The following is a 113,174-nucleotide window of genomic DNA, read 5'->3' as shown; positions in this document are numbered from 1 at the left end:
ATTAGGAAAACAACATGGCCATCATCATCAAAACCCCCGAAGAAATCGCCAAAATGCGCGAACTCGGCCGCCTTGCCGCCGAAGCGCTCGACTACATCGGCGACTTCGTCAAACCCGGCGTCACCACCAACGAGCTCAACCAGCTGGTGCACGACTACCAAGTGAACGTGCAAGGCGGCTACCCCGCCCCCCTGCACTACGGCAACCCGCCCTACCCCAAATCCTGCTGCACCTCGGTAAACCACGTGATCTGTCACGGCATACCTAACGACAAGCCCCTGAAAAACGGCGATATCCTCAACATCGACATCACCCTGAAAAAAGATGGCTTCCACGGTGATTCCAGCCGCATGTATGCCGTGGGCAACATCAGCCCTCAGGCGCAGCGCCTGATCGACGTCACCCACCAGAGCATGATGGCCGGCATCGCCGCCGTGAAGCCCGGCGCCACCCTCGGCGACATCGGCCACGCCTGCCAGCAAGTGGCCGAAAACGCCGGCTACTCCGTGGTACAGGAATTCTGCGGCCACGGCATCGGCCGAGGCTTCCACGAAGACCCGCAAGTCGTCCACTACGGCAAAAAAGGCACCGGCCCCGTGTTGCAGCCCGGCATGATCTTCACCATCGAACCCATGATCAACCAAGGCAAACGCCACCTGCGCATCCTCGACGACGGTTGGACCGTGGTCACCAAAGACCGCAAACTCTCCGCCCAATGGGAGCACGAAGTCCTCGTTACCGACACCGGTTACGAAATCCTCACCATCAGCCCGCGCACCGGCAAGCCCTAAGCAGCTGCCCCGCCCGCCGCATCAGGCTACCTGAAAACGATGTTTCCGCAGGAAGCAGAGTTTCTGCGAAGCTAAAACGATGTTTCCGCAGGAAGCTGAATTTCTGCGAAGCTAAAACCCGGGCGGCCACGCTTCCAACCTTCCCCACCCGAAACCCGGTTCCCGCAAACCCCGTTTCAGGCAGCCCCTTTCCATTGCCGCACCAAACGGCACAACCGGCCCGCATCATGAACCGCCACTATCAGATCTTCTACTCCTTCTACACCGACGACAGCCACATCGACGGCAACAACCCCGTCACCGTTCCCGCCGCTGAACTGCCATCCTACTTCCACCGGCTCCAGCTGCACCCCGACTTCCTCGGCATCATCGACCGGCAAGACAACACCTTCCAAATCGTCCTCGAAGAATTCAGCGGCTACTACTGGGGCGAAATCCCCGACCCCGTGAAAAGCGGCTACCACGGCCGTTTCTACACCGCCGACGAGCTGCTCGCCCTGCTCTCCCGCCTGCCCGAGCAATTCGTGCCGCAAAACTTCCCCGGCATGGCCTTCCAGCCTTGGCAGGAATACTTTGAAGACACCGCCTACGGCAAAGAAGCCCAACGCCTGTTTGAAAGCAGCGGAAGCACCGGAGAAATGGCGCGCGTGGCCGAAGACATCTGCGAATCCTGCCGCCTCGGCGCCTGGGACGCACTGTGCGACGACGGCCTCGCCCTGCTCCAGCGCGAACTCACCGCCAGCCCCGCCGCCTTCACCGACATCAACTACCAGCGCCTGTGCCGCAGCCTCGACTGGCTCGAAGACCTCGTGGCCGAAAACGCCTCCTTCGACGAAGACAGCATGGACGACCTGTGCGACATGCTGCTCGAGCGCATCGTCGATCTCGACAACTACCGCCAGCCGAGGCATTAAACCAACTTGCCTGCCAAACGGCTTTTTCAAATCAAACAAAGGCTACCTGAAATATTTCAGCTCCACAGAAACTCGTCTTCCTGTGGAACCTCATTTTCAGGTAGCCTGAAACCTTTGCAAAATCATCATTCAATCAGCCATAGGGGTGAATTTTATATCCACCCTTAACCCCTATTCGTTTGAGTGCTTGAGCTTAGCAAGATTCAACGCAGATAAAAATCCGCCTTTAAATTAAGAATTCTGCAAAAGGTTTAATCTGTTTTCCGTTTTATCCGTAGCAAACACCTTCTTTCATATGTAGCAAAAGGCTACCTGAAAAATGAGCAACGCAAGTTTCTGCGGAGCTGAAATATTTCAGGTAGCCTCATCAAGCTAGCAAATAATCGGGCTTACACCTCGATAATCACTTTCATCGCTTTGGTGTCAGCCGCGTGTTTGAACACGTCGTAGGCCTTTTCCATTTCGCTGAATTTGAAGCGGTGGGTGGCCAATTTGTCCATCGGCAGTTTGCTGGATTCGCAGGCTTTCAGCAGCATGCCGGTGGTGTTGGCGTTCACCAGGCCGGTGGTAACGGTGATGTTCTTGATCCACAGTTTGGCCAGATCGAACTCAACCGGTTTGCCATGCACGCCCACGTTGGCCACGTGGCCGCCTTCTTTCACCACCTGCTGGCAAATGTCCCAAGTGGCGGGGTAGCCCACGGCTTCCATGGCGCAGTCCACGCCACGGCCGCCGGTGATTTCCAAAATCTTGGCTACGGCGTCTTCCTTGTTCGGATTGACGGTGTGGGTGGCGCCCATTTCCTTGGCCATGGCCAGGCGGTTTTCGTCCATATCAACCACGATGATGGTGGCGGGGGAGTAGAACTGGGAAGTCAGGAGGCAGCCCATGCCCACGGGGCCGGCGCCCACGATGGCAATGGCGTCACCGGGTTTTACCTGGCCATACTGCACGCCGATTTCGTGGCCGGTGGGCAGCGCGTCGGACAGGAACACGGCCACATCGGTGTTCAGGGTTTCGGGCAGGTGATAGAGCGAGTTGTCGGCAAACGGGGTACGCACGTATTCGGCCTGAGTGCCGTCGATCATATAGCCCATGATCCAGCCGCCGTCTTTGCGGCAGTGGGCGTAGAGTTGTTTCTGGCAGTTGTCGCAAGTGCCGCAGCGGCTCACGCAGGATACGATTACTTTATCGCCTTTTTTGAAGTCTTTCACGGCGGAGCCGACTTCTTCTACCACGCCGATTGCTTCATGCCCAAGGATGCGTCCTTCCCATTTACCGGTTTTTTCGCGGGCAACGGCTTCGATTTCCGGGTTTTTGCCTTTCATGATGCCCAAGTCGGTACCGCAGATAGTGGTTTTGGTAACACGAATGATAGCATCGGTGGGATCAATGATGGTCGGCACCGGACGGTCTTCGAAACGGACATCGTTTTCACCGTAATAAGTCATGGCTTTCATGGTCTTACTCATAATGTTCTCCTGATGGGACTGCCGCTCGGCAATCAGTTATGGGGAAAAGTCCGGCAATGCGCCGAACTGTGGTCATTATAATCCGCTTTATCGGAAATTAGCAAAATAAACGGTTAAATTTTCCAGTTAAAATATGATGTTATGCTATAACAAGATTAAATTACATACTGCCCGCTATCATTTTTGTGAAAGCAAGCTCGGCTACCTGAAAATATGGCTTCCATCAAATTCAAACAATCATGCACAAAAAACCAGCCCCGTTCCATTCGGAAAGAGGCTGGTTTTAAGCAGTTTAACGATTAAACTTTGGCAGCGGCAGCCACTTCGGCGGCATAATCCACTTCTTTTTTCTCGATACCGTCACCCACTTTGTAGCGGACGAAGTTGACGATTTCGGTTTTCTGCTGTTTCAGGAACTGCTCTACGGTTTGATCGGGATTCATCACGAAGGGCTGGCCCAACAAGGTCACTTCAGCCAAGAACTTCTTCACGCGGCCTTCCACCATTTTGGCAGCGATTTCGGCCGGTTTGCCGGAAGCGATGGCCTGCTCGGTGTAGATGTGGCGCTCTTTGGCCACCACTTCGGGATCCACCTGCTCGGCAGAAATGCACTGCGGTTTGGAAGCCACAATGTGCATGCCAACATGACGGGCGGTAGTTTCATCACCTTTGTACTCCACCAGCACGCCTTCGGTAGCGGCAGCACCGTGGATATAGGTGGTCAGGCTGTTGGCTGCTTCGATGATTTCGAAACGGCGCACGGAGATGTTCTCGCCCAGCTTGGCAATGACGGCTTTACGCTCGTCTTCCACCAATGCAGCCAACTCTTCAACCGTGGCCGGTTTTTTCAGCGCGGCGGTTTTGGCGACAGACTGGGCGAAAGCGATGAAACCGGTGTCTTTGGCCACGAAGTCGGTTTCGCAGTTCACTTCCACCAAGGCACCTACATTGCCTTCAATAGCATAGGCCAACACGCCTTCGGCAGCGGTGCGGCCAGCCAATTTGCTGGCCTTGGCGCCGGATTTGATGCGCAGGATTTCTTCGGCTTTTTCCATGTCGCCATTGGCTTCAACCAAGGCTTTTTTGCATTCCATCATGCCCAAACCGGTGGCAGCACGCAGGTCAGCGACCATTTTTGCAGTAATTGCAGACATTATTTTCTCCTAATTTTCAGGGATGAACGCGGCGAATGCCGCACTCTGGACAGATTGAAGGCTACCTGAAGGCTTGGTTTGTTTTTCAGGTAGCCTCATGTAATGCCAAACTTAGGCGGATTCGGCTTCGTCGGCAGCGGCCTGCTGTGCAGCGGCCACGGTTTCGGCCAGCGCCTGGTTTTTGCCTTCCAGTACGGCATCGGCGATGCCGCGGCAGTACAGGCGGATGGCTTTGGCGGAGTCGTCGTTGCCGGGGATCACGTATTTCACGCCTTCCGGATCGTTGTTGCTATCCACCACGCCGATCACCGGAATACCCAGCTTGCCGGCCTCGGTGAGCGTGCCTTTCTGGTAGCCGGTATCGATCACGAAAATCGCGTCGGGCAGGCCTTTCATATCTTTAATACCGCCCAAGGAGCGTTCCAGTTTTTCCACTTCGCGCTGAATGGTGAGCAGCTCTTTCTTGTTGTAACCGCTGGCTTCGGCATTTTCCAAAATGGCGGTTTTCTCTTCCAGGCGTTTGATAGACTGTTTAACGGTTTTGTAGTTGGTCAGCATGCCGCCCAGCCAACGGTGGTCCACATAAGGCATACCGGCGCGGGTGGCCTCTTCGCGCACGATGTCGCGAGCCTGGCGCTTGGTGCCGACAAATAGGATGGTGCCTTTGTTGGCTGCCAAACGGCGTACGGCGTCTTGCGCTTCCTGGAACAGGGGCAGGGTTTTTTCCAAGTTGATGATGTGGATTTTGTTGCGGGCGCCGAAAATGTATTGTTCCATTTTCGGGTTCCAGTAACGGGTTTGGTGGCCGAAGTGAACGCCGGCTTCCAGCATCTGGCGCATAGTAACTTGAGACATTTATTTTCCTTACAAAGGGTTATAGCAAACATCCGTGCACACAGAATCTCTGAAAACAGAGACACCCTTTGGTGCCGGATGCGAGCGTTGAGGTTAAAAAGAAACAGCTTTCAAAACGAAAGCTGCGGGATTATAGGGGGAATTTATTGTTTTGGCAAGATTTGGCCGGCCTGCCGCTCGGCTTGTTTGAGGCGCTTGTTGCGCAAACGGATGTAGGCCACCCAAAACGCAAACAATGTGGGCAGGATCGTCCACACCACCAGGTAAATCAGCATCCGCGCCAGTGAAGGCTGCGCCAGCGAAAACATCAGCGTAACAAAGATATAGCCAATTAGCACAATATGCCACATCACATCATTCCCAATATTGGCTACCTGAAAACGAGCAAAGCGAGTTTCTGCGAAGCTAAAGCGCCAACTTCAACGAAGTTGAAATGGGACAAGCGGGTTTAGGCGAAGCCAAACAAAAAAGCCAAATACAGCCCGCTTGATTTTTCAGGTAGCCTTTTACTTATTCTATTGAGACAATCGATATTCCTGCCCGTCTGCCGTGAGCAGCTTAGGCGGGCGGTTTTCATCGATCACCGCTTCGTCCACCACCACGGTTTTCACCTGCTCTTTGATGTCCGGCAGGCGGAACATGGTATCGAGCAGCGCGCGTTCCACAATCGAGCGCAGCCCGCGCGCGCCGGTTTTGCGCTGCATGGCAAGTTTGGCAATGCTGCGCAGGGCGGACGGCTGCACCTTCAGCTCCACGCCTTCCATATCAAACAGCGTTTGATACTGTTTCACCAGCGCATTTTTCGGTTCGGTGAGGATGTTGATCAGCGCCTCTTCGTCCAGCTCGGCCAACGTGGCAATCACCGGCAAGCGGCCGATCAGCTCGGGAATCAGGCCGAATTTAATCAAGTCTTCCGGCTCTACAATTTCAAACAATTCAGTTACATCGGCATCTTCGTCTTTGCTGTGCACCGTGGCGCCGAAGCCGATGCCACCCTTTTCCGTGCGCTGGCGGATTACCTTCTCCAAGCCAGCAAATGCGCCGCCGCAGATAAACAGGATATTGGTGGTATCTACTTGAATAAAATCCTGATTCGGGTGTTTTCTCCCGCCCTGCGGGGGCACGGAAGCCACCGTGCCTTCAATCAGCTTCAATAGCGCCTGCTGCACGCCCTCGCCGGACACATCGCGGGTAATCGACGGGTTGTCGCTCTTGCGCGAAATTTTATCGATTTCATCAATATAGACAATGCCTTTTTGCGCTTTTTCTACATTGAAGTCGCAGTTGCCCAACAGCTTGGTAATGATCTGTTCCACGTCTTCGCCCACGTAGCCGGCTTCAGTGAGCGTGGTGGCGTCGGCCATCACGAACGGCACGTCCAAACGCCGCGCCAGGCTTTGTGCGAGCAAGGTTTTGCCCGAACCGGTGGGGCCGATGAGCAGGATGTTGGATTTGGCCAGCTCCACGTTGTCGCCCTCTTTCGGGTGGCGCAGACGCTTGTAGTGGTTGTACACGGCCACGGCCAGGGTTTTCTTAGCCTGCTCTTGGCCGATCACGTGCTGGTTAAGGTTGCTGACGATTTCGGCCGGGGTGGGCAGGCGCTCGCTGCCGCCTTCCGGTGTGTCCGATTCATCATCCCCGTTGTGGATCATGTGACTGCAGGTATCAACACATTCATTGCAAATCAATGCATTATCACCTTCAATCAGGTTTTTGACTTCGTCTTCCGATTTGCCGCAAAAAGAACAGTAGCGGGTTTCTTTGCTCATTGGAGTGTTTCCGAAATGTATTGGCGCCGAACGGTTCGGCAAAACTGTGAAGTATATAGAGAAACTGTCGGCATATCAACGCGGGAAGCGGTTTGCCCGCACAGGCAAAGGCACACCGCCAAACGTAAAAGACTCAAGCTGGTGAAATAACACCCTTGCGCAACACAAAGGCTACCTGAAAACCATCAAACCGTTTTCAGGTAGCCTTTTCCCATCCGGCAAACTACTTATTCATCCGCGCTTCCCGCTTGCACTGCGGATTCTGCTGCGGCAGTCGATGCAGCCGGGTTCAGCCCCTGTGTGAGGCCGTTGATGTCGCCGCCGCTCAAGCCCAGCTCTTTGAGCAGGCTGTCCACCAGCGGGGCTTGGGCGCGGTAGCGCAGGGCGCTGTTCACCACTTGGTCGGAGAGGGCGGCATTGCCCGGCGCGGCATGGGCGCCGGCTGACACGCCTTCCGCGCTGCCTGCGCCGTTGCCGAAACCACCCAAGCCGTTCACCTGCAAAATCTTGATGCCGTCGATGTTTTCCATCGGGCGCACGGATTCGCGGATGATGTCGGGCAGGTGTTTCAACAGGGCGAGGCGCACCTGCATTTCAACTTGCTCAACGCTCAACACGTTGGCGGCTTCGTTGACGGCGCGCGTGCCTTCGGCATCGACTTTGTATTGCTGCTCTTGCGCCTGCGCCAGCAGGACTTTGGCGTCGGCTTCACCTTTGGCCTGCAAACGCTGTTTCTCGGCTTCGGCTTCGGCGGCGATGCGCACGGCTTCGGCACGGTCTTGCGCGGCCTGTTTCTCGGCTTCGGCTGCCACGGTGAGCGAAATCGCGTCTTTTTGCGCGGCTTCTTCGGCGGCAATCAGCTCCACGGCTTTGGCACGCTCGGCGCGTTCGGTTTCGCGCACGGTAATCACGCTCTCTTCTTCACGCACGGCGGCGGCGCGGGCTTTGTCGGCCTCGGCTTTGGCTTCGGATTCGGCACGCGATTTCTCGGCCACGGCGATGGCGCGGTCCTGTTCGGCCAGCTCGATGGCTTTGCGGCGTTCAACCTCCGCCTGCTCGACGGCTTGGGCTTTGCGGATGTCTTCGTTTTTGATGTCGCGTTCGGCGGCGATGCGCTTCAAATCCACTTCGCGCTCGGCGGCGATTTTGGCTTCTTCCGCTTCGCGTTTTTTCTGCGCTTCCTGCTCGGCGATGCTGGCTTCCTGTTCGGCGCGGCGCACGGCGATTTCGCGTTCTTGTTCGAGTTTGGCGTATTCTTCTTCGCGCGAGATTTTCAGGCGTTGCTGCTCGGCTTCGAGGTTTTTGGTTTTAATCGCCAAATCGGTGTCTTGTTCGATTTCGTTGCGTTTTTTGCGGCGGCCTTCGATGGTTTCGGTGAGTTTGGTTAAACCTTCCGCGTCAAAGGCGTTTTGCGGGTTGAAAAATTCGAAGCTGGTTTGGTCGAGGCCGGTGAGGGAGACGGTTTCGAGTTCCAGACCGTTTTTGAACAGGTCTTCGCTGACGACCTGCTGCACTTTCTGCACGAAATCCACGCGTTTTTCGTGCAGCTCTTCCATCGCCATTTCGGCGGCCACGGCGCGCAGTGCATCCACAAACTTGCCTTCCACCAGCTCTTTCAGCTCGTCCGGCGACATGGTTTTCATGCCCAGCGTTTGCGCGGCGGTGGCAATGCTCTCGGCGCTGGGTTTGACGCGCACGTAAAACTCCGCCATCACGTCCACGCGCATCCGATCGCGGGTAATCAGAGCCTGCTGCGCTGCGCGGCGCACTTCGAGGCGCAGCGTGTTCATGTTTACCGGGATGATCTCGTGCAGCACAGGCAATACCATCGCGCCGCCGTTCATGATGACTTTTTCGCCGCCGAAGCCGGTGCGCACAAACGACACTTCTTTGCTGGCGCGGCGGTACAGGCGGGTGAGGATGAGACCGAGCACAAACAGCGCGGCCAGAATCACGCCGGCAATGGTGGCAATGGAGATAAGGTTCATGGTTTTCCTTTCTGATACTTGGGTTTATAAAATGCCTGTACAGGCCTCGTGGATTTATTAGCTTCGCTGCAGCAGACGCTTTCAGGTAGCCTCAAACAGCCAAAAGGCTACCTGAAATATCAGTTAAAACGAGTGAAGCAGAATTTCTGCCAAACGCAACACGTCTTGCCGCATACAATTTGCCCTAAAGCAAACACTTTTCCTTAAAAATAAAACCATTATGGCGGTTTAAAAACAGATGCGCTATGATGGAGATACAGCATTCCTTTTCACAACTTTACCTTAAAAGGAGCTCGCCATGCGCCCCGTCAAACGCCTGCTTTCCGCCCTGCTCTTAGCCGGATTATCCTGCCTCCAGCCCGCCACCGCGCAAAACTTGCCCTCTATCGTGGATATGCGCGATGCCTCCCTGCAAACCGGCAGCCCGGAAGAAGTGGCCGCCGCAGAAAGCAGCCTGCTTGGTCGGCATATGTTTTCCCTGCAATGGGTGAGCTGGGAACGCTTCGGCACCGCCACCATCCGTCGTGGCAGCAACGGCTTGGAAATCAATGCCTACCAAGCCCTAGATGGCAATTACGTGAAGCTCGACGGCCTGATTGAAATTATCGACCGGCGCCATTTCTACTTCACCGGCAACGTCGTCACCCGCGTTTCCTACCTCAACAACGGACAAGCCTGCGAACGCAGCGGCACCTTCCTCTTCCAAGCCAAAGACGCCCGCCGCTACTGGCGCATGCAGCCGATAGGCAACCCCTGCGACAACGCCGCCGACTACATCGACATCTACTTCAAACGCTGATTTGGTTTTTCAGGTAGCCTCAAGCGGCCAAGAGGCTACCTGAAAAATAAAAAACCAGGCTAATCCTCTTCCCCCACTGCCCAATAAGCCAACCCGCCCAATATCGAAAACGGCAAAGTCATCAGCAGCAGGCCGTTGCCAAACCTCTGCCACATTGCCGCCTCATCGGCCGCGTATTCCCGATGCGCCGTGGCATAATCCAGCAGCACGCCATCGGGCGCCACGATTTCAAACACACGGTAACGCCCGCCTGGCATACTTGGGTAATACGCCACATCCAACGCCTGCCCCGCATAGCGCAGCGCTTCGCTGCACACCGCCCGATTAACCGGGGAAGTGTCTTGTTCATTTGGGTAGCACGCCAACTCTATCCCATCTAGTTCCAACCAATGACGTCGGCCATTCCTACCGAATCTGATCTCTTCCAACTCCGCCGGCGCAATCCCGCTCGCCCGATACAGCGCAGAATACGGCACGGTATGCAGCTGATGCGTGTGCCACACCATCAGCGGCAGCCCCAATATCACCATTGCCGGCAGCATCACCTGCACCCACCTCCGCATCCACATCCCCATCACCGCCCAAAGCAGCAACCACAACGGCGACACACAAGCCCACAGCCACCACCGCCATCCGCTCACTTCATGCAAAGGATGGAGCAAGCCCCACCACGGCGCCGTTGCCGCCAATAAAAACAGGTTGGGATCCCCACGCCATTTACGTTCGAGAGTAAGTGAGTAAGCATCCTGCCAATTCAGCATCACCACAAAACCCGTCATGATGGCTGCAAACCAAAACAAGTCTTCGCCAACACGGTCGCGATTCCACCACGCCACCGCCCAGCACACAAAAAACAGCACCTTAATCCATTTTCTCAACAGCAACATACGGCTACCTGAAAATCCTTTACCAGCAAATCCCAACCATCTATCCCCTTTTTCAGGTAGCCCAATCCCTGCCCCACAGGCTACCTGAAAACATAAGCCTCAACACAGCCCAAACCCCGCCATTTTCCCCCAAAACCCTTTTCAGGCAGCCCTTTCCCCCACCGAGCCCCGCCCTTTTCATTCAACTCCGCCCCAATCTGTAACCCTTTTGCAACAACACCCCGCTTTTACAAACAATTTTTTATCAACAAAACATCACGTTAATTAAAACTAGCCCGCCCGCGGCTTGCCAAACAGCCAGCGCCCATTAGAATGCCAACCGTTCTCAATACAGCATTTTTTAACCGATACGGCAGTAGCTTAGCTCTCACTGCCTTTCTTTATGGGAAACCCTTCATGAAAAAACCGCAGCACGCACACCTCAAAACCCTCATCCTCGCCCTTGCCGCCATCGGCAGCCCCGGCCTGCTCCACGCCGAAGGCACCCGGGCCGCGCAAGCCCAGCAAAGCGCCGAAACCGCCACCGACAGCGCCGAGCTCGAAACCATCGAAATCACCGCCCGCCGCCGTTATGCCAGCGGCTACCAGCCCATTTCCGCCGACGTGATCGGCGGCGGCAACACCCCGCTCCTGGAAGTGCCCCGCAGCGTAAACATCGTTACCCCCGCCGTGCTCGAAGACCGCCGCCCCGGCTCACTGGATGAAGCCCTGCTCACCGTGAGCGGCATCCGCCAGGCCAACACCCTGGCCGGCACGCTCGAAGCCGTGGTGAAACGCGGCTTCGGCGACAACCGCGACAACTCCGTGCTGCGCAACGGCATGCAGATGACGCAAACCCACGTGTTCAGCCCCACCGCCGAGCGCGTGGAAGTGCTCAAAGGCCCCGCCTCCACCCTCTACGGCGTGCAAGACCCAGGCGGCGTGGTAAACGTGGTCACCAAACAGCCGCAGCTCAAACCTTCCCGCTCTGTGAACGCCAGCCTCGGCAGCCACAGCGCCCGCCAAATCGGCGTGGATTTCACCGGCCCCCTCAATGAAAGCCAGAGCCTGGCCTACCGCTTCATCGCCGACTACCGCCAAAGCGACTACTGGCGCAACTTCGGCGAAATCAAGCAAACCACCATCGCCCCCTCCATCAAATGGATCGGCGAAGACACCACCATCACCGCCGCCTACGAATACCTCGACTACACCATCCCCTTCGACCGCGGCACCTTCATCGACTCCACCCAAGGCGCAAACTACGGCAAACCTCTGGCCATCCCCGCCGAACGCCGCCTGGATGAACCCTTCAGCGAGCAGAGCGGCAAAAACCACCTATTCCAGTTCACCCTCGACCACCGCCTGAACGACAACTGGAAAGCCCGCTTCAACTACGGCTTCACTTACCACACCTACGACGACTGGAAAGCCCGCATCGCCAACACCGCCGCCGGCATCAACACCAGCACTGGCATCGTGCGCCGCCGCATCGACGGCACACAGGACGCCCGTTTGCGCGTACACAACCTCGCCTTCAACCTGAACGGCGACGTGCGCTGGGGCAGCGTGCGCCACAAGCTCGGCTTCGGCCTTGAAGCCATGCACAACGACCGCCTGCTGGGCAAAATCTACCAAAGCCCCGGCAACAACTACACCATCAATATGTACAATCCGGTGTACGGCCAGATTTCCCCGCAGCCCGGCGTGAACACCTTCGACGGCCAAGGCAACAACACGCAGCAAACCGAAATCCTGAAAACCGTGTCGCTGTATGCCAACGACGACATGCACTTTGGCGAAAAATGGATTGTGTCCGCCGGATTGCGCGCCGACTACTACAACCAATACGCCGGCCGCGCCGACCGCAACTTCGTGTTTAAGGCCAACACCGACAACCACGGCTGGAACCTTTCACCCTCGCTCGGCGTTACCTACCGCCTCACCCCGCAATGGTCGCTCTACGGCAGCTACGCCACCTCCTTCCGCCCGCAGGTAGCCATCGCCAATGAAGTTCCGGGTAGTGTCAATCCTGAAAAAGGCCGCTCCTTTGAAATCGGCGCCAAATTTGCCGGCGAGCGCCTTTCCGCCGCTATGGCAGCCTTCCATATTATTCGTGAGAATGTCAGCTATTCCGTTGGTCCTGCCAGCAATAGGCAGTATTTCTACGATGCCCGCGCCCGCTCTATAGGCTTTGAGGCCGAAATGGGCGGCCAGATCACTGAGCGACTGGGCGTGAACGCCAACTATGCCTACACCGAAACCAAGATGCTGGATGGTAGACCCACATTGGTCGGCCTGCCGCTGAACAACACCCCACGCAACCAGTTCGGCCTCTACCTCACCTACGATTTCGGCAACGCCCTGGGCGGCAACTGGCGCGGCGGCATCGGCGCCAAATACAACGGCGCTTGGTATATTGCCAAAGATGCCGACAGCAACGGCCGCCTGTGGAAAGTGCCTTCCGCCACCGTGGCCGACGCCTTCGTGTCTTACGACACCAAAATCGGCGATAACAAACTCAACATCCGCCTCAACGGTAAAAACCTGACCAACCGCCTGTATTACACCTCCACCACAGGTTCTTCGGAAACTTATCCGATGATCGCCATCGGCAACCCGCGCGAAATCAGCGTTTCCGCCAAGTTTGAGTTTTAAGCGCTTGGGCACAGCGTAAGGCCCCGCAGAGGCTACCTGAAAAATGCCGCACTGTTTTCAGGTAGCCTTCCGCGCTGTTTGGCGGATGCGCTTCCTGCCTTGCCGTTTTGATTTTTCAGGTAGCCTTTCGGGCAGGCAAACCGGAAGGCTACCTGAAAAATAAAGTTACCCTCCCACACACCCGCACACCATGAAACAAGAACAATGGAAAACCGAGCTCCTGGGCAGCCCACTGTGGCTGCTGCAGAGCTTTCTCGGCGTATTGCTGTTTTGCGCGCTGGCCGCCCTATTGTTGCGGCGCACCACCTTCGGCCGGCGCTTCGGCCGCATCGTACGCCCCTGCCTCTCGCGCAGCAGCACCGTGCAAACCGCCCTGCTCCTGGGCACGCTGCTCCTGATGGTGCTGCTCGAAGTGCGTATCAGCGTGCTTAATACCTTCTTCTACAACGGCCTCTACAGCTCGCTGCAAGACAAAGCCGCCGCCGCCTTCTGGTTTTTCGCCAGCATCAACATCATGCTGGTGCTGTGCAAAATCATCCACATCATCAGCAACGACTTCCTGGAGCAGGTTTTCCTCATCCGCTGGCTGGAAAAGCTCAACGCCGCGCTCACCGAAAGCTGGCTCGCGCATAAAAACTACTACCGCCTGCACATGCGCCGCCACGCCCCCGACAACATCGACCAACGCATCCAGCAAGACGCGCAAGACTTCATCGCCTCCACCATGAGCATGGTGCGCGGACTGATCAACGCCATCGTCTCCACCGTGGAATTCACCGCCATCCTCTGGGGGCTATCCGGCGTGCTGGCCGTGTTCGGGCTGCAAATTCCGCGCGGCATGGTGATGTTTATCTACCTCTTCATCCTCTTCGCCACCGCCACCTCCGTGTGGATCGGCCGCCCCCTGGTGAAGCTCAACTTCCAAAACGAACGCTACAACGGCGACTACCGCTACGCCCTCGTGCGCATCCGCGACCACGCCGAAAGCATCGCCTTCTACAACGGCGAAGCCGCCGAACAGCGCAACCTGCGCCGCCACTTCAACCACATCATCCGCAACCGCTGGCAGATCGTGTACCGCAGCCTCGGGCTGAACGGCTTCAACACCGGCATCACCCAAATCTCCAACCTCCTGCCCCTCATGCTGCAAGCCCCCCGCTTCTTCGCCGGCCAAGTGAAAATCGGCGACATGCACCAAACCGTGCAGGCCTTCAACCGCCTGCAACGCGCCCTCTCCTTCTTCCGCAACACCTACAAAGACTTCACCGCCTACCAAGCCCGGCTCGAGCGCCTTGACGGCTTCTTCCAAAGCATGCAAAGCCACCTGCCCTACCGCCAGCCCGAACACCACCCCGACCAACACATCCTGCACACCGAAAACCTCACCCTCTACCGCAGCAACGGCGACCCCCTCATCAGCAACATCAGCCTGCACGCCCGAAGCGGCGACGCCATCCTCATCCGCGGCCCCTCCGGCTGCGGCAAAACCTCCCTCTTGCGCGCTCTAGCCGGCCTCTGGCCCTTCGGCAGCAGCGGCCATATGGTCAGCCCCCCGCGCTCCGCGCTCCTGTTCGTCCCCCAGCGCCCCTACACCCCCCAAGGCAGCCTGCGCCGCGCCATCTGCTACCCCAACATCGCTCCCACCGAAGCGCAACTTGCCAACGCACTCGATGCCTGCCGCCTCAGCTACCTGAAACCCCTGCTCGACACCGAAGACGACTGGCAGCACAAACTCTCCCCCGGCGAGCTGCAGCGTATCGCCTTCGTGCGCACCCTCGTGGCCCGCCCCCGCCTCGTGCTGCTCGACGAAGCCACCTCCGCGCTGGACGAAGACACCGAAGCCGCCCTCTATGCCCTGCTGCGGCGCGAACTGCCAGAGAGCATCATCGTGAGCATCGGCCACCGCAGCAGCCTCAACGCCTTCCACAACCAAATCATCTGCGTGGGCGACACCCTGGTCGATTGCGGTTCCGGCAGGATTTGAAATACCGGATTGTTAAAGAACATAAGGCTTGAATACGCCGCCACCAAAGGCTACCTGAAAACCAAAAACCGATGCACACAACCGCACAAGGCAGACAACTTACCGCACATGCAGAGATTTCCTGTTTAACTGCATTCTAGCTCCGCAGCAACTCCGCCTTGGCTGCGGTTTTCAGGTAGCCTCTTCCCCTTGCACATATTCCAGCAGCGGCAGCCCGGTAACGCGGCTGATTTCCCGCGCCGTTTTCGCCGCCGTTTGCCGGTTGTCGCGCATCATCGAATCTGCCTCCAGCAGCCGCACGTTTTTGCCGCCCGCCTTGCCCGCCAGCCAGATTTCGCTCAAGCCCACGCTTATGCCGTTGCACCGCACGCGGCTGTAAATACCGCAAAAATCGGAAAGCGCATAGCGTTTTTCAGGTAGCCATTTGAAACTGTGCAGGCGGTACACAATCAGCTCGTCTTCCCGCGCCGCATAACGCAGCTTGCGCAAATGGTGCCAACGGTTCGCCAGCCGCCCAGCGATAGACAGCAGGGCCATCAGCCAAAACAACCGCTGCCAGCCAAACCCGCTCCCGCCACACGCCATCAGCAGCGCAAACAGCAGAAACGGCAGGCGCGAGAGCAAGGTGCCGAGAGAATACACGGCAAATTCCGCCCCATCCGCTTGCTGCGGCGCTGCCCGCCCGGGCAGCTTCGGCTGCGGTTCGCTTGCCGACTGCCGTGCCGCCGCCAGCGCAGCTTTCGCCTCCGAAGGCTGCCGCCACGCCGTTTTCAGTTTCTCAACCTTGCGCCGCGAACGGATTACCGCCGCCACATCCGACACCGCCACCGCCAGCAGCCCGAGCGCCAGCAGCACCATAAAGCCCTGTAACAGCCCCGGTATTTCCCCTTCCTGCGCGCCCACCGCCTTGCGCACCAGCCACAACGCCAGCCAAGCCCATAGCCCCGCCGCTGCCAGATTCACCGCCTGCCGCCACAGCGGTAACACCTTCGGCCGCAGCGCCTGCAAGCGGGCAGGATCGGCCGCCGTTTCCTCCGCCGCGCGGATTTCCGTGTTGATAATCGGCCTTTTGGCCAAACCCGTGGCGCGGGCAATATGGGCCTGCACTTTGTCCAGATCATTCAATGAGTTTCTAATCGGCAGCAGGTTTTCCTCCAGCACCAAATCGTTTTGTCCATCCGCCGATTCCAGCCACAAACGCCCGTAGTAGCCGCGGTAATCATCATTCACCTTCTCCGCCGCCACCGCTGCAAACATCGAGAGCGGATATTCCCGTTGCGCCTGTCCATCGCGCCAACGTCCGTGCAACAGTACCCCGCGCTCAGTGTCCAGCCGCAGGATGTCGTTCACCATATATTTCCGCCACCACGGCACGGCAATCACGCCCGCTATCACGGCCAATATTAAAACTGCCAGCAAGCCAAGCTGCATCAGCCACCCATCCTTGCCCACAATGCCGAACAAAACAGCCGCCGCAATAAACGCAAACACTGCCAGCGCCACGCCCACCAGCACGCCTTCCAACACCATATCGCCAAACGAGGCCGGATACAGCAGCACAGTTTTGTTTTTATTTTTATCCATCATCCCATCTTTTTTTCAGGTAGCCTCAAAACTGCCCGGCAAACTTATACCACCAAGGCCAGCAGGCAAAACACCGTCCAGGCCGCCCACGCCAGTAGCGCCCACATGCGGATTTGCTCCGTATCCCAATCCCCCGCCTGCCAGCCGATGAGCCAGCCTGCCTTCCAGCCTTCGATTTTTTCCGCTCCGCCCCACGAGATAATCCACTTAAAAAACAGGCTGAGCACAATATAAAGCGGCAAAACCAGTAAGCTCCCCATCCAATTCATCCCGATTACCTCCATTAAACCTTCTTGCCGGATGTCCGTACCCAGCCGTTTTCAGGTAGCCACTAACGCTCCCGCACCGGCAAACCCGTGGCGCGGCTCAATTCCGCCAAACACGCCGCAAAGCGTTTCCGCAATGCGCCCGTGCCCAGGAATATCCTGTCCAGCAGCACATCCTGCCCGCCGTTTTTGCCCGCCAGCCACACCTCGGCGATTGTGCCCTCGCCGCCGCGGTACAGCCCGGCAAAATCAGCCAAGGGATAGTGCCCGGCCAGCCGCCAGCCGCGCAGTGACACGGCATATACCGACAGACAATCTTCTTCCGCGCGATAACGGATTTTGCGCAGCCCCCGCCAGCACCGCCCCAAGAAAAAGCCGGTCAGCAGCAAGCCGCTGATTTGTTGCAGCCGCAGCGCGGTATCCGCCTCGCCCGTCAGCCAAGAGCAGGCAAACAGCAGCCACCCCAGTGTGAGCGCCGACAGCAGCCCCATCTGCCTCAACACCAGTTCCGTATCGTGACGCCCCGCAGGCTCGTCTCTCAGCGGTAATTTTTTGATTTCGTTTGACATGGTTTTCGCTCCATCCGGCCGTAGCCCAACTTCTCACATCCGATATGGCCGACTGCTTTGCCTTATCCAAAATATTTTCAGGTAGCCTCAATCCCCACCCCAACGCCAGGCCGAATAAACCGGCCAGCCTGCCGCATCCGCCAGCTTCTGCCTCGCCGCCGTGGCGCCGATATTGTGCCGATCCCGCCCCAGCACCAAGCCCTGCCAAAAGCTTCTGCCCCTGCGGCCGGTGAGCAGCGAGAGGCCGCCCGTGAGCATTTCATACTGCGTGGGGAGGCCGGCAAAAAAACCTCGATACGCCCCATCGTGCCTGCCTTGATAGCGGATGCGCCCGAATACGCCGTACACCACCAGCCGCCCGTTATCGAGATACAGCGATTTGCGCGTGGTCAGCGGGCACCACCAACGCTCCGTGCGCCACAGCCAAAACAGGGCAAACAGCGCCGTGAGCGGCCAATATGCCGCTTCCGGCAGCGGCGGCACGCCCCATTTCCGCAGTTGCAGCCCGCCTCCCACCCAAAAGAACACGCCGAGCCACCAGGCCATCAACGGTTGCAGCAGCCAGCCGCGCAGCAGCGAATGGCGAAACAGCAGCCCCTCGCCCGCCACACCCACACCACGCGGCGGCTTATGGCACACCGCCGCCAAACGGGCAGCCATATCCTGCTTAACAGATTGATGCTCCATGATTTCCTCTTGATTCTTATTTTTCAGGTAGCCTAATCCACCAAGCTCACGCTCGGGTTGGCAATCGCCTTAAACGTATTGCCCGCCAGCGACACCAGCAGCACCGCCTCGCCCTGTTTGAGCACGCCTTCGCCGTCGGGCTCGGCCATCACATAGTGCTGCTGGCCGTAGCTGTCTTTCACGCGCACCTGCGCCGGGCTGCCCGGCCGCGCCTCGCCCAGCACCACGGTACCCACGCGCCCCACCAGGCTGGCCTGCGGCACGGCGGTGGTTTCGTCTTTCGGCATGATTTTGTATAAGCCGCCCGCCGTGAGCCGCACCAGGGGCAGCGAGAGGAACCAGGCCGCAAGCGCCGCCAGCCATCCGTTCAGGTAGCCGCCAAACAGGCTGGCACACAAAGATTGCAGCACATAGCCCGCCAGCCCGAACACGGCGAGAAACACCACCAGCAGCATCATCAGCGGCACGCGCCCCACATACAGCCAATCCAGAAAGCGCACGAAAGCGCCCGCACCTTCAATGCCGCCGTGCAGATCGGTATCCAAATCGGCTTCGGTGAGGCTGTCGGGCAGCAGGTTGTCGAGCCAGTCGGTGAAGCCGCCGGCCAGGAGCGAGAGCAGCTCCAAGAGGCCGAGCATCAGCATCAGGGCGATGGCGATGCCGAAGATTTCGGTTTCAGGGGCGTTGATTAAATTCCACATGGCGTGCCTTTCGCAGGTGAGGGTTGGTTGGGTTTGAGCTGGCAGAAACTCGCTTCATCTGTTTTTCAGGTAGCCTCAAAGCGGGGGAAGGCTACCTGAAAGCGCAAGCTTCAACGAAGTTAAAAATAATTTCCTGCTTATTCAATCTCTTGCAGGGAAACGCGCTGCCGCCCCTGCGCATCGAAATTTTCCTCGGCCAGCCAGCGCTGCATCCGCCGCTTCACCTGCGGCCATTCCGAATCGAGCATGGCAAACCAGGCGGTATCGCGGTTGCGGCCTTTGTACACCACCGCCTGCCGAAACACGCCCTCGAAGCGGAAGCCCAAACGCTCGGCGGCACGGCACGAGGCTTGGTTCAGCGCGTCGCACTTCCATTCGTAGCGGCGGTAGCGCAGGGTTTCAAACACATATTGCGCCAACAAAAATTGCGCTTCGGTGGCAATGCGGCTGCGCTTGAGCCGCTCGGAGTAAATCACCCAGCCCACCTCAATCACGCGGTTGGCGGTATCCACGCGCATCAGCGACATGGTGCCGACTGCTTGGCCGTTTGCCTGGTCGATGATGGCGAAATAATACGGGTCGGCGGATTGCTCCAGTTTGTGCAGCAGCGCGTCCAGTTCGGCAGTGTCCGCCACGGGATTGAGCGGCAGATAAGTCCAGTTCGGCAACGGCGAATCGGGGCCGTACACGGCATACAGATCCGCGCCGTGCCGTGCGGCGGAAAGCTTTTCCAAACGGCAGTAGCGGCCAGCAAGCACTTTGGCGGAAGGGCGTTCGCCCGGAGTGTGGCCGGGCAGGCTTTCGCCAACGGGTTGTTTGAATTCGTTGATGGGCATGGTTTTTTCCTTTAGTTTGAATATGCTTGATAGGCTACCTGAAAACGAACGAAGTGAGTTTCTGCAAAGCTAAAGCGTAAGTTTCAACGAAGTTAAAACGGCTGCAAAACTTTTTAGGTAGCCTTTTCCCCCGGCTCGGGCTACCTTAAAACTACTGCTTACTCTTTGCTGTTGGCTTTCAGTGCGGCCAGGCGTTCGGCGATGCGGTTGCTACGGCTGAGGTCTTCCAGCTCTTTTAATTTGGCCAGCTGGGCGGCGTCGGTGCTGCTGTGGATGGCGTTTTGCCGGCCCATGATGCGGTCGAAGGCATTACCGCTTTTTTCGGCGCTGCGGGCGATGCGGTTTAGGTCGCTGCCGGCCGTGTTGCCTGCACCCTCGTTTTGCTGGGCAGCGCGCCAGTCTTGGAGCTGCTGCTGCATTTCGCGTTTTTTCGCCTGCAAGGCGGCAATGAAGCCTTCAAGCTCTGTTTCCTGCGCGGCACAGTCGGCGATGGTGTTTTCCAACACGGGCAGGCGGGCTTCGATGTCCATCTGCTCGGCAATGCCGGCCTCGGCCAGGTCGTCTCGCCCGGCGGCCACGGCGGCTTGCAGATTAGCGTCGATGGCTTCGTGGCGGTTGCTCTCGTCGGCCATTTTCTTGGAAGCGAGGTGTTTCTGCGCCAGCACTTTGCCCAGCTCGGCGCGTACTTCGTCCACAGCGCGCTCGATTTCGCGGATGCTTTCGTTCATCACAGCTTCGGGCGCGAGGTTTTCGGCCGCGTCAATCAGGGCGTGGAAGCCGCCGCTCACCAAACGGCCCACTCTGCGGGATAGGGTTTCGCTCATTTTAATTTTCCTTTCTGTTTTTCTTTCCAATAAAACGCATACAAACTGCCGCAAGCGGCCAGATACATACCGTAGCCAAACAAGCGCTCCAGCCACGGCTCCAGCCGCCAATATCTCAACGCCACGGCCAGCTGCTCAGGCGGCACCACCGCCAAAACCAAATCGGGCTTGCTGATTCTGGGTTGATGCACTCGTCTTCCCCCATACCACATTATTTTTAACTACGTTGAAGCTCACGCTTTAGCTTCGCAGAAACTCAGCCTTGGCTGCGCCAAGACATCGTTTTAACTACGTTGAAGCTCACGCTTTCAGGTAGCCTTTTATCATTCCGCCCCGCCAGCCTGCTGCACAATTTTTGCCAGCTTCAACGTATTTTCAAGCTGTTGCAGCACGGTATCGTCGTAGGCCGCGCCTTTGCCGGTCACGGCGAGCTGCAAAATGCTGTCGCTGAGGCGGACGATGCGCCACATCAGCTCGCGCTCGTATTGCTTCAAATCAGCTTCCTGCGCATTGGCGGGCAGGTCGGCGGCGAGGGTGGCGCCGAGGTCGGGCAACTGCTCGAACAGCCGCGCCACAATGTGCGAATGGATGCCGAATTCTTTCTCGGCGTGCAGCACGTCGCGCTTGGCCACCTGAAAAAACTGCTCCTGCGCAGCCAGGGCGGCGCCGTAATCGTGGGTTTGACTGTGTGCCAGCCGCGCCTGTTTGAGCAGCTCGCGGATTTTCTCGGAGGGCGTATTCGCGCCTTCTATTTTAAGTTCAGCAATAAAATCAGCGTCTTCCTGCGATATCCGCACGCTGATGGGGATTCGGTTTACCGTAGCCATATACAAACACCTCTCTTTGTATTCATTTGAATGCAAATATAGCTAAAATGGTTTTATGACGCAATATACAATTCCACCCCACAACATGAAATAAACATATTTCAATGATTTAAAACATAAAAATAATTTGAATATATTTGCATACATACCACACGCAACCATCACCGCCCGCCGTTGGCCGCCAACCCGGCCTTTGGTATAAAATAGCTGCACCAATACGGAGGAAAACACAAGATGGCAGGCAAACACACCTTTGAAGAAAACCACATGCGGCTCGACAAATGGCTGTGGGCGGCCCGTTTCTTCAAAACGCGCGGTCTGGCGCAGAAGCATATCGAGCTCGGGCGCGTGCAGGTGAACGGCGCCAAAGTGAAAAACAGCAAAAACATCGAGCCGGGCGACACCATCGACCTCACGCTCAACTCCCTGCCCTACAAAATCACCGTGCTCGCGCTCAACCACCAGCGCCGACCCGCCCCCGAAGCCCGCGCCCTTTATGCCGAAGACAGTGCCACCGCCGCCAAACGCGAAGCGCAGAAAGCCCTTGACCAAGCCAGCCGCATCAGCGCAGCCTACCCCGACGGCCGCCCCACCAAACGCGATCGCCGCGCGCTCGACAAAATCAAACGCGGCTGGCAGGAGTAACACAAAAGGCTACCTGAAAACGCAGCGCAGCGAAGTTTCTGCGAAGCTAAAATGAGCGAAGCGAATTTCTGCTAAGCTAAAATCCAACTAAAACCGTGCTGCCGATTTTTCAGGTAGCCTCCCCCTTTCTCTCCCAACAAGGAAACCATCATGCCCCAAGAAAAAAGCCTCTCCGGCAGCGTGAAAGCCCTTGGTGCCCTGCTCGCCGTCGGCCTCGTGGCCGCCGCCTTCGTGCTCGGCACCCAGTTTAAAAACTTCCGCCAGCCCGGCACCATTACCGTAAAAGGACTGGCCGAACAAAACTTCCAATCCGACCGCGCCCGCTGGAACACCGCCGTGAGCGTGCACGGCAGCAGCTACCAGGAAGTGCTCGACCGCCTGAAACAGCAGCGCCCCAAACTCGAACAATTCCTGCGCAGCCAAGGCTTCGACCCCACAGAAATCCAAACCGCCGCGCCCGAAATCAACCCCGCCTTCCTGGTAGAGCACGACGCCCACGGCAACGAAATCCGCACCCCCAACGGCTACGACGGCAAACAGCAGCTCACCGTGGCCAGCGGCAAGCTCGACCGCATCCAAAGCGCCCACCAAAATATCCTCGCCCTGCGCGCCGGCAACGACGCCATCGACTTCGAAGCCCCGCAATACCTGCTCGGCGACCTCGAAACCATCAAACACAGCCTCATCAAACAAGCCACCGAAGACGCCCGCCGCCGCGCCGACGAATTCGCCTCCACCGGCGGCGGCAAAGTCGGCGCCATGCGTTCCGCCTCGCAAGGCTCGTTCAACATCTACGCCGACAGCGGCAGCAGCGGCGACGACGAATACGGCGGCAGCTACGACAAAACCACCGTCGGCAAACAAGTGCGCCTGGTCGTGACCATCGAATACGCCATCGAATAAGCACCGCCGCGCAAAAGGCTACCTGAAAAATTTCAGGTAGCCTGTTATATAATCCGCCCTCACCACACCAATCCAAGGAAATCACACATGAAACTCGGCAACCAGCGCAGCAGCAGCAACATCGAAGACCGCCGCGGTTCAAGCGGCGGAGGCGGCTACGGCGGAGGCGGCGGCAAAATGGGCATCGCCGGCCTGATTGTCGTGCTCATCGGCGCCTATTACGGCGTCGATTTGAGCGGCCTCGTGGGCGGCGGTGTGCAGATGCCGCAAGTGCAACAGCAGCAAAGCCAGCCCGCCGCCAGCGCCGAAGAAGAAGCGCTCGCCCGCTTCTCCGCCCAAATCCTCGCCACCACCGAAGACGCCTGGGGCAGCTACTTCCGCAGCCGCGGCCGCGAATACGTGCAGCCCAAAATGGTGCTCTACCGCGGCAGCACTCCCACCGCCTGCGGCACCGGCCAGGCCGCCATGGGCCCCTTCTACTGCCCCGCCGACCAAAAAGTCTATCTCGACCTTTCCTTCTATGACGACATGAAAAACCAGCTTGGCGCAGCGGGCGACGCCGCCTTCGCCTACGTGATTGCCCACGAAGTCGGCCACCATGTGCAAAACCTCAACGGCACCATGACGCAGGTAAACCGCGCCAGATCCCGCGTGGGCGAGCGCGAAGCCAACCGCCTCTCCGTAAAGCTCGAACTGCAGGCCGACTGCCTGGCCGGCGTGTGGGCCAACCGTGCGCAGGAGCGGCAATTATTTGAATCAGGCGATCTGGAAGAAGCCTTCAACGCCGCCGAAGCCGTGGGCGATGACCGCCTGCAGCAGCGCAGCCGCGGCTACGCCGTACCCGACAGCTTCACCCACGGCACCTCCGCCCAGCGCCTGCAATGGTTCCGCCGCGGCCTCAATAGCGGCGACCCCGAACAGTGCGACACCTTCGCCGCCAATTCCTAGCGTATCCCGGCACCCGGCAACATTTAATTCCAAACGCAAGCCGTATTCCAGCAAACAGGCTACCTGAAAACCTTCCGGCAAAGCACAAGCACCCTGCCGGGCCGTTTTCAGGTAGCCTTTTTTTGTTTTCTTGGGCAGAGGGCTTGTCAAATGCTTTACTACAAGAGTATCTTTCGAGCTTTAGCACAAATCCTAAGGAAATATCATGGCAAAAGCAGTTCCTGCCGTTTTCGGCAGCGTTTTCCACCGCGAGATGCCGGTGATGGTTTACACAGACGGCGCATGGCAGCCGGTGCGCTGGCAGCCTGCCAACCAATTGGTGCTGCCGCCGGGTGCGCACAGCCTGCACTACGGCAGCGAATGTTTCGAAGGCCTCAAAGCCTTCCGCCAACAAAACGGCCGCATCGTGCTCTTCCGCCCGGAAGCCAACATTGCCCGGATGCAGCAAAGCGCCAAGCTGCTGGGGCTGCCCGTGCCCGACGCGCAGGCGTTTTTGTCTGCCATGCTCGAGCTGGTGGCACGTGCCGCCGACGAAGTGCCCGACGCCCCCGCCGCGCTCTATCTGCGCCCCACTCTGATCGGCACCGACCCGGTAATCGGCAAGGCTGGATCGGGCTCATCTTCGGCCATGCTGTATATTTTGGCCTCGCCGGTGGGCGACTATTTCAAAGTGGGCTCTCCAATGAAGCTTTTGGTGGAAACCGAGCGTATCCGCTGCGCACCGCACATGGGCCGCGTGAAATGCGGCGGCAATTACGCCTCTGCCCTGCAAACCGTGGTACGCGCCAAAGAGCAGTACGGCGCCAACCAAGTGCTGTTTTGCCCCGGCGGCGACGTGCAGGAAACCGGTGCTTCCAACTTCGCGCTGATTAAGGGCAACGAAGTCATCACCAAGCCGCTCACCGAAGAGTTCCTGCACGGCGTAACCCGTGATTCCGTGCTGCACGTGGCCAAAGATTTGGGCTACCAAGTAAGCGAGCGCAACTTCACTGTGGCCGAGCTGCAGGAAGCGGTGGAAAACGGCGCCGAAGCCATCCTCACCGGCACCGCCGCTGTGGTGTCGCCCGTTACCTCATTGGTTATTGGCGGCAAGGAAATCGCCGTGCGGAACCAAGAACGTGGCATGGCCATCCGCAAAGCCATCACCGACATCCAATATGGCCTGGCCGAAGACCGCCACGGCTGGCTGATTCCAGTGCCTGCCGCCGGGGAGGCAAAATAAAATCCCACCTTCGCATTTTTTGTGTTAAATTAACCCAAACTTACAGCAAACTTTTTCAGGTAGCCCCAACGCAATACAGGCTACCTGAAAAACACAGCGGGGCAATATAAACATACCCACGGCCGAAAGCCGCGCATATTTATCTTGCCCCGCCTTCATTTTCGGCAAAGCAGTTACTTTAAGCAGCACGGGTAACTGCTTTCGCTATCGGGGGCAGGATTTTTTAGCTACGCAAAACTTACGCTTTCAGGTAGCCCGCTCCCTTTCCGCCGCAGCCGGAACACCTCTTTCTCCGGCTGTTTCCCTCCCAACCCCCCTTCTTTTCACCCACGGCCAAGCGGCACACATCGAGAAAAACGCTTCGGCCGTTAGTTTCCAACCCCCTGTTTTGCGAGGTGCTAACTATGGAAAAAATACTCTCTAATCTGGTGGATAAGGTCAATTTCGTTTTATGGGACTACCTGCTGATCTACGCCTTGATCGGCATCGGCCTATTCTTCACCGTTTACTTGGGTGCGCCGCAGCTCACCAAGCTCGGCGTCGCATTCAAATCGGTGTTCGGCGGGCTGTTTGCCAAAAAAGACCCGGCCGACAAAGACCACAAATCCCTATCGCAGTTTCAGGCGCTGGCGGTGGCCGTGTCCGCCCAAATCGGCACAGGCAACGTGGCCGGCGTGGCCACGGCGATTGCCTCCGGCGGGCCGGGTGCGGTGTTTTGGATGTGGCTTTCCGCCATTTTGGGCATGTCCACCATCTTTGCCGAAGCGGTGTTGGCGCAGAAATACCGCGTGGTCAGCCACGGCAAATACATCGGCGGCCCGGCGTTCTACATCACGCACGGCCTCACGCCGAAAATCGGCCGCAGCGCGGCACGCTTCCTCTCCGGCGGTTTCTCCATCGCGCTGATCATCGCGCTGGGCTTCATCGGCAACGCCACCCAATCCAACTCCATCGCTTCGGCGGTAACCGTGGCCTTCAACGTGCCCTCGCTGGCGGTGGGCATCGGTTTGGCGGTGCTGGCCGGGCTGATCATCGTGGGCGGGGTGAACCGCATCGCCAATGTGGCACAGTTTGTGGTGCCGTTTATGGCGGTGATTTACATTATTTGCGCGATTGTGATCCTGTTTCAGTTCTCCAGCCACATCGTGCCGATGTTCAACCATATTTTTGTGGCGGCCTTCAATCCGGAAGCGGTGTTGGGCGGCGCGGCCGGCATCGGCATGCGCGAGGCGGTGCGCTTCGGCGTGGCGCGCGGCCTGTTTTCCAACGAGGCGGGCATGGGCTCCACCCCGCACGCACACGCCACGGCGGATGTGCGGCACCCCGTGCAACAAGGCATGGCGGCATTCGTGGGCGTGTTTATCGATACCATCCTGGTGTGCACCGCCACCGCGCTGATCATCCTGCTCACCGATGCCGACAAGCTCGGCTTGCAGGGCGCGGCGGTAACGCAGCAGGCCTTCGTGATTGCCTTCGGCGGCTTCGGCGCGCAGCTGTTGGCGGTGTGCCTCACTTTCTTCGCCTTCACCACCATCATCGGCTGGTATTACTTCGGCGAATCGAATATCCGCTTCCTGTTCCGCGGCCGCCATCTGGGCATCTACCGCGCACTGGTGCTGCTGGCGATCGTGTTGGGCACGCTGGGCAAGGTGGACTTGGTATGGAGCCTGTCGGACATGTTCAACGGCTTCATGGTGATTCCAAACTTGATCGCCCTCTTCCTCTTGCGTAAGGAAATCCGCGCGGTGTACAGCGACTATCTGGCGCAGAAGAAGGCCGGCGGTGAATTGTCGTACCGCTATGAATTCCACGAGTTTCACGATAAATAAGCAGGCGGCGGAGGCTACCTGAAAAATGTAGCCGGCTTCATCAAGCAATCCTTCTTTGCCAAACCGAAAAGGCTACCTGAAAATTTCAGCAATGCACCTTTCTGCAAAGCCGAGATTTTCAGGTAGCCTCTAATTGAGCCGTAAACGTTAGGAAGGTAACGTTTCCATTGGTACAAGCTCATCTCGATTTTTATACGCCGGATCGGCCGCAGCAGTGAACACCACATCGGTGGAAGAATTGAGCAGCGTCCCGCACGGGTCTTGCACCACGCTGATAATCAGCCCGATGGTAACCATCTGCATCGCCACATCGTTGTCAATATTGAACAGGCTGCAGGCCATCGGCACCAGCGGCAGCGCCCCGCCCGGAATACCGGAGGCCCCGCATGCGCCGATTACAGCAATAATCACCAGCAGAAAAGCCGTAATGAAATCAACATGGATACCCAGCGTATGTACCGCTGCCAGTGTAAGGATGGTGATGGTGATCGACGCTCCCTCCATATTCATGGTTGCGCCTAAAGGAATGGTTATGGCATAGGTTTCCTCGTTCAAACCCAATTTTTTGCACAAATTCAGGTTTACCGGAATATTGGCTACCGAGCTGCGAATGACAAATGCAACCAGCCCGCTCTCTTTCAGGCAAATCCATATCAGCGGATAAGGATTCTTGCGGGTGGCGGCAAACACAATCAGCGGGTTCAGCACCAGCGCCATAAACGCCATTGCGCCCACAATCGCCAGCAACACATGCAGATAAGCCGACAGATTATCCAGCCCTGTGCTGATAAAAGTGTGCAGCGTTAAGCCAAAAATACCGATGGGTGCCAATCGGATAATCCAATACATCACCTTGTTTACTGCATCCGAAATATTTTTCAGGAAATTGCGTGTCGGCTCATCGGATGCACGTAATGCCAAACCCAACACTACCGCCCAAGCCAGGATACCGATGTAGTTCGCTTCTGCCAGCGCCTGCGCCGGATTGGTTACCACCTTGAGCAACAGGTTTTGCAGCACCTCACCGAAGCCGTTGGGAATCGGCTTATCCGCCGCATCCACCCCGCTCAGCGGCACATAAGACGGAAACATAAAGCTCACCGCCACCGCCAGCAGCGCCGCCGCGGCCATCCCCACCACATACAGCACAATCACCGGCCGGATATTGGAATTCATGCCCTTGCGGTGCTGAGCAATTGCCGACACCACCAATGTAAACACCAGCAAAGGCGCAATCGCCTTAAGCGCACCCACAAACAGCGAACCCAAAAAATTGCCTGCCGCCGCCACCAGGCTGCCGCCGCCGGTAAAGCGCACCAATAAACCCAGCACAATCGCACCGACAAAGGCAAAAGTAATCTGCGAAGCCAAGCCCCATTTAGGCAATAGGCGGTTTAATCCGATCGGCATCTTTCTCTCCTTTCATAAATCATTGCCTTGCATGATAAAAGAAGAGAAAAACCGCCAGAAATACTTTTTATTAATGTCGATATAATTAAAAATTCTATTCCGTGCCCAGCCTACCTACAATATTGTGCTCAAACGCCTTCAGCCGCTTATAAATCGACATCAGCTCCACAATCGTCGGCCACGAGCGCACCAAAAACTGAAACGCCTCCAGCACCTGCCCGAAAGCCCGCACAATCTGCTGCATCACCCCCAGCGCCACCGTGCCCGCCACCAGCGCCGGCCCCATTGCCAGATAAGGCAGCACCACCGAAAATTGCAAGTAAGAATAGCGCGCCACGTCAAAATAAAGGTAATGCCAATACAGCCGGAAATAATTACGCCGCACGTTTTGGAACAGCGCCGTGAGTGTAAACGCATCCGCCCGCGCCGCATCGTCTTCGCCCAACACCAGCTCCTTACGGTAGGCTGCCTCCACCTTCTGATTGTCAAACTCCAGCCCCGGCAGCTTGCAGCCCACCGCCACCAGCGCCACCGTGCCCAGCAGCGAAGCCAGAATCGCCACATACACCAGCGAATGATCCACATGTCCCACCAACGGCAATTCCGTAATCGGCTCGCTCAGCTTCCACAAAATCGGCAAAAAAGCCACCAGCGTGAGGATGGCCCGCAGCCCGCTCTCGCCCAGCGACTCCATAATCGTGGCAAAGCGCATCGTATCCTCCTGAATACGCTGCGACGCCCCCTCAATATCGCGCAACAGCGGCCAATGGCGCATATAATATTCCGTCATCGCCGTGCGCCAGCGGAACACATAATGCTTGTTGATGAAGCTGCCCACCACCACCACCAAGATATAAATCCCCGCTATGCGCGCAAAGGTAAACACCTGCCGGTTAAACTCCTCCAGGCTCACCGAACCTGGCTTTTCCAACATTTTCTGCACCGAATCATAAAACGTGCCAAACCAATCGTTGATCTGCACATTCAGCTGCACGCGATACCAAGTAGCCGCCAGAATCAGCAGCGTGCCCGCCGCCGACCAGCGCAGCCAGCGCCGGCTGAGAAAGAAACTGCGGAACATCGCCGCCTCCCCGTAAACAAAACAAGAAAAGCCGCAATTATATCGCCGTTCGGATGATCACAACGCAGTTTCAGCCCCGCAGAAATCCGGCTGCCTGCAAAGCTTGTTTTAGCGTACGTTGAGGCCAGGTTTTCAGGTAGCCTGCGCCCTCCCGTAAGGGCTACCTGAAAAATCAGGCAAACACGTTTCATTGGCAAAAGCCCGCAAACAAATATTTTCAGGTAGCCTTTATCCCCATCAAGGCTACCTGAAAATATTTGCCGCCCAAATTCAAGGTGCTCAAACCGTTTCAGCCGTGCCCTGCCTGCCATCCTGCCAAACAGGCTGTCCGAAATCCCCACCGCCTTCCCAACCAGCCCCACTCCCCGACTGCCACCCGCGTATAATCCGCCCGTTTGCATTTTCCCATTATCAGCCATGCCCTATTTCGCCCTGTTTGACGACGCGCAAAACGGTCGCGCAAAACTCTATCAAAATCATGTGGAAAGCCGTCTTTTCCATCATAACGAACTCGATTTGCTGGACGGTGCGCTCCGTGCGGGCTGGGAAAAGGGGCTGCATTCGGTGTTGTTTGCAGACTACGGATTCGGCCTGCCGCTGATGGGTGTCGATGCCGAACGCGGCGGTCGCCTTGCGCTGCACTGGTTTGCCGACTGCGCCGATACGGATGCCGAAACCTGGCTTGCCCGACATTCAGACGACCTCCCCGCCGGTATTTCCACGCCGCAATTCTCCGTTTCCGAAGCCGACTATCTCGGACACATCCGCCAAATCCACGACGCCATCCGCCGCGGCGACACCTACCAAATCAACTACACAGCCCGCCTGCATCTGCAAGCCTACGGCAACCCCGTCAACCTCTACCGCCGCCTGCGCCAGCCCGTTCCCTACGCCGTCCTCTCCCGCCTGCCCGACGCAGACGGCAGCGACGCATGGACTTTGTGTTTTTCGCCCGAACTCTTTCTCAACATCGCTTCAGACGGCCTCATCACCACCGAACCGATGAAAGGCACGGCGCCGATACTGGACGACGATCAGGACGAGCACCGCGCCGCCCAGTTGAAAAACGACCCGAAAAACCGCGCCGAAAACGTCATGATTGTCGATTTGCTGCGCAACGACCTCGGCAAAATCGCCCAAACCGGCAAAGTGCGCGTCCCCGAGCCGTTTAAAGTCTCCCGTTTCGGCAGCGTCTGGCAGATGACCAGCACCATCGAAGCCCAAGCCCAACCCGACACCACCTTCGCCGACATCCTCCGCGCCGCCTTCCCCTGCGGCAGCATCACCGGCGCACCCAAACGCATGAGCATGCAGATCATCGAATCGCTCGAAACCGAACCGCGCGGGCTGTACACAGGCAGCATCGGCTACCTGAAACCGTGTGCAGGCGGACTCGGCTTCGCAGGCATATTCAACGTCGTCATCCGCACCCTGTCGCTCAAACCCGTTTCAGACGACCTCTATCACGGCGTGTACGGCGTCGGTTCCGGCATCGTCATCGACAGCGACCCCGCCGCCGAATACCAAGAATGCGGCTGGAAAGCCCGATTCCTCAACGAATTGCACCCCGTCTTCGGCATTTTCGAAACCATGCGCGCAGAAAACAGACAATGCCGCCTGCTCGACCTGCATCTGGGTCGTCTGAAAACCGCCGCCCAAGCCCTCAACCTGCCCCTGCCCGATGACAGCGAAACCCGAATCCGAGAATACATCGCCCAACTGCCCGACGGCCTGTTCCGCCTGAAAGCCGAACTCGTTTCAGACGACCTTATCCTCAGCCACGCCCCCGTCGCCGAGCTGCCCACCCCCCAATACATCATCCTTGCCCGAAAAACCCTGCCGACACACGACTACCTGCGCCGCTTCAAAACCACCCGTCGCGCCCTATACGACCAAGCGTGGCAGACGGCAGAAACACAAGGCGCGTTCGACAGCCTGTTTTTCAATGCCGACGGCCTCCTGCTTGAAGGCGGCAGAAGCAACGTCTTCATCAAATACCGCGGACAATGGCTCACCCCGTCCCTAGATTTGGACATCCTCAACGGCGTCATGCGCCAAGCCGTGTTGCAGCAGCCGCAAACCTACCTGGGCGCAGACACCGTCACCGAAGCGCACATCACATGGCAAATGCTGGAACACGCCGAAGCCGTCTGCTTGAGCAACGCCTTGCGCGACGTGTTCGCAGTGAGCTTGGCAAGATAGCGAAACAGCCTGAAACCGTATGGGTGGTTTCAGGCTGTTTGTTTGGGCGGCGTATTTTTAGCTTCGCAGAAACTCACTTCGTTCGTTTTAACTTCGTTTTAACTTCGTTTTAACTTCGTTTTAACTTCGTTTTAACTTCGTTGAAGCTAACGCTTTCAGGTAGCCTCAATGGCATGGCAGGCTACCTGAAAAGTTTACAACAGCTTGTAGATACTGCTAATCCTTCTTAATCGGCGGATTGGCATTAATCGGCAGCAACGAGCGGGAAACTTTAACGTTTGGATAATATTTCCGCATCAAATGCTGAAATACTTCTGCCTTGCGATTATTTCCGCTCTTTTCATAATTTGTCCCCAAAATCACTTCGTCCACAATATCGCGTATATCGGCATAAGGTAGATAGACGGATTTTGTGGCTTCGCAATATTGGATTTCTTCCGAACCTATTTCTGCAATTTTCAACAGGCGGAATTCTTCTTCGTCGCGGAAGGCAAAATCTTTGAAGAGATAGCGGATGTATTCCAAAGCTTTTCGGTCTTCTCTATCGACACTTTGTGTTTTCATTAATTGTTTCAATGCTTGTCGAAGTTTACCAATACGGAATGCGTGCCATCCTTGGCTTTCCCCGACCAGTTTTAGCCGGATACCGAATTTTGGTTTATCTTCATCAGGCAGCCATATTTTGCATTTTTCTTTAGCAATATATTCATCGTAATAGGCGATATAGGCCACCTGATAAAGTGGCAGGTTTTCATCTTCTGAATCCGATATATCTACCTTTATATTCTCTTCCGTGGATTCGTTCGACTTTTCCATAAAAATACGAAATGAAGCAGAAACATCAGAATCTTTCAACCAATCCCCATTTTTATTAAATACCAAGCAGCAGCCCGATGCCTCGACGCCGTTTTCTTTGCCGTACAGACGGAATTGGTTCAAATCGTTTATTCGGCTGGAAAAGCAGGTAAAGAAAGCATTATGGTCTGGGCAGTCGGCTTTGTTTTCCAATTCCAAATCCTGAAGATTCAATAATTCCAGCAATCCTTCCACTTCGGTCGGATCGTTCATATAGGTAGAGCTGCCAATTCTCATCGGACTGGCTTTCTTACCGTCAACAGGATCTTTGGCTTTATCATCAGTTTTCTCACTGGTCATGCCAAACAATCTTTCGCATACGGAAGGCGAAGTGTAATGGGCAAGGGGGATCGAGTCCAATTCGACGGGAGGGATATTTAAAACTGCAAGAATAGTGGAGATGGCATCGGTTAAATCTCCTGGTTGATTTTTAAACAGTTTTTCCTGTATCACTTTCTTTTTGTGTTTAAAATAGCTATCCCATTTTTTAGTTACCTGCTCAGAAAGTGGATCAGCCTTCCTTGCCTGCTCGTAATAGCAACGGCCAAGCCAAGATTGGGCTTTGCTTTGCTGTTGAATGCGGTTTTTCTTGTCTTCCAGTTGTTCGGCAAGTGTCAACTGTTGTTGGAAATGCTCAATTGCCTTTCCAAATAACTGTTCCGAATCTTTTCTTTCAGCTTTCTTTGCCTGCTCGTAATGGCAACGGCCAAGCCAAGCTTGGACACTGCTTTGCTGTTGAATGCGGTTTTTCTTGTCTTCCAGTTGTTCGGCAAGTGTCAACTGTTGTTGGAAATGCTCAATTGCCTTTCCAAATAACTGTTTCGAATCTTTTCTTTCAGCTTTCTTTGCCTGCTCGTAATGGCAACGGCCAAGCCAAGCTTGAGCATAGATTTGTCCTTGACGGCTGTTTTGTTTATCTGTCAGCTGTTTGGCAAGATTCAATTGCTGTTGGAAATGCCCAACTGCCTGTCCAAATAACTGTTCCGATTCCTCGCCTTTAGCTTTCATTGCCTGTTCATAATAGCAACCACCTAACCAATGTTGTGCATAGATTTGTTGTTGAAGACTGTCTTGTTCATCTGTCAGTTGTTCGGCAAAATCCAACGATTGTTGGAAATGCCCAATTGCCTGACCAAACAATGCATCAGCAGTCCCATCTTCAGCTTTCATTGCCTGTTCATAATAACAACGGCCAAGCCAAAAGTGAATATCATTTTGCTGTTGAATTTGGCTATCTTTATCTTCAATTCCATCTAAAGCCTGATTCAGCTTCGCAATCGCTTCGTCAAATTTTTTATCCTTGAATAACGCTACGCCTTTATTAATTAAATCTCGAACATTCATCGTTCTATCCCTTTCTCAAAACAATCGGTTAAACGCCATACGTTCTCAATGCGCCTCGTCCCAATTCTCCCCCACACCCACTTCCGCCACCAGCGGTACTTTCAGCATTCCGCCATCGACTTTTGCCATAATCTGCGGCAGTTTTTCTTTGACCAAATCCAGTTCGGTTTCAATGACTTCCAGTACGAGTTCGTCGTGTACCTGCATGATAAGCCTGCTTTGCAGGAGGTCGTCTGAAAGCCAGCGGGAGACGTCTATCATGGCGCGTTTGATGAGGTCGGAGGCGGTGCCCTGCATGGGGGCGTTGATGGCGGCGCGTTCGGCGCCGGCGCGGGCGTTGGCGTTTTTGGCGCGGATATCGGGCAGGTAGAGGCGGCGGCCGAACAGGGTTTCGACGTAGCCTTGGGCGGCGGCCTGCTCTTTGGTGCGCTGCATGTACTCGGCGACGCCGGGGTAGCGGGCGAAGTAGCGGTCGATGAAGTTTTTGGCGGAGAGGTTGTCTATGCCCAGGGATTTGGCGAGGCCGTATTGTCCCATGCCGTAAATGAGGCCGAAGTTGATGGTTTTGGCGTAGCGGCGTTGTTCGGACGAGACGTTTTCGGGCGGGATGCCGAATACTTCGGCGGCGGTGCGGCGGTGGACGTCTTCGCCGTTTTGGAAGGCGGCGATGAGGGTTTTGTCGCCGCTCAAGTCTGCCATGATGCGCAGTTCGATTTGGGAGTAGTCGGCGGAGACGATGAGGCTGCCTTGCGGTGCGGTGAAGGCGCGGCGGACTTTTCGGCCTTCTTCGGTGCGGATGGGGATGTTTTGCAGGTTGGGGTTGTTGCTGGCGAGGCGGCCGGTAATGGCGACGGCTTGGGCGTAGGTGGTGTGTACGCGGCCGTCTTTGGCGGAAATCATTTCGGGCAGTTTGTCGGTGTAGGTGGATTTGAGTTTGGACAGGCTGCGGTTTTGCAGGATGATTTTGGGCAGGGGGTAGTCGGGCGCGAGCTGTTCGAGGACGGCTTCGTTGGTGGAGATGCCGCCGGAGGCGGTTTTTTTCAGGCCTTTGGTGGGGATGCCCATTTTGTCGAACAGGATTTCTTGAAGCTGTTTGGGCGAGTTGAGATTGAAGGGCTGGCCTGCGGCGGCGTAGGCCTGCTCTTCGAGTTTGACGAGTTCGGCGCCGAGTTCGGCACTTTGGCGGGCGAGTTCGGCGCGGTCGATCTGCACGCCGTTGCGTTCCATTTCAAACAGCACTTGGGCGACGGGCAGCTCCATTTTTTCATACATTTCAAGCTGTTTGGCGTCCATTTGCGCGCGCAGGTGGGCTTCGAGGCGCAGGGCGAAATCGGCGTCTTGGGCGGCGTATTCGGTGGCCTGTTCCACTGAAACGTCGGCGAAGGAAATGGCTTTCGCGCCTTTGCCGCACAGGGATTCGTAGGTAATGGTCGGCAAGCCCAGCCAGCGTTCGGACAATTCGTCCAAGCCGTGTCCGAGATGGCTTTCGATGATGTAGGAGGCGAGCATGGCGTCGCCGGCGATGCCGTTCAATGCGATGTTGTAGTTGGCGAAAATGTGTTGGTCGTATTTGAGGTTTTGCCCGATTTTTTTCAGGGCGGGGTTTTCCAAATGCGGTTTCAGACGACCCAATACGTCTTGAAAATCAAGCTGTTCGGGAGCAGCGGTGAGACTGTGTCCGACGGGGATGTAAACCGCTTCGCCTGCTTGGAAGGCGATGCTGATGCCGACCAGCGCGGCGTTCATGGCGTCCAGCGAAGTCGTTTCCGTATCGATGCCGATTTTGTCGGTTTGCGACAGTTTGTCCAATAGGGCGGCAAACTGAGCTTCGGTGGTAACGGCTTGATAATCCAGCTTTTCGGGAGCAACGGCTTTTTCAGGTAGCCTTTCAGACGACGTTTCCATGTCCAACGCCGCCTGTTCGCCGATGTTGCCGCTGCCGAACAGATCGCCGTCCGCCGCTTCGTGCATACGGCTTTCCGCTTCTTTCAGCCAGGTGCGGAAGCCCCAGCGTTTGAAATCGACGGCAAGTTGCGCCCATTTCGGCGAGGTGCGGCGCAGGCTTTCGAGGCCGTCGACCAGTTCGGCGTGCAAGTCCACATCGGTTTTAATCGTCACCAAATCATACGACAGCGGCAGTTGGGGCAGCGCGGCTTGCAGGTTTTCGCCGACCTTGCCCTTGATTTCCGCCGCGTGTTCCATCACGCCGGCCAGCGAGCCGTAGGCTTCCAGCCATTTGACGGCGGTTTTCGGGCCGCATTTTTCCACACCCGGCACGTTATCGACCTTGTCGCCCATCAGCGCGAGATAGTCGCGGATTTGGTCGGGGCGCACGCCGAATTTCGCTTTTACGCCTTCAATGTCCAGCGTTTCGCCGCTCATCGTGTTCACCAGCGTTACGCGCTCGTTGACCAACTGCGCCATGTCCTTGTCGCCCGTGGAAATCACCACGTCCCAACCCGCTTCGCCGCCCTGCGCCGCCAGCGTGCCGATGACATCGTCCGCCTCTACCTGCGGGATGACCAATACCGGCCAGCCCATCAGCCGCACCAGTTCGGGCAAAGCCTCCGCCTGCGGGCGCAAATCGTCGGGCATCGGCGGGCGCGTCGCTTTGTAGTCGGGAAACATTTCATGGCGGAAATTCTTGCCTTTCGCGTCAAACACCACGGCGCAATAGTCATGCACATAATCCGCACGCAGACGGCGCAGCATGTTCAACACGCCGTAAAGCGCACCCGTCGGCGCACCGTCGGGCGCGGACAGTTGCGCCATCGCGTGATAGGCGCGGTAGAGGTAGGAAGAGCCGTCGACGAGGAGGAGGGTTTTGTGCATTTGGATAACCGTTTGAGTGAAAGGGAAACAGCTGGATTATAAAGAAGAGGCTACCTGAAAACAAAAATATGGTTTTCAGGTAGCCTTTGGAGGTTTATGCAAAGGCTGCCCATATTTTTCAGGTAGCCTTTTCGCATTCATGAGCAGGCCAACTACGCGCCCAAGAACCAGAATTTCAACGCCCACAGCACGGCCACGCCCCACACCATCGGCGGCACGTCGCGGTATCGGCCGCAACACAGCTTCACCACGGCATAGCTGATGAAGCCCATGGCGATGCCGTCGGCGATAGAATAAGAGAAGGGCATAAACACGATGGTGAGGAAGGCCGGCGCGGCTTCGGTCATGTCGTGCCAGTCGATTTCGGTGGCCGAGCGCATCATCTGCACGCCGATATACAGGAGCGCGGGCGCGGTGGCGAAGGCGGGCACGGCCTGCGCCAGCGGCGAAAACCACAGACAGGCCAGCATCAGCACACCCACGGTTACGGCAGTAAGGCCGGTGCGGCCGCCCGCCGCCACGCCGGAAGCGCTTTCCACATAAGGCGTGGTGGAAGAAGTGCCCAGCGCCGCGCCGGCCACAATGGCCACAGAATCGGCAAACAGCGCTTTTTTCAAGCGCGGCAGGCGGCCGTTTTCCAGCAGGCCGGCACGGTGCGCCACGCCCACCAGCGTGCCGGTGCTGTCAAACAAATCCACCAGGAAAAACACGAAGATCACCGCAATCATGCTACCTGAAAACAGGTCTTTGAAATCCATCTGCATAAAGGTGGGCGCAATGCTCGGAATGGAGGACACCACTTTGTCGAAACGGGTGAGCCCCAGCGGGATGGCCAGCAGGGTAATGCCCATGATGCCGAGGATGATGGCGCCGCGCACACGGTAGTAATCCAGCGTAACGATCACGAACAAGCCCAGCATGGCCAGCAGCATCGGCCAGTTCGGTACATATGCGCCCGGCTGCCCCTCTACCGGCAGGCGGAACTCGCCCATGTGCACCAGTGTGGCCTCGTTGCCCACGATCACGCCCGAGCCCTTGAGCGCAATCAGCGCCAAAAACAAGCCGATGCCCGCCGCAATCGCCATCTTCAGGCTCATCGGCAGCGCGTTTACCAACATTTCGCGCACCTTCATAAAGCTGAACAAAATGAAGATGATGCCGGAAACAAACACCGCCGCCAGCGCCACCTGCCACGGCACGCCCATGCCTTTGACCACGCTGAAGGTGAAATAGGCGTTCAGGCCCATGCCCGGCGCCAGCGCGATCGGATAATTGGCCAGCAGGCCCATGATGAAGCAGCCGATGGCCGCCGAAATGCAGGTGGCCACAAACACGGCGCCGAAATCCATACCGGAGAGCGAGAGCGTGTGCGGGTTTACCACGATGATGTAGCACATGGTGAGGAAAGTGGTGAGCCCTGCCATCAGCTCGGTGCGGATGGTGGTTTTGTTTTCGGAAAGTTTGAAATAGCGGTTGAGGAAGGATTGCATGATGTTTTCGGGGGGTTGGGTTGGGATAAAGGTTTCTTTCGGGGTAATGCTTGGCTTGCTTGGGAAACAGGGTTTTCAGGTAGCCTTTAAGGGCTTCTTGCGGAAGGCTACCTGAAAATTATCTGTATCATTGGCCTTTCCTGCCGGGAAGAATTGCCAATCGCGCTATCCATTCGGCGGTCTGTAAGGCTTCAGTAGCTTGCCGGGAGTTGCGCGCCACCCAAGATTGTGTTTGTTGGTGTAGCGGTATCAACGGCTGTTTATCATTTGATTGCTCCAGCACTTTCCTCATGATTTCCTGCCCGGCAATATCACGGTAAGCACATAAATCTGCTTTATTTTCCGCATAGCACTGCACGATATAGTCTGCAAACTGCCGCATCACCTGCCCGCGCAATTCGCTTTCCCAGCGTGCGGCTTGCTGTTTGTCTGCAAGCCGGCGGTCGAACTCACGCTGCTGTTCCGGCGTCATGGCAAGAAACTGATCGGCTATCTGATTTGATGCTTGGTCACCCAAATACCGGGCAGCAATCTGCGCTTGCCGGGTAAACTCTGCCTGATCAAGCCGTTCGCTATTCTCCGCATAGGCCGATACCAGCCAGCATCCCAATAATGCCGCTGCCATTGTCTTTTTCATTATTGCTCCATCATTTTTCAGGTAGCCTTTCCGCTTGGCAATTAAGAATGTGATGAGGTTACCTGAAAATCTAAGGCTTGATCCGGCAACGTTCAGCTTTTCAGGTAGCCTCCGCATGCTAGCGGCGCGGCTGACGCACGGCTTGATCCATCCAGTCGAATAGTTCGTCCAAGTCATAATCGCCGCTGTGCGGCACGTCCCACGGCAAGGCGAAATCGACGCGCTTGCCGCTGTTTTGCAGCTTGGCGGCAAGGATGGCGGCAATGGCCAGCGAGGTGTCGCGGTCGGCGGCGCCGACGCGGATGCGCCAATGCTGCGGCGGTGTGTGGCGGCCGAGGTAGTGCATCGGGTTCATCAGCTTCACGGTGTGCGGATCGGCCAGCGTGGCTTGCGGGTTGGTGCGGTGTTGGTAGGAGAATGCGGTGAAATGCTGTTTGTCGATGGTGGCGGTGCCGAACAGTTGGTTTTCGCCGCTGCTCAAATCAAGCGCATCAAAAGCAGGCGGGGTTTTCTGGCGGCCGGCGGCGCGGGCGTAGGCGGCAAAATCTACGGCACTCACTTTACCGTTGCGGACGGTGAGCCAGTTGCGATCGCTCAGGTCTTTGCCGGCATCGAGCTGGCTTTGGGCGGATTGGCGCAGAAAGGAGGCGACATAATCTTTGAAGCTGCCATTACCCTGCGCGTCCAAACGCAGCGGCCGACCTTGCAGGTCGCGCAGGCGCAGGCTGTTCACGTAAGCAGGGAATTGGGCTTTGAGGCTACCTGAAATTTGGATTTGCCCGGCATCAAGCGTGCCGTTTACCAGCTTGCGCTCAGCATGGTAATCAAGCATGGAGGCATCCATTTTCTGGTAGTCGTTCACGCCGTTAAACTGCCATTCGTAGGCGGCATCGGCATGATCCAGAATGGAAATCGGGCAATAGGCGGATACGGCGAAAATATGGTCTTTGGCCGGGGCGGCGCCGAGCTGTTGCAGATAGGGCTCGTAGTCGGCCTGGTTGCCGGTGGCGCCAAGCAGCACGGACAGCGCGCCGCCGGCGCTGGTGCCGTTGGAGATGATTTTTTCGGCATCGCCGGCCATTACCGCATCGTTGAAGCGCAGGTAGCGCACGGCGGCTTTCAAATCGACAATCGCGGCGGGCGCTTTGCCGGTAGCGGCGGTGCGGCCGCGCGCGCCGGGCGAGGCCACCACATAGCCTCTGGCCAGGGCGGCCTGCATGGCGTCGATCTGCCCTTCCTTGCGCGGGCCGAAACCGCCCTGCCCCGGCACGCCGGCTTTGGCGGGCATATAGCCGCCGATTTGGTTGGGTAGGAAAATAGGGGCGGTTTGCGCGGTGTAGCCGTTGATGCTGCCGCCGTTGAAATAGGCTTCGGGAATGTAGATGTTGAGGGTTTGGTAGGCGCTATCGGCGGGGGTGGCCACGTACACGATGTTTTCGTAGGCGCGGTAGGCCACGGTTTGGCCGTTTACTTCTGTGCTTTGGCGGGTGTAGCTTTGGCTGCGGAAATCCAGGCTGTGTGCCGAATTGGCGGCGGTTTGCGCCAAGCCGCTGCCGGACGCCAGCGCCAAGAGACCGGCCAGAAGGGTGGGTTTGAATTGCATCGTGTTGCCTCCTTATCCATACAAATAATTGGCAAGTGGGATTGTACGCCCAAAATGCCATAGGCTACCTGAAAACGAGCAAAGCGAGTTTCTGCGAAGCTAAAACGAGCAAAGCGAGTTTCTGCGAAGCTAAAACGAACGAAGCGATTTTCTGCGAAGCTAAAACGAGCAACGCAAGTTTCTGCGAAGCTAAAACGAACGAAGCGGGTTTCACTGCGTTGCGGTTGGCGCTTTCAGGTAGCCCTGCCCTATGCCGCCAGTTCGCCGCGCAGGCTGAAGGTGAAGGCTTCGGTGATTTCGATGTCCACCATCTGGTTGATGAGCGACACGTCGCCGGTGAAGTTGACGACGCGGTTGTTGGCGGTGCGGGCTTGGAGCTGGTCGGGGTCTTTTTTGGAGATGCCTTCGACCAGGCAGCGTTGTACCGTGCCGAGCATGGTTTGGTTGATGCGGGCGGTTTCGGCTTCGATGACTTCGTTCAGGGCTTCGAGGCGGCGTACTTTTTCGGTGTGCGGGGTGTCGTCGGGCAGGTTGGACGCAGGCGTGCCAGGACGCGGGCTGTAAATGAAGACGAAGCTCAAGTCGAAGGCGATGTCTTTCACCAGTTTCAGCGTCTGCTCGAACTCGCGCTCGGTTTCGCCGGGGAAGCCGACGATAAAGTCGCTGCTCAGGCACAAATCGGGGCGGATGGCGCGCAGTTTGCGGATGATGGATTTGTATTCCAAGGCGGTGTAGCCGCGTTTCATTGCGCTCAATACGCGGTCGGAACCGCTCTGTATCGGCAGGTGTAGGTGCGATACAAGTTTGGGCAGGTCGCGGTAGCATTCAATGATGGCGTCGGTAAATTCGCGCGGGTGGCTGGTGGTGAAGCGCATCCGTTCGATGCCGGGGATTTCGTGGACAATGCGCAGCAGGGTGGCAAAGTCGCAGATTTCGCCGTTGTCCATCTCGCCGCGATAGGCGTTCACGTTCTGCCCTAAAAGGTTGATTTCTTTCACGCCCTGCTGCGCCAAACCGGCGATTTCGGTGAGCACGTCGTTCAGCGGGCGGGAGAATTCTTCGCCGCGCGTATAAGGCACGACGCAGAAGCTGCAATATTTGGAGCAGCCTTCCATAATGGAGATAAATGCGCTGCCGCCGTCCACGCGGGCGGGGGGCAGGTGGTCAAATTTTTCGATTTCGGGGAAGGAGATGTCCACCTGCGAATGGCCGCTGGTTTCTTTGTCCACAATCATCTGCGGCAGGCGGTGCAGGGTTTGCGGGCCGAAGACGACATCGACGTAGGGCGCGCGTTTGATGATGTTTTCGCCTTCTTGCGAGGCGACGCAGCCGGCGACGCCGATGATGAGGTTGGGATTTTTCTGTTTGAGCGGTTTGATGCGGCCGAGGTCGGAAAACACTTTTTCCTGCGCTTTCTCGCGCACGGAGCAGGTGTTGAACAGGATGATGTCGGCGTTGTCGGGTTCGGAAACCTGCTCGATGCCGCCGTGTTCTTCGGCCAATACGGCCAGCATTTTGTCGCTGTCGTATTCGTTCATCTGGCAGCCGAAAGTGCGGATATAGACTTTTTTCATGGTTTGGTGCTTTCAGGTAGCCCGTAATCGCGGGGCTGATTATTATGCGAAGGCGGCATTATACGCAGTGCGCCGCAGCGTGAAAAGATAAAATCAAATCAATAACAAAATGCTACCACTCAAAATCTGAGGCTACCTGAAAATGATTTTTCAGGTAGCCTCAGTGCAAGCAGGCGGGCTATTCGCGGTTGCGGCCGCGCCAGAAATAGCGCAGCACAAAACCGGGGAAGGCAAACACCAAATACAGGCACACCACCGCCACATAAAACTGCCAATGCTGCCGGTGCACATTGCCGCCCTGTGCCTCCAGCAGATAGGCCAGCAGCGCCACAAAGGCAAAACCCAACAACAGTTCGGGCAAATGGTGGGCAAAGCGTTTTTCAGGTAGCCTTTTGATGCCGAACCAGCGCACGCTCACAAACGGCAGGTTGGCGCACACCAAAGCCACCAACAGCAGCAGATACATCGCGGCAGTCATCGCTCTACCCCGCCTTTCCCGTTAAATCACAATACTTTATCCAGCGCATAAGTGCACCAGTCCATCAGTGTGCGCGGCATCAGGCCGAACAGCAACAGGCCCAGCGCGCACGCCGACAAAGCCACCCTCCCCGCTACCGCCATCGACAGCGGTGCCGTTTCCTCGGCATCGTCCATATACATCACCTTCACCACGCGCAGGTAGTAAAACGCGCCGATCAGCGACATCACCACCGCAAACACCGCCTGCCACACAAGGCCTTGCCCCAGCAGCGCCCGAATCACAGAAAGCTTGGCATAAAAGCCTGCCAGCGGCGGAATGCCCGCCATGCTGAACATCACCAGCAGCATCAGGAAGGCATACCAGGAATGGCGCTGGTTCAGGCCGGCCAAGTCGGCAATTTCCTCGCATTCGCGCCCTTCGCGCGACAGCAGCATCAACACGCCGAAGCCGGTGAGCGCCATCAGCGCGTAGGTCAGCGCGTAATACAGCGCCGCTTCGAAGCCCTTGATCCCGCCCATAAACGCCAGCAGCACAAAGCCCATGTGCGATACGGTGGAATAAGCCAGCATGCGCTTGATATTGGTCTGCATCACCGCCGCCAGATTGCCCACCAGCAGAGAAGCCGCCGCCAGCATATTCAGCATCGGCACCCAATCGGCATACAACCCGCCCAGGCCGGTCACCAAAATGCGGAAGGCAAACACCGTGGCCGCGATTTTCGGCACCGTGCCCACCAGCGCGGTCACCGCCGTGCTCGAGCCGTGATACACATCCGGCACCCACATGTGGAATGGCACCGCGCCCAGCTTGAACGCCACCGCCACCACCACAAACACCAGCCCAAGTTTCAGCAGCCATGGATTAACCGCCTGGCTTTGCGACAGCACCAGCACATCCGGCAGCAGCAGCAAGCCGGTGGCGCCGTAAATCATCGAAATACCGTAGAGCAGCAGGCCAGAAGCCAGCGCGCCGAGCACGAAATACTTCAAGGCTGCCTCGCTGGCGCGCACATCGTCGCGGCGCAGCGCAATCAACGCATACAGCGAAAGCGACAAAATTTCCAAACCGATATACAGCGTGAGGAAATGGTTGGCGCTCATCATCACGCACATGCCCAGCAGCGCAAACAGCGTCAGCGTATAGAACTCACCTTTATAAATTTGGCGCGCTTTCAGGTAGCCCGGCGACAGAATAAACAGCACCAGCACCAGCGCATACACCGCCAGCTTGCCCACATAAGACAAACCGTCGAGCACAAACATGCGGCTGAAGGTTTCCACCGACTCGCCCGGCCATAGGGCTACCTGAAAAACCGCCGCCGCCAACACAGCAAAAGAAGCCAGGCAGGCCGTGATGCCGCGCTTTTCGTCCGGCAGCCACAAATCCACCAGCAGCACCGCGCACAATGCCGAAAGCAGCACGATTTCGGGCATGGCGGGGATTAAGTTCAGATCAGTCCAGTTCATTCACACACCTCAAATCTTGCTTTGCGCCACATGCGCGATCAAATCGTTGGCCGCCTGATGCACCACGGCGATAAACGGCTCCGGCCACAGGCCCATGCCCAGCACGGCAACGGCAAGGATGGCCAACACGGCGAATTCGCGGCGGCCGATGTCTTTCATTTCGGCCACATGCGGGTTGCTGACCGCGCCGAAAATCACGCGCTTATACATCCACAACGTGTAGGCCGCGCCCAAAATCAGCGTCAGCGCCGCCAGCGCGCCCACGATCAGGTTGTAGTTCACCGCACCCATAATCACCATAAATTCACCCACGAAGCCCGAAGTGGCGGGCAGGCCGGCATTGGCCATGGCAAACAGCATCATGAAGGCAGCAAACTTCGGCATCACCGTTACCACGCCGCCGTAGTCGGCAATATTGCGGCTGTGCAGGCGGTCGTACATCACGCCGATGCAGAAGAACATGGCGGCGGAGACGAAGCCGTGCGAAATCATCTGCATAATCGCACCTTTCAAGGCCCACGGCTGCAATTCCGTCTGGTTGGTAAACAGGAACATACCTAGGGTAACGAAACCCATGTGACTGATGGAGGAATAGGCCACCAGTTTTTTCATATCGGTCTGCACCAGCGCCACCATGCCGATGTAAATCACCGCAATCAGGCTGAGCACGATGATGGCGGGCGCGAAATAGCGCGACGCGTCGGGCAGAATCGGCAGGATGAAACGTAGGAAGCCGTATGCGCCGAGCTTCAGCGTAATCGCCGCCAGCACCATCGAGCCGCCGGTGGGCGCTTCCACGTGCGCGTCGGGCAGCCAGGTGTGCACCGGAAACATCGGCACTTTCACCGCAAACGACAGGAAGAAGGCGGCAAACAGAATCTGTTGGGTAAGCAGCGGGATTTGTTTGATGTTTTGGAAATCGTCAATCGCGAAGCTGCCGCCGGTTTGGAACGACAAATACACCAAGGCCACCAGCATCAGCAGCGAGCCCATCAGCGTGTAGAGGAACAGCTTCACCGAAGCATACACGCGGCGCGGCCCGCCCCACACGCCGATAATCAGATACAGCGGAATCAGCATGCCTTCAAAGAAAATATAGAACAGCATCGCATCGCGGGCGGCAAACGCGCCATTGATCAGGCCGGACATAATCAGGAAGGCCGCCATATACTGCGCCACCTTCTTCTGAATCACCTCCCAGCCCGCAATCACCACCATCAGCGTGATAAAGGCGTTCAAAATCACAAACAACACCGAAATGCCGTCCACGCCCAGCGCGTAGTTGATGTTCAGCGCGGGAATCCACGAATAAAACTCGTTGAACTGGTAGCCGCCGCTCAAGCGGTCGAACTGCGTAAACAGCGGCAACGTTACGGCGAACCCCGCCGCCGCGCCGACCAAGGCCAGTATCCGCGCCAAAGGGGCGCGGCGGTCGCAGCCGGTGGCCAGCACCAATAGTCCGGCGGCTATCGGCAGCCAGATTGCCAAGCTGAGGAGGTGGTTGGAAAACATAGTGGTAACCTGCGGTTTGAATAATTAAATCGTTGTCGTACTGCGTTTGCCGTTTTCAGACGGCCTCTAAACGCTGCCCTCTTTTTCTATCACCAAAATACGCGCTTCGCCGCGCGGGTGGGCGACGTGTTCCGCGCCGATGCCGGCATAGAAGATGTCGCCGCTGTGCAGCCGCGCCACGCGTTCTTCGCCGTTTTCGCGGTAGTGCATATCGACTTCGCCGCTCATCACGGCAAACACTTCCTCGCCGTCGTTCACATGCCATTGGTAGGGCCGGTCGGTCCAATGCAGGCGCACGGTGGTGCCGTTCAGATTGGCGATGCTGCGTGCGCCCCATGCCCTGTCGGCGGTGAATTCGACGGCGCGGATGATGTCGGTTGCGCTCATTTTTTCCTCTGTTTTGTGTTTTCAGACGGCCTTTTGAGTTTTCAGGTAGCCTTAATGACTTGTTCCATCTGAACGGTTTACTTCCTGCTCGACACGGATAAAGGAGGCAATCATGGCCTGCCACACGGCTTCCGCCACATTGGGCGACAAGCCCGCTGCCGCAGCCTGTTCGCGCCGCGCCTTCAACACTTGCGCCACCCGATCGGGCGCGGCCACGGCCTGCGCGTCGTGCTTGGGTTTCAGACGGCCTGCCTGTGCGACCAACCGTTGCCGTTGCGCCAGCAAATCAATCAGCCGGTTGTCCAGCGCGTCAATCGCCTGCCGCACTTCGGCCAAGGTATCAGGCAAGCTATCGACATTCATTTTTCAGGTAGCCTTTATCTGAACCAAAGCTGCCAGAAGAACACCACAATCAGCACCAGCACGCCGGACACCATGGCGGCAGCGTAGGTGTAGATAAAGCCGGTTTGCACACGGCGCACCTGACCGGCTACTGCGCCGACCAGTTTGGCCGCACCGTTCACCAAGCCGTTGTCGATGATGGCGGTATCGACGGCTTTCCAGAAAAAGCTGCCCAGGGCGCGCGTGCCTTTGGCGAACACGGCGAAGTAGAGGTTGTCGAGGTAGTATTTGTTTTCAAACAGCACATACACCGGGCGGAAGGCCTGGGCGATTTTGGCGGGCAGCTGCGGTGCTTTCACATACAGGAACCACGCGGCCAATACGCCGCCGATGGCTAGATACAGCACGGGCGTGTGCAGACTGTGCGACACCATGCCCATTGCGCCGTGGAACTCTTCCTTCATGATGTGCATCACCGGATGCAGCTCGTGATTGACATAAATCACGCCTTTGAAGAAATCGCCGTACAGCATGGGTTCGATGGTGATGTAGCCGATAATCACGGACGGAATCGCCAGCAGCACCAACGGCAAGGTAACGACCCACGGGCTTTCGTGCGGGTTGTCGGACGGTTTCAGGCCGTGGTGGTGGCCGTGGTCGTCGTGATGGTCATGCTTGGCCTCGCGCCAGCGTTCTTTGCCGTGGAAGACGATAAAGTATTGGCGGAAGGCGTAAAACGCAGTAACGAATACGCTAGCCAGCACGGCGAAATAGGCGAAGCCGCTGCCGGGCAGGTTGCTGGCGTGCACCGCTTCGATAATCGAATCTTTGGAATAGAAACCGGAGAACAGCGGCGTGCCGATGAGGGCGAGGTTGCCCAGCAGCATGGTGAGCCAGGTAATCGGCATGTATTTGCGCAGGCCGCCCATATTGCGCATGTCTTGATCGTGGTGCATGCCGATGATGACCGAGCCTGCGGCCAAGAACAGCAGGGCTTTGAAGAAGGCGTGGGTCATCACATGGAACATGGCCACGGAATAGGCGGACACGCCCAGAGCCACGGTCATATAGCCGAGCTGTGACAGGGTGGAATAGGCCACCACGCGTTTGATGTCGTTTTGAATCGTGCCGAGGAAGCCCATAAACAGCGCGGTAATCGCGCCGATAATCATGATGACGGAAAGCGCGGTGGTGGAGAGTTCGTACATCGGCGACATACGCGACACCATAAACAGGCCGGCGGTTACCATGGTGGCGGCGTGAATCAGCGCGGAAATCGGGGTCGGGCCTTCCATGGAATCGGGCAGCCACACGTGTAGCGGGAATTGGGCAGACTTACCCATCGCGCCGACAAACAGCAGCAGGCAGGTAATGGTAATCAAATCCCAGCCGAACAGGGTGCTGCCGACCACGTTGGGCAGGTAGGCGAACACGTCGGCATAACGCAAGCTGCCGCCAAAATAGGCCAGCACCAGGCCGATGCCGAGCACGAAGCCGAAGTCGCCCACGCGGTTTACTAGAAAGGCTTTCAGATTGGCGAAAATCGCGCTGTCGCGTTGGAAATAGAAGCCGATTAAAAGATAAGACACCAAGCCGACCGCTTCCCAGCCGAAGAAGAGCTGGATGAAGTTGTTCGACATAATCAGCATCAGCATGCTGAAGGTAAATAAGGAGATATAGCTGAAGAAGCGTTGGTAGCCGACTTTTTCGCCCGCCATATAGCCGATGGTGTAGATGTGCACCATCAGCGACACGGAAGTCACCACCACCATCATCAGCGCGGTGAGGCTGTCCACCAGGAAGCCGACCGAGAAGTCCAACCCGTTCATGGTCAGCCAGGTATAGACGTTTTCGTCGAATTTGGCGCGGCTGCCGTCGATGAAACCCCACAATACATAGGCCGACAACACGGCGGATACGGCCACGCCGAGTATGGTAACCGTGTGCGCGCCCCGGCGACCGATGGTGTTGCCAAACAATCCGGCCAGCAGGCAGCCGGCCAAGGGCGTGAGGGCGATGATGAGGTATAAAGTCATGTCTGTCATAGTGTTGCCATCCTTGCGGATCAATCTTGTTATGTGTGCTGCATATTTTCAGGTAGCCTTTACAGCTGCTGCATGAGGCTACCTGAAAAACGGCAGGCGTTTTCAGGTAGCCTGCACCCTAGCCTTTCAGGCTATCCAATTCGCTGATGTTGATGCTGTTCCGGTTGCGGTACACCAGCACCATAATCGCCAGGCCGATGGCCGATTCCGCCGCCGCCACGGTCAACACGAAAAACACGAAAATCTGTCCGGCGGTATCACCCAGATATTGCGAGAACGCGATGAAATTGAAGTTCACCGCCAGCAGCATCAATTCGATCGACATCAACAGCACCAGCACATTTTTGCGGTTCATAAAAATGCCCATCGCGCTGATACCGAACAGCAGGGCGGCCAGCACCAGATAATGCGTAATCGTAATCATGCCTTCCCCTCCTCTTTCCCTTCTTCGGGGCTACCTGAAATTTCCTCCGCAGCCGCCTGCGGCACCTGCACTACAGCTTCCATCTTCACCATACGCAGGCGGCCTTTATTGGCATCCACCTTCACCTGTTCGGTCGGATCCATTCGCTTCGGATTCACCGTTTTACGGTGCACCAGCGCAATCGCCGCCACCATGCCCAACACCAGCAGCACCGCCGCCAGCTCGAAGGGCAGCAGGTAAGTGGTGTAGATTTGGCTGCCCAAATCGCGCACATTGCTGTAATCGGCCGGCACGTCCTTCATCGGACCGAAGGCCGCCAGATTGGTATCCGGCGCCACCAAAATCATAATCAGCGCCACCGCCATCAGCACACCCACCACACCGGCCACCGGCGCATGCCGCCAGAAACCGGCGCGCATCTCTTCGATGTCCACGTTCAGCATCATCACCACAAACAGGAACAGCACCATCACCGCGCCCACATACACCACCACCAGCGTGATGCCGAGAAACTCCGCCTGCATCAGCAGCCACATCATCGCGCTGGTGCAGAAAGTGAGCACCAGATACAGCGCGGCATGCACCGGATTTTTCACGGTAACAGTTTGCAGCGCGCCAAACAAAATAATAGCCGCCAGCACATAAAATAAAATCAGGGAAAAAGTCATCTTCACACTCCCTTAGCGGTACGGTGCATCGGCCGCTTTACGCTTGGCGATGTCAGCTTCGTATTGGTCGCCGATGGCCAGCAAAATCGGCTTGGTCATGTGCAGATCGCCCTTTTTCTCGCCGCAGTATTCGAAAATATGCGTTTCCACAATCGCATCAGTGGGGCAGGCTTCTTCACAAAAACCGCAAAAAATACATTTTGTTAAATCAATATCATAACGTTTGGTCCGGCGAGTGCCGTCTTCGCGTTCCTCACTCTCGATGTTAATGGCCATCGCCGGACACACCGCCTCGCACAGTTTGCAGGCAATGCAGCGCTCCTCGCCGTTCGGATAGCGGCGTTGCGCATGCAGCCCGCGGAAACGCACGGATTGCGGCGTCTTCTCCTCGGGGAACATAATGGTTTCCTTGCGGGCGAAAAAATTCTTCAGCGTCAGGCCCATGCCCTTCACCAGCTCGCCGAGCAAAAAAGTTTTTACTAAATTAGCCATTGTTATTTGCACCCTGTATGGGGTTATTCGAATGATTCAATTATTTTTCAGGTAGCCTCATGCAGCCTTCGGGCTACCTGAAAATTATTTCCACAGGCTCAGCGGCGATACCATCCACAAGCCCAAGAACACGATATAGACAAAGCCGATTGGAATCAGCACCTTCCACCCCAAACGCATGATTTGGTCGTAGCGATAGCGCGGGAAGGTGGCGCGAATCCACAAGTAGCCGTAGAGCACCATCGCCATCTTGGCAAACATCCAAAACGCGCCCGGCGTGCCGATGATGCCCCAGCTTTGTGGGAAGGGAGACAGCCAGCCGCCGAGGAACATCAGCGCAGTGAGCGCCGCAATCAGAATCATGAAAATGTATTCGGCCAAGAAAAACAGCGCAAAGGCAAAACCGGAATATTCCACATGGAAACCGGCCACGATTTCCGACTCGCCCTCGGCCACATCGAACGGCGCGCGGTTGGTTTCCGCCACGGCCGAAATCAGATACACGATGAAGATGGGAAACAGCGGCAGCCAGTTCCAGGAAAACACCGAGCCGCCGGCGATGCCCGTGGCCTGCGCCGCTACGATGTCAGAAAAATTCATGCTGCCCGACACCATCACCACGCACACCAAAGCCGCGCTCATGGCGATTTCATAGGAAATGCTCTGTGCGGAAGAGCGCATCGCGCCCAAAAACGCATATTTCGAGTTTGACGCCCAGCCGGCAATAATCACGCCGTACACCGACAGAGAAGTAATCATCAAGATATACAGCAGGCCGATATTGACATTGGTCAGCAGCCATTCGCTGGAAAACGGAATCACTGCCCACGCCGCAAACGATGGCGCCAACGACAGCATCGGCCCGATATAAAACAGCGCCTTATTCGACAACTTGGGCCTGGTTACCTCTTTAAACAGCAGCTTGAACACGTCGGCAAAAGGCTGGATCAAGCCCCACGGACCAGTCACATTCGGGCCCACGCGCAGCTGCATAAAGCCGATCACCTTGCGCTCGAAATAAGTCAGATACGCTACCGTTAAAATCAGCGGAATCAAGATGATCACAATCTTCACCAAAATCGACACCACCAACCCGATGTCGCTGCCCACCGCGCCAAACCAGCCGGCAAACAAGGCTTGGAACCATTCTTGCATGTTTAGCCCCTCCCCAATTCAATCGCGTTCATCAGCCCGCCCAGCGCGGCATTGGCCGGATGCAGCGGCAGGTGCACCACATTTTCAGGTAGCCCTTCGTCGGCGCGCACCGTTACCGGCACGCTGCTGCCGTTCTGCTTGGCCACGGCGGCATCGCCGTCGGCCAAACCCAGCGCGGCCAACGTGTTCGGATGCACCCGGGCCGGCGGCACTTGCGCCTGCACGGTTTGCTGCAAAGGCTCGGAGCGGCGCACGATGGCGTCGGTGTGGTAGATGCCCACCCCACCCACGCGGGTCAGGCCGGCCCCGGCCGGCGCAGCTTCGCCCTGCCAGCTCACGGCATTATTCAATTTTTCAGGTAGCCTTTCGGCATCCAAGGCTTCGCGCAGCACGGCTTCGCTGCTGTCGTAATCAAAGCCGTCCAAGCCGCACACATTGCCCAACACGCGCAGCACTTTCCACAGCGGGCGAGAATCGGCATAACCTTTCACCACGCCGCGGAACGATTGCAGGCGGCCTTCCATATTGATCAGGCTGCCCGAGGTTTCGGTGAACGGCGCAATCGGCAGCAGCAGGTCGCACACTTCCAGCAGCGTGTCGCTCACGAAGGGCGTGAACGCCATCACGGTTTGCGCCTGCTTCAGCGCGGCCACGGCAGCCGCGCCGCCGGCCACGTCGATTTCCGGCTCCACGTTCAGCAGCAGCACGGCTTTTTTCGGCTGCGCCAGCATTTCGCCAATGCTAGAGCCCTGGTTTACATCCAATGCTTCCGCGCCCACACTGTTGGCGGCTTGCGGCAGGATGCCCAGGGTCGCGCCGGTGGCGGCGGCCAAGGCTTGGGCGGCGGCATAAATCGCAGCGTAATCGGGATGGTTTTGCGCATCAGCACCCAGCACGATGGCGGCCTGTTCGGCGTTGTGCAGGCTGGCGGCTACGGCGGATTGCGGGTTGGCCAGCAGGTTTTTCAGGTAGCCTGCCCAGCTGTCGGGATGACGCACTTCCTGTGCCAACAAGGGCATATACAATTCTTCGCGCTGCGCGGCGAGCAGGCTCAGAGCCATGCCGTTTTTGGCGGCGCGGCGCAGGCGGGCGGTAAGCAGCGGCTGCTCTTGGCGCAAGGTGGAACCCACCACCAATACTGTACCGCAGGCGGCCAGGCTTTCGATGCTGCGGCCGAGCCACGGCGCGCCTTGCAGGCTGCCTGAAAGCCGACTGTCTTGCTCCCGCAGGCGGCTGCTCAGATGGCGTATGCCGAGGCCGGCAGCCAGTTTCTTGGCCAGATAGAGCTCTTCCACGGTATTCATCGGGTTAAGCCACATGGCGGTTTGGCCGTCGCCGTCTTCTTTTTGGATGCATTCCAAGGTTTTGCGCACATATTCCAGCGCGGTAGGCCAATCCACATCATGCCATTCGCCGCCGTGTTTGATTTTCGGCCGGCGCAGACGGCTGGCGTGGTTCAGCCCTTCGTAGGCAAATCGGTCGCGGTCAGAGAGCCAGCATTCGTTGATGGCTTCGTTTTCCAGCGGCAGCACGCGGCGCACGGTGTGGTCTTTGGTTTGCACAATGAGGTTGCTGCCCAGCGCGTCGTGCGCGGAAACGGATTTGCGCCGGTTCAACTCCCAGGAGCGGGCGTTGAATCGGAAGGGTTTGCTGGTGAGCGCACCCACCGGGCACAGGTCAATCACGTTGCCGGAGAGTTCGGTTTCCACCACGCGGCCAATAAAGGGCATGATTTCGGAATGTTCGCCGCGGTAGGCCATGGCGATTTCCTGCTTGCCGGCGATTTCTTCGGTGAAGCGCACGCAGCGGGTGCAGTGGATGCAGCGGCTCATTTCGGCGGCAGACACCAAAGGACCCATGTCTTTGCCGGCCACGGCGCGTTTGGGCTCGGTGTAGCGGGTGGTGGATTTGCCGTAGCCCATGGCCAAATCTTGCAGCTGGCATTCGCCGCCTTTGTCGCAAATCGGGCAGTCAAGCGGGTGGTTGATGAGCAGGAATTCCATCACGCCGGATTGCGCCTGGCGGGCCTTATCGGAATGGGTGCGCACCACCATGCCGTCGGTTACCGGCGTGGCGCAGGCGGGCAGCGGCTTGGGTGCTTTTTCCACGTCCACCAAGCACATGCGGCAGTTGGCGGCGATGGAGAGTTTTTTGTGGTAGCAGAAGTGCGGGATATAGGTGCCGAGCTTTTGCGCGGCTTCAATCACCGTGGCGCCCTTTTCTACCGACACTGATTTGCCGTCGATTTCAATTTGTAACATGGTTGGTTCCTAGTTACGGATTTTTGGTTTTGCGGTGGCGCCGCCGGCTTGTGAGCGGGCGGCGGCATGTTTTGTTGTTTTCAATAATGCGGTTCTGGTGGAAAACTATTTTTCAGATAGCCTCACCTTCACCAAAGGCTACCTGAAAACCCTCAACACCATTTGTGCGCTTTTATCGGTTTGCCGTGTTCGATGTAGTGGACGAACTCGTGGCGGAAATGCTTGGTGAAGCCGCGCACGGGGAACACGGCGGCATCGGCCAGCGCGCAGATGGTGCGGCCGCTCATGTTGTTGCCGATGGAATCGAGCAGCTCCAAGTCTTCCATGCGCCCTTTGCCTTCGGCAATGCGGCGCACGATGCGGTAGAGCCAGCCGGTGCCTTCGCGGCACGGCGTACATTGCCCGCAGGATTCTTCGTAGTAAAAATAGCTCAGGCGCTCCAAGGCTTTCACCATGCACACGTCTTCGTCCATCACAATCACCGCACCGGAACCGAGCATAGAGCCGGCTTTGGCAATGGCGTCGTAATCCATGGTTAGGCCCATCATGATGTCGGCAGGCAGCACCGGGGCGGACGAACCGCCGGGAATCACGGCTTTCAGCTTTTTGCCGCCGCGCATGCCGCCGGCCATTTCCAGCAAGTCGGCAAACGGGGTGCCGAGCGGGATTTCGTAGTTGCCGGGGCGCTCCACGTGGCCTGATACGGAAAACAGCTTGGTGCCGCCGGCGTTTTCGATGCCTTTTGCGGCAAAGTTTTGACCGCCGTCGCGGATAATGAAGGGCACGGAGGCGAAGGTTTCGGTATTGTTGATGGTGGTCGGGCGGCCATATAAGCCGAAGGAGGCTGGGAAGGGCGGCTTAAAGCGCGGCTGGCCTTTTTTGCCTTCTAGCGATTCGAGCAGCGCGGTTTCCTCGCCGCACACATAGGCACCGTAGCCGTGGGAGGCGAATAGCTCGAAATCGAAGCCCAGGCCCATGATGTTTTTGCCGAGCAGGCCGGCTTGGCGCGCTTCGGCGAGCGCGGCTTCAAACCGCTGATAACCTTCGAAGATTTCGCCGTGGATGTAGTTGTAGCCGGCGGTGGCGCCCATCACGTAGCCGGCAATAATCATGCCTTCAATCACGGCATGCGGGTTGAAGAAGATGATGTCGCGGTCTTTGAAGGTGCCCGGTTCGCCTTCATCGGTGTTGCACACCACGTATTTGGCGCCTTCGATGTTGCGCGGCATGAAGCTCCATTTCAGGCCGGTGGGGAAGCCGGCGCCGCCGCGGCCGCGCAGATTGGAGGTTTTAAGTTCGGCGATCAGGTCGTCTTGCGGAATCTTTTCGCTGAGGATTTTGCGCAATGCCTGATAACCGCCGCGCGCCTGATAGGCGGCCAGCGTCCAGCAGTCTGGGGCAGCGGTGTTCACCTGCTCGAAAATTACGCCTGGTTGGTAAATAGCCATGTGTTTGCCTAGCTTTTAAACTTTTGATTCTTATTTATTTCAAGTCTTCAGGTAGCCTTTTATGCCTTTCTGAGGCTACCTGAAAATTTTCAGGTAGCCTTCAGCCCAGCTCGGCCAGTTTCTGGTCGATGGCTTCGGCGGTCATAAAGCTGCACATTTTGTGGTTGTTCACCAGCATCACCGGTGCATCGCCGCAGGCGCCCATGCATTCGCCTTCCACCAGGGTAAACTTGCCGTCGGGCGTGGTTTCGCCAAAGCCGATGCCGAGTTTCTCCTGCAAATAGCGGGCGGTATCCACGCCGCCGCGCAGGGCGCATGGCAGGTTGGTGCAAACGGTGAGCTTGTATTTGCCCACCGGATGCAGGTTGTACATATTGTAGAAGGTGGCCACTTCGTAAGCCTGCGCGGCAGTGATGCCGATATAGTCGGCCACGAAGGCGATGGTTTCGGGAGCAAGCCAGCCTTTTTCGGTTTGCGCGATGCGCAGGGCGCCCATGATGGCGGAACGGCGCTGATCGGCTGGAAATTTGGCCAGCTCGGTATCGATTTGCTTCAGGGATTCTGCGGATAACATTAGCGGTCTACCTCTCCGAATACGATGTCCTGCGTGCCGATGATGGCAACAACGTCGGCCAGCATGTGGCCGCGTGCCATTTCATCCATACCTTGCAGGTGGGCGAAGCCGGGGGCGCGGATTTTCAGGCGGTAGGGCTTGTTGGCGCCGTCTGAAATGATGTAGATGCCGAATTCGCCTTTGGGGTGTTCGACGGCGGTGTAGGTTTCGCCTTCGGGCACGTGCATGCCTTCGGTGAACAGTTTGAAATGGTGGATCAAATCTTCCATACCGGTTTTCATTTCGGTGCGTTTAGGCGGAGCGACTTTGTGATCGTCCACAATCACCGGGCCAGGATTAACCCGCAGCCATTCGGAGCATTGCTTGATGATGCGCACCGATTGGCGCATTTCGTTGATGCGGCAGAGATAACGGTCGTAGCAATCACCGTTCACGCCAACGGGGATGTCGAAATCCATTTTTTCATAGACTTCGTAGGGCTGTTTTTTGCGCACATCCCATTCGATGCCGGAGCCGCGCAGCATCACGCCGGTGAAACCTTTCTGCATAGCACGTTCGGGTGAAACCACGCCGATACCAACAGTGCGCTGTTTCCAAATGCGGTTGTCGGTGAGCAGGGTTTCCAAATCGTCAATTCGCGAAGGGAAGCGTTCGCAGAAGGCATCGATAAAGTCCAGCATGCTGCCTTCGCGCCAGGCGTTCAGTTCTTTCAGCACTTTGGCGCTACGGTATTTGCTTGCTTCGTATTTAGGCATGAAATCAGGCAGATCGCGGTATACTCCGCCGGGGCGGAAATAGGCCGCGTGCATGCGTGCGCCGGAAACCGCCTCATACAAATCCATCAGGTCTTCGCGGTCGCGGAAGGCATACAGGATGGCAGTCATCGCGCCGATATCAAGCGCATGCGAACCCACACCCATCAAATGATTCAGGATGCGGGTAACCTCCGCAAACATGGTGCGGATATATTTGGCACGGATCGGGATTTCGATACCCAGCAGCTTTTCCACAGCCAGGCAATAAGCCTGCTCGTTAACCATCATGGAAACGTAGTCCAAACGATCCATATACGGCAGTGCTTGCAGATAGGTTTTGGTTTCGGCTAGTTTTTCGGTGCCACGGTGCAGCAGGCCAATATGTGGGTCGGCGCGCACGATGGTTTCACCATCCAGCTCCAAAATCATGCGCAATACACCGTGCGCGGCCGGATGCTGCGGGCCGAAGTTGATGGTGTAGTTTCTGAGTTTAGCGGCCACCGTAGTTCTCCTCACGGACGACGCGCGGCGTAATTTCGCGCGGCTCGATGGTTACCGGCTGATAAACCACCCGTTTTTCTTGTTCGTCGTAGCGCATTTCCACATAGCCGGACACGGGGAAATCTTTGCGGAAGGGATGGCCGACAAAACCATAATCTGTCAGGATGCGGCGCAAATCTGGGTGCCCCTCAAACAGGATGCCGTATAAATCAAAGGCTTCACGCTCATACCAATCGGCGCTGTTGTAGATATCAACCACCGAAGCCAGCACTGGGAAATCGTCATCTTCTGCCCATACGCGCACACGGATGCGCTGGTTGTTTTGTAGCGACAACAGTTGGCTGACCACGGCAAAACGCGGCCCTTCCCACGGCTCGTTTTTATACTCGCTGTAATCCACACCACACAAATCAAGCAGCAATTCAAAGTGCATGGATTCGTGATCGCGCAGCAATTGCATAATTTCGCGGTAGTTCCCGGCTTGAGCTTCCACCGTGACTTCGCCAAACGCCAAAATCACTTTCTCTGCTTTGTCGCCCAGCAGGTTTTGTACGGCAAGATACAAATCGTTTACATGCATGGCGTACTCCTAATGGCGGGCGATGGTGTAGGTGCGCTTGATTTTGCCTTGCAGCTGGATCAAACCGTAAATCAGCGCTTCAGCTGTGGGCGGGCAGCCAGGAACATACACATCCACCGGTACGATGCGGTCGCAACCGCGTACCACGGAATAAGAATAATGATAGTAGCCGCCGCCGTTGGCACACGATCCCATCGACAACACCCAACGCGGCTCAGCCATCTGGTCGTACACACGGCGCAGTGCCGGTGCCATTTTATTGGTTAATGTGCCAGCCACAATCATTAAATCGGATTGACGCGGCGATGGACGAAAGATAATGCCGAAGCGGTCTAAATCGTAGCGTGCCATACCGGCGTGCATCATTTCCACCGCGCAGCAGGCCAAACCAAAGGTAACCGGCCACATCGAGCCGGTACGCATATAATTGAGCACGGTATCGGCACTGGTGGTGATAAACCCTTTACTCAAAACGCCTTCTATTCCCATTCCAGCGCACCTTTTTTCCATTCATAAACAAAGCCGATGCCCAAAATCACGATAAATACAGACATCACGCCGAAACCGAACATACCCAAGTCTTTAAACACCACTGCCCAAGGAAACATAAAGGCAATTTCCAAATCAAACAAAATAAACAGGATAGCCACCAGATAATAGCGCACGTCAAAACGCATACGGGCGTTTTCAAACGCCTCAAAGCCGCACTCGAAAGGCGCATCTTTTTCGGCATAGTGGCGCTTCGGCCCCAGCAGCGTACCCAACGTTAAAAACAGCACGCCTGCCGCCAAACCGACCAAGACGAAAACAAATACAGGGAAATAGTTAGCCAACATGGTTTGCACTCAAAGGATAAAAATGCAGGTAAAACCAATCGGCATTGTAACCAAATTCATTGTTTGATTCAAAGCAAACCAGCATAAGAAAAGACAATATTTTCATTGTATTAAATAGGAATTATTCGCAATATCTTCAGCCGTTGCATTGCAACGGATTTTCACACGACATAGTTTTGATTTAAATCAAGGCTATAAAATCAACGCTCACAAACTTACGGGCATAACAATTATTTACACAGCCAAAGGCTACCTGAAAAGTTGTTTGTCGCCTTACTGCAAAAACGTGTAGAATGCGCCGGTTTGTTACAGATCCCAAGATTGGGCCGATAACCTTATGGATCCTTCCGGTTCCCACCCTGCCATTTCTCCGATTCTTTTTCCCTGATTCCCACCGTGCGCCCCTACCGTGATGCACGGTATTGGAGTGCGCATGCCTACCCTATTGCCCTCTTCCGAACAACAGCCGCTCGACATCGCACGCATCCACGAGCTGGCCGATGCCCTGCTGCCCGTATATGACACCGTGCAGCCCGACAGCGCGCTCGACGATCCCTATCTCAACAGCTGTCTTTCCGAACTCATCCAAATCCTGCACGAGCTCCACCCCGCCGATATCGCCGCCGCATTGGAATCGCTGCCGCTGCAAGCGCGCCTGCTGGTATGGAAACTGGTAGGGCCCGAAAACGACGGCACCATCCTTTTGGAAGTGCCCGACGCCGTTCGCGAAACACTGATTGAAAACATGGAGCGGCAGGAGCTCCTGGCCGCCGTGGAAGATATGGACGTGGACGACCTGGCCGAGCTGGCCGACGACCTGCCGCGCCAAATCGTGGCCGAAGCGCTGCAATCGTTGGATGAAGAAGAACGCGCCCAAGTACAGGCTTCCATGTCGTTTGCCGACGACCAGGTCGGCGCCATCATGGACTTCGAGCTGGTAAGCATCCGCGCCGATGTGAGCTGCGAAGTGGTGCTGCGCTATTTGCGCCGCTTCGAGAGCCTGCCCGACCACACCGACAAAATCTTCGTGATCGACGAAAACGACATCCTGCAAGGCGTGTTGCCCATTCGCAAGCTGCTGGTGGCCGACCCCGACGAAATTGTCGAACACATCATGGCGCGCGACATCGTGCGCTTCCACCCCGAAGACAACACCGAAGAAGCCGCCCAAGCCTTCGAACGCTACGACTTGGTTACCGCACCCGTTACCGACGCCGAAGGCAAGCTCATCGGCCGCCTCACCGTGGACGAGATGGTGGACGTAATCCGCGAAGAAACCGAAGCCGATATGCTGAACATGGCCGGCCTGCAGGAAGAAGAAGACCTGTTTGCCCCCGTGCTCGATTCGGTGAAAAACCGCTGGATGTGGCTGGCCGTCAATTTGTGCACCGCCTTTCTGGCCAGCCGCGTGATCGGCGCGTTTGAAGGCAGCATTGCGCAGATTGTGGCGCTGGCCGCACTGATGCCGATTGTGGCCGGCATCGGCGGCAATTCGGGCAACCAAACCATCACCATGATTGTGCGCGCCATGGCCATGGGGCAGCTTTCGGGCAGCCAGGCGCTGCACCTGCTGAAAAAAGAAGTGGGCGTGGCACTGATTAACGGCGTGATTTGGGGCGGCGTGATGGGCGTGGTGGCTTGGTTGCTGTATAAAAACATCGGCATCGGGCTGGTAATGGTGGCGGCGATGACGCTCAACCTGCTCTTGGCCGCCACCGTGGGCGTGCTGATTCCGGTGATCATGGACAAGCTCGGCCGCGACCCGGCGCTGGGCAGCTCGGTGCTGATCACCGCCGTAACCGACTCGGGCGGCTTCCTGATTTTTCTCGGGCTGGCTACAATTTTTTTGTTGTAGCTTTAGTTAGTTATAATTTTCAGGTAGCCTTCTCCCAATAAGAAGGCTACCTGAAATTTTTGCCGGTTTGCTTGATCTGATCGAATCGGAGCCTCCGGCTTCGGGAAATGCAACCCCAGTTTGCAAACGCTAATGCTCAAGTGCTTTACGCAGGCGGTAGACCACTCCATTACCGCAATCAAACCAGCTTATCCAGCATCACTGGCTTTTCAGGTAGCCTCTCACGGCATTAAAGAGGCTACCTGAAAATTTCCTCCCTGCCATCATCCAAACCGCCTAATCATACCGGCTTCGGCGGTTGGTAAATCCGCACGGCGGGTTTATAATGCCCGCCCGTTTGTATGCCGGCCAACCGACTGAATTAAAGGAAACCTATGCCTACTTACCGCAAGCTTCTTTTGGGCGTGTTCGCCGTATGCGCGGCATGCACGGCCATGTCTCTCTATATGCAATACGGGCGCGGCATGGACCCGTGCGTGATGTGCATCATCCAACGCGTTTCGCTGATTTTTGCCGGACTGCTGGCGCTGCTTACCGCACTGCTGCCGCAAGGTCGCTGCCGGGTGCGGGCGCTTTCCGCCTTTTTGGTGAGCATCCCCACCGTGTGGGGCGGCTGGACGGCGGCCAGCCAGCTGCACCTGCAAAGCCTGCCTTTAGACCAACAGCCTTCCTGCGGCGCGCCGTGGTCGTTCCGGCTGCAAGGCGCACCGCTGTTCGATCTGTATGAGCCGATTATCCGCGGCTACGGCGAATGCGGCAAAGTGGAATACTTCTTAGGCGTGCCGTTTGCCTGGTGGTCGTTGTTGGCCTGTCTGTTTATCCTGGCCGTACTGTGGGGCGGCTGGTGGAAATTGCGCGGGAAATAAGAGCGGCAAAAAATGGGGCAGGCGCTTGGCCTGCCTCTTTGTTTGCCCGTTTGAAACGATGTGCTGATAATCCTATTTTCAGGTAGCCTCACCAAGTAAACAAGTAAAGGCTACCTGAAAACAAAACTGGCTTCTTTCCCAAGCAATCATTTGCGCATGGAAAACGGCCTAGCTCACGCTAGGCCGTTTTCTGTTATTTGGTGGAGGTAAGCGGGATCGAACCGCTGACCTCTTGCATGCCATGCAAGCGCTCTACCAACTGAGCTATACCCCCGAATTGTGGTGGCGAATCAGGGACTCGAACCCCGGACACAAGGATTATGATTCCTCTGCTCTAACCAGCTGAGCTAATTCGCCGCTTTTGAAGAAGCGCGTATTATACGGCTTTATAATTTTCTGTCAAACCAAAATACTGCTTTTTTTGTTATGGATTGATTTTTATGAATAAGTAATCAGCGAATATCTGTCACACAAGCCGCCGGTATAAACCAACACCGCAAAAACGAGCCGATTCCGCCAGCGGCCAGCCCGTTTTACGCCATTAATCGGCAAACTGTTTTTTCATCCGCTCGCGCCGCTCCTGCGCTTCCACCGACAAAGTGGCGGTGGGGCGGGCCAGCAGGCGCTTCAGGCCGATGGGCTCGCCGGTGTCCACACAAAAGCCGTAGTCGCCCTCGTCGATCTGGCGAAGTGACGCCTGGATTTTGGTGAGCAACTTGCGTTCACGGTCTCGGGTGCGCAACTCCAGGGCGTATTCTTCTTCCTGCGTGGCACGGTCGGCCGGGTCGGGGGCGGCTTCGTGGTTTTGCAGGTGGCCGGTGGTGTCGGCGGCTTTCTGGATCAGCTCGTCTTGCAGCTTCACCAGCAACTCACGGAAAAAGGCCAGCTGGTCGGCATTCATATATTCCTCTTCCGGGCCTTTCCAGTTGATGATGTCCTGTTCGTTTAGTTTTGCCATGAGTTATCCTTTTTGTAAAAAATTGCAAACCGCTCCTTCCCGCAAACGGCTGCTTTTTTTGTGAAAAGCGGACTATAAAGCAGCCGCTGTTTTATGGCAAGAGCCACAAATTCAATCCCGCCACAATCGCCGGCAGCCACCAGGCCGCCCACCACCATAAAAGCAGCGCCAAGAGGCTACCTGAAAAATCCCAGCGCCCGACACGCAGAAAAGCAAACGGCCGGCAAAGCGGTTCGAAGATGCGGTTCAACACCGCCGTGAGCGGCGAATACCCCTGCGACAACGAGAGTACCATGCGCCACAACAGCCCGCCCAACAGCACATAGGCAATGGAACGCGTGAGCGCCAAAGCCGCAAACAACATATTCGCCGCCGCAACCTGCCAGCTGATCATCGACGAAGGCAGGTTCAGCAGCGAAAGCAGCAGATAAGCCGCCACATACAACAGTAGCGCAGCCAGCACGCAGGCCGTGTCCCACTGCCCCAGCGGCGGCACTACACGGCGCAGCGGTTTCACCAGCCAATCCGTGCTGCGGCAGCAGAACTGCGCCAGCGGGTGCGAAAAATGCAGGCGGCCGTATTGCAGCAGGCAGCGCGTGAGGCAGAGCATGGCCAGCGCATCGGCCAGCAGGGAAATCAATTGGTTCGCTATCTGGTTCACTTCGCCAGCTCGCCTGCCAATTCCTGAGAACGTGCCACACAGGCCTTCACGCCCGCGCCGATGGCGGCGGCCACACCGTGTGCCTCGAAGGTTTGCAGCGCTTCGTATGTGGTGCCGCCTTTGGAAGTAACCTTTTGCTGCAACAGGGAAAAATCCTCACCGCTCTGCTCAGCCAGCAGCACCGCGCCTTTAAACGTGGCCAAACTCAGCAGCCGGGCCTGACCGGCATCGAAGCCCTGCTCCCACGCAGCGCTTTGCAGCGCGTTGAGCAGGTAGAACACATAGGCCGGGCCGCTGCCGCTGATGCCGGTGATGCGGTGCAGGCCGTCTTCATCGGGCAGCCACAGGGTTTGGCCGCTGGCCTGCATGATGCGCTCGGCTAAGGCGCGATCGGCGGCAGATACGCCGCTGTCGGCAAACAGCCCGGCCACGCCCTGCCCCACTTGCGCCGGCGTGTTCGGCATCACGCGCACGATGCGCCGCGTGCCGCCCAACCAGCCGCTCAAAGCCGCACACGGCAGCCCGGCCGCTACCGACAGCACCAGCGCGCCCCCAGTCCGCACGTTTTGCAGTGCGGCCTGCATGTCCTGCGGCTTCACCGCCAACACCAGCACGTCTTGTTCACCCAATGGCGGCAGCTCGGCAGCGGTGGCAATGCCATATTGCCGCGAGAGTTCTGCCAGCTTGGCGGCGTTGTGGTCGATGGCGCAGATGTCGAACCCGCCGGCGCGGCTCATGCCGGCGATGATGGCGGCGGCCATATTGCCCGCGCCCAAGAAATAAATCGTCATGGTTTTTCCTTTCGGTGAGGTAAATGCGGATGGGACGGCGTTTTCATTTTTCAGGTAGCCTCTTTCGGCTATCGGTGGGCTACCTGAAAATTGTGTATCTTTTTTCAACTAGCCTGTGAGCTGATAAGAGGCTACCTGAAAACTCTCCGCCCTTTTTCAGGTAGCCTCAAAGCCGGATGTCGGGCGTGATTTCCACGCTTTCGCATTGCTGCAAAAAAGACAAATACGCCGCAGGCAAAGGCGGCAGTTTGTCTAAACGCTTAACCGCAACCGCGCTTGGGCAGCCTGGCCATGATTTGTGTTACGGAAAGCATGGCAAACATATCTGCCAACCCGGTTTCGGCACGCCAAAAGGCTGCCTGAAAATGCCCGAACGTTTTTCAGGTAGCCTGCCAATCAGCAAAAGGCTACCTGAAATTTTATTCGCTATAACTGCGTTGGCCGAAAATGGCGCTGCCGATGCGCACCTGGGTGGCGCCGCAGGCCACGGCAGTTTCCAAATCTTCCGACATGCCCATGGAAAGCGTGTCCACGTCCAGCCCCTGTTGCTGCAAATATTGCAGCAATTCGTTCATACGGCCGAACTGTTGGCGCAACTCCGCCTCGCTGCTGCCCAGCCGCGCCACGCACATCAGGCCGCGCAGTTTCAACTTAGGCAACGAGGCTACCTGAAAAGCCAGCTCGCGGATGCTTTCTTCCTGCGGCGGTACACCGTGCTTCACGTCTTCGCCGCCGATGTTCACCTCAATCAGCACTTGTAGCGGCGGCATGCTTTCGGGGCGCTGCTCGCTTAAGCGGCGGGCGATTTTTTCGCGGTCGATGGTGTGCACCCAGTGTGCACGTTCGGCGGCGATACGGCTTTTGTTGGATTGGATGTGGCCGATGATGTGCCAGCAAATATCGGGGATGTCGGCCAGCTCGCTACTTTTTTCTTCAAATTCTTGCAGATAGTTTTCGCCGAAATCGCGCTGGGTGCTTTTTTGGCACAGCAGGCGCACGTCGGCGGCGGGGAAGGTTTTGCTCACGGCAATCAGGTCGGGCTCGGGGCGGCCGGCGGCTTCGGCAGCGGCCCAGATACGGGCGCGCACGGCGTGCAGATTCATGGTTAGCACTCTCATCGTTTTTCCTTTTAATCAAACAGTTCGCTGGGGATTTTACACACGGGGACAGGCTGGATTTTATGCAGGGTGGCGCGGTGCAGGCGCTGGTAAATCTCAAACACTTCGCGCTCGCGGCCGGCAAATTCTTCGGCGCGTCGGCCGGCTTCGCTCTGCGCCATCGCCCATTCGAGCTCAGGGTAGCTGGCGCCCATCTGCTGCTCGTCGGTGCGCTCTTCGTCCCACAGGCCGTCGGTGGGTGCGGCCTGGCGGATGGCGGGCGACACTTCCAGCGCTTCGGCCAGGGCGTACACTTGGGTTTTGAGCAGGTCGCCGATGGGGCTGAGGTCCACGCCGCCGTCGCCATATTTGGTGAAGAAGCCCACGCCGAAATCTTCCACTTTATTGCCGGTGCCGGCCACGAGCAGGCCGTTGATTTGGCCGTAGTAATAAAGGGCAGCCATGCGCAGGCGGGAGCGGGTGTTGGCCAGGGCGAGGTTTTTGCTGGCGGCGGCGGTATCGGCCACGCCGCGCTCGAATTGCTCGAACGTGGGCGTAAGATCCAGCGTTTGGCTGCGCACGTTCACAAAACGGTGCTGCAAGTCGGCGATGTGTTCGCGGGCGCGCGCCAGCTGGTCGGCCTTCTGGCGGATGGGCAGTACCAGGCACAACACGTCCAGCCCGCTGTGCGCGCACAAGGCGGATACCACGGCGGAATCCACCCCGCCGGAAATGCCCACCACAAAACCCTTCGCGCCGGCGCGCACGGCATAATCGGCCAGCCAGCGGCTGATGTGTCGGATAAGGGCTTCGGTTTGCATGATGGTTCCTTATGTTGGCAACAGCGGGAATATATCGCCAATCCGGCAAAAAGCCAAATGCCAAACCCATCCGGGCAATCTGCTAGAATCCGCCACAGGCTACCTGAAAACCAAGCATGCCCTTCTCCTGTCTCCTGCACAAAAGCAGCCGCCACTATTTTAGCTTCGCAAAAACCCGTCCCGACTACGCCAAGACATCCTTTTCAGGTAGCCTCTTCCGCCCGCTGTATAAGGCTACCTAAAAACCCCTGCTTCAACGGAGTTAAAAAGGACCCCCATGCCCCACCCCATCCCCCAGCAAATCCGCCTGCAAGCCGGCAGCCAAGGCCTCGTATTGGTTTACCCCGATACCGAATACACCCTACCCGCCGAATACCTGCGCGTTTACTCCCCCAGCGCCGAAGTGCGCGGCCACGGGCGCGGCCAAGCCAAACTGCAAACCGGCAAAGCCCGCGTCACCATCACCGATCTCGCCCCCGCCGGCAACTACGCCCTCAAAATCACCTTCTCCGACGGCCACGACAGCGGGCTTTACAGCTGGGCCTACCTGTATGAATTGGCAAGCGGATACGCTACAATGTGGCCCGACTACCTGCGCCGCCTAGAAGCAGCCGGCGCCTCCCGCCAACCCGCCGCACCAGATGCCTCCCCGCCGAAAGGAAAAAAATGCCCGCACTAAAGCGCACCCTGCCCATCCTCCTCGCCGCCACCTACAGCGACCGCAACCAATGGAAGCGCGACCTCGTCCGCTACGGCCTAAACCAAAACGACAAAGCCTTCGAAGCCAAACTTAAAACCGCCATGGACACCTGCTTCGAGCGCTTCACCAAAGGCCAACTCTAATCCGCCACCGCCGCCAAAGGCTACCTGAAAGCACCCCATGACCGACAAACAAACCCATTTCGGCTACCAAACCGTAAACGAAAGCGAAAAAGCCGCCAAAGTAGCCGAAGTCTTTCACTCCGTCGCCAAGAAATACGACATCATGAATGACGTTATGTCCGGCGGCCTGCACCGCGTGTGGAAACACTTCACCATCAGTACCGCCCGCGTGCCCAAAGGCGGCAAAGTGCTCGATATCGCCGGCGGCACCGGCGACCTCTCCCGCGGCTGGGCCAAGCGCGTGGGCGAGCGCGGCGAAGTGTGGCTGACCGACATCAACTCCTCCATGCTCGGCGTCGGCCGCGACCGCCTGCTCAACGAAGGCCTCATCCTGCCCGTGGCCGTGTGCGACGCCGAAAAGCTCCCCTTCCCGGATAACTATTTCGACCTCGTATCCGTTTCCTTCGGCCTGCGCAACATGACGCACAAAGACGCCGCCCTGCGCGAAATGCAGCGCGTGCTCAAACCCGGCGGCAGCCTGCTCGTGCTCGAATTTTCCAAGCCCGCCAAAATGCTCGCCCCCGCCTACGACCTATACTCCTTCAAACTCCTACCGCTGATGGGCAAGCTCATCGCCAAAGACGCCGACAGCTACCAATACCTCGCCGAATCCATCCGCATGCACCCCGACCAGGAAACCCTCAAACAGATGATGCTCAACGCCGGCTTCGACAGCGTGGACTACCACAACATGAGCGGCGGCATCGTCGCCCTACACAAAGGCGTGAAATTCTAAGGAAAATACCGAAACGCAAGCTAGGCTAAAAAATACCCTCTTGTTTGGCCTACACACCGGAGAAAGACATCGTTCCTTCCCGAGCTCGCCATGTGCTCAACGGCCGGGAAACCCCGACAGGTGCGACTATCTTTTTGTTGCCATCGACAACTTTTCAAGAGAGTGATACGTCGCCATCCTATCGGACAAAGCAGCAGGCAATACCGCCCGGTTTCTGTATGAGAACGGTATCGGTCAGAAATTTACCCGGGCTGCCCGTCCACAGGATAACAGTTCGAACACCATGAAGCCGCATGCGGGTTTGAGCGGTGATATGCTGTTTGGGGTGTTGCGGGTTTCATTCTTGTAAAATCACACAAACTAAACCATAAACCGTTCGATAAACCCCGCTCCAGAAACATCGACCAAACTGTCTATTTCTCTTTACCTAACAGCCTCCCCTCTTCTGCCTCTGTGTAATCCCGCCAACCTTTTCGATTACCCAACATGAAAGCCGCCTTCTTCCTGCTCTACCTCATCCAGCTCCTGCCCTTCGCCGCCATCCAAAAGCTGGCCGACGCCATCGGCACGCTCGCCTACTACGCCGTCGCCCCGCGCCGCCGCATCGGCCAAATCAACCTGCGCCTGTGCTTTCCCGAATTAAGCGAAGCACAACGCAAAGCCCTGCTCAAGCGCCACTTCCGCCACATGGCCAAGCTCGTGCTCGAATACGGCCTCTATTGGTACGGCAGCGCCGAGCGGCTCAAATCCCTGGTGCGCTACCAAGACAAACATTATCTCGACAACGAACTCGCCGCCGGGCGCAAAGTCATCCTGCTCTACCCCCACTTCACCGCCTTCGAGCTCGCCGTATACGCCCTCAACCAAGACGTACCGCTCACCAGCATGTATTCCCACCAGAAAAACCCCGCGCTCGATGCCCAAATCCTGCGCGGCCGCCACCGCTACAACAACGTCTTCCTCATCGGCCGCACCGAAGGCCTGCGCGCCATCATCAAACACCTGCGCGCCGACCCCGCCCCCTTCCTCTACCTGCCCGACCAAGACTTCGGCCGCAAAGACTCTATCTTCGCCGATTTCTTCGGCATTCCCACCGCCACCATCGCCGGCCTTCCCCGTATCGCCGCGCTCACCCAAGCCAAAATCGTGCCCGCCATCCCCACCCGCCAGCCAAACGGCCGCGTCGTACTGCGCTTCTATCCCGCCTGGGAGCACTTTCCCGGCGAAGATACCGCCGCCGACGTGCAGCGCATGAACGACTTCATCGAAGCGCGCGTGCGCGAGCAGCCCGAACAATATTTCTGGCTGCACAAACGCTTCAAAACCCGCCCCGAAGGCAGCCCCGATTTCTACGCCAAACCCGCCAAAGCCGATTAGACGCTGGCTCGGCAAAGGCTACCTGAAAATTATTTTTCAGGTAGCCTCATCTATATGAAAGAAAACAAAAATGGAAAATGCCGATTATCTGGCCGCCCGCCGCGAAGTGTGCGAATGGTCATTTGGCAGCACGCTGCTCAACGGCTGGGCAACGCTGTTTGGCGCGGCAGCTTTATTGTCCGTTATCAGCCGGATTCTGCTGCTCACCCGGCAGCACCGCGTGATGTGGATATTATTGTTGCTGCTGGTATTGCTCGCCGTGGCGCTCGGCCTGGCGGTACGCGCGTGGCGGCGGCGCGCCCGCTTGGGCGGCAAACCGCAGTTTCTGCGTTTGGAAGAAGAAGGCATCCGCTATTGCCTGGCCGGCGCAGGCGAAGGCTTTGTCGGCTACGACGGGCTGCAATTTGTGAACCTGCGCGGCGGCAATTTCCCCACCAAGATGCTGCTGCAATACCGCGAGCCGGGTCAAACAGGCGTGTTGCCGCACAAAATAACGCTGGATTTGGGCAAAATCCGCCCGCTGCCCAGCCAAGGCTCGCGGCTGTGGCGCGACAGCGCCAGCGAGGCGATGAAAGTGGCAGAGGAAATCCGCCGCCGCTGCAAGCCGGGGCAGCTTTATGGGAAATTGGTGTTTTGATCGGGTGCGGGCGCGAAAAGGCTACCTGAAAGCGTGAGCTTCAACGGAGTTAAAACGATGTCTTGCGCAGCAAGGCTGAGTTTCTGCGAAGCTAAAGCGTGAGCTTCAACGGAGTTAATACGGTGTTTTGTATGAAGCGGAGTTTTTGCGGGGCATAAGAAGCGGGGGCGTTTCGCATTTTCAGGTAGCCTGTTGTGCCGCCCAATAGCAAACCACAGCACCAAACGGATGCTGTGGTTTTTGTGTGTCAAAACTTGCCGAAGGTTTAGCGCGGCGGGCGGGCGTGGTATTTTCTGGTGAGTTAGGAAGGATGGCTACCTGAAAACCCCGCCCGCCCTCATCCGCAACGCGGCGCCACAAACGGATAGCCGTCTGCCATCACCTCCTCCAGTCCGCGGATTTCCGGCGTGGTGGTCAGCTTCACCAGCGCCGGGAAAAACACCTGCGGGTCGGGCAATACCCGCACCGGCACGCTGTGCCGCAGCTGCTGCGGGCACACTTCCGATTCCGGCAGCAGCGCCGCCGCCTCGATGCCCGACTCGATCCAATCCACAATCACGCTCGGCTGCGACACGTGCATGATCACCTTCGGCACGATGCCGCTCTTATGCAGCCGATCCATCAGCTGCTCAAAGGTGCCCACCCCGCTGCTGCGCCGCAGCAGAATCAGCGGCAGCGCGCCCAGCTGTTTCAGCGTCATCGCTTCGGGCGCGCCTTCCGGCAGCAGGCTGCGGTGCACCACGGCCACCAGCCGCACCGCCGGCAGCGCCAGATAGCGGTAGCGCTCCAGCCGTTTCGGCTGCTGGATCAGCGCGATGTCCACCAGCTGGTTGTTCAGTAGCGTTTCCAAATGGCTGGAATCGGACACCAGCACGTTGATTTCCGTGTCGGCATAATGGCGGCGGATGGCCATAATCAGCGGGGTGAAATATTTCTGATAGAGATGGGTGAGCCCGATGCGCAACACGTGCTGCTGCTGTTGGGCGAAAATCAGCGTGTCGCGCTCGATGTTGCCGATGCCCACCAGGATTTCCAGCGCGCGCTCATAGAGGAAGAATCCGGTGGGCGTGGGGCGGATACGCCCGCCGTCGCGAAATAGCAGCGGGGTGCCGATTTCCTGCTCCAGCTCCTGTATCCGCTTGCTCAAGGGCGGCTGGGAAATATGCAGCGTTTCCGCCGCCTTGGTGAAGCTGTCGCATTCCACTACGGTGCAGAAATATTTCAGCCTTTTGATGTCCATTACGTTTCTCCTGTTGGCTGTGGGAGGTTGTTGTTTTTCACTTCGCATAAGCGCTGTTTTTCAGGTAGCCTGTGCCCGCGGGCTACCTGAAATTTTCTGCGAAACTCACACACGGGCTGCTAAAGATTGTAGCAAACCCGCCACCCGCCGCTGGCGGAATTTTCCGCCGCCAGGCTGTCTTTTCCATACCGCCGGCCACTCCCACCCACAACAGGCTTGTTTTTTTATGCCAAACTGGCAATAATGCCGCCTGCCCCTCGCGGCAACCGCTTCCAATCTTCCAACGGCCAATCCGCTGCCGCCTTCCGGCGTTTCAGTGCGGGTTGGCTGCAAAATTCAAGAGAGTATCCCAACAAATGGCCTTATTGGTACAGAAATACGGCGGAACTTCGGTGGGAAGTTCCGAGCGCATCAAAAACGTTGCCAAACGCATCGCCCGCACCCGCGCCGAAGGGCACGACGTGGTGGTGGTGGTATCCGCCATGAGCGGCGAAACCAACCGCCTCGTTGCGCTGGCGCATGAAATTCAGGAATTCCCCGACCCGCGCGAAATGGACGTCGTCCTCGCTACCGGCGAGCAGGTGACCATCGGCCTCTTGGCCATGGCGCTGCAAGACATCGGCGTGCCCGCCAAAAGCTACACCGGCTGGCAGGTGCTGGTGCAAACCGACAACGCCCACACCAAAGCCCGTATCGAATACATCGACGACAGCAAAATGCGCGCCGATTTGGCGCAGGGCAAAGTGGTGATCGTGGCAGGCTTCCAAGGCGTGGATGCCGAGGGCAACATCACCACCCTCGGCCGCGGCGGTTCCGACACCTCCGCCGTGGCGCTGGCCGCCGCGCTCAAAGCCGACGAATGCCAGATTTATACCGATGTGGACGGCGTTTACACCACCGACCCGCGCGTGGTACCCGAAGCGCGGCGTATGCACACCGTGTCGTTTGAAGAGATGCTCGAACTCGCCAGCTTGGGCAGCAAAGTGCTGCAAATCCGTTCGGTGGAATTTGCCGGCAAATACCAAGTCCGCCTGCGTGTATTGAGCAGCCTCGCCGAAGGCGGCGAAGGCACCCTGATTACTTATGAGGAAGACCCCAATATGGAACAAGCCATCGTATCCGGCATCGCATTCGACCGCAACCAAGCCCGCATCAACGTGCGCGGTGTGCCCGACAAGCCCGGTATCGCCTATCAGATTCTCGGCGCCGTATCCGCCGCCAACATCGAAGTGGACATGATCATCCAAAACGCCGGCGAAGAAGGTACCACCGATTTCTCCTTCACCGTATCGCGCGGCGACTACCGCCACACGCTCGAACTTTTGAAAGCCGTGGAAGACAGCATCGGCGCGGCCGGCATTGACGGCGACGACACCGTGTGCAAAGTATCCATCGTCGGCATCGGCATGCGCTCGCACAGCGACGTGGCCGCCACCATGTTCCGCACCCTGGCCGAAGAAAACATCAACATCCAGCTGATTTCCACCTCCGAAATCAAAGTGTCCGTGCTCATCGACGAAAAATACCTCGAGCTCGCCACCCGCGTGCTGCACAAAGCCTTCGGTCTCGACCGCCAATAAAACCTACCATGCCCGTGCCACCCAGCCCGGGCATTTTATTTTTCAGGTAGCCTCCCATCACTGCGGAAGGCTACCTGAAAACTTCAGCTTCAACGAAGTGAATATCGGATTTTGATTTTCAGGCAGCCTCCCCGCACAGGGAAACCCGCAGCTGCGGCCACCTCGCCGGCCTACCCATCGAAACACCAGGACATCCCACTCCAAAGCAAGAGGCTGGTTGAAAGCTTCAACCAGCCTCTTGCTTACTCCCATTCCAATCAAAACCGCTCGTGCGGCGCCAGATAGCGCCACTGCCCCGGCGGCAGCGCGCCAAGTTTCACCTTGCCGATACGGATGCGCTTGAGCCCCACCACGCGCAGCCCCACCAGCTCGCACATGCGGCGGATTTGCCGCTTCTTGCCCTGTTTCAACACAAACCGCAGCTGGTCTTGGTTTTGCCACGACACCTTGGCCGGGCGCAGTGCCTCGCCATCGAGCTTCAGGCCGTGGTTGAGCAGGCGCAGGCCTTCATCGGAAAGTGTACCCTTCACGCGCACCAGATATTCTTTTTCCACCCCGCTGTTTTCACCGATCAGGCTTTTGGCCACGCGGCCGTCTTGCGTGAGCACGAGCAACCCGACCGAATCGATATCCAGCCGGCCGGCCGGGGCGAGGCCTTGGCGCTGCGCCGCTTTGAATCTTTGGGGGCTGCGGTCTTCCGGCCAACGGTTGGCCTCGGTGATCAGCTCGGCGGCGCTGCGGTAGCCCTTTTCGGCCTGCCCGCTCACGAAACCCACGGGTTTGTTCAGCAGGATGGTAACGCGCCCGGCCTGCTCTTCGTGCGCGGCGCGGTGCAGCTCGATGCGGTCGCCCGCACCCACTTTCTGGCCGAGCACGGCTTTTTCGCCGTTCACGCTCACCCAGCCGCGCTCGATATAGGCATCGGCTTCACGGCGGGAGCAGAGGCCGAGCTCGGCCATGCGTTTGGAAAGGCGGACGGTGTTGTCTTGGGTGGTCATATTCGTTTCTTTATTTAGGCAAATGTTAATTTCAGGTAGCTTGCTTGGGTGAGAAGGCTACCTGAAAAACAGAAATAGCAGCCCAAGCGGTTTTCAACTTCGCAGAAACTCAGCTTTAGCTTAGCCAAACATCGCTTTTAGGTAGACTCTCGGGTAAGGGCTACCTGAAAAACAGCATCAGGCTTGGTCGCGTTACCACTTCACGGCGCCACATTGGCGGGCTGCCTGAAATGGCCGACGATTTCGTAGCGAAACAGGATGTCCTCTTCGCGAGTGCCTGCGCCGATATTGTGGATAATCAATGGTGTATCACCATGTTTGCGGTCAGATACGATGCCGATGTGCGGCAGCCTGCTGCCCGCCAGCCGCCAGGTAACAATGTCGCCCGCGCGGTATCCGTCTTGCACCGCCCAGCCGTGCCGAGTGAAATAAACCTCCAGATTCGGCACGCGGCGGTGGTCGATATTCGGGTCGGGGCGTTTCAGCCCCCAGCGGTTCGGGTAGGTGGAAAAATTCGCTTTCATGTCTTGGTGAACCAACTGCTGCAAGTCTATGCCCTGCTGCCGCAGTGCGCGAATCACCACATCGGTGCACACGCCTTTTGCCATCGGCACATCGCCCATCGGATAATCCAGCGCAGTGTAGGCGGGGTCGTAGCGCACGGTTTGGCCGATTTGGCTGCGGGCGGCGCGGACGATGGGCGGCGCCCTATCCGCATTGCCGATCTGTGCCGATGCGGGCGGCGGCATGGTTTCAGGCAGGCGAACAGCTTTAGCGCGGGCATCGGGATTGTGCGGCGAGCGGGTGGCGTTCGCAAAATAAGCGGCAGAGAGGGCAGCGGCAATCAGGAGAGCGGCGAAACCAACGCGGCAGAGCAAACGCATAACACAACTCCTTAAAATCGGTCGTTCAAGGCGGAGGCAAGCTGTCTCGGGAGAACAGGCTACCTGAAAGCGTGGGCTTCAACGAAGTTAAAACGACGTTGCCGCAGGCAGCAGAGTTTCTGCGAAGCTAAAACAAAGCTTCAAAGAAGCTAAACCATATTGGCTTTGCTCAGCCGAGCTATTTATTTTCAGGTAGCCTCTTCGGGGTGTTGTGCAAACCAGTCGCGCACGCGCTGCAAATCTTCGGCGGTGTCCACGCCGGCGGCGGGGGCGTTGTCGCACACGGTTACGGCAATCTTGCCGCCGTGCCACAACACGCGCAGCTGCTCCAGCGATTCGATGGCTTCCAGTGGCGAGGGCGGCAGGCCGACGTATTGGTGTAGGAAGCCCACGCGGTAGGCATACAGGCCGATGTGGCGCAGCGGGGCGTAGCCTTCGGGCAACGCGGTTTGCTTGTCGGCAAAGGCATCGCGCGGCCAAGCGATGGGGGCGCGGCTGAAATAGAGGGCGTTGCGCCGCTGGTCGAGCACCACTTTCACGCAGTTGGGGTTGAGGAATTCGGCGGCATCAGCAATCGGGTGGGCGGCGGTGGCCATTTGCGCGCTGCCGCTGCCCAGAAGCTCGGCGGTGCGGTTGATGAGGGCGGGATCGATCAGCGGCTCGTCGCCCTGCACGTTGACGGCGATGTCTTCGTCGGCCATGCCCAAGAGCAGGGCGGCTTCGGCCAGGCGGGCGGTGCCGCTGGTATGTTCTTTGCCGGTGAGCACTGCTTCGATGCCGTATTCGGAGCAGGCGGCGGCGATGGCGGCGTGGTCGGTGGCCACGACGACGCGCTGCGCTTCGCTCAGCCTGGCGCGTTCGGCCACGCGCACCACCATGGGCTTGCCGGCGATGTCGGCCAGGGCTTTTTCAGGTAGCCTGCTGGAGGCGAGGCGGGCAGGGATGATGACGGTGAACGGGGTGCTCATGCGTGCAATTCTTCGTCGGTGAGGGGGCGGGCTTCGTTTTCCAGCATCACGGGGATGCCGTCGCGGATGGGGAAGGCGAGCCGGGCTTGGCGGCTCCACAGCTCTTGGCGCGCGGCGTGGTATTCGAGCGGGCTTTTGGTGAGCGGGCACACGAGGATGTCGAGGTATTTTTTATCCATGGTCGGTGTTTCTCTCAATGATTTGGGCGGAACGGTTTTAACTTCGTTGAAGCTCACGCTTTAGCTTCGCAGAAACTCTGCTGCCTGCGGCAACGTCGTTTTAACTTCGTTGAAGCTCACGCTTTCAGGTAGCCTCAAGTTTACCAAAACGGCGCGGGCAGTTTGCGCGAACAAAAATGTATGCCCGGGGCGCGGAAGCAAACGTAGCGGGCGGCGGTGCCGTCGGCGGCTAGGCGGCGGAAGGCGCGGTTGCGGTAGTACACGGTAAGCGGCCGGCCCTGGTAGCGCGGCTGCCAGCTTTGGCGCTCGGTGTCGTAGTCGGCGGAAAACGGGTAGCTGCGGCTGCCGATTTGGTAGCGGAGCGAGCGGGTGTCTGGCAGGTTCGGGCGCGGCGCGGAACCCACCGCTTCCGCGCGGCAGGTTTGCGCACGGCCGATTTTGCCGTTGGCGGCTACCTGAAAACATTGCGTGTCGCGGCTTTGCGGAATATCGGCCAGCGCGGGCAGCGGCAGCAGGCAGGCCAGGGCGGACAGGGTAAGGTGTCGGCGCATAAATCTTCCTTTCGATTGGGCGGCTTACTTTTTTCAGGTAGCCTTCAGTGAATTGGAGGCTACCTGAAAAATAATTTGCATGGTGTGCTGCCCTTGGTTTGCCGCCCTCTCTATATGGGAGAGCGGATAAAGTTTTCAGGTAGCCTCAATCAGGCCGGGCAGGCAACGGCGGATCACGGCCTGCACCAATTCTTCCGGCAGTTCGGCGCGTACGGGCAGCACCCACGCTTCCCTCGCTTTGTCGGCGGCGAGCTTCACCGCGTCTTTCTCGGTCACGATGTAGCAATCGGCCTCGGGCAGGTCGGCAAGCTGCCAGGCGGCGTGGTCGGGCAGCGCGATTTGTCGCACGGGTTCGATGCCCAGTCGCGCCAGTTCTGCAAAGAAACGCTCCGGCTTGGCAATGGCGGCAGCGGCGATCACGCGGCGGTTTTTCAGGTAGCCTTCAGGCAGCAGCTCGTGCGGGCGGTGCAGGCGGTAAACTTGCCCGCATTGCAGCCGGCTGCGGCAGAGCAACACTTCGGGCGGCAGCCGCCAATCCGGCATGGGGCTTTTGGGCGTGCTGTTGGCCAGCAGCACGGCGTTTACGCTTTCCAAGCGCTGCAAGGGCTCGCGCAGATTGCCGTGCGGCAGCAAATCCAGCCGCCGCCCCACCTCGGCGGCGGGGAACACGGCCAGCTCGAAATCGCGTTGCAGGGCGTAGTGCTGCAGGCCGTCGTCGGCCAGGATGATTTGCACTTCGGGGTGCGCGGCCAAAAGTGCCCTGCCCGCTTCTGCGCGTCGGTTGCCCACGGCGGTGGGGGCGCCGGTGCTGCGGTGCAGCAGCAATGGCTCGTCGCCGGCTTGGGCGGCGGTGCTTTCGCTGCTTAAAACATGCACACCGCGCCCGCTGCGCCCGTAGCCGCGGCTGATGATGCCCACGCGGATGCCGCGTGTCTGCAAGGCCAGCGCCAAGGCCTGCACCACGGGCGTTTTGCCGCTGCCGCCGGCCTGGATGTTGCCCACCACCGCCACAGGCACGGGCAGCTTTTCGCTGTGCCGCCTGCCTTTCAGGTAGCCTGCGCGCCGCCGTGCCGCCAGTATGCCGAACAGCCGAGCTAAAGGCCACAATAGCGGCGTGAGCAGCGGATTGGGTGTGCGCCAGTGGTTTTCAATCAGGCGGTGCAGCATTTTTCAGGTAGCCTTTTAAGCGTTTTCAGGTAGCCTGCGGCACGCGGCGGTAGTGCGCGAAATCGAAGCGGATGCCGTTGGCGGCGGCGGTATGGCTGCTGCGTTCGGCTTCCTGCCACTCGACGGGGGAAAAGTCGGGGAAGAAGGCATCGCCGTTTATCGTGAGCCGCACTTCGGTGAGGCGCAGATCGGTGGCCAGCGGCAGGGCTTGGGTGTAAATCTGCGCGCCGCCCATGATGATGATTTCGGGCGCATCGGCCAGTAGGGCAAGCGCGCCGGCCAAACTTTCAGCCCGCTCGGCACCTTCGGCCTGCCAGGCGCCCTGGCGGGTGATCACGATGTTCCGCCGCCCGGGCAGCGGCTTTTTGGGCAGCGAATCCCAGGTTTTGCGCCCCATCACCACCGGCTTGCCCAGCGTGTAGCGCTTGAAAAAGGCGAAATCTTCGGCAATATGCCAGGGCATGGCGTTGCCGCTGCCGATACAACCATTGTCGGCCACGGCGGCGATGAGGGTGATGGTTTGCATTTGAGGCTACCTGAAAATAAGCGAAGCGGAAGCATGGGCTCCAACGAAGCCAAACCGGGCAAAGAGCGTTTCGCCCAAACGAAATCTTGGCACAGCCAAGGGGGGGAATTTCTGCAACGCTAAAAAGTTAAAGCAAAGCGCCGCCATTGTAACGCAAGCCTCCCGCCTTCACAGCCCCAAAACGCGCGCTTTGGTGTAAAATCCGCGCTTCCCTGCGGCGCATGCCGCTTTGTTATTTTACTCATCACGGAGCAGCGGACATGACCATCATCCCCCCAGACCACCAAGGCACCGGCCTGCACATCGGCATCATACAGGCACGTTTTTCCAACGAAATCGGCAGCGCCATGCTCAAAGTGTGCACCAAAAAACTGGTTGAGCTGGGCGTGCCCGACAGCAACATCACCATCGCCACCGTGCCCGGTGCGCTGGAAGTGCCGCTGGCGCTGCAAAATATGGCGCAATCGCGCAGCTTCAACGCACTGGTGGCGCTCGGCGCCGTGATCCGCGGCGAAACCTACCATTTCGAGCTGGTGTCAAACGAATCCGCCGCCGGCATCAGCCGCGTGGGGCTGGATTTCAACATCCCCATTGCCAACGCCATCCTCACCACCGAAAACGATGAACAGGCTCACGCGCGCATCCAAAGCAAAGCCGCCGAAGCCGCCATCGTGGCCGTGGAATGCGCCAATCTGCTGCGCCGCCTCAACCCCGCCGACGGCGAACTGCCCGACGCCCTCGTCTAGCCCCACCGCGCTGCCAGCCGCACAATCAGGAAAACCGATATGAAGCCCAACAAAACCGCCCGCCGCCGCGCGCGCGAATTCGCCGTACAGGCACTGTATCAGGCCGCACTCAACGACCTGCCCACCGCCGATGTAGCCAAAAACATCCGCGAAAACGAACACTTCGCCAAAGCCGACAACGAGCTCTTCACCGCCGTGTTCTTCGGCGTGCAAGCCAAGCGCAGCGAGCTGATGCAAATCATCCGCCCCCTGCTCGACCGCGACAAAAAAGACCTCAGCCCCATCGAATGCGCCGTACTCCTGGCCGCTGCCTTCGAACTGCGCGACATGCCCGAAACACCCTACCCCGTCATCATCAACGAAGCCATCGAAGTCACCAAAACCTTCGGCGGCATCGACGGCCACAAATTTGTGAACGGCATCCTCGACAAACTCGCCGCCGAGCTGCGCCCCAACGACCCTAAACGCGGCTAAGCATCCTTACCCATCACGGCAGGCTACCTGAAAACGTTGGCTTCAGCAAAGCCAAAACCTGCCAGTTTTTCAGGTAGCCTTCCCCATCCGAACCCTTACGTATCCCGCCTCAGCCGCCCAAACTTTACATATCTTCAAATACCCTAACTTTCCATTAACCTCCGCAAAATCCAATATTTGGGCATCCGCCCCCAATGCGGTACAATGCGGCCTTCTCAACCACTCGGCAGGAAAGATTGCCATGAATATCGAAAAGAACAGCGTAGTAACCCTGCATTACGAAATGTTTGACGCCAACAACCAGCTCATCGACCAAACCGAAGAGCCCATCGCCTACCTGCACGGCGGCTACGACGGCATTTTCCCCCTGGTGGAAGAAGCGCTGCACGGCAAAGCCGTGGGCGACGAAATCGACATCACCCTCCAGCCCGATGATGCCTTCGGCGAACAAGACCCCGAGCTTGTGCGCATCGAGCCGCTCGATGTTTTCCCCGTGGAAGTGGAAGTCGGCATGATGTTTGAAGCAGATGACCCCGCCACCGGCGATGCCATCGTTTACCGTGTTACCGACATCGCCGACGGCAAAGCCGTGGTTGACGGCAACCACCCGCTGGCCGGCATGAAGCTGCGCTTCAAAGCCAAAGTGAGCGACGTGCGCGCCGCCACCGCCGAAGAAATCGCCCACGGCCATGTGCACGGCGAACACGGCCACCACCACTAACACGCCAAGCAACCAACCAATCCGCCCGCCCGGCATCCGCCGCCGCGGGCGGATTTGTTTTCCGTCTCAGCCCATCACGTCTCCCGCATCAAACAAGCGATACATTTTTGTCCAAAAGGCTACCTGAAAACCGCCCCAGGCTACCTGAAAAATGCCAACTCGCGTATCATACGGCAGATTAAAGCAAGCTGTTTTCCCCCACACCATTCCAACAATTCAGAGGAGCCGTTTCATGAACCTGCCCGCCCCGGTTTTGCGCCTGCAAGACAGCGCCCGCCAACAGAATTTCGCGGAAGACTTCCTCCCCTTCCTCACCGATTACTACCGGCAGGCCGACTTTGCCGACCTCGCCCGCTACAGCGACGACTCCCTCGTGGCTGCTGCCGATTCGCACCGCAAACTCGCGCAAGAGCCCCGCGCCGCCGGCAAAGCCGTGGTGCGCGTATCGCCCACCGGCGACACCGTGCAGCACACCTTGGTGGAAATCGTGGCCGACGACACCCCCTTCCTGTTGGATTCCCTGCTGATGCTGCTCCAACGCGAGCAGCGCCCCCCACTGGCCGTACTGCACAGCCTGTGGCACATCAAACGCAACGACAGCGGCCAAGCCGCCGCCATCCAGACCGAAGCGCTCGAAGGCAGCGGCAAAGAAGTGCTGGCCGCCTTCTATTTAGAAGGAGCCGAAGCCGCACAAGATCAGGAACTGGCCGACAAAATCCGCCTGCTGCTGGCCGAACTGGGCATGGTGGCCGCCAGCGAACACAAACTGCGCGGCCAGCTCCTGCTGGTGAACCAGATGATTTTAAACGAAGGCCGCAGCCAAGACGCCGAAATCATCTCCTTCCTCAGCTGGCTGGCCGACCGCAATTTCCTGCTGATGGGCTTCTGCGAATACGATTTGGTGAACCAGTCGGGCAGCCCGCGCCTGCAGCCCAAAGCCGACACCGCGCAAGGCATCCTCACCCAAAACAACAGCCGCTTCCTGGCCGACAACTTCGCCGCCCTCTCCGATGCCGACAAAAAACAATGGCTGCACAGTGACCGCCTGCTGCTCGACCGCTCCTCCCACCGCAGCCGCATCCACCGCCCCGCCTACTACAACCTGGTGGGCATCCAGAAACTAAACGCCAGCGGCCAAGTGATCGGCCAATGGTGCTTCATCGGCCTCTACACCTCCCCCACCTACACCGGCAGCATTTGGGACATCCCCGTGCTGCGCCGCAAAGCCGAACACGCACTCAAACACTTCGCCTTCGAAGACGGCAGCCACAACGACCGCAGCCTGCGCCACCTGCTGCAAAGCTACCCGCGCGACGAACTGTTTGAAACCGGCGAGGGTGAACTTGTTGAAGCCCTGGGCGGCCTGCTCGCCCTGAGCCAGCGCCCGCGCGTGCGCCTGTTTGCCCGTGCCAACCTGTTCAAACGCTATGTTTCCGTGCTGTGCTACCTGCCCAAAGAGCAGTTCGACAGCCGCCTGTGCCACCGCATAGCAGGCTACCTGAAAACCGCGCTCGCCGCCGACAACTGCGAATTCTCCATACAGCTGGCCGACGACAGCCCGCTGGCCTGTGCACAATTCCTGTGCCACACCAGCGCCGCACGCCTGCCCGGCTTCAGTTCCGCCGAACTGGAACAACACGTTGCCCGCCTGGCAGAAAATACCGAGGCCGATAACGCCACCGAAGCCGCGCCCGCCGCCGAATCGCAAACTGCGCCGCAACACACCGCGCCCGAACCTGCCCCGGCACTCCAGGCCGCAGCCCAACCCACCGCCCACGCCGAAGCAAACGGACCCTTCTCCGCCGCCTACCGCGAAGCCTTTGGCCCCGAACAGGCCATCGCCGATTTGAAACACGCCGCCCAACTCTCCAACGAGCAGCCCGTGGTGGTCACTTTCACCGCACAAGACAACCCAGTGGCACCCTATTCCTTCCGCCTCTACACGCCGCAAGTCAGCCCCAGCCTGTCGCAAACCCTGCCGCTGGTGGAAAACATGGGCTTAAGCGTGCACACCGCCGTACCCTACACGCTCTACACCGAAGACGCCGCCGTCGGCCTCACCCATTTTTCAGCCGCCGCCAGCGTACCGATACATCAAACAGCCGAAGGCGGGGCGGCCGCCGCTGCCGAGCTGCCCGCCCTATTTGCCGAAATCTGGGCCGGCCGCGTGGAAAACGACCGTTTCAATGCCTTGGTACTCTCCGCCGGCATTTCCTGGCGCAACAGCGTGCTGCTGCGCGCCATTTCCAAATACCTGAAACAGGCCACCCTGCCTTTCAGCCAAGAGCGCATAGAGCAAACCCTCATCCGGCACGGCGCCATTGCCGCCAAGCTGACTGAGCTGTTTGCCGCCCGCCTGCATCCGGAAGAGGCCGACGACAACCGTGCGCTGATGGTCAACAGCGAGCTCACCGGCCTCTTGGCCGACGTGCCCGCGCTCGACGACGAACGCATCATTAACGCCTTCCGCACCGTCATCCTCGCCGTGTGCCGCACCAACTTCTGGCAAAAAGATGAAGCGGGCTACCTGAAACCCGAAATCAGCCTGAAAATCAAATCCAAAGACATCCCCTTCCTACCCAAGCCACACCCCATGTTCGAAATTTGGGTGTACAGCCCGCGCGTGGAAGGCATCCACCTGCGCGGCAGCAAAGTGGCGCGCGGCGGCCTGCGCTGGTCCGACCGTTTCGACGATTTCCGCACCGAAGTGCTCGGCCTGGTGAAAGCGCAGATGGTGAAAAACGCCGTGATCGTGCCCAGCGGCTCCAAAGGCGGCTTCGTGTGCAAACAGCTGCCCGATGCCGCTGCCGACCGCGAAGGCTACCTGAAAGAAGGCGTGGCCTGTTACCGCATCTTCATCAACGCCCTGCTCGACCTCACCGACAACCGCACCGCCGAAGGCATCGAGCCCCCGCCGCATCTGCACCGCCGCGATGGCGATGACCCCTACCTGGTAGTGGCCGCCGACAAAGGCACCGCCTCCTTCTCCGACACCGCCAACGCCCTCGCCGCCGAACACGGCTTCTGGCTCGGCGACGCCTTCGCTTCCGGCGGTAGTGCCGGCTACGACCACAAAGGCATGGGCATCACCGCCCGCGGCGCCTGGGAATCGGTGAAACGCCACTTCCGCCACTTGGGCAAAGACATCCAAAACGAAGACTTCACCGTAGTCGGCATCGGCGACATGGGCGGCGACGTGTTCGGCAACGGCATGCTCCTGAGCGAACACATCCGCCTCCAAGCCGCCTTCAACCACCGCCACATCTTCATTGACCCCAACCCGAACGCCGCCAAAAGCTTCGACGAGCGCAAACGCCTGTTCCAAAGCGGCGGCGGTTGGGAAAAATACAGCCGCTCGCAGATTTCCCAAGGCGGCGGCGTGTATGAACGCAGCGCCAAATCCATCACCATCACACCCGAAGTGAAAGCCTGGCTCGGCATCGAAGCCGACAGCCTCACGCCCAACGAGCTGATCCGCGAGCTGCTCAAAGCCGACGTCGAGCTGCTCTACAACGGCGGCATCGGTACCTACATCAAAGCCGCCGCCGAAAGCCACGCCGACGCCCGCGACAAAGCCAACGACGAAGTGCGCGTGAACGGCGGCGAGCTGCGTGCCAAAGTGCTGGGCGAAGGCGGCAACCTCGGCGCCACCCAACTCGGACGCATCGAATACTGGCAAAACGGCGGCCGCTGCTGCACCGACGCCATCGACAATTCCGCCGGCGTGGATTGCTCCGACCACGAAGTGAACATCAAAATTCTGCTCGGTGAAGCCGTGCGTGCCGGCCGCCTGCCGCAGGAAGAGCGCGACGAGCTGCTCAAGCAGATGACCGCCGAAGTAGCGCAACTGGTGCTGCAAGACAACTACTTGCAAACCCAAGCCCTCTCCGTGACCCAGCTCAACCCTTCAGGCTACCTGAAAACCGCCGCCAACCTCATCGGCTATCTCGAAGAGCACGCCGCCCTGGATCGCGCCGTGGAATTCCTGCCCGACGAGGCCGAAATCCAGCGCCGCGCCGCCGCAGGTCAAGGCCTGAGCAACCCCGAAGTGGCCGTGCTGCTTTCCTACAGCAAAATGCACTGCCAAGACGCCATCCTCGGTAGCGACATCCCCGACGACCCCAATTTCCTGCCCGCCCTGATCCGCTATTTCCCCGCCCCGCTGCAACAGCAGTACGGCACCGAAATGCAGCATCACTACCTGAAGCGCGAAATCATCGCCAGCCAGCTGGCCAACCGCATCATCAACCGCATGGGCCCGCACTTCATCCAGCGTTGCAGCGAAGAAAACCAAGCCTCCGTGCCCGACGTGGTGCGCGCCTACTGGGCGGCCGACCAACTGCTCGACGGCGAAGCCCGCTTCCAAGCCATCCAAGCCTTCGACAACCGCCTGCCCGCCGAAGCCCAGATACGCCTGATTGCCGATGTGGCCGAGCTCATCAGCCACGTGGCCGGCCAGCTGCTGCGCAGCAAACGCCCTTTCTCTAACCTCGGCAACCTCATCACGCAATACCGCGCGCAAACCGCCGAATTCATGCAGCAGCTGCCCGCCCGCATTCAAGCCGAAGAGCACCCCAGCATCGCCGAACGCGAAGCCCGCCTGAGCGGCTACGGCGTGCTCAACGCACAGGAAACCGCCGAGCTCGCGCGCCTGCCCTTTGCCGCCAACGTGCTGGCCGTAGTGGATTTGGCCGCTGATTTGAGCAAACCCGTGGAAACCGTAGCCAAAGCTTATTTCATGCTGTCCGAACGGCTGAACATGAGCTGGATCTACCGCGCCATCGCCAAGCTGCCACGCGGCAACCAATGGCAGCTGCAGGCCTGCCTGGCGATCTACGAAGATGCCACCCGGCTCCACCTGGCGCTCACCCACGACTTCCTGCAGGCCGGCAGCAACGGCCACGCCGCTGCCAAAATCGCTGCCGCCCGCAGCCAGATTGCCGACATGCAGCAATACGAACCGGCCGATTTATCCATGCTCGCCGCACTGGTGCGCAATCTGGCCAAAATCGTCCACCCGGCCTGAAAGGCGTGAACCACGCATGAGCAACACCCCCCTCCACGGCAGCCGCCCGCTGCTCGCCATCGACACCTCCACCCAGTGGCTGTCGCTGGCGCTGCGGCACGGAGGCCATACCCGCCTGTTCCATCAGGAAACCGGCAGCCGCCAGTCTGAGCTCATCCTGCCGCAGATTGCCGCGCTGCTGGACGAAGCCGGGCTGGCCGTGGCCGACTTGGCCGCCATCGCCTATGCACAAGGCCCCGGTGCCTTCACCGGCCTGCGTATCGGTGCCGGCGTGGCACAAGGTTTGGCCGCCCCTTTTGGCATCCCGCTCATCCCCATTCCCTGCCTCGACGCCGTCGCCTCGCTGTGCCCCGGCCAGGCTGCCGTGCTGGCCGCCACCGATGCGCGCATGGGCGAAGTGTTCTACGCCTGGTTCGACACCCAAACTGGGCAACGCCTCAGCAGCTACCGTGTCGGCAAAGCCGCCGACATCAGGCTACCTGAAAAAAACAAGCCGGGCCAAAATACAGATACTCATTTTTCAGGTAGCCTCAAGCATACCGGTATCATCGGCATCGGCAACGCCTTCGCCCTGCCCGAGCCGCCGCCCTTCCCCGGCCGCCCAGACATGCCCACCGCCAAACATTACCTCGCGCTTGCCGCCTCCGGCCGCTATCCTGCCGTGAGCGCCGCCGAAGCCGAGCTGCTCTACGTGCGAAACAAAGTTGCCCTCACTGCCGCCGAGCAGGCAGCCAGAAAAGGCGCCGCATGATCGTCCGCCTCGCCCGCCCGAACGACAGCGCCGCCCTGGCCGCCCTCGATGCCCAATGCAACCCCTCCCCCTGGTCGGAAAAACAATTTGCCGCCTGCATCGGCCACGCCAATGAAACCGTGCTGCTGGCCGAACAAGGCAAAGAGTTGGCCGGGCTCATCGTGTGGCAAACCGTGCTCGACGAAGCCGAACTGCACCTCATCGACACTGCCCCCGGTTGGCGCCGCCAAGGCGTGGCCACCCTGCTGCTCGGCCACCTCTTGAAGCAGGCCGCCGCCAAAAATATCCGCCGCATCTTCCTCGAAGTGCGCAGCAGCAACCGCGCCGCCTTCGCCCTGTATCAACACCACGGCTTCATCCCCTGCGGCAGCCGCCCCGGCTACTACCCCCGCCCCGACGGCAGCCGCGAAGACGCCATGCTGATGGAGAAACCATGCTGAGCAGCCGCTACCTGCACCTGCACCAAGCCCTCGGCCTCGGCCCCCTGTGGCTCAAACGCAGCGCGCACGTCATCCCCGCCGACAGCCAAAGGCTACCTGAAAACGAACGAAGTGAGTTTCTGCGAAGCAAAAACAAGCAAAGCAAGTTTCGCCAAAACGAGCAAAGCGAGTTGCTGCGCAGCAAAAACGGCAGGCTTCCGTCCGGCCAAAATGCAGGTGATGATTTACCTAACCACATCCGGCACCAGGAAAGCCACCCCTCTCCCACACCCCGCACAGAAAACAGGCTACCTGAAAACGAACGAAGCGAGTTTCTGCGAAGCAAAAACGAACGAAGTGAGTTTCTGCGTAACCAAACCCGCCCCGCCAAAACCGCACCGCCCCCGCAAGGCCACCGCGCCGACGTACTTGCCGCCGTTGCCACCCCGCAGCCCTACCGCAACGAAACCCACCGCCAAACCGCCCCCAGCCCCCTCGCCCTCGTGCAAAAACTGTGGGCTGAGCAGCCTGCCCCCGCCTTCGCCGATACCGCAAGCCTGCAACAGCACGCCGCCGACTGTACCGCCTGCCCCCTGCACAGCGAACGCAAACAAGCCCTCAGCGGCCGCGGCAGCATCCCCGCCAAACTCATGGTCATCAGCCGCAACCCCGCCCCCAGCGACGACGAAGCCGGCCAGCTTCTCGCCGGCCGCCACGGCCTCCTGCTCGACAATATGCTCGCCGCCATCCACCTCGCGCCCGAACAGGTTTTCCGCACCGCCTGGCAGCGCTGCACCCCCCGCGTCTCCCTTAAGCCCACGCCCGAAGAGCAAGTGCGCTGTGCCGCCTTCATCCGCCAAGAAGCCGCCTGGGTGCGGCCGCAAGCCCTGCTGTTGCTCGGCAACAGCTTCTACGACCCCGTGCAGCAATGGCTCTCGGCCCAAATCGCCCCGGGCGCCCCCGCCTTCATCGTCCCCCACCCTGCCATCCTGCTGCGCCAGCCCGAGCTCAAAACCCAAGCCTGGGCCACGCTCAAACAGCTGCAACACTATCTGTCCAAAAGCTGATGCCCTCCTTTTCAGGTAGCCTCTTCCGGCACGGCAGGCTACCTGAAAACATCATGCAGCAAAGTTCTATCAGCTCGGAAATTTGCCATGATCTGCCCCACTTTTTTCAGGCAGCTCCGGCAAACATCCTTTCTGTTAAAATAAAACCGTTCCCAACGCCCCGAAAAACACCCCATCATGAACAAAAAAATCCTCATCGGCGGCCTAGCCGGCATCATCCTCATTGGCGGCACAGCCGCAGGCGGCAGCCTCTACGCCGACAAACGGCTCACCGACACCGTCTATTCCCCCGAGCTCATGCAGCGCTCCTTCGGCCTGGCCAACTTCCAAGCACAAACCGACCTAGGCGCCTTCTCCGGCACCGCACAATGGCAGGGCGACTTCCTGCCCGACCCCTGCCGCCCCGAGCAGAAAATCACCATCCGCGGCACCGACACCCTGCGCCGCTCCTTCGCCGGCTATCAGATCGACACCAAAGTCTATATCGTTTCCGATTCCCAAGAGCTAAACAGCATACTGCCCGAAGGCTTCCTGCTTGATGCCCGCCGCCGCATCTCCTGGAATGGCAGCGTGCAAACCGATATCCAAGTACCCGGCCGCAGCGTGCAGAGAGACGGCACCACCATCACCTGGCAGGTCATCAGCGGCCGCGCCAGCCTGCACAAAGAAAACGACGAACTCGTGCCCGACGAAGTGCAGTTCAGCATCCCCTCCATCCAAGTCAAAGCCGAGCGTGCCACCTTCTCCCTGCAAAACATCAGCCACCGCAGCCGAAACGCCTTCCTCGGCCACGGCAGCCTCCAATCCGGCAGCGCCGAAACCACCCTCGCCTCCCTCAGTTTCAGCAGCACCCCCGGCAACAGCATCGTCCTGAATAACCTAAAAAGCACCAGCAGCCAAACTGTAAGCGGCCAAACCCTGGGCTGGAGCAGCCGATTCGATATCCAAAGCATCGAATTCACCCAACAAAACAGCAAGCACACCATCCAAGACCTGCGCCTCAACACCGAGCTCAACGGCCTCACCACCCCCACCGTGCAAGCCTTCAGCGACCTCATGGCGCGCCAGCGCAGCAGCTGCATCCCGCAGCAAGAACTTAAAACCCAGTTTGGCGAAATCGCCACTGCCGTGCTCAACAGCGGCCTGAGCATCCAAGCCCAAGGCAACCAAATCAAGCTCGACGGTGCCCCGCTCACCGCTGACGCCGAGCTCACCCTGCCCCCTGGCCAATACGCCAACCTCGACCAAGTCAAACCCGGCACCCTGCTGAGTAAACTGCAATACCGCGCCGACATCCGCATCAGCAAAGGTTTCATCAGCGCCGCCGGCCACGCTTTCGCCGACTGGTCCAACAGCAGCTATAGCGAAGCCGACACCCAGCAGATTATCGACAAACTGCTCGCCCAGCCCGGCGCCACACAGGAAGGCGACACCATCCGCCTAAGCTACACACAACCCTAAGCCCGCAACCACACAGCAAACGGCTACCTGAAACCATTTTCAGGTAGCCGTTTACGCTCCAATGTTGCCGACAAATTTTCAGGTAGCCTCTCTCACAAAAGGCTACCTGAAAACATATGCCGCCAAATCAAAACAACCCAGCGTTTGCCGCCTCACATCCGCCCGGTGCTGCCGAAGCCGCCTTCGCCGCGCAAGCTTTCGGCAAACTCGTCCACCACTTGAAACACGGGCTGCACCACCGGCACAACCACCATCTGCGCTACGCGCGCCATTGGCTCAATGGTGAAGGGCTCACCGCTGCGGTTCCACAGCGAAATTTTCAGCTCGCCCTGGTAGTCGGAATCGATCAGGCCCACCAAGTTGCCGAGCACGATGCCGTTTTTGTGGCCAAGGCCGGAGCGTGGGAGGATCATGGCGGCGTAGGCGGGGTCGGCCAGGTGGATGGCGATGCCGGTGGGCACGAGGCAGGTGGCACCGGGGGCGAGCTCAATAGCTTCGTCCAGGCAGGCGCGCAGGTCGAGGCCGGCTGCGCCGGGGGTGGCGTAGTGTGGCAGGTGGCCTTGCATTTTGGGGTTGAGGATTTTGAGTTCGACTGTGGGCTTCATGACTTCCTCTATAACGATTTGAATTTCAAAGAAAATAAATTTTCAGGTAGCCTAATGCCCTGCGGCAGGCTACCTGAAAATATGGCTGCCCTGCAGCTTAAGGCATCAGCATACCGCCGTTCACATGCAGGGTTTGACCGGTGATGTAGCGCGCCTGCTCGGAGGCGAGGAACAACACGGCGGCGGCCACATCGTCTGCTTCGCCGAATTTGCCCAGTGAAGTTTGGGCGGTGAACGCGGCGCGGACTTCTTCCGGCAAGGCTTGGGTCATGGCGGTATCGATGAAGCCGGGAGCCACGCAGTTGACAGTAATGCCGCGGCTGCCCACTTCGCGCGCCAGGGATTTGGAAAAGCCGATGAGGCCCGCTTTGGCAGCGGCATAGTTGCTCTGGCCGGCGTTGCCCATGGCGCCCACCACGGAGGTGATGCTGATGATGCGGCCGCCGCGCTGCTTCATCATGCCGCGCAACACGGCTTTACTGGCGCGGAACACGGATTTGAGATTAACCTGCATGATATCGTCCCACTCTTCTTCTTTCATGCGCATCAATAAGTTATCGCGAGTGATGCCGGCATTGTTCACCAAGATGTCTAATTTGCCAAACTCTTTTTCGATGCCGGCAATCAGGTTTTCAATGCTGTTTGCTTCGTTGATTTCCAGCACGCGGCCATGCCCCTGCCATTGCGCCAACTGCCGGCCGACGGCGGCGGCACTTTCTTCGGTAATAGCGGTACCGATAACGGTAGCGCCTGCCTGCGCCAGCGTGGCGGCAATGGCCGCGCCGATGCCGCGCGAAGCCCCGGTAACCAAGGCAATTTTCTGAGAGAGATTTTGGGTAAGCATATTGGGATTCCTTTTCAGTGGGAAATGGGGTTTCAGGTAGCCTCTAAGCGTTTGAGGCTACCTGAAAATCAATGCGCGGCGACAAACGCGTCCACCGCTTCCTGCGAGGTGAGCGCGGCGCACGCGGCGGCTTTGTCGATGCGTTTGGCCAGGCCGGCCAACACTTTGCCCGGCCCGCACTCGGCAGATTCGGCAAGGTCTTCGCGCACCAGGAGCGCCACGGTTTCCGTCCAGCGCACCGGGCTGTAGAGCTGGCGCACCAGCGCATCTTTGATTTGCGCCGGGTCGGCATAAGAAGCCACATCCACATTGTTCACCACGCGGATTTGCGGCGCCTGCAAAGCCACGTTTTGCAGCGCGGCGGCCAGCTTTTCGGCAGCGGGTTTCATCAGGCTACAATGCGAAGGCACCGACACGGGTAGCGGCAGCGCGCGTTTAGCACCGGCTTCCTTGGCGGCGGCCATGGCGCGTTCCACCGCGGCCGCGTCGCCCGCAATCACCACCTGGCCGGGCGAATTGAAGTTCACTGCCTCCACCACCTGCCCTTGCGCGGCAGCGGCGCAAACCTGGCGCACGGCATCGTCTTCCAAGCCCAACACGGCGGCCATCGCGCCCTGCCCCTGCGGCACGGCCGACTGCATCAGCTCGGCGCGCAGGCGCACCAGGCGCACGGCATCGGCAAAATCCAGGCTGCCGGCGGCCACCAAGGCGCTGTATTCGCCCAAGCTGTGCCCGGCCACGGCGGCGGGCGCTTTGCCGCCTGCTTCGAGATAGGCGCGGTAAGTGGCCACACCGGCGGCCAGCATCAGCGGCTGGGTGTTCACGGTTTGGCCGATGAGGGCGGCGTCTTCGCCGTTCATCATCGCCCACAAATCCTGATTCAGCGCGGCGGAGGCTTCGTCAAAAGTTTGGCGCACCACGGATACGCCGTCGAAGCCGGCCATCATGTTCAGGCTCTGCGAGCCTTGGCCGGGAAAGAAAAAGGCAAAAGACATGGGGTTTCCTTATCTGATAAAGAGAGGGAGAGTGTGTTGGCATCATACAGGCTACCTGAAAAGCGATTCGGATTTTTCAGGTAGCCTCATATCGGTTTGCCGCTGCAAAAGGCTACCTGAAAAACAGCATGCCGTATTTTCAGGTAGCCTCACATCACATCAGCGCACGTGGTAGTTCGGCGCTTCCTTCGTAATCTGCACATCGTGCACGTGCGATTCGCTCATGCCGGCGGCGGTGATTTCCACAAACTCGGCTTTTTCATGCATCTCGGCAATGCTGCCGCAGCCGAGGTAACCCATGCTGGAGCGCAGGCCGCCAACAAGCTGGTGAATAATATTCACAATCGGGCCTTTATACGGCACGCGGCCTTCAATGCCCTCGGGCACATATTTGTCGGCGCTGTCTTGCTTGTCTTGGAAATAGCGGTCGGAAGAGCCCTGGCTCATCGCGCCCAGCGAGCCCATGCCTCGGTAGGATTTATAAGAACGTCCCTGATAGAGTTCGATTTCGCCCGGCGCTTCGTCGGTGCCGGCAAACATGCCGCCCAGCATCACGGTGGAAGCCCCGGCCGCCAAGGCTTTGGCCACGTCGCCGGAGAAGCGGATGCCGCCGTCGGCAATCAGCGGCACGCCGGTGCCTTTGAGCGCTTCGGCCACATTGTGAATGGCCGTCAGCTGCGGCACGCCCACGCCGGCCACAATGCGGGTGGTGCAGATAGAGCCCGGGCCGATGCCCACTTTCACTGCGTCTGCCCCGGCGGCCACCAAATCGCGCGCCGCCTGCGCGGTGGCGATGTTGCCGCCGATCACCTGCACCTGCGGGAAATGTTTCTTCACCCATTTAACGCGGTCGAGCACACCCTGGCTGTGGCCGTGTGCGGTGTCCACCACCACCACGTCCACCCCAGCAGCCACCAAAGCGGCCACGCGCTCGTCGGTTTCCGGGCCCACGCCCACCGCCGCACCCACGCGCAAACGGCCGTCGTTATCCTTGTTGGCACGCGGAAACTCGGTGGTTTTCAAAATATCGCGCACGGTAATCAGCCCGCGCAGCTCGTCTTGCCCGTTCACAACCAAAACGCGCTCGACCTTATGCTGGTGCATCAGTTCGCGCGCGTCTTCAATGCTGGTGCCCTCCGGCACGGTAACCAATTGCGATCTGGGCGTCATGATGGCGGACACCGGCTGGTCGAGGCGGGTTTCAAAGCGCAAATCGCGGTTGGTCACCAAACCCACCAGCTTGCCGTTCTGCACCACCGGCAGCCCGGACATCTGCCGCTTGCGCTGCGCCCGCATCTCCAGAAGCTGGCCGATCAGCATTTCCGGCGCAATCGTTACCGGGTCTTTCACCACGCCGCTCTCGTGGCGTTTCACTTTAGCCACGGCCTCGGCCTGGCGCTTGATGCTCATATTCTTATGGATGATGCCAATACCGCCTTCCTGCGCCATGGAAATGGCCAGGCGTGCTTCCGTAACCGTGTCCATAGCAGCGGAAATCAGCGGCAAGTTCAGGGGGATATCGCGGGTGAGCTGCGTTTGCAGCGAGACGTGCTTGGGCAGCACTTGGGAATGGGCGGGAACAAGCAATACATCGTCAAAGGTGTAGGCTTTTTCAACGATTCGCATGATTATAACCTTCTCTTCGGTTGCTAATAATGCGGCGGCATTGTAGCAAAATTGCCGGCATTTAGTAAGCTCCCCCAGCACAAATCCGCTTCAGGCATGACAGGCCGATATTATTTGAAGTACAATGAAAACCGATTGTGTAACCATACTCAACGGGAAGACTTCCAAATGAATAAAAAATTATCTCTTTTGGCCGCCTGTGCAGCGGCAATGCTGTTTTCAGGTAGCCTGATGGCCGAAGACGTGTATGAATGGAAAACCGGCCGCGTTTCCAACTATTCCGACGTGCCGAGAAACCTTACCCCGGCTACCAGCAACATTGTAAACGTGCGCACACAAACCTCCCGCCCGGCCGCCGCTCCTGTCAGCCAGCAGCAAAACCAGCTGCCGCAGGTGCAAAACAACACCGGCGAAATTTCCGCCGCTGATCTGCAAGCCATGGCCAACCAGAAACAGATGGAAGAAAACAAAGCCACCGAAGATGCTAACCGCAAAGTGCAAGAACAAAACGAAGCCGCCCGCGCCAGCAACTGCAATGTGGCTAAGCTGAACCTGCAACACGCGCAAACCGCCCGCATCCAAAACCGCGAACAGCTGGTACAGCAATACCAAAACAACGTCAACCAATACTGCAACTAAAGGCCAACCAAACCTTCCGGCTTCGATTCAGCCGGCCGTTTCGGTCTGCCGCAACATTCCCGACCTTCATCCGGCCATGTCTGATTTCGATCCGAACACCCTCATCGGCAACCTGCCCAACCTGCCCGGCGTTTACCGCTTTTTGGACAAGGACGGGCAGGTTTTGTATGTCGGCAAAGCGGTGAACCTCAAGCGCCGCGTGAGCAGCTATTTCCAGAAAAACGACCTGTCCCCGCGCATTGCCCTGATGGTGCGGCAGATTGCCAATATCGAAATCACGGTTACCCGCTCCGAAACCGAAGCACTGATTCTGGAAAACAACTTCATCAAAGCCCTGTCGCCCAAATACAATATCCTGTTTCGCGACGATAAATCCTATCCTTATTTGATGATCACCGGCCACCCCTTCCCTCAGATGGCCTACTACCGCGGCAGCTTGAAAAAGCCCAACCAATACTTCGGCCCCTACCCCAACAGCTACGCCGTGCGCGATAGCATTCAGATTTTGCAAAAAGTTTTCCTGCTGCGCACCTGCGAAGACAGCGTGTTCGAACACCGCGACCGCCCCTGCCTGCTCGCCCAAATCAAACGCTGCTCCGCCCCCTGCGTCGGCCATATTTCGCAGGAAGACTACCGCGCCAGCGTCGAGCAGGCCGTCACCTTCCTCAACGGCAAAACCGACAGCCTGCTGCACAACCTCACCGCCAAGATGCAGCAAGCCGCCGCCGAGCTCGATTTCGAACACGCCGCCCGCTACCGCGACCAAATCCAAGCCTTGGGTAAAATCCAGAGCCAGCAATTTATTGACAGCAACAACCCCCACGCCGCCCACAACATCGACATCCTCGCCCTCGCCGCCGAACAAGGCGGCATCTGCATCCACTGGGTCAGCATCCGCAACGGCCGGCGCGTGGGCGAAAAAAGCTTTTTCCCCGACAGCCGTCACACCGCGCCCGAAGAGCCTGCCGAATACGGTGAAGCCTTTGCCGCCCAGCATTACCTCGGCCGCGACAAGCCCGACATCATCATCAGCAACTTCAGGCTACCTGAAAACCTGCAAGCAGCCCTGATAGCAGAACAAGGCAAACAAATCCGCTTCGTTTCCAAAACCACCGGCGAACGCCGCGTATGGCTGCAAATGGCCGAACAAAATGCCCTGCTCGCCCTGCGGCAACAACAGCAGCAAAACCAAAACCAGCAACAACGCATCCAATCCCTGGCCGAACTGTTGCAGATCAACAGTGCCGAACTCGGCCGCATCGAATGTTTCGACATCAGCCACACCCAGGGTGAAGCCACCGTCGCCTCCTGTGTCGTGTATGAAAACGAAAGCATGCGCCCCGACCAATACCGCCGCTACAACATCAAAACCGCCCAGCCCGGCGACGATTACGCCGCCATGCGCGAAGTGCTCACCCGCCGCTACGGCAAGCTCGCCGAAGGCAACGACGAAGACGGCAAATGGCCCGATTTGGTGCTCATCGACGGCGGCAAAGGCCAAGTGGGCATGGCGCAGCAAGTGTGGCAGGATTTGGGCATCCACCTGCCCATGGTCGGCATCGCCAAAGGCCCCGAGCGCAAAGCCGGGCTCGAGGAACTGATTATTCCCCACCTGGGCACCACCATGCAGCTGCCGCCGCACCACCCCGCACTGCACCTCTTGCAAACCGTGCGCGACGAATCGCACCGCTTCGCCATCACCGGCCACCGCCGCAAGCGCGGCAAAGCCCGCGTCACCTCCTCACTGGCCGAAATCCCCGGCGTGGGCGACAAACGCCGCCGCAGCCTGCTCACCCGCTTCGGCGGCCTGCGCGGCATCCAGGCCGCCAGCATCGACGACCTGGCGCAAACCGAAGGCATCAGCCGCGCCCTCGCCGAAAAAATCTACGATGCCCTGCATCACTAAAACCATAAAAGAGACAACAATATGCCGTGGAACGTCCCCATCCTGCTCACCTGGTCGCGCATCATCATGATCCCCCTGTTCACCGCCTTGTTCTACCTGCCGGCGGCCTGGCAGGTGGATATGCAAACCATCAACTGGTGCGCCGCCGCCCTGTTCGTGCTCGCCGCCGTCACCGACTGGTTCGACGGCTACCTCGCCCGCAAATGGCAGCAAACCTCCGATTTCGGCGCATTCCTCGACCCCGTGGCCGACAAACTCATGGTGGCCGTCGCCCTCATCCTGCTGGTGAAGCTCGATCGCACTTGGGCCATCTACGCCATCATCATCATCGGCCGCGAAATCACCATCTCCGCCCTGCGCGAATGGATGGCGCAGCTGGGCAAACGCAACAGCGTGGCCGTGGCCACCGTAGGCAAATTCAAAACCGCCGCCCAAATGGTGGCCATCACCCTGCTGCTGTTGGAAAGTTGGCCCGCCCTCGGCCTCGACTTTATATGGCTGGGCAACATCCTCATGTTCGCCGCCTGCGTGCTCACCCTGTGGTCGATGTTCTACTACCTCAAAATGGCCGCCAAAGAATTCAAACAGCCCCGCCCGCCCGAGGCAGCCTGAACACTCCGCGCACGCCGCCAATAAGCGCACCGAAGCCCGCATATTTTCAGGTAGCCTCCCACAGCCGCAGAGGCTACCTGAAAATATAAACAAGCTTGCATCACATCTAACAATTAACAATCCGCCTTTCCAATTTTCAGGTAGCCTATCTCCCCAACAGGCTACCTGAAAATTTACAGCAACAACAAAGGCTACCTGAAATCCAGCATCCCGCCCGCCGGCTATTTTCAGGTAGCCTTTACCGCAAAGCAATGTTAATATTCGCAAACGGCCATTCCGGCCCACACCACCCATCAATCCAAACAAAGGATCAAGCCATGTTTGCAAAATCCCTGTTGAAACCCCTCCTCCTCACCGCCGCCCTCCTGCTGCTCAACGGCTGCGCCACCGGCTTCTTATGGAAAGGGTATGATTCGGAAGGCTCCACCACCACCTCCACCCACACCGACCAAGACACCGTGGTCGGCTTCGCCCGCGCCAAGCCAGACAGCCGGCAACTGGTACCCAACAGCATCGTAATGCTGGGCGACCGCTATATCTACGTGCTGGATAAAGGCTCCGACCCGAGGACGGAAAGCGGCAAAACCGCCCGGGAAGTGGATTTGGGCGCGATTTTAGACGTCAAACTGTCCCGCCCCTTCCAAATGTACGACCCCTCAAACGACCCCAAAAACTGCTGCGGCACCCGCCCTTGGGAAGGCTTCAGGCTGACGGCCCGCAGCCCGTCGGCGCAACACTTCTGCAGCGCGGATTTCGATTTGGTCTATCAAGAAAACCCGCGCCTTTCCCCCGCCGAGCGCCGCCGCGAACGCGCCGAGCTGGAACGGCTGCAATTCAGGCAGGTTGCCGACAGCCGGGGCGAATCCCGCTATGCCCGCACCATCCGGGTGTGCGGCCAGCGTTACACCCGCCCCGGCGGCATGAAAGACGACTACCGTTTTGAAACGCCGATACCCGTTACCATCAGCAGCACGGTAACCAGAAGGGGCAGGAACGTATCCGGCGCAGTTGGGCGCGCCCTCGTTACCCCGTTTACCGCCGCAGTCGATATCGTTACCTTGCCCATCGTCTTGCCGTTCGCAGCCTTTGCGCTCAAGGATGGTATAAGGCCTGTGCGCTAAGCGCAGACACAAGGGAGGGATGCCGCTTGGCAATCCTCCCTTTTTTCAGGTAGCCTTCCGCCATGCCGAAGGCCGAACCTTTGCAGTATGATTTACGCCGTATGGGGTGGGTTTACACCCATCCTTGATTGCCAAGCACAAGCAATCGAATTGTTTACATTCATAAAACCCGCCGCCGCGAAGCAGGATGCTGCCAAGGTTTCAGGCCACCTGAAAACCTAGCGCACCGTTCAATATAAACCGCAAACCCCGCCACATTTTCAGGTAGCCTTCCGCGCCGCAAAGGCTACCTGAAAACATCAGGCCGACCATTTCCCATCCACCCCCGCCGATGCCTACCCCCACCCTCCTCCTTATCCGCCCCGCCGCCCGCATTCCCGCCGACGCCGCCCTGTGCCGCCGCGCCGGCTGGCAGCCCGTGCCCTTCCCGCTCATCCGCATTGCCGCCGAACCGACCGCACTGGCCGGGCTGCCCGCGCAGATGCAGCAGGCTGCGGCCGTCGTGTGGATCAGCCCCAGCGCCGTGGAAACCGCCCTGTCTGCATGTTCAGGCAGCCTTTCGCATTTAACCCAACCGCAAATCGCCGTAGGCGGCGGCACCGCCCAAGCCCTGCGGCAAGCCGGTTTCGCCAATATCATTTCCCCACCGGGCGGCCACGACAGCGAAGCCGTACTCGCCCTGCCCTGGTGGCACACGCTGGGCAAAGGCTCGTGCATCCTGATTATCCGCGGCGCACACGGCCGCCATCTGCTGCCCGACGCCCTGTGCCAACGCGGTTTTCAGGTAGCCTGCGCCGATATTTACCAACGCTTGCCGATTGAGCCCGATTGGGCGGTTTTCCACACCGCGCAGCCCGCCGCCGCCTGGATTACCTCCGCCGAACAAGTGCGCCTGCTGTTTGCCGCCGTGCCCGCAAGCCTCGCCCAGCGGCTGCAATCCTTGCTATACTTCGCCCATCATCCGCGCATCGCCCAAGCCCTGAGCCAGGCCGGCGCGGCACGTATCCGCCTGCTCGACTCGGCCGCAGAGCTGGAAAGCGCGTTAATTGCCGAACGGCAAAACCCGCCGCAGGCCACCTGAAACACAATGGCTACCTGAAAAATGCCAAGCGTGCAAACACCGCGCCGTATTTTCAGGTAGCCTCACAAACAACCGAACGGATTGAATATTAGGAAAGGAATCGCATGAGCCAACCAGAAAACGAAACCGTATCCGCACCCCAGCCGCCCGCCCCTGCCGCGCCAGCCGCACCGGTGGTGATCAAATCCGGCGGCCGAGGCGTGGGCCTGTTTGCCTTGGTGCTGGCCGTGCTCGGCCTCGGTGCCAGCGGGTTTTTATTCGTGCAGGGGCAAAACCTGCTCAAACGCCAAGAAATGCAGTTCGACCAGAAAATCAGCCAGGCCGCACTGGGCGAATCGCAAAATGCCGCCCTCCTGGCCGACAACAGCCGCAGACTGCAAAGCAGCGAATCCGACATCAAGCAGCTGCAAAGCGATATGCAGGCCCAGCAGGCCGAAGCCGCCGCCGGCAGCCGCGCACTGCAAGAATTGCTGAAAACCCGCAGCGACTGGGTGGTGGACGAAGCCGAAGCCGCGCTCAACCTGGCCGGCCAGCAGCTGATGATTGCCGACAACGTGCCTGCCGCCGTAGCCGTGCTGGAAGGCTTGGACGCACGGTTGGCGCGCTTCGAGCAACCGCAGCTTCTGCCACTCAAGCAGGCCGTGAGCAGTGATTTGGCCAAACTCAAACAGCGCCCCTTTACCGACACTGCCAACGCCGCCCTGCGCCTGAGCCGCCTAGAAGCCGCCGTGGGCGGGCTGCCGCTCTTGGCCGACTCCAGCCTGCGCCCGCCGCAGGCTGCCGCGCCCGCTGCCGCCGCGCCGAACGCGCCGTGGTGGCGCAACGCCTGGAACCGCACCGTGAGCGGCCTCAAAGGCATGGTGGAAATCCGCCACCTGAACAGCACCGATGCGCTCTTGATGTCGCCCGAACAGGCGTTTTACGTGCGTGAAAACCTGCGCCTGCACCTGCTTTCCGCCCGCGTGGCCCTGATGCAGCGCCAAAACGATATTTATCAAAACGATTTGGCCGCTTCAGAAAACGCCGTGCGCCAATACTTCGACGCCACCACCCCCGCCGCCCAATCCTGGCTGCGCGAAATCGCCCAACTCAAAACGCTGCAACCGGGTGCCGGCAACGTGGGCGACAGCCTGGCCGCCAGCCTGAAAGCAGTAGCCGACTACCGCCAGCTGCGCCAAGGTGAAAGCGTAACCCAGCCGGAAATCGGCGCTGCTTCCGAAGCAGCCGCCTCACAGCCTGCCGCACCGGCACAAACGCCGCCCGTTTCCGCCCCGGCAACGCCGGCCGCTTCCGTTCCCGCCGCGCCCGCTCCGGCGCAGGCTTCCGCCGTACACAGGGGGATTGAGTCATGAAAGGGCTGATTTGGATTATCGTGCTGTTTGCCGCCGCCGTCGGCCTCACCATCGCCGCACAGCATTACAGCGGCAATGTGTATATCGTGATCGACCAGACACAAACCCAGATTGCGGTAAACCTGCACCTGTTCGTGGGTGCGATGCTGGTGTTCGTGGTATTGCTGTATTTGCTGCTGCGCCTGGTGGCCGGCATCATCGGCATCCCCGGCCGCCTGCGCCGTTTCGGCCGCAGCCGACAGTTGCACCACGCCGAAGCCGCGCTCAACAAAGCCGGCCTGGCTTTCTTTGAAGGCAAGTTCCAACACGCCGAACAGGAAGCCGCCAAAGTACTGGAAAACAAACAAGCCGGCCACAACCGCACGCTAGCCTTGATGCTGGCCGCACACAGCGCCGACCAGATGGGCGACGATGCCAAACGCGAAGGCTACCTGAAAGAAATCGCCCAGCTGCCGCACAAAGCCCAGCTCTCGCGCTACCTTTTGGAAGCCGAATCCGCGCTCAACCGGCAAGACTACCCCGCCGCCGAAGAAGCCCTGACCGCCGCCGGCGCCATCAACCCCAAGCTCACTCGGCTGGTGCGCCTGCAGCTGCGCTATATGTTTGAACAAAACAACCCGATGGAAGTGCTCGACCGCGTGGCCAAACTGGAAAAAGCCGCCGCCCTCAGCCCCGCCGAAGCCGCACAATACCGCGAATGGGCCTACCGCGAACTCCTTGCCCTAGCCGCCGACTACCCCGCGCTCAAAGCCTGCCTCGGCCGAATTCCCAAAGCCGAGCAGGAAGGCGAACTGTGCGTGCCGATTGCGGAAAAATTCCTGCAAATCGGCCAATACCCGCGTACGGTGAAATGGGTGAAAAACCACTATCCGCACAACCGCAGCGCCCAACTTTTGCCGCCCATGATCGAAGCCGCCCGCTACCTGAGTGCGCGCGAGCAGCAAAAAATCATGGACAGCGTGGAAGCCTGGCTGCGCGAATCTCCGCAAGACGCACAGCTGCTGCTGCACCTCGGCCAGATGGCCTACGCCAAACAGCTGTGGGGCAAGGCGCAAAGCTATCTGGAAGCCAGCATCCACACCCAAGCCAGCCCGCAGGCGCGCCTGGTGCTGGCCAAAGTGTTCGACGAAATGGAGAAACCCCAGCAGGCCGAAGAACAGCGCCAGCTGGTGCTGGCCGAAATCACGCCGGAAGAAGACGAAGCCGCCGCCGAATAGGCCGTTTCGTTTTCATCCGGCAATACGGGGCTGCCTGTTTTCAGGTAGCCCTATGTTTATGCTATAAAAGGCTACCTGAAAATTCCCGCCCCGCAGCCATGCGGCACACCAAATTTCAGCTTGGCTGAAGCTTGGCGTTTTCAGGTAGCCTTTATCATCTTATCAAACGCCAAAGCATCGGATGACATCAAAATCACAGCATAAAATCTGCCTGTCCCCACAAGAAAACCGGTCGCACCCCTTTAGAATTTCCACATATGGTTGTATGATTCATTTCCCGAAGAGAAGGGACTCGATTGTATCTAAACAAATGTAATGTATCTTTTCAGGAGACGAACATCATGAACATGAAAAAATGGCTGGCCACCGCCTTGGCCTGCTCCGCCATGGCCCTAAGCGGCTGCGGTAACTCCGGCAACACCCAGCAAGCCTCGCAGCCCGCAGCCGGCTCCGATGCCGCCGCCAGCACCGCTTCCGCCCCGGCCGAAGGCAAAGTGTTGCGCGTGGCCACCAACGCCGAATTCGCCCCGTTCGAATTCAAGAACGCCGACGGCTCCCTCAGCGGCTTCGACATCGACCTGCTCAACGCCATCGCCAAAGAAGCCGGCTACCGCGTGGAATTCAAAGACCAATCTTGGGACAGCCTGTTTAACAGCCTGAACAACGGCGACGTTGATCTGGTTGCAGCCGCCGTCACCATCACCCCCGAGCGGGAACAAACCATGCTCTTTACCGAGCCCTACTTCGAAATCACCCAAGTAGTGGCCGTGCCCGAAGGCAAGCAGGTTGCCTCCATTGAAGACCTGAAAAATCTCAACCGCGTCGGCGTGGTAACCGGCAACACCGGCGACTTGGCCGCCTCCAAATTCCTCGGCGCCACCAACCCCAAAGTAACCCGCTTCGAAACCCTGCCCCTCTTGCTCAAAGAGCTGCAAAACGGCGGCGTGGACGCAGCCGTGAGCGACAGCTCCGTGGTGATGGAATTCATCAAACACAATGGCGACAAAGGCTTCACCATGATCAAAGTGCCTGATTTCGAAGCCGAACACTACGGCATCGCCCTGCGCAAAGAAGACACCGAGCTGCGCGATACGCTCAACAAAGCCCTGGCTGCCGTTCGAGCCAGTGGCGAATACGACCGCATTTATCAGCAATACTTTGGCACCGCCACCGCCAAATAACTGCCCGGTCAAACATGTTCCACAAGCTGCCTGCACAAACGCAGGCAGTTTTTTATACCTCTTCAGGCTATCTGAAAAACCAGCTTGCTTTTTTAGGTAGCCTCTTGTGCTAAAGCAAAGCAAACCCGACAAGAAACAAGTGCCTTAGCCACACCCTTAGAGTATAATCTCAAGCTCCTGTTCCCAAACCGATTACCCCAGCAATCCCCGCCCATGAAATGCCCCTTCTGCCACCATAACAACACCCAAGTCATCGACTCCCGCCTGCTCGAAGAACAAAACAGCATCCGCCGCCGCCGCCGCTGCACCGCCTGCGACCGCCGTTTCAGCACCTATGAAACCGTCGAGCTGCGCATGCCGCAAATCATCAAAACCAACGGCGACCGCGTCATGTTCGACCCCATCAAGCTGCAAACCAGCCTCCAGCGCGCCCTGCACAAACGCCCCATCTCCGCCGAAACCATCGAACAAACCGTGCGCGACATCGAAGAGATGCTCTACAAAACCGGCAGCAAAGAAGTCCCCTCCCGCCTCATCGGCGAACTCGCCATGGAACAGCTCGCCCGGCTCGACCAAGTCGCCTACGTACGTTTCGCCTCCGTGTATAAAAGTTTCAAAGACGTAGCCGAATTCACCCGCACCATCGCCGGTCTCGAAGGCCAAGAGAAAAATCCTGCAAACCCGCTGCGTTAGCCCGCCCGTTTTGCTATACTGCGCCCCATTTATCCCAACACAATCAGATCATCATGAAACACAAGCGCCCCTCCCTCCTCCTGCTCGCCATCGGCAGCGCATTCCTGCTCGCCGGCTGCGAACAAAAAGCCGAAACCTCCGTAGTGGCCCCCAGCGCCAGCGAAGTGGCCGCAGCCTCCCAAACCGCCGCTGCCTCCGAAGCCGGCCCCAGCCAAGTGCTCACTTCCGCCGACGGCGTTATCAGCCTGTCCGTAAACGGCCATTTTGAAGACAAATCCGCCGAAGCCGCTCAATACATCGACGGCGCCGACAGCAACAAGCCCAGCCTGTTGCAACACGATGCCGAAAACGACATCACGATTTACATCAACAACTTCGGCGCGCCCAAACAGCCCGCCGACGCCTATTTTGCCAAACTCGCCGAAAGCATCCACGCCGACAAAGGCCTAGAAAACACCGAAGTGGATGCCCCCGCCGAACAGCGCATGGCCTACCGCTTCAGCCACGGCAAAGACGACAACGCCCTGAACGAAAGCTGCGTGGCCGTGTATGCCAAAAACCTCTACAACGTCTGCGCCACCAGCGGCACCGCCTCGCTGGCCGAGCTGGATGCCATGCTGAGCCAAATCACGGTGAAAGAGTAAGCCCCACGTTTCCACCATCCGCCAAGTTCACCGAGTTTGGCGGATTTTGTTTGGCTAGTTGATTAGCATCAGCCCAAGATAAAAGGCTACCTGAAAATTTTCAGGTAGCCTTTTATGCAATCAAACAGCCGCTCAAACCCCCTGCGCCTTAATCCGTTCGCCGCTTTCCAGCTTGTTCAGCGCGGAAAGGTAGGCTTTGGCGGCAGCCACCAGCGTATCGGTATCCGCACCCTGGCCGTTGGCTATACGGCCGTTCCTGGCCAGGCGCACGCCGGTTTCACCCTGGCTTTCGGTGCCGAAGGTAACGGCATTCACGGAATAAATCTGCAATTCGGCGCCGCTTTTCACCACGCTTTCGATGGCTTTGAAAATCGCATCCACCGGGCCGGAGCCGGTGGCCTCGGCATATTGCTCCTCACCGTCGGCACTGAATACGATTTCGGCGCGCGGCAATTCGCCGGTTTCGGTAACGATTCGCTGGGAAACGAATTTATAGCGGTCGGGCGCAAGGTTGGACATCTCGTCTGACACCAATGCGTGCAGGTCTTCATCGAAGATTTCACGCTTTTTGTCGGCCAGTTCTTTGAAACGGGCAAATGCGGCGTTGAGCGCTTCTTCGCTGCCCAGCTCAATACCTAATTCGGCCAGTTTGCTGCGGAAGGCGTTGCGCCCCGAAAGTTTGCCCAAACTCAGGCGGTTGGCCGCCCAACCCACGGATTCGGCCGACATGATTTCATAAGTTTCTCGGTGCTTGAGCACGCCGTCTTGGTGGATACCGGATTCGTGCGCGAAGGCGTTGGCGCCCACAATCGCCTTATTCGGCTGCACGGGGTAGCCGGTGATGGTAGACACCAGTTTGGATGTGGGCACGATTTGTGTGGTGTCGATGCCGGTTTCCAGCCCGAACAAATCGTGCCGCACCTTGAGCGCCATCACGATTTCTTCCAGGCTGGCATTGCCGGCGCGTTCGCCCAGGCCGTTTACCGTGCATTCTACCTGCCTTGCCCCAGCCTGCACGGCGGCCAGCGAATTAGCCACGGCCATACCCAAGTCGTTGTGGCAATGGGTGGACCACACCACTTTGTCGCTACCGGGGGTTTTGGCAATCAGCTCTCGGAAGAAATTTTCGGTTTTGTGCGGCACAGAATAACCCACTGTATCGGGGATATTGATGGTGGTGGCACCCGCTTCGATCACCGCGCCACACACCTCGGCCAGAAAGCCGATCTCAGAGCGCAGCGCATCTTCGCAGGAGAATTCCACATCATCGGTATATTCTTTGGCAATCTTCACTGCCTTCACCGCCGCAGCCACCACCTGTTGCGGCTTCATTTTCAGCTTGTGTTCCATATGTATGGGGCTGGTGGCAATGAAGGTGTGGATGCGTCGTTTCGGCGCGGGGGCAATCGCCTCGCCGGCTTTGCGCACATCGTTTTCCACCGCGCGTGCTAAAGAGCAAACCGTTGATTCGGTAATGGTTTGCGCAATTTCATACACCGCTTCGAAGTCGCCCGGGCTGGCAGCAGCAAAACCGGCTTCGATCACGTCCACACCCAGTTTTTCCAGCTGCCGCGCCACGCGCACTTTTTCTTCCTTGGTCATGGCGGCGCCGGGCGACTGTTCCCCGTCGCGCAGGGTGGTGTCGAAAATCACCACGCGGTTGCTGCCGGGCTGCACGGGCATACGCTGTAAGGCGGAGTGCTGCTCCATAAAAGCATTCAAATCCAACGGCCGGCCTTGCGCTTCAGCCAGGGCGGTTAAGCGCTGGAGCTGGTGCAGCGGCAGCGAGCCGCGCGTGCGCCATTTATAGATGGCGGCGGTAGAGGCAGCGCTGTCGGGGTCGAGCCGGCGCAGGGCTTCGGCCAACGCGTTTACGCCGCCGAAATAGGCAATCAAGCGTTCGATATCCAGTTTCATAGTGGACTTTCCGTCTAAATTTATCTAAGAACAAGTCGTACGGCGAGATAATAGACATTTATAGACATAAAATCAAGTGCTCCTCTATGCTGTTTTTAAAAATTTATACTTATTGTCCATAACCATTCATTTGTTGCATAAATACCTTGCTCCGGCAAGCCTGTACAGCGGCGGCTGGACTTCAATGTAAAGGGATGGTTATAATTTACAACAGATAAAAAAGTTTTAAGAAATAGAGAATAAACAACAATATCACTCATAAAAATCACAACAATAAAGATAACAAACACCGAATCTGAACCTACTTTTGCGGGGGAACAGCGATGTTCGAATTATCTCTTCCTCTTTCTCTTCTTTTAGTGGCGCTGCTGCTTTGGCTGGTGGTGCGCCTCAGGCAGCAGCATGCCCGGCATCAGCCCGCCACGCCCCGCGGGCATGATGATTGCAGTTTCTTCACCCGGGAATATCACCGTGATGAACAATAACTGCCTCCTTTCCGGTCATCCGTTCCGGCTCTGTTGCTTTGCTCCCTGCCTATCTGAATATTTTTCAGGTAGCCTCACGCCTATTCTTATCTTAAGGAAATACGATGTCTAAAACCGCCCTCCCCTTACTGCGCGTTGCGGCACTCGGCCTGCTGCTAGCCGCCCTGCCGGCTGCGGCACAAACGCCTTCTGATGAATCGCTGAACCGGTTGATTGAGCTGCAAGGCACTCGTGAGCAAATGCTTGAAGCATTATCTACTAATAGTACCTCGATAAAACAAGGAATAATTGAGGAAATTAATTCCGATAAAAACCTAACAAGATCACAGCAAGCAGCTTTGATACAAGCGATCAACCGCTATAACGATAATTTGTATCGTGAAGTCTTCAGCCAAGATACATGGAATGAAATCAATAAAATCAGTCGTAATTTTATGCGGCAGCTATTCACCCAAGAAGAAGTGGATGCCATGATTGCCTTCTACAGCACTCCCATAGGACAAAGTTCGACTCGTAAACAATATGAACTGGCCTCAATCATGATGCCCTCAATGCATAATCTTTTCCGGCAACGTATTGACCAAGCCAACCGTCATTTACTTCCTGAATATAAGCGGGAAGTTGAACGTATTATCCGACAATCTTCCCCCTCTAATACCAATATTGACCCTGTTCGCAGAGTAGGCTCTGGACACGGCACAGGTGGTTACGGTTCAGGATCGAGATCAGGTAGCTACCGCATCCCCGTTAAATAGATTTTCACTCGCTACCCACTACCCTCATTCCCCAGCCAGCGGGTAAAATACAGCCCAGCCCTGTAGGGCTACCTGAAAAACGGTTTCCATCGCACACAAAGCGCCTGCTTCAAACGCAGTTTTCAGGTAGCCTTTATATCGAAACCTTCCCACCGAGCTCCCCATGCCCACCCTATCCGAATTCCTCCAGCAACACCTCGCCGAACACCATCTGCCCACCGAACTCGGCAGCGTCGTTTCCACCCTAGCCCAAGCCTGCCAAACCATCAGCGGCCAAGTGCGCCAAGGCGCGCTCGCCGGCGTGCTCGGCGAAGCCGGCAGCAGCAATGTGCAAGACGAAGCGCAGAAAAAACTAGACGTTATCGCCAACCAAATCCTCATCGACGCCCTCCGCGCAAACCCCGCCGTGGCCGGCCTGGCCAGCGAAGAAGAAGAGCAGTTCGTGCCCGCCAACCAGCAGGGCGGCTACTTGGTGCTGTTCGACCCCTTAGACGGCTCGTCCAATATCGACATCAACATCTCCGTCGGCACCATCTTCTCCATCCTGAAAAAGCCAGAAGGCGCGCTTTCCACCCAATCCTTCCTGCAAAGCGGCCGCGAACAAATCGCCAGCGGCTATGCCCTCTACGGCCCGCAAACCCAGCTCGTACTCTGCCTGCGCCACGGCGTGGCCGTGTTCACCCTCGGCAGCAACGGCCAATTTGTCCAAACCCAGCTCAACCCGCAAATCCCGCAGCAAGCGCGCGAATTCGCCATCAATATGTCCAACCAGCGCCATTGGCAGCCGCCCATGCAGCAATATATTGCCGAGCTGCTCGCCGGCGACACCGGCCCCCGCGGCAAAAACTACAATATGCGCTGGGTCGCCAGCATGGTGGCCGAAATCCACCGCATCCTCATGCGCGGTGGCATTTTCATGTATCCCAAAGATGCCCGCGACCCCGCCAAGCCCGGCAAACTGCGCCTGATGTACGAAGCCAACCCGTTAAGCCTCATCATCGAACAAGCCGGCGGCGCCAGCAGCAATGCCCGAGAGCCCATGCTCGACATCCGGCCCGAAGGCCTGCACCAGCGCGTGGCCGTAATCATGGGCAGCCGCGAAGAAGTAGAATACGTTACCCGCCTGCACCAACAATAAACCAAAAGGCTACCTGAAAACTTTCGGCTTCGCAGAAGTCGCTGCTTTCAGGTAGCCCTCCCCTTTACAACCCTTTAGCATAAAGACACACCCGCCATGCAAACCATACGCGCCGCCGCCATCCAACTCGTTTCCCACACCGACCCCGCCGTCAACCGCCGCAGCGTTGTGCAGCAAGTCGCCGCTGCCGCCCAAGCCGGCGCCGACTGGGTGCTCCTGCCCGAATACTGGCCGCTGATGGGCCGGCACGATACAGACAAACTCGCCTTAGCCGAACAATTCGGCCGTGGCCCCCTACAAATTTTTATGGCCGAGCTCGCCGCCCGCCACCGTATCGTCTTATTCGGCGGCAGCATCCCCCTGCTCGCCAGCCAAAGCGGCAAAATCATCAACAGCCAGCTTGTTTACGGCCGCGACGGCCAATGCCTCAGCCGCTACGACAAAGCCCACCTCTTCAGCTACACCGGCATCGGCGAAAGCTACCGCGAAGCCGACACCATCGAAGCCGGCAACCACATCCCCGCTACCGTAGAAATCGACGGCTGGCGCTATGGCCAAGGCGTGTGCTACGACCTACGTTTTCCTGAAATCTTCCGTGCCCAACAACCTTTCGACGTGTTGCTCCTGCCCGCCGCTTTTACCTACACCACAGGCAAAGCCCACTGGCAAATCCTGCTGCAAGCCCGCGCCATCGAAAACCAATGCTACGTCATTGCCGCCGCCCAAGGCGGCCTGCACGACAGCGGGCGGCGCACCTACGGCCACAGCATGATCATCGACCCCTGGGGCGAAATCCTCGCCGAACTGCCCGAAGACGAAGGCTGGATCATGGCCGAGCTCAAACCCCAGCGTCTGCACACCGTGCGCAACCAGCTCCCCGCCCTGCAACACCGCCGGTTTTAAACAATCAGGCTACCTGAAAATTCAGCATACACTTTTCAGGTAGCCTTCCTACAGCACCTAGGCTGCTGCCTGAAAACAGCAACACAGCTCACCAGAAAGCAAGCATCATGCAAACCATCGTCGTCCTCACCGGTGCCGGCATCAGCGCCGACAGCGGCCTGCGCACCTTCCGCGACACCGACGGCCTGTGGGAAGGCTACAAAGTCGAAGAAGTCTGCACGCCCGAAGCATTTGAGCGCAATCCCAAACTCGTGATCGACTTCTACAACGAACGCCGCCGCCAAGCACAGGCCGCTCAGCCCAACGCCGCCCACCTCGCCCTCGCCGAGCTAGAAAAATACTACAAAGTGCAAATCATCACCCAAAACGTAGACGACCTGCACGAGCGCGCCGGCAGCCGCACCGTGCTGCACCTGCACGGCGAATTAAACAAAGCCCGCAGCAGCGTGAACGAGCAATACGTTATCGACTGGACGGGCGACCAATCCCTCTCCGATAAAGACCCCGAAGGCCGCCCCATGCGCCCGCACATCGTCTGGTTCGGCGAGGCCGTGCCGCTGATCGAAACCGCCGCGCAATGGGTGTCGCAGGCCGACAAAGTGCTGGTGGTCGGCACTTCCATGCAGGTGTATCCTGCCGCCGGCCTGCTGCAATACGCGCCCTACGAAGCCGAGCGCTACCTGGTCGATCCGCGCCCGCCCGCCGGCCTGGCCAACATCAGCATCATCGCTGCCAAAGCCAAAGACGGCGTACCGCAGCTGGTGGAAAAGCTGATTGCCGAAGCCCGGCAGGCTTAACGGCTTACAGGCTACCTGAAAATATTGTGCCAGCTGTTTTTCAGGTAGCCTTTTCCGCCTTATCAGGCTACCTGAAAACTTTGATTAACCGCTCACCTATCCGCCCCGTTCATGACCCAAATCCTGCTCTACACCTTCATCTACCTCGCCTTCGCCGTGGCCGCGGTGCTCATCTCCAAAAAACTGGGCTTGGGCTCGGTATTGGGCTATCTGATGGCCGGTATCGCCATTGGCCCGATGCTGGGTTTGGCCGGTAAGGAAACCGAATCTATCCAACACGTTGCCGAATTCGGCGTGGTAATGATGCTGTTTCTGGTGGGGCTGGAGCTGGCACCGCAAAAGTTGTGGCAGCTGCGGCACAAGCTCTTGGGGCTGGGCGGTTTGCAGGTGGCGCTGTCGGTGGCGGCGATTGCCGGCATTACCGTTGCTGTTGGCAAAAGCTGGCAGATGGGCGTGGCGGTGGGCTGCATTTTGGCGCTTTCCTCCACCGCCATCGTGCTGCAAACCTTCAACGAAAAAAACCTGATGCACACGCCGGGCGGGCAGGCGGGCTTCGCCATCCTGCTGTTTCAAGACGTGGCCGCCATCCCGATGCTGGCGCTGCTGCCGCTGCTGGCCACCTCCTCCCGCCACCAGCACAACCACGCCGCCACGCTGCTCACCGACCAGCCCGGCTGGGTACACGCCGCCGTAAGTATTGCCGCCATCCTGCTGATTGTGGTGGGCGTGCGCTTCTTGGTGCCGCGCATGTTCCGCTTCATCAGCCGTATCCGGCTCAACGAAATGTTTACCATATTCACGCTGGCACTGGTGGTGGGCATTGCCACGCTGATGTCGCTCATCGGTCTTTCACCCGCGCTGGGTGCCTTTGTGGCCGGTGTGGCACTGGCCAACAGCTCGTACCGGCATGAGATGGAAAGCCATCTGGAGCCGTTCAAAGGCCTGCTTCTGGGGCTGTTTTTCATCACCGTGGGCGCGGGCATGAATTTCCCGCTACTGTTTAAAGAGTTTTGGGTCGTCCTCGCCATGACAGCGGCCACCCTGGCAGTGAAAGGCAGCATCCTGTTCATCCTCGGCCTGCTGTTCCGCCTGCCGCGCATGGGCAGTAAACTCTTGGCCCTGAGCCTGGCACAGGCCGGCGAATTTGGCTTTGTGCTGCTTTCCATCGCGCGTCAAAGCCATGTGCTGCCTCGCGCTATGGCCGATCGCATTTCACTGGTGGTGGCCCTCTCCATGCTGCTCACCCCACTGTTATTTATCGTGTACGACAAAATCGTGGTGCCGCGCGGTATCGCCGAAGAAAACCAAGACCGCCCGCAAGACGTGGTCGAAGAAGAAAACCCGGTTATCCTGCTCGGCCACGGCCGCTTCGGCCGGCAAGTAAACAGCATGCTTACCGCCTGCGGCTTCCACACCACGGTCATCGACTTCCATGCTGACACCGTGGAAGGGCTCACTAAATACGGCAGCAAAACCTACTACGGCGACGCTACCCGTCCCGAACTGCTCAATTCCATCGGCCTGGCGCACGCCAAACTCTTGGTCGTTGGCATCGGCAACCGCCAGCAATCCACCGAAATTGTCGAATTCGTCCACCGCCATTATCCCAACCTGCCCGTGATCGCCCGCGCTCACGACCGTCTTCATGCCTACGATCTGCACCACGCTGGCGCCGACTACATTATCCGAGAAATGGCCGATGCCGCCATCCGCAGCGGCCGGATTGCCTTGGAAAAACTCGGCATCAACAGCAATAAAGCCCAGGAGCTGAGCGAGTTCTATGCCGCACGCGACCGCTACCAGATGGACAAACTGGCCGATGCCTACAGCCCTGATATCCCGCTGTTCGCCAATGAAGCCCTCATTAAAACCTCGCAAGAAATCGACGCCGAAACCGGCAATATGATGCAGGCCCTACTGCGCGGCGAGCACGTGGACTGGCAGGAAGACCCCGACAGCTGGACCCGCATGAAAAAAGGACTGGCCTAGCCCCGGCCACAACATCATGACCCAAACCAATGCAAAAAATGAAATCCGCCGCCACCTGCGCCGCACCCGGCAAGCCATCCCCCTCATCGAACGACAACGCGCCGAGCAACGCATCAACCGCTTGCTCAAAGGCTACCTGAAACGCGGCAAACGCCTTGCCGTCTATTGGCCCATCGGCAGCGAATTGCGGCTAAGCAGCCTCATCACTGCTGCACGGGCACGCGGCACCCGCCTCTACCTGCCCTATATCCAGCCCGGCAAGCAGCGCCTGTGGTTCACCCCCTATCCTGCCGCCGGCCGCCCCGAGCGCCAGCGCAAAGGCAAACTGCGCATTCCCCAGTTCGCCGGCAGGAAAATCCGCATTCACAACCTGCACGGCATCATCGTCCCCCTCATTGGTATCGACAAGCGCGGCTACCGCATGGGCCAAGGTGGCGGCTACTACGATGTCACCTTCGCCGCCACCCGCCACCGCCTCTGTCCACTCAAAATCGGCGCCGGCTTCGCCTGCCAGCAAACCGACATCCTGCCCACAGAGCCCCACGATATGCGACTCGACAAATGGGTTTGCGAAACCGGGGTTCAGCACTTTGACAAATATTGAATGCGAAAAATCAAATCAGTTTTGACTTCGCAGCAACTTCTCTTCATTACGTTTTCAGATAACCCCTTTTCTATCCCAATAACTTTTCAGGTAGCCTGCTATAGCTAACATACTAAATTTTATATACATTTCCAGCCATCATAGCCTACTCAAAGACTTCAAACACCTCGTCCTCAACAAGCTCGCACAAGGCATGAGCTGCCGTGAAGTTGCCCAAGAGTTCGACATCGCCCTTTCCACCATCGTCTATTGGAAACGTCCCCAAACCGCAAAGCAACCCAAACAGCGAGCTCCCCGAAAAATCAGCAAAGAGGCGTTGTTGGAGGATATTGCTCAATATCCCGATTCCTACGGTTATGAAAGAGCAAAGCGCTTCAACTGCTCTACCGACGGCATTCACAAAGCCTTAAGGCGGTACGGCATTACCCGTAAAAAAACCAACCGCCACCCGAAGGCCGATCCGACCCGTAGAAAAAGATTCCTGAAACGGCTGCACCGCTTTATCCGTAAAAATCGGCCTATTGTTTACTTGGATGAAAGCGGGTTTCGAAAAAATACCTACCGTCCTTATGGTTGCGCCCCGAGGGGAAAGCGGTGTTATGCCCGTTATGACTGGCAGGGCAGAAACCAAACCAATGCCATAGGGGCATTACATGGGGGTAGGCTGTTTGCTGTCAGCCTGTTTGATTGCAGTATCAACCGTCAGGTATTCGACGGGTGGGCGGAACAGGTGCTGATTCCCAACCTGCCTGAAAACAGTGTGGTGGTCATGGACAATGCGACTTTTCATAAAGGGGCGGTCATGAAGATGCTTGAGAAACACAAGCATTCCGTATTGTGGTTATCCCCATACAGTCCTGACTTGAATCCGATTGAGCATACTTGGGCTTGGATCAAACGTATGCGGCAAAAGAATCGGATTGACGATATTGATCGGTTGTTTCAAAAGTGTATCTAAAATTAAGTATGTTAGTTATAACAACCACAGGCTACCTGAAAATCAACGGGCACAAAGATATAAAAAGCCGCTGTTAGCCCAAACAAGGGAGCTTACAGCGGTTTTATTGTTTATTTAACCGTATCAGTATTCTGATGTCTAAATTTTACGGCTTAGCAGAAGAAGGCTTGTTTGCAGCGGGTTTCGCAGCAGGTGTAGCCGGTTTTGCAGCTGCCGGCTGTTGCGGAGATACAGCTTGACGATTAGCGGCAGGAGTACGAGCAGCTTGACCATTACCCACAGTAATTTCCGCAGAGATCTTCTGATAAATACCATTGCCGATACCGCGTACGTTTTTGATGTCTTCAGTTGATTTGAACGGGCCATTGGTTGTACGGTATTCAACAATTGCCGCAGCTTTAGACGGGCCGATACCGTTCAAAGTTTGCAACTCCTGTGCGGTAGCCGTATTAATATTAACTTGTGCCAATGCCCAAGAAAAGCTGAGCAAAGTAAAAACCGCAAACAAAAACTTTTTCATTCCTGACTCCTTATGGGGTTAATGGGATGATGTTCAATCAAAATGAACGATGAAACTATACATTATCATTATTTTCTGCACAAGCATTTTATTTTTAAATAATAAAATTTCATCATTTCCCCTCTTTATAGTAAATTAAAAACAAAATAGTACGATACTCGAATTTGAAGATCTAACCATGGCATACTCTGCGGATTTGCGAAACAAAGCCTTAACCTATTACGAGCAATGTAAAAATATCAGTCAAACCGCAACAACGTTCAAACTGTCCAGAAACACGCTTTACCTGTGGATCCGCCTTAAACAACAAACAGGCAGCTTGAAACATCAGGTCACAGGTCGAAATGCCGCCAAATTGGACAGGCAAAAACTGGCTCGATATGTCGGGCGATACCCGGATGCCTATCCGCATGAAATCGCCAAACACTTTGATTGTACGGCAGCCGCCATTTGCCATGCACCCAAACAGATGGGGATGACGCGCAAAAAAAGACCACCACTTACAAAGAACAAGACCCGGCCAAAGTAACGCATTATTTGACACGGCCGGCCGAACTTTCCGACTACCGACGTGTTTATTTGGACGAAACGGGATTTGACCGCTACCTGTTCCGTCCCTATGCCCGCAGCCCGAAAGGGCAACTAGTGAAGGCGAAGGTAAGCGGGAGAAGATACCGGCGCTTATCTCTTGTGTCCGCACAAGTCGGCAACCGGCGGATTGCTCCGATGGTTTATCAACATACGATGACCGGTGTCTTTTTTGAAGCGTGGTTTCGGCAATGCCTGCTGCCCGGATTGACTCAAAAATCGGTGATTATTTTAGATAATGCACGGTTTCACCGTATGGGCGTCTTACGGGAAACGGCGGGAAAATCGGGACATAAGGTATTGCCTCTTGCACCTTATTCACCCGAACTCAACCCGATTGAGAAGATGTGGGCGAATATTAAGCGGTATCTGCGTACCGTATTGTCTGATTACGCCCGATTTGACGATGCGCTATTGTCCTATTTTTATTTTAATTGACTATTCTTTTATCCCGCCCACAGGCTTCCAATTATTTTCATCTTTACTTATTTTCATCAGGCAAAAGCATACCCCGGCTGT

At 58.0% G+C, this 113,174-nt stretch carries 107 protein-coding genes and 2 tRNA genes; 47 read left to right on the top strand and 62 right to left on the bottom strand.

Annotation, left to right across the window (positions count from 1 at the left end; genetic code table 11):
* The first annotated feature begins 14 nt into the window (after positions 1–14).
* The gene (gene map / locus H9Q10_RS11070) at positions 15–791 is read left to right on the top strand and encodes a type I methionyl aminopeptidase (RefSeq protein ID WP_197904040.1); all 777 of its coding nucleotides are present in this window, start codon (positions 15–17) and stop codon (positions 789–791) included.
* Positions 792–1,018: 227 nt separating this feature from the next.
* A complete protein-coding gene (locus tag H9Q10_RS11065) occupies positions 1,019–1,705 on the top strand; it encodes a hypothetical protein (RefSeq protein ID WP_197904039.1) in 687 nt (228 codons plus the stop codon).
* 389 nt (positions 1,706–2,094) lie between these two features.
* Here the strand turns inward: H9Q10_RS11065 and H9Q10_RS11060 are convergent, their stop codons facing one another.
* The 6 genes from H9Q10_RS11060 to H9Q10_RS11035 form a co-directional block, all read right to left on the bottom strand.
* Positions 2,095–3,165, bottom strand: coding sequence for a zinc-dependent alcohol dehydrogenase family protein (locus H9Q10_RS11060; protein ID WP_197904095.1), 1,071 nt, complete (start codon positions 3,163–3,165; stop codon positions 2,095–2,097).
* A gap of 311 nt (positions 3,166–3,476) precedes the next feature.
* Positions 3,477–4,331: a translation elongation factor Ts gene (gene tsf / locus H9Q10_RS11055; RefSeq protein ID WP_197904038.1), complete on the bottom strand. Its 855-nt coding sequence runs from the start codon at positions 4,329–4,331 to the stop codon at positions 3,477–3,479.
* A 111-nt stretch (positions 4,332–4,442) separates the two neighbouring features.
* The gene (rpsB, locus tag H9Q10_RS11050; protein WP_197904037.1) at positions 4,443–5,186 is read right to left on the bottom strand and encodes a 30S ribosomal protein S2; all 744 of its coding nucleotides are present in this window, start codon (positions 5,184–5,186) and stop codon (positions 4,443–4,445) included.
* Positions 5,187–5,329: 143 nt separating this feature from the next.
* Positions 5,330–5,536: a hypothetical protein gene (locus H9Q10_RS11045; RefSeq protein ID WP_197904094.1), complete on the bottom strand. Its 207-nt coding sequence runs from the start codon at positions 5,534–5,536 to the stop codon at positions 5,330–5,332.
* A gap of 165 nt (positions 5,537–5,701) precedes the next feature.
* Positions 5,702–6,955, bottom strand: a complete 1,254-nt coding sequence (gene clpX / locus H9Q10_RS11040; protein ID WP_197904036.1) for an ATP-dependent Clp protease ATP-binding subunit ClpX — start codon at positions 6,953–6,955, stop codon at positions 5,702–5,704.
* Between the two features lie 227 nt (positions 6,956–7,182).
* Positions 7,183–8,943 carry a flotillin family protein gene (locus H9Q10_RS11035; RefSeq protein ID WP_197904035.1) on the bottom strand — a complete coding sequence of 587 codons (1,761 nt, stop codon included), beginning with the start codon at positions 8,941–8,943 and terminating at the stop codon, positions 7,183–7,185.
* 298 nt (positions 8,944–9,241) lie between these two features.
* On the opposite strand from H9Q10_RS11035, the gene H9Q10_RS11030 reads away from it, so the two are divergent.
* Positions 9,242–9,742: a hypothetical protein gene (locus H9Q10_RS11030; protein WP_197904034.1), complete on the top strand. Its 501-nt coding sequence runs from the start codon at positions 9,242–9,244 to the stop codon at positions 9,740–9,742.
* Positions 9,743–9,801: 59 nt separating this feature from the next.
* Here the strand turns inward: H9Q10_RS11030 and H9Q10_RS11025 are convergent, their stop codons facing one another.
* Entirely contained in the window at positions 9,802–10,629 is an 828-nt protein-coding gene (locus H9Q10_RS11025; protein ID WP_205229554.1) for a hypothetical protein, read from the bottom strand.
* Positions 10,630–11,025: 396 nt separating this feature from the next.
* Between H9Q10_RS11025 and H9Q10_RS11020 the strand changes: the two genes are divergently transcribed.
* The gene (locus tag H9Q10_RS11020) at positions 11,026–13,266 is read left to right on the top strand and encodes a TonB-dependent siderophore receptor (RefSeq protein WP_197904032.1); all 2,241 of its coding nucleotides are present in this window, start codon (positions 11,026–11,028) and stop codon (positions 13,264–13,266) included.
* A 190-nt stretch (positions 13,267–13,456) separates the two neighbouring features.
* Positions 13,457–15,250: an ABC transporter ATP-binding protein/permease gene (locus H9Q10_RS11015; RefSeq protein WP_197904031.1), complete on the top strand. Its 1,794-nt coding sequence runs from the start codon at positions 13,457–13,459 to the stop codon at positions 15,248–15,250.
* Positions 15,251–15,421: 171 nt separating this feature from the next.
* Here H9Q10_RS11015 and H9Q10_RS11010 read toward each other — a convergent pair whose 3' ends face one another.
* The 9 genes from H9Q10_RS11010 to H9Q10_RS10970 form a co-directional block, all read right to left on the bottom strand.
* Positions 15,422–16,837 (bottom strand): hypothetical protein, encoded by a 1,416-nt coding sequence (locus H9Q10_RS11010; RefSeq protein ID WP_197904030.1) that lies wholly within the window; start codon positions 16,835–16,837, stop codon positions 15,422–15,424.
* A gap of 41 nt (positions 16,838–16,878) precedes the next feature.
* Positions 16,879–17,094: a hypothetical protein gene (locus H9Q10_RS11005; RefSeq protein WP_197904029.1), complete on the bottom strand. Its 216-nt coding sequence runs from the start codon at positions 17,092–17,094 to the stop codon at positions 16,879–16,881.
* Positions 17,095–17,165: 71 nt separating this feature from the next.
* Entirely contained in the window at positions 17,166–17,669 is a 504-nt protein-coding gene (locus tag H9Q10_RS11000; protein WP_197904028.1) for a hypothetical protein, read from the bottom strand.
* A gap of 87 nt (positions 17,670–17,756) precedes the next feature.
* A complete protein-coding gene (locus tag H9Q10_RS10995; protein WP_197904027.1) occupies positions 17,757–18,356 on the bottom strand; it encodes a hypothetical protein in 600 nt (199 codons plus the stop codon).
* A 32-nt stretch (positions 18,357–18,388) separates the two neighbouring features.
* Complete coding sequence (locus tag H9Q10_RS10990) at positions 18,389–19,057, bottom strand: YqiJ family protein (protein ID WP_197904026.1); 669 nt, start codon at positions 19,055–19,057, stop codon at positions 18,389–18,391.
* A 137-nt stretch (positions 19,058–19,194) separates the two neighbouring features.
* Positions 19,195–19,893: a GNAT family N-acetyltransferase gene (locus H9Q10_RS10985; RefSeq protein ID WP_197904025.1), complete on the bottom strand. Its 699-nt coding sequence runs from the start codon at positions 19,891–19,893 to the stop codon at positions 19,195–19,197.
* Between the two features lie 158 nt (positions 19,894–20,051).
* On the bottom strand, positions 20,052–20,717 hold the full coding sequence (locus tag H9Q10_RS10980) for a PspA/IM30 family protein (protein ID WP_197904024.1): 666 nt from the start codon (positions 20,715–20,717) through the stop codon (positions 20,052–20,054).
* Entirely contained in the window at positions 20,714–20,908 is a 195-nt protein-coding gene (locus H9Q10_RS10975) for a hypothetical protein (RefSeq protein WP_197904023.1), read from the bottom strand. Before H9Q10_RS10975 ends, H9Q10_RS10980 begins: the two co-directional genes overlap by 4 nt.
* Positions 20,909–21,040: 132 nt before the next feature.
* The gene (locus H9Q10_RS10970; RefSeq protein ID WP_197904022.1) at positions 21,041–21,544 is read right to left on the bottom strand and encodes a hypothetical protein; all 504 of its coding nucleotides are present in this window, start codon (positions 21,542–21,544) and stop codon (positions 21,041–21,043) included.
* Between the two features lie 234 nt (positions 21,545–21,778).
* Here H9Q10_RS10970 and H9Q10_RS10965 point away from each other — a divergent pair, with 234 nt between their 5' ends.
* The 5 genes from H9Q10_RS10965 to H9Q10_RS10945 all read left to right on the top strand — a co-directional run bounded on the left by H9Q10_RS10965 (position 21,779) and on the right by H9Q10_RS10945 (position 27,091).
* Positions 21,779–22,189, top strand: a complete 411-nt coding sequence (locus H9Q10_RS10965; protein ID WP_197904021.1) for an RNA-binding S4 domain-containing protein — start codon at positions 21,779–21,781, stop codon at positions 22,187–22,189.
* Between the two features lie 150 nt (positions 22,190–22,339).
* Positions 22,340–23,092, top strand: coding sequence for an SIMPL domain-containing protein (locus H9Q10_RS10960; protein WP_197904020.1), 753 nt, complete (start codon positions 22,340–22,342; stop codon positions 23,090–23,092).
* Positions 23,093–23,179: 87 nt separating this feature from the next.
* On the top strand, positions 23,180–24,040 hold the full coding sequence (ypfJ, locus tag H9Q10_RS10955) for a KPN_02809 family neutral zinc metallopeptidase (protein ID WP_197904019.1): 861 nt from the start codon (positions 23,180–23,182) through the stop codon (positions 24,038–24,040).
* Between the two features lie 205 nt (positions 24,041–24,245).
* Positions 24,246–25,262 carry a branched-chain-amino-acid transaminase gene (ilvE, locus tag H9Q10_RS10950; RefSeq protein ID WP_197904018.1) on the top strand — a complete coding sequence of 339 codons (1,017 nt, stop codon included), beginning with the start codon at positions 24,246–24,248 and terminating at the stop codon, positions 25,260–25,262.
* 404 nt (positions 25,263–25,666) lie between these two features.
* Complete coding sequence (locus H9Q10_RS10945) at positions 25,667–27,091, top strand: alanine/glycine:cation symporter family protein (protein ID WP_197904017.1); 1,425 nt, start codon at positions 25,667–25,669, stop codon at positions 27,089–27,091.
* A gap of 147 nt (positions 27,092–27,238) precedes the next feature.
* Here the strand turns inward: H9Q10_RS10945 and sstT are convergent, their stop codons facing one another.
* Together sstT and H9Q10_RS10935 are read right to left on the bottom strand one after the other, a co-directional pair.
* Entirely contained in the window at positions 27,239–28,501 is a 1,263-nt protein-coding gene (gene sstT / locus H9Q10_RS10940; RefSeq protein ID WP_197904016.1) for a serine/threonine transporter SstT, read from the bottom strand.
* Positions 28,502–28,595: 94 nt separating this feature from the next.
* Positions 28,596–29,582 carry a putative transporter gene (locus H9Q10_RS10935; RefSeq protein ID WP_197904015.1) on the bottom strand — a complete coding sequence of 329 codons (987 nt, stop codon included), beginning with the start codon at positions 29,580–29,582 and terminating at the stop codon, positions 28,596–28,598.
* A gap of 417 nt (positions 29,583–29,999) precedes the next feature.
* On the opposite strand from H9Q10_RS10935, the gene H9Q10_RS10930 reads away from it, so the two are divergent.
* Complete coding sequence (locus tag H9Q10_RS10930) at positions 30,000–31,784, top strand: bifunctional chorismate-binding protein/class IV aminotransferase (protein ID WP_197904014.1); 1,785 nt, start codon at positions 30,000–30,002, stop codon at positions 31,782–31,784.
* 216 nt (positions 31,785–32,000) lie between these two features.
* Here the strand turns inward: H9Q10_RS10930 and H9Q10_RS10925 are convergent, their stop codons facing one another.
* The 23 genes from H9Q10_RS10925 to H9Q10_RS10815 form a co-directional block, all read right to left on the bottom strand.
* Entirely contained in the window at positions 32,001–33,983 is a 1,983-nt protein-coding gene (locus tag H9Q10_RS10925) for a sbcc family protein (RefSeq protein ID WP_197904013.1), read from the bottom strand.
* A gap of 45 nt (positions 33,984–34,028) precedes the next feature.
* Complete coding sequence (polA, locus tag H9Q10_RS10920) at positions 34,029–36,815, bottom strand: DNA polymerase I (protein WP_197904012.1); 2,787 nt, start codon at positions 36,813–36,815, stop codon at positions 34,029–34,031.
* A 152-nt stretch (positions 36,816–36,967) separates the two neighbouring features.
* Entirely contained in the window at positions 36,968–38,305 is a 1,338-nt protein-coding gene (locus tag H9Q10_RS10915) for an NCS2 family permease (protein ID WP_197904011.1), read from the bottom strand.
* Positions 38,306–38,432: 127 nt separating this feature from the next.
* Positions 38,433–38,942: a hypothetical protein gene (locus H9Q10_RS10910; protein ID WP_197904010.1), complete on the bottom strand. Its 510-nt coding sequence runs from the start codon at positions 38,940–38,942 to the stop codon at positions 38,433–38,435.
* Between the two features lie 118 nt (positions 38,943–39,060).
* Complete coding sequence (locus H9Q10_RS10905) at positions 39,061–40,545, bottom strand: subtype B tannase (protein WP_197904009.1); 1,485 nt, start codon at positions 40,543–40,545, stop codon at positions 39,061–39,063.
* A gap of 248 nt (positions 40,546–40,793) precedes the next feature.
* Positions 40,794–42,119, bottom strand: a complete 1,326-nt coding sequence (gene miaB, locus H9Q10_RS10900; RefSeq protein WP_197904008.1) for a tRNA (N6-isopentenyl adenosine(37)-C2)-methylthiotransferase MiaB — start codon at positions 42,117–42,119, stop codon at positions 40,794–40,796.
* A gap of 178 nt (positions 42,120–42,297) precedes the next feature.
* Positions 42,298–42,597 carry a DUF2818 family protein gene (locus H9Q10_RS10895; protein WP_197904007.1) on the bottom strand — a complete coding sequence of 100 codons (300 nt, stop codon included), beginning with the start codon at positions 42,595–42,597 and terminating at the stop codon, positions 42,298–42,300.
* A 26-nt stretch (positions 42,598–42,623) separates the two neighbouring features.
* Positions 42,624–44,066: an NADH-quinone oxidoreductase subunit NuoN gene (nuoN, locus tag H9Q10_RS10890; RefSeq protein ID WP_197904006.1), complete on the bottom strand. Its 1,443-nt coding sequence runs from the start codon at positions 44,064–44,066 to the stop codon at positions 42,624–42,626.
* A gap of 9 nt (positions 44,067–44,075) precedes the next feature.
* A complete protein-coding gene (locus tag H9Q10_RS10885; protein WP_197904005.1) occupies positions 44,076–45,578 on the bottom strand; it encodes an NADH-quinone oxidoreductase subunit M in 1,503 nt (500 codons plus the stop codon).
* A gap of 66 nt (positions 45,579–45,644) precedes the next feature.
* The gene (locus H9Q10_RS10880; RefSeq protein ID WP_197904004.1) at positions 45,645–45,965 is read right to left on the bottom strand and encodes a cupin domain-containing protein; all 321 of its coding nucleotides are present in this window, start codon (positions 45,963–45,965) and stop codon (positions 45,645–45,647) included.
* Between the two features lie 51 nt (positions 45,966–46,016).
* Positions 46,017–46,328 carry a chorismate mutase gene (locus tag H9Q10_RS10875; RefSeq protein ID WP_197904003.1) on the bottom strand — a complete coding sequence of 104 codons (312 nt, stop codon included), beginning with the start codon at positions 46,326–46,328 and terminating at the stop codon, positions 46,017–46,019.
* A 14-nt stretch (positions 46,329–46,342) separates the two neighbouring features.
* Positions 46,343–48,352 (bottom strand): NADH-quinone oxidoreductase subunit L, encoded by a 2,010-nt coding sequence (gene nuoL / locus H9Q10_RS10870; RefSeq protein WP_197904002.1) that lies wholly within the window; start codon positions 48,350–48,352, stop codon positions 46,343–46,345.
* 118 nt (positions 48,353–48,470) lie between these two features.
* A complete protein-coding gene (nuoK, locus tag H9Q10_RS10865; protein WP_197904001.1) occupies positions 48,471–48,776 on the bottom strand; it encodes an NADH-quinone oxidoreductase subunit NuoK in 306 nt (101 codons plus the stop codon).
* Positions 48,773–49,444: an NADH-quinone oxidoreductase subunit J gene (locus H9Q10_RS10860; protein WP_197904000.1), complete on the bottom strand. Its 672-nt coding sequence runs from the start codon at positions 49,442–49,444 to the stop codon at positions 48,773–48,775. Before H9Q10_RS10860 ends, nuoK begins: the two co-directional genes overlap by 4 nt.
* A gap of 12 nt (positions 49,445–49,456) precedes the next feature.
* On the bottom strand, positions 49,457–49,936 hold the full coding sequence (gene nuoI, locus H9Q10_RS10855) for an NADH-quinone oxidoreductase subunit NuoI (protein WP_197903999.1): 480 nt from the start codon (positions 49,934–49,936) through the stop codon (positions 49,457–49,459).
* Between the two features lie 84 nt (positions 49,937–50,020).
* Positions 50,021–51,091 carry an NADH-quinone oxidoreductase subunit NuoH gene (gene nuoH / locus H9Q10_RS10850; protein ID WP_197903998.1) on the bottom strand — a complete coding sequence of 357 codons (1,071 nt, stop codon included), beginning with the start codon at positions 51,089–51,091 and terminating at the stop codon, positions 50,021–50,023.
* Between the two features lie 2 nt (positions 51,092–51,093).
* On the bottom strand, positions 51,094–53,352 hold the full coding sequence (nuoG, locus tag H9Q10_RS10845; RefSeq protein ID WP_197903997.1) for an NADH-quinone oxidoreductase subunit NuoG: 2,259 nt from the start codon (positions 53,350–53,352) through the stop codon (positions 51,094–51,096).
* A gap of 152 nt (positions 53,353–53,504) precedes the next feature.
* The gene (nuoF, locus tag H9Q10_RS10840) at positions 53,505–54,800 is read right to left on the bottom strand and encodes an NADH-quinone oxidoreductase subunit NuoF (protein WP_197903996.1); all 1,296 of its coding nucleotides are present in this window, start codon (positions 54,798–54,800) and stop codon (positions 53,505–53,507) included.
* 100 nt (positions 54,801–54,900) lie between these two features.
* Positions 54,901–55,374, bottom strand: a complete 474-nt coding sequence (gene nuoE / locus H9Q10_RS10835; RefSeq protein WP_197903995.1) for an NADH-quinone oxidoreductase subunit NuoE — start codon at positions 55,372–55,374, stop codon at positions 54,901–54,903.
* Complete coding sequence (nuoD, locus tag H9Q10_RS10830) at positions 55,374–56,630, bottom strand: NADH dehydrogenase (quinone) subunit D (protein WP_197903994.1); 1,257 nt, start codon at positions 56,628–56,630, stop codon at positions 55,374–55,376. Before nuoD ends, nuoE begins: the two co-directional genes overlap by 1 nt.
* A complete protein-coding gene (locus H9Q10_RS10825) occupies positions 56,620–57,210 on the bottom strand; it encodes an NADH-quinone oxidoreductase subunit C (RefSeq protein ID WP_197903993.1) in 591 nt (196 codons plus the stop codon). Before H9Q10_RS10825 ends, nuoD begins: the two co-directional genes overlap by 11 nt.
* A 9-nt stretch (positions 57,211–57,219) precedes the next feature.
* Positions 57,220–57,699 (bottom strand): NuoB/complex I 20 kDa subunit family protein, encoded by a 480-nt coding sequence (locus tag H9Q10_RS10820; RefSeq protein WP_067594097.1) that lies wholly within the window; start codon positions 57,697–57,699, stop codon positions 57,220–57,222.
* Positions 57,690–58,046, bottom strand: coding sequence for an NADH-quinone oxidoreductase subunit A (locus H9Q10_RS10815; RefSeq protein WP_197903992.1), 357 nt, complete (start codon positions 58,044–58,046; stop codon positions 57,690–57,692). Before H9Q10_RS10815 ends, H9Q10_RS10820 begins: the two co-directional genes overlap by 10 nt.
* Positions 58,047–58,479: 433 nt before the next feature.
* Between H9Q10_RS10815 and mgtE the strand changes: the two genes are divergently transcribed.
* Together mgtE and H9Q10_RS10805 are read left to right on the top strand one after the other, a co-directional pair.
* Positions 58,480–59,901, top strand: a complete 1,422-nt coding sequence (gene mgtE / locus H9Q10_RS10810; RefSeq protein ID WP_197903991.1) for a magnesium transporter — start codon at positions 58,480–58,482, stop codon at positions 59,899–59,901.
* Positions 59,902–60,275: 374 nt separating this feature from the next.
* A complete protein-coding gene (locus H9Q10_RS10805; RefSeq protein ID WP_197903990.1) occupies positions 60,276–60,767 on the top strand; it encodes a disulfide bond formation protein B in 492 nt (163 codons plus the stop codon).
* 198 nt (positions 60,768–60,965) lie between these two features.
* Here H9Q10_RS10805 and H9Q10_RS10800 read toward each other — a convergent pair.
* The 7 genes from H9Q10_RS10800 to nadE all read right to left on the bottom strand — a co-directional run bounded on the left by H9Q10_RS10800 (position 60,966) and on the right by nadE (position 65,095).
* Positions 60,966–61,041: transfer RNA gene (locus H9Q10_RS10800), tRNA-Ala, on the bottom strand.
* 6 nt (positions 61,042–61,047) lie between these two features.
* Positions 61,048–61,124, bottom strand: a tRNA-Met gene (locus tag H9Q10_RS10795).
* 184 nt (positions 61,125–61,308) lie between these two features.
* Positions 61,309–61,725 (bottom strand): RNA polymerase-binding protein DksA, encoded by a 417-nt coding sequence (gene dksA / locus H9Q10_RS10790; RefSeq protein ID WP_197903989.1) that lies wholly within the window; start codon positions 61,723–61,725, stop codon positions 61,309–61,311.
* Positions 61,726–61,816: 91 nt separating this feature from the next.
* Positions 61,817–62,386, bottom strand: coding sequence for a YggT family protein (locus tag H9Q10_RS10785; protein ID WP_338082323.1), 570 nt, complete (start codon positions 62,384–62,386; stop codon positions 61,817–61,819).
* The gene (proC, locus tag H9Q10_RS10780; RefSeq protein WP_197903988.1) at positions 62,383–63,177 is read right to left on the bottom strand and encodes a pyrroline-5-carboxylate reductase; all 795 of its coding nucleotides are present in this window, start codon (positions 63,175–63,177) and stop codon (positions 62,383–62,385) included. Before proC ends, H9Q10_RS10785 begins: the two co-directional genes overlap by 4 nt.
* Positions 63,178–63,596: 419 nt before the next feature.
* Entirely contained in the window at positions 63,597–64,295 is a 699-nt protein-coding gene (locus tag H9Q10_RS10775) for a YggS family pyridoxal phosphate-dependent enzyme (RefSeq protein ID WP_197903987.1), read from the bottom strand.
* Between the two features lie 11 nt (positions 64,296–64,306).
* On the bottom strand, positions 64,307–65,095 hold the full coding sequence (gene nadE, locus H9Q10_RS10770; protein WP_197903986.1) for an NAD(+) synthase: 789 nt from the start codon (positions 65,093–65,095) through the stop codon (positions 64,307–64,309).
* Between the two features lie 116 nt (positions 65,096–65,211).
* On the opposite strand from nadE, the gene H9Q10_RS12270 reads away from it, so the two are divergent.
* From H9Q10_RS12270 to H9Q10_RS10745, 6 genes are all read left to right on the top strand, one after another.
* Positions 65,212–65,337, top strand: coding sequence for a hypothetical protein (locus H9Q10_RS12270; RefSeq protein ID WP_274381502.1), 126 nt, complete (start codon positions 65,212–65,214; stop codon positions 65,335–65,337).
* A gap of 35 nt (positions 65,338–65,372) precedes the next feature.
* Positions 65,373–65,774 carry a gamma-butyrobetaine hydroxylase family protein gene (locus tag H9Q10_RS10765; protein WP_197903985.1) on the top strand — a complete coding sequence of 134 codons (402 nt, stop codon included), beginning with the start codon at positions 65,373–65,375 and terminating at the stop codon, positions 65,772–65,774.
* Positions 65,762–65,938: a hypothetical protein gene (locus H9Q10_RS10760; protein WP_197903984.1), complete on the top strand. Its 177-nt coding sequence runs from the start codon at positions 65,762–65,764 to the stop codon at positions 65,936–65,938. The genes H9Q10_RS10765 and H9Q10_RS10760 overlap by 13 nt, the downstream gene beginning before the upstream one ends.
* A gap of 37 nt (positions 65,939–65,975) precedes the next feature.
* Positions 65,976–66,713, top strand: a complete 738-nt coding sequence (gene ubiE, locus H9Q10_RS10755; protein ID WP_197903983.1) for a bifunctional demethylmenaquinone methyltransferase/2-methoxy-6-polyprenyl-1,4-benzoquinol methylase UbiE — start codon at positions 65,976–65,978, stop codon at positions 66,711–66,713.
* A gap of 486 nt (positions 66,714–67,199) precedes the next feature.
* A complete protein-coding gene (locus H9Q10_RS10750; protein ID WP_197903982.1) occupies positions 67,200–68,090 on the top strand; it encodes a lipid A biosynthesis lauroyl acyltransferase in 891 nt (296 codons plus the stop codon).
* Positions 68,091–68,160: 70 nt separating this feature from the next.
* The gene (locus H9Q10_RS10745) at positions 68,161–68,727 is read left to right on the top strand and encodes a hypothetical protein (protein ID WP_197903981.1); all 567 of its coding nucleotides are present in this window, start codon (positions 68,161–68,163) and stop codon (positions 68,725–68,727) included.
* A 337-nt stretch (positions 68,728–69,064) separates the two neighbouring features.
* On the opposite strand, the gene H9Q10_RS10740 is transcribed toward H9Q10_RS10745, so the two are convergent.
* On the bottom strand, positions 69,065–69,967 hold the full coding sequence (locus tag H9Q10_RS10740) for a LysR family transcriptional regulator (RefSeq protein ID WP_197903980.1): 903 nt from the start codon (positions 69,965–69,967) through the stop codon (positions 69,065–69,067).
* Between the two features lie 356 nt (positions 69,968–70,323).
* Between H9Q10_RS10740 and H9Q10_RS10735 the strand changes: the two genes are divergently transcribed.
* On the top strand, positions 70,324–71,547 hold the full coding sequence (locus H9Q10_RS10735; RefSeq protein WP_197903979.1) for an aspartate kinase: 1,224 nt from the start codon (positions 70,324–70,326) through the stop codon (positions 71,545–71,547).
* A 257-nt stretch (positions 71,548–71,804) separates the two neighbouring features.
* Here the strand turns inward: H9Q10_RS10735 and H9Q10_RS10730 are convergent, their stop codons facing one another.
* The 7 genes from H9Q10_RS10730 to H9Q10_RS10700 all read right to left on the bottom strand — a co-directional run bounded on the left by H9Q10_RS10730 (position 71,805) and on the right by H9Q10_RS10700 (position 76,820).
* The gene (locus tag H9Q10_RS10730) at positions 71,805–72,545 is read right to left on the bottom strand and encodes a pseudouridine synthase (protein WP_197903978.1); all 741 of its coding nucleotides are present in this window, start codon (positions 72,543–72,545) and stop codon (positions 71,805–71,807) included.
* 200 nt (positions 72,546–72,745) lie between these two features.
* The gene (locus tag H9Q10_RS10725; protein ID WP_420841862.1) at positions 72,746–73,429 is read right to left on the bottom strand and encodes a DUF1287 domain-containing protein; all 684 of its coding nucleotides are present in this window, start codon (positions 73,427–73,429) and stop codon (positions 72,746–72,748) included.
* A 188-nt stretch (positions 73,430–73,617) separates the two neighbouring features.
* Entirely contained in the window at positions 73,618–74,397 is a 780-nt protein-coding gene (gene kdsB, locus H9Q10_RS10720; protein WP_197903977.1) for a 3-deoxy-manno-octulosonate cytidylyltransferase, read from the bottom strand.
* On the bottom strand, positions 74,394–74,576 hold the full coding sequence (locus H9Q10_RS10715; protein WP_197903976.1) for a Trm112 family protein: 183 nt from the start codon (positions 74,574–74,576) through the stop codon (positions 74,394–74,396). Before H9Q10_RS10715 ends, kdsB begins: the two co-directional genes overlap by 4 nt.
* A 140-nt stretch (positions 74,577–74,716) precedes the next feature.
* The gene (locus H9Q10_RS10710) at positions 74,717–75,127 is read right to left on the bottom strand and encodes a hypothetical protein (RefSeq protein ID WP_197903975.1); all 411 of its coding nucleotides are present in this window, start codon (positions 75,125–75,127) and stop codon (positions 74,717–74,719) included.
* 135 nt (positions 75,128–75,262) lie between these two features.
* Complete coding sequence (lpxK, locus tag H9Q10_RS10705) at positions 75,263–76,294, bottom strand: tetraacyldisaccharide 4'-kinase (RefSeq protein WP_197903974.1); 1,032 nt, start codon at positions 76,292–76,294, stop codon at positions 75,263–75,265.
* Positions 76,295–76,319: 25 nt separating this feature from the next.
* A complete protein-coding gene (locus tag H9Q10_RS10700; RefSeq protein WP_197903973.1) occupies positions 76,320–76,820 on the bottom strand; it encodes a dihydrofolate reductase in 501 nt (166 codons plus the stop codon).
* Positions 76,821–77,080: 260 nt separating this feature from the next.
* On the opposite strand from H9Q10_RS10700, the gene ribH reads away from it, so the two are divergent.
* The 8 genes from ribH to H9Q10_RS10660 all read left to right on the top strand — a co-directional run bounded on the left by ribH (position 77,081) and on the right by H9Q10_RS10660 (position 87,485).
* Positions 77,081–77,566: a 6,7-dimethyl-8-ribityllumazine synthase gene (gene ribH / locus H9Q10_RS10695; protein ID WP_197903972.1), complete on the top strand. Its 486-nt coding sequence runs from the start codon at positions 77,081–77,083 to the stop codon at positions 77,564–77,566.
* 39 nt (positions 77,567–77,605) lie between these two features.
* Positions 77,606–78,040, top strand: a complete 435-nt coding sequence (gene nusB / locus H9Q10_RS10690) for a transcription antitermination factor NusB (RefSeq protein WP_197903971.1) — start codon at positions 77,606–77,608, stop codon at positions 78,038–78,040.
* Between the two features lie 241 nt (positions 78,041–78,281).
* Entirely contained in the window at positions 78,282–78,761 is a 480-nt protein-coding gene (locus tag H9Q10_RS10685; protein WP_197903970.1) for an FKBP-type peptidyl-prolyl cis-trans isomerase, read from the top strand.
* Positions 78,762–78,993: 232 nt separating this feature from the next.
* Positions 78,994–83,787 carry an NAD-glutamate dehydrogenase gene (locus H9Q10_RS10680; protein ID WP_197903969.1) on the top strand — a complete coding sequence of 1,598 codons (4,794 nt, stop codon included), beginning with the start codon at positions 78,994–78,996 and terminating at the stop codon, positions 83,785–83,787.
* A gap of 16 nt (positions 83,788–83,803) precedes the next feature.
* The gene (gene tsaB / locus H9Q10_RS10675) at positions 83,804–84,538 is read left to right on the top strand and encodes a tRNA (adenosine(37)-N6)-threonylcarbamoyltransferase complex dimerization subunit type 1 TsaB (protein ID WP_197903968.1); all 735 of its coding nucleotides are present in this window, start codon (positions 83,804–83,806) and stop codon (positions 84,536–84,538) included.
* Positions 84,535–84,978: a ribosomal protein S18-alanine N-acetyltransferase gene (gene rimI, locus H9Q10_RS10670; RefSeq protein WP_197903967.1), complete on the top strand. Its 444-nt coding sequence runs from the start codon at positions 84,535–84,537 to the stop codon at positions 84,976–84,978. Before tsaB ends, rimI begins: the two co-directional genes overlap by 4 nt.
* A complete protein-coding gene (locus H9Q10_RS12355) occupies positions 84,972–86,024 on the top strand; it encodes a uracil-DNA glycosylase (protein WP_197903966.1) in 1,053 nt (350 codons plus the stop codon). The genes rimI and H9Q10_RS12355 overlap by 7 nt, the downstream gene beginning before the upstream one ends.
* Before the next feature lie 177 nt (positions 86,025–86,201).
* A complete protein-coding gene (locus H9Q10_RS10660; protein ID WP_197903965.1) occupies positions 86,202–87,485 on the top strand; it encodes a DUF945 family protein in 1,284 nt (427 codons plus the stop codon).
* Between the two features lie 152 nt (positions 87,486–87,637).
* Here H9Q10_RS10660 and dut read toward each other — a convergent pair whose 3' ends face one another.
* From dut to guaB, 4 genes are all read right to left on the bottom strand, one after another.
* Positions 87,638–88,090, bottom strand: coding sequence for a dUTP diphosphatase (gene dut / locus H9Q10_RS10655; RefSeq protein ID WP_197903964.1), 453 nt, complete (start codon positions 88,088–88,090; stop codon positions 87,638–87,640).
* A gap of 97 nt (positions 88,091–88,187) precedes the next feature.
* On the bottom strand, positions 88,188–88,934 hold the full coding sequence (gene fabG, locus H9Q10_RS10650; protein ID WP_197903963.1) for a 3-oxoacyl-ACP reductase FabG: 747 nt from the start codon (positions 88,932–88,934) through the stop codon (positions 88,188–88,190).
* A 68-nt stretch (positions 88,935–89,002) separates the two neighbouring features.
* Complete coding sequence (fabD, locus tag H9Q10_RS10645; RefSeq protein WP_197903962.1) at positions 89,003–89,929, bottom strand: ACP S-malonyltransferase; 927 nt, start codon at positions 89,927–89,929, stop codon at positions 89,003–89,005.
* A 159-nt stretch (positions 89,930–90,088) separates the two neighbouring features.
* A complete protein-coding gene (gene guaB, locus H9Q10_RS10640) occupies positions 90,089–91,555 on the bottom strand; it encodes an IMP dehydrogenase (RefSeq protein ID WP_197903961.1) in 1,467 nt (488 codons plus the stop codon).
* 168 nt (positions 91,556–91,723) lie between these two features.
* Here guaB and H9Q10_RS10635 point away from each other — a divergent pair, with 168 nt between their 5' ends.
* The 10 genes from H9Q10_RS10635 (at position 91,724) to H9Q10_RS10590 (ending at position 102,001) form a co-directional block, all read left to right on the top strand.
* Positions 91,724–92,194 (top strand): DUF4124 domain-containing protein, encoded by a 471-nt coding sequence (locus H9Q10_RS10635; RefSeq protein ID WP_197903960.1) that lies wholly within the window; start codon positions 91,724–91,726, stop codon positions 92,192–92,194.
* A 76-nt stretch (positions 92,195–92,270) separates the two neighbouring features.
* Positions 92,271–94,100, top strand: coding sequence for an excinuclease ABC subunit UvrC (gene uvrC, locus H9Q10_RS10630; protein ID WP_197903959.1), 1,830 nt, complete (start codon positions 92,271–92,273; stop codon positions 94,098–94,100).
* Positions 94,101–94,121: 21 nt separating this feature from the next.
* Positions 94,122–94,712 (top strand): CDP-diacylglycerol--glycerol-3-phosphate 3-phosphatidyltransferase, encoded by a 591-nt coding sequence (pgsA, locus tag H9Q10_RS10625; RefSeq protein WP_197903958.1) that lies wholly within the window; start codon positions 94,122–94,124, stop codon positions 94,710–94,712.
* Positions 94,713–95,029: 317 nt separating this feature from the next.
* The gene (locus H9Q10_RS10620; RefSeq protein ID WP_197903957.1) at positions 95,030–95,833 is read left to right on the top strand and encodes a hypothetical protein; all 804 of its coding nucleotides are present in this window, start codon (positions 95,030–95,032) and stop codon (positions 95,831–95,833) included.
* 331 nt (positions 95,834–96,164) lie between these two features.
* A complete protein-coding gene (locus tag H9Q10_RS10615) occupies positions 96,165–96,914 on the top strand; it encodes a uroporphyrinogen-III synthase (RefSeq protein ID WP_197903956.1) in 750 nt (249 codons plus the stop codon).
* 104 nt (positions 96,915–97,018) lie between these two features.
* Positions 97,019–98,266, top strand: coding sequence for a uroporphyrinogen-III C-methyltransferase (locus tag H9Q10_RS10610; protein WP_197903955.1), 1,248 nt, complete (start codon positions 97,019–97,021; stop codon positions 98,264–98,266).
* On the top strand, positions 98,263–99,483 hold the full coding sequence (locus H9Q10_RS10605; RefSeq protein WP_197903954.1) for a heme biosynthesis HemY N-terminal domain-containing protein: 1,221 nt from the start codon (positions 98,263–98,265) through the stop codon (positions 99,481–99,483). The genes H9Q10_RS10610 and H9Q10_RS10605 overlap by 4 nt, the downstream gene beginning before the upstream one ends.
* Positions 99,484–99,824: 341 nt before the next feature.
* The gene (locus tag H9Q10_RS10600) at positions 99,825–100,664 is read left to right on the top strand and encodes a basic amino acid ABC transporter substrate-binding protein (RefSeq protein WP_197903953.1); all 840 of its coding nucleotides are present in this window, start codon (positions 99,825–99,827) and stop codon (positions 100,662–100,664) included.
* Positions 100,665–100,877: 213 nt separating this feature from the next.
* Positions 100,878–101,357, top strand: coding sequence for a transcriptional regulator NrdR (gene nrdR / locus H9Q10_RS10595; RefSeq protein ID WP_197903952.1), 480 nt, complete (start codon positions 100,878–100,880; stop codon positions 101,355–101,357).
* Positions 101,358–101,410: 53 nt separating this feature from the next.
* Complete coding sequence (locus tag H9Q10_RS10590) at positions 101,411–102,001, top strand: hypothetical protein (protein WP_197903951.1); 591 nt, start codon at positions 101,411–101,413, stop codon at positions 101,999–102,001.
* Positions 102,002–102,133: 132 nt separating this feature from the next.
* Here the strand turns inward: H9Q10_RS10590 and H9Q10_RS10585 are convergent, their stop codons facing one another.
* Positions 102,134–103,918, bottom strand: coding sequence for a 2-isopropylmalate synthase (locus H9Q10_RS10585; protein WP_197903950.1), 1,785 nt, complete (start codon positions 103,916–103,918; stop codon positions 102,134–102,136).
* A gap of 323 nt (positions 103,919–104,241) precedes the next feature.
* Here H9Q10_RS10585 and H9Q10_RS10580 point away from each other — a divergent pair, with 323 nt between their 5' ends.
* The 8 genes from H9Q10_RS10580 (at position 104,242) to H9Q10_RS10545 (ending at position 111,547) form a co-directional block, all read left to right on the top strand.
* Entirely contained in the window at positions 104,242–104,403 is a 162-nt protein-coding gene (locus H9Q10_RS10580) for a hypothetical protein (RefSeq protein WP_197903949.1), read from the top strand.
* Between the two features lie 104 nt (positions 104,404–104,507).
* The gene (locus H9Q10_RS10575) at positions 104,508–105,158 is read left to right on the top strand and encodes a DUF2059 domain-containing protein (RefSeq protein WP_197903948.1); all 651 of its coding nucleotides are present in this window, start codon (positions 104,508–104,510) and stop codon (positions 105,156–105,158) included.
* A 163-nt stretch (positions 105,159–105,321) separates the two neighbouring features.
* Positions 105,322–106,296, top strand: coding sequence for a class 1 fructose-bisphosphatase (locus H9Q10_RS10570; protein ID WP_197903947.1), 975 nt, complete (start codon positions 105,322–105,324; stop codon positions 106,294–106,296).
* A 96-nt stretch (positions 106,297–106,392) separates the two neighbouring features.
* Complete coding sequence (locus H9Q10_RS10565) at positions 106,393–107,199, top strand: carbon-nitrogen hydrolase family protein (RefSeq protein WP_197903946.1); 807 nt, start codon at positions 106,393–106,395, stop codon at positions 107,197–107,199.
* A 107-nt stretch (positions 107,200–107,306) separates the two neighbouring features.
* Positions 107,307–107,996 carry an SIR2 family NAD-dependent protein deacylase gene (locus tag H9Q10_RS10560; protein ID WP_197903945.1) on the top strand — a complete coding sequence of 230 codons (690 nt, stop codon included), beginning with the start codon at positions 107,307–107,309 and terminating at the stop codon, positions 107,994–107,996.
* Between the two features lie 111 nt (positions 107,997–108,107).
* Complete coding sequence (locus tag H9Q10_RS10555; RefSeq protein ID WP_197903944.1) at positions 108,108–109,985, top strand: monovalent cation:proton antiporter-2 (CPA2) family protein; 1,878 nt, start codon at positions 108,108–108,110, stop codon at positions 109,983–109,985.
* 16 nt (positions 109,986–110,001) lie between these two features.
* Positions 110,002–110,589 carry a 5-formyltetrahydrofolate cyclo-ligase gene (locus H9Q10_RS10550; protein ID WP_197903943.1) on the top strand — a complete coding sequence of 196 codons (588 nt, stop codon included), beginning with the start codon at positions 110,002–110,004 and terminating at the stop codon, positions 110,587–110,589.
* 100 nt (positions 110,590–110,689) lie between these two features.
* Complete coding sequence (locus H9Q10_RS10545) at positions 110,690–111,547, top strand: IS630 family transposase (protein WP_338082325.1); 858 nt, start codon at positions 110,690–110,692, stop codon at positions 111,545–111,547.
* A 145-nt stretch (positions 111,548–111,692) separates the two neighbouring features.
* Here H9Q10_RS10545 and H9Q10_RS10540 read toward each other — a convergent pair whose 3' ends face one another.
* A complete protein-coding gene (locus H9Q10_RS10540; protein ID WP_197903941.1) occupies positions 111,693–112,067 on the bottom strand; it encodes a ComEA family DNA-binding protein in 375 nt (124 codons plus the stop codon).
* Positions 112,068–112,245: 178 nt separating this feature from the next.
* Here H9Q10_RS10540 and H9Q10_RS10535 point away from each other — a divergent pair.
* Positions 112,246–113,093, top strand: a protein-coding gene (locus H9Q10_RS10535) for an IS630 family transposase (RefSeq protein WP_197903940.1) whose coding sequence is annotated in 2 segments (ribosomal slippage) — positions 112,246–112,561 and positions 112,561–113,093 — 849 coding nt in all. Because the reading frame shifts where the segments join, the coding sequence is not laid out codon by codon here.
* Positions 113,094–113,174 lie beyond the last annotated feature (81 nt).

The sequence above is a fragment of the Eikenella glucosivorans genome, from assembly GCF_016025525.2.
Lineage (GTDB): Bacteria > Pseudomonadota > Gammaproteobacteria > Burkholderiales > Neisseriaceae > Eikenella > Eikenella glucosivorans.
Note: the sequence above shows the minus strand (reverse complement) of the source record. Positions and strands in the feature narration are given on the sequence as shown.

What these genes read in the sequence shown, in the direction of transcription:
- map (WP_197904040.1), top strand. Translation starts at nt 15, where the DNA reads ATGGCCATCATCATCAAAACCCCCGAAGAAATCGCCAAAATGCGCGAA.
- H9Q10_RS11065 (WP_197904039.1), top strand. Translation starts at nt 1,019, where the DNA reads ATGAACCGCCACTATCAGATCTTCTACTCCTTCTACACCGACGACAGC.
- H9Q10_RS11060 (WP_197904095.1), bottom strand. Translation starts at nt 3,165, where the DNA reads ATGAAAGCCATGACTTATTACGGTGAAAACGATGTCCGTTTCGAAGAC.
- tsf (WP_197904038.1), bottom strand. Translation starts at nt 4,331, where the DNA reads ATGTCTGCAATTACTGCAAAAATGGTCGCTGACCTGCGTGCTGCCACC.
- rpsB (WP_197904037.1), bottom strand. Translation starts at nt 5,186, where the DNA reads ATGTCTCAAGTTACTATGCGCCAGATGCTGGAAGCCGGCGTTCACTTC.
- H9Q10_RS11045 (WP_197904094.1), bottom strand. Translation starts at nt 5,536, where the DNA reads ATGTGGCATATTGTGCTAATTGGCTATATCTTTGTTACGCTGATGTTT.
- clpX (WP_197904036.1), bottom strand. Translation starts at nt 6,955, where the DNA reads ATGAGCAAAGAAACCCGCTACTGTTCTTTTTGCGGCAAATCGGAAGAC.
- H9Q10_RS11035 (WP_197904035.1), bottom strand. Translation starts at nt 8,943, where the DNA reads ATGAACCTTATCTCCATTGCCACCATTGCCGGCGTGATTCTGGCCGCG.
- H9Q10_RS11030 (WP_197904034.1), top strand. Translation starts at nt 9,242, where the DNA reads ATGCGCCCCGTCAAACGCCTGCTTTCCGCCCTGCTCTTAGCCGGATTA.
- H9Q10_RS11025 (WP_205229554.1), bottom strand. Translation starts at nt 10,629, where the DNA reads ATGTTGCTGTTGAGAAAATGGATTAAGGTGCTGTTTTTTGTGTGCTGG.
- H9Q10_RS11020 (WP_197904032.1), top strand. Translation starts at nt 11,026, where the DNA reads ATGAAAAAACCGCAGCACGCACACCTCAAAACCCTCATCCTCGCCCTT.
- H9Q10_RS11015 (WP_197904031.1), top strand. Translation starts at nt 13,457, where the DNA reads ATGAAACAAGAACAATGGAAAACCGAGCTCCTGGGCAGCCCACTGTGG.
- H9Q10_RS11010 (WP_197904030.1), bottom strand. Translation starts at nt 16,837, where the DNA reads ATGATGGATAAAAATAAAAACAAAACTGTGCTGCTGTATCCGGCCTCG.
- H9Q10_RS11005 (WP_197904029.1), bottom strand. Translation starts at nt 17,094, where the DNA reads ATGGGGAGCTTACTGGTTTTGCCGCTTTATATTGTGCTCAGCCTGTTT.
- H9Q10_RS11000 (WP_197904028.1), bottom strand. Translation starts at nt 17,669, where the DNA reads ATGTCAAACGAAATCAAAAAATTACCGCTGAGAGACGAGCCTGCGGGG.
- H9Q10_RS10995 (WP_197904027.1), bottom strand. Translation starts at nt 18,356, where the DNA reads ATGGAGCATCAATCTGTTAAGCAGGATATGGCTGCCCGTTTGGCGGCG.
- H9Q10_RS10990 (WP_197904026.1), bottom strand. Translation starts at nt 19,057, where the DNA reads ATGTGGAATTTAATCAACGCCCCTGAAACCGAAATCTTCGGCATCGCC.
- H9Q10_RS10985 (WP_197904025.1), bottom strand. Translation starts at nt 19,893, where the DNA reads ATGCCCATCAACGAATTCAAACAACCCGTTGGCGAAAGCCTGCCCGGC.
- H9Q10_RS10980 (WP_197904024.1), bottom strand. Translation starts at nt 20,717, where the DNA reads ATGAGCGAAACCCTATCCCGCAGAGTGGGCCGTTTGGTGAGCGGCGGC.
- H9Q10_RS10970 (WP_197904022.1), bottom strand. Translation starts at nt 21,544, where the DNA reads ATGGCTACGGTAAACCGAATCCCCATCAGCGTGCGGATATCGCAGGAA.
- H9Q10_RS10965 (WP_197904021.1), top strand. Translation starts at nt 21,779, where the DNA reads ATGGCAGGCAAACACACCTTTGAAGAAAACCACATGCGGCTCGACAAA.
- H9Q10_RS10960 (WP_197904020.1), top strand. Translation starts at nt 22,340, where the DNA reads ATGCCCCAAGAAAAAAGCCTCTCCGGCAGCGTGAAAGCCCTTGGTGCC.
- ypfJ (WP_197904019.1), top strand. Translation starts at nt 23,180, where the DNA reads ATGAAACTCGGCAACCAGCGCAGCAGCAGCAACATCGAAGACCGCCGC.
- ilvE (WP_197904018.1), top strand. Translation starts at nt 24,246, where the DNA reads ATGGCAAAAGCAGTTCCTGCCGTTTTCGGCAGCGTTTTCCACCGCGAG.
- H9Q10_RS10945 (WP_197904017.1), top strand. Translation starts at nt 25,667, where the DNA reads ATGGAAAAAATACTCTCTAATCTGGTGGATAAGGTCAATTTCGTTTTA.
- sstT (WP_197904016.1), bottom strand. Translation starts at nt 28,501, where the DNA reads ATGCCGATCGGATTAAACCGCCTATTGCCTAAATGGGGCTTGGCTTCG.
- H9Q10_RS10935 (WP_197904015.1), bottom strand. Translation starts at nt 29,582, where the DNA reads ATGTTCCGCAGTTTCTTTCTCAGCCGGCGCTGGCTGCGCTGGTCGGCG.
- H9Q10_RS10930 (WP_197904014.1), top strand. Translation starts at nt 30,000, where the DNA reads ATGCCCTATTTCGCCCTGTTTGACGACGCGCAAAACGGTCGCGCAAAA.
- H9Q10_RS10925 (WP_197904013.1), bottom strand. Translation starts at nt 33,983, where the DNA reads ATGAATGTTCGAGATTTAATTAATAAAGGCGTAGCGTTATTCAAGGAT.
- polA (WP_197904012.1), bottom strand. Translation starts at nt 36,815, where the DNA reads ATGCACAAAACCCTCCTCCTCGTCGACGGCTCTTCCTACCTCTACCGC.
- H9Q10_RS10915 (WP_197904011.1), bottom strand. Translation starts at nt 38,305, where the DNA reads ATGCAATCCTTCCTCAACCGCTATTTCAAACTTTCCGAAAACAAAACC.
- H9Q10_RS10910 (WP_197904010.1), bottom strand. Translation starts at nt 38,942, where the DNA reads ATGAAAAAGACAATGGCAGCGGCATTATTGGGATGCTGGCTGGTATCG.
- H9Q10_RS10905 (WP_197904009.1), bottom strand. Translation starts at nt 40,545, where the DNA reads ATGCAATTCAAACCCACCCTTCTGGCCGGTCTCTTGGCGCTGGCGTCC.
- miaB (WP_197904008.1), bottom strand. Translation starts at nt 42,119, where the DNA reads ATGAAAAAAGTCTATATCCGCACTTTCGGCTGCCAGATGAACGAATAC.
- H9Q10_RS10895 (WP_197904007.1), bottom strand. Translation starts at nt 42,597, where the DNA reads ATGACTGCCGCGATGTATCTGCTGCTGTTGGTGGCTTTGGTGTGCGCC.
- nuoN (WP_197904006.1), bottom strand. Translation starts at nt 44,066, where the DNA reads ATGAACTGGACTGATCTGAACTTAATCCCCGCCATGCCCGAAATCGTG.
- H9Q10_RS10885 (WP_197904005.1), bottom strand. Translation starts at nt 45,578, where the DNA reads ATGTTTTCCAACCACCTCCTCAGCTTGGCAATCTGGCTGCCGATAGCC.
- H9Q10_RS10880 (WP_197904004.1), bottom strand. Translation starts at nt 45,965, where the DNA reads ATGAGCGCAACCGACATCATCCGCGCCGTCGAATTCACCGCCGACAGG.
- H9Q10_RS10875 (WP_197904003.1), bottom strand. Translation starts at nt 46,328, where the DNA reads ATGAATGTCGATAGCTTGCCTGATACCTTGGCCGAAGTGCGGCAGGCG.
- nuoL (WP_197904002.1), bottom strand. Translation starts at nt 48,352, where the DNA reads ATGACAGACATGACTTTATACCTCATCATCGCCCTCACGCCCTTGGCC.
- nuoK (WP_197904001.1), bottom strand. Translation starts at nt 48,776, where the DNA reads ATGATTACGATTACGCATTATCTGGTGCTGGCCGCCCTGCTGTTCGGT.
- H9Q10_RS10860 (WP_197904000.1), bottom strand. Translation starts at nt 49,444, where the DNA reads ATGACTTTTTCCCTGATTTTATTTTATGTGCTGGCGGCTATTATTTTG.
- nuoI (WP_197903999.1), bottom strand. Translation starts at nt 49,936, where the DNA reads ATGGCTAATTTAGTAAAAACTTTTTTGCTCGGCGAGCTGGTGAAGGGC.
- nuoH (WP_197903998.1), bottom strand. Translation starts at nt 51,091, where the DNA reads ATGCAAGAATGGTTCCAAGCCTTGTTTGCCGGCTGGTTTGGCGCGGTG.
- nuoG (WP_197903997.1), bottom strand. Translation starts at nt 53,352, where the DNA reads ATGTTACAAATTGAAATCGACGGCAAATCAGTGTCGGTAGAAAAGGGC.
- nuoF (WP_197903996.1), bottom strand. Translation starts at nt 54,800, where the DNA reads ATGGCTATTTACCAACCAGGCGTAATTTTCGAGCAGGTGAACACCGCT.
- nuoE (WP_197903995.1), bottom strand. Translation starts at nt 55,374, where the DNA reads ATGTTATCCGCAGAATCCCTGAAGCAAATCGATACCGAGCTGGCCAAA.
- H9Q10_RS10825 (WP_197903993.1), bottom strand. Translation starts at nt 57,210, where the DNA reads ATGCATGTAAACGATTTGTATCTTGCCGTACAAAACCTGCTGGGCGAC.
- H9Q10_RS10820 (WP_067594097.1), bottom strand. Translation starts at nt 57,699, where the DNA reads ATGGGAATAGAAGGCGTTTTGAGTAAAGGGTTTATCACCACCAGTGCC.
- H9Q10_RS10815 (WP_197903992.1), bottom strand. Translation starts at nt 58,046, where the DNA reads ATGTTGGCTAACTATTTCCCTGTATTTGTTTTCGTCTTGGTCGGTTTG.
- mgtE (WP_197903991.1), top strand. Translation starts at nt 58,480, where the DNA reads ATGCCTACCCTATTGCCCTCTTCCGAACAACAGCCGCTCGACATCGCA.
- H9Q10_RS10805 (WP_197903990.1), top strand. Translation starts at nt 60,276, where the DNA reads ATGCCTACTTACCGCAAGCTTCTTTTGGGCGTGTTCGCCGTATGCGCG.
- dksA (WP_197903989.1), bottom strand. Translation starts at nt 61,725, where the DNA reads ATGGCAAAACTAAACGAACAGGACATCATCAACTGGAAAGGCCCGGAA.
- proC (WP_197903988.1), bottom strand. Translation starts at nt 63,177, where the DNA reads ATGACGATTTATTTCTTGGGCGCGGGCAATATGGCCGCCGCCATCATC.
- H9Q10_RS10775 (WP_197903987.1), bottom strand. Translation starts at nt 64,295, where the DNA reads ATGAGAGTGCTAACCATGAATCTGCACGCCGTGCGCGCCCGTATCTGG.
- nadE (WP_197903986.1), bottom strand. Translation starts at nt 65,095, where the DNA reads ATGCAAACCGAAGCCCTTATCCGACACATCAGCCGCTGGCTGGCCGAT.
- H9Q10_RS12270 (WP_274381502.1), top strand. Translation starts at nt 65,212, where the DNA reads ATGCCCTTCTCCTGTCTCCTGCACAAAAGCAGCCGCCACTATTTTAGC.
- H9Q10_RS10765 (WP_197903985.1), top strand. Translation starts at nt 65,373, where the DNA reads ATGCCCCACCCCATCCCCCAGCAAATCCGCCTGCAAGCCGGCAGCCAA.
- H9Q10_RS10760 (WP_197903984.1), top strand. Translation starts at nt 65,762, where the DNA reads ATGCCCGCACTAAAGCGCACCCTGCCCATCCTCCTCGCCGCCACCTAC.
- ubiE (WP_197903983.1), top strand. Translation starts at nt 65,976, where the DNA reads ATGACCGACAAACAAACCCATTTCGGCTACCAAACCGTAAACGAAAGC.
- H9Q10_RS10750 (WP_197903982.1), top strand. Translation starts at nt 67,200, where the DNA reads ATGAAAGCCGCCTTCTTCCTGCTCTACCTCATCCAGCTCCTGCCCTTC.
- H9Q10_RS10745 (WP_197903981.1), top strand. Translation starts at nt 68,161, where the DNA reads ATGGAAAATGCCGATTATCTGGCCGCCCGCCGCGAAGTGTGCGAATGG.
- H9Q10_RS10740 (WP_197903980.1), bottom strand. Translation starts at nt 69,967, where the DNA reads ATGGACATCAAAAGGCTGAAATATTTCTGCACCGTAGTGGAATGCGAC.
- H9Q10_RS10735 (WP_197903979.1), top strand. Translation starts at nt 70,324, where the DNA reads ATGGCCTTATTGGTACAGAAATACGGCGGAACTTCGGTGGGAAGTTCC.
- H9Q10_RS10730 (WP_197903978.1), bottom strand. Translation starts at nt 72,545, where the DNA reads ATGACCACCCAAGACAACACCGTCCGCCTTTCCAAACGCATGGCCGAG.
- H9Q10_RS10725 (WP_420841862.1), bottom strand. Translation starts at nt 73,429, where the DNA reads ATGCGTTTGCTCTGCCGCGTTGGTTTCGCCGCTCTCCTGATTGCCGCT.
- kdsB (WP_197903977.1), bottom strand. Translation starts at nt 74,397, where the DNA reads ATGAGCACCCCGTTCACCGTCATCATCCCTGCCCGCCTCGCCTCCAGC.
- H9Q10_RS10715 (WP_197903976.1), bottom strand. Translation starts at nt 74,576, where the DNA reads ATGGATAAAAAATACCTCGACATCCTCGTGTGCCCGCTCACCAAAAGC.
- H9Q10_RS10710 (WP_197903975.1), bottom strand. Translation starts at nt 75,127, where the DNA reads ATGCGCCGACACCTTACCCTGTCCGCCCTGGCCTGCCTGCTGCCGCTG.
- lpxK (WP_197903974.1), bottom strand. Translation starts at nt 76,294, where the DNA reads ATGCTGCACCGCCTGATTGAAAACCACTGGCGCACACCCAATCCGCTG.
- H9Q10_RS10700 (WP_197903973.1), bottom strand. Translation starts at nt 76,820, where the DNA reads ATGCAAACCATCACCCTCATCGCCGCCGTGGCCGACAATGGTTGTATC.
- ribH (WP_197903972.1), top strand. Translation starts at nt 77,081, where the DNA reads ATGACCATCATCCCCCCAGACCACCAAGGCACCGGCCTGCACATCGGC.
- nusB (WP_197903971.1), top strand. Translation starts at nt 77,606, where the DNA reads ATGAAGCCCAACAAAACCGCCCGCCGCCGCGCGCGCGAATTCGCCGTA.
- H9Q10_RS10685 (WP_197903970.1), top strand. Translation starts at nt 78,282, where the DNA reads ATGAATATCGAAAAGAACAGCGTAGTAACCCTGCATTACGAAATGTTT.
- H9Q10_RS10680 (WP_197903969.1), top strand. Translation starts at nt 78,994, where the DNA reads ATGAACCTGCCCGCCCCGGTTTTGCGCCTGCAAGACAGCGCCCGCCAA.
- tsaB (WP_197903968.1), top strand. Translation starts at nt 83,804, where the DNA reads ATGAGCAACACCCCCCTCCACGGCAGCCGCCCGCTGCTCGCCATCGAC.
- rimI (WP_197903967.1), top strand. Translation starts at nt 84,535, where the DNA reads ATGATCGTCCGCCTCGCCCGCCCGAACGACAGCGCCGCCCTGGCCGCC.
- H9Q10_RS12355 (WP_197903966.1), top strand. Translation starts at nt 84,972, where the DNA reads ATGCTGAGCAGCCGCTACCTGCACCTGCACCAAGCCCTCGGCCTCGGC.
- H9Q10_RS10660 (WP_197903965.1), top strand. Translation starts at nt 86,202, where the DNA reads ATGAACAAAAAAATCCTCATCGGCGGCCTAGCCGGCATCATCCTCATT.
- dut (WP_197903964.1), bottom strand. Translation starts at nt 88,090, where the DNA reads ATGAAGCCCACAGTCGAACTCAAAATCCTCAACCCCAAAATGCAAGGC.
- fabG (WP_197903963.1), bottom strand. Translation starts at nt 88,934, where the DNA reads ATGCTTACCCAAAATCTCTCTCAGAAAATTGCCTTGGTTACCGGGGCT.
- fabD (WP_197903962.1), bottom strand. Translation starts at nt 89,929, where the DNA reads ATGTCTTTTGCCTTTTTCTTTCCCGGCCAAGGCTCGCAGAGCCTGAAC.
- guaB (WP_197903961.1), bottom strand. Translation starts at nt 91,555, where the DNA reads ATGCGAATCGTTGAAAAAGCCTACACCTTTGACGATGTATTGCTTGTT.
- H9Q10_RS10635 (WP_197903960.1), top strand. Translation starts at nt 91,724, where the DNA reads ATGAATAAAAAATTATCTCTTTTGGCCGCCTGTGCAGCGGCAATGCTG.
- uvrC (WP_197903959.1), top strand. Translation starts at nt 92,271, where the DNA reads ATGTCTGATTTCGATCCGAACACCCTCATCGGCAACCTGCCCAACCTG.
- pgsA (WP_197903958.1), top strand. Translation starts at nt 94,122, where the DNA reads ATGCCGTGGAACGTCCCCATCCTGCTCACCTGGTCGCGCATCATCATG.
- H9Q10_RS10620 (WP_197903957.1), top strand. Translation starts at nt 95,030, where the DNA reads ATGTTTGCAAAATCCCTGTTGAAACCCCTCCTCCTCACCGCCGCCCTC.
- H9Q10_RS10615 (WP_197903956.1), top strand. Translation starts at nt 96,165, where the DNA reads ATGCCTACCCCCACCCTCCTCCTTATCCGCCCCGCCGCCCGCATTCCC.
- H9Q10_RS10610 (WP_197903955.1), top strand. Translation starts at nt 97,019, where the DNA reads ATGAGCCAACCAGAAAACGAAACCGTATCCGCACCCCAGCCGCCCGCC.
- H9Q10_RS10605 (WP_197903954.1), top strand. Translation starts at nt 98,263, where the DNA reads ATGAAAGGGCTGATTTGGATTATCGTGCTGTTTGCCGCCGCCGTCGGC.
- H9Q10_RS10600 (WP_197903953.1), top strand. Translation starts at nt 99,825, where the DNA reads ATGAACATGAAAAAATGGCTGGCCACCGCCTTGGCCTGCTCCGCCATG.
- nrdR (WP_197903952.1), top strand. Translation starts at nt 100,878, where the DNA reads ATGAAATGCCCCTTCTGCCACCATAACAACACCCAAGTCATCGACTCC.
- H9Q10_RS10590 (WP_197903951.1), top strand. Translation starts at nt 101,411, where the DNA reads ATGAAACACAAGCGCCCCTCCCTCCTCCTGCTCGCCATCGGCAGCGCA.
- H9Q10_RS10585 (WP_197903950.1), bottom strand. Translation starts at nt 103,918, where the DNA reads ATGAAACTGGATATCGAACGCTTGATTGCCTATTTCGGCGGCGTAAAC.
- H9Q10_RS10580 (WP_197903949.1), top strand. Translation starts at nt 104,242, where the DNA reads ATGTTCGAATTATCTCTTCCTCTTTCTCTTCTTTTAGTGGCGCTGCTG.
- H9Q10_RS10575 (WP_197903948.1), top strand. Translation starts at nt 104,508, where the DNA reads ATGTCTAAAACCGCCCTCCCCTTACTGCGCGTTGCGGCACTCGGCCTG.
- H9Q10_RS10570 (WP_197903947.1), top strand. Translation starts at nt 105,322, where the DNA reads ATGCCCACCCTATCCGAATTCCTCCAGCAACACCTCGCCGAACACCAT.
- H9Q10_RS10565 (WP_197903946.1), top strand. Translation starts at nt 106,393, where the DNA reads ATGCAAACCATACGCGCCGCCGCCATCCAACTCGTTTCCCACACCGAC.
- H9Q10_RS10560 (WP_197903945.1), top strand. Translation starts at nt 107,307, where the DNA reads ATGCAAACCATCGTCGTCCTCACCGGTGCCGGCATCAGCGCCGACAGC.
- H9Q10_RS10555 (WP_197903944.1), top strand. Translation starts at nt 108,108, where the DNA reads ATGACCCAAATCCTGCTCTACACCTTCATCTACCTCGCCTTCGCCGTG.
- H9Q10_RS10550 (WP_197903943.1), top strand. Translation starts at nt 110,002, where the DNA reads ATGACCCAAACCAATGCAAAAAATGAAATCCGCCGCCACCTGCGCCGC.
- H9Q10_RS10540 (WP_197903941.1), bottom strand. Translation starts at nt 112,067, where the DNA reads ATGAAAAAGTTTTTGTTTGCGGTTTTTACTTTGCTCAGCTTTTCTTGG.